This window comes from Roseomonas elaeocarpi (assembly GCF_042433915.1).
GTDB lineage: Bacteria > Pseudomonadota > Alphaproteobacteria > Acetobacterales > Acetobacteraceae > Roseomonas > Roseomonas elaeocarpi.
The window spans coordinates 53,969-166,919 of record NZ_JBHLUN010000006.1 but is presented as its reverse complement, the minus strand read 5'-3'; the positions used below and the strand labels follow the sequence as shown (position 1 = coordinate 166,919).

Here is a 112,951-nt window from a genome sequence, read left to right as displayed (position 1 = left end):
CACCACGGGACCGAAGCCGGCCAGGTACTTGGGGTTGCCGGTGGCCGCCAGGGTCGCCAGCGTGCGGCCGTGAAAGGCGCCCTCGAAGCAGATCATCCGGAACTTCTCCGGTTGGCCGGTCTCGGCGTAATGCTTGCGCACCGCCTTGATCATGCCCTCGTTCGCCTCGGCACCCGAGTTCGCGAAGAACACGCTGTCGGCAAAGGAGGTCTCGACCAGCCGCTGCGCCAGCCGTTCGGCCTGCGGCACGCGGTACAGGTTGGACACGTGCATCACCCGGGCCGCCTGCTCGGCCACGGCCTGCACGAGGTGCGGGTGGGCATGGCCGATGGAGGTGGTGGCGATGCCCGACCCGAAATCCAGGAATCGTCGCCCGTCCACCGTCCACAGCCAGGCGCCCTCGCCCCGCTCGAAAGCGAGGTCGGCACGGTTGTAGGTCGGCATCAAAGCGGAGATCACGGGGTCAAACGTCCCTTGAGAACTGCTCCCCGCGCCGCGACACCCGCGACGCATCGGGGAGGCCGGGGACCATGCCGCAAACGGGAAAGCGGGTCAAAACAAAGGCGCCCGCCGGCGGCGATGGCCGACCGGCGGGCGCTGCATGAGGCCGGCGGCAGGGCGTTGGATGCGCCCTGCCGCCGCGGGTCCTTAGCGGCAGTCGTTGGGGTTGGTGGTGCCCAGCGCACGGCTGACGGCGGTGCCCGGCGGGTTGCTGGCCGTGCAGTCGCGCTGGCGCGGATAGGCGCCCGAGGTGTCGGTGCCGGCCGCGCGGTCCAGCGCGCGCTCCGCCGCCGTGCCCGGGCGGTTGGTCTGGGCCGGGTAGGCGCCCGAGGTGTTGGAGTTGGTGGTGCGGTCATAAAGCCGCTCCGCCGCGGTACCCGGCGGGTTGGCGCGCGTGCCGTCGGACTGCGCCGGATAAGCGCCGGAAGTGTTGGTGCCGGCCGCACGGTCGATGGCGCGTTCCGCGGCCGTGCCGGACGGGTTGCCCGGACGGCTGCCGCCGTGGTCCGCGCAGGCCGCCAGGCCGAGAACGGCAACGGCGGCGGCAACACCACGAAGCGTCGAACGGTGGAACATGCCTGGTAAACTCCTCGATTGCCTGTCCCCGTGAGGGGTCTCTCGCCAACGCCCCCCTTCCATCAAGGTTCCCGACGTCGGTTAAAAATTGGACGCCCGGCGGAAGCAGGGCTGCGACCGCGACGGCAGCCATCTCCCCTCGCCCGCCGCGCCTGATCCTCAGCCCTGGTCGCTATAGGAGAAGGCAGGCAGCGCCGTGAGGCTGTCCTTGGTGACGCCGTTCAGCACCCAGCGCGACTGTTCCGCGTTCCAGCGCATCTGGTTGAAGGGCACGGCCACCAGCTTGGAACCGATCCCGAGGAAGCCGCCCACCGACACCACCGCCGTGGGGGAGCCGCCGTCGCTGAGCACGAGGTCGTCCACCGAGCCGATCGTCTCGTTGCGGTCGTTGTAAACGCTGGCGCCCACGATCCTGCTGGCACGACGCTCCTCGCCGCGCGCGGCGGGGCGGTTCAGGCCCATGCCGCCGGTGGTGCCGACGGTGCCCGTGGCCACGGCGCCGTTGTTGGCCTCGCCGGTCGCGGCCGGGCCGTTGCCGACCGATCCGGCGGCCCGCTCGGCGGCGCGTCCCGCCGCGGTGCCGGGCGGGTTGCCCGCCGTGCCGTCGCTGTTCTGCGGGTAGGCGCCGGACATGTTGGTGCCCAGCGCCCGGTCCGCGGCGCGGCCGAGCGCGGTTCCCGGCGGGTTATCGGGCGTGCCATCGGCCGGCGTGCCGTTGCCGGTCGCGCCGTCGGCGGCGCGCTGCGTGGCCGTGGACGGCGGGTTACCCGGCGCGCCGTCGCGCGGGGCCAGGGCGTTCTGCGCCAGCACCGGCAGGGCCGACAGCAGCGCGGCGACGGCAGTCATGGCGAACAGGTTGCTGCGTGGTGTCATCGGTCTTCTCCTCTTTTCCGGGCCGCGACGATGACGGGGTGTGGCGCTCAAACGCCGCCTCCCCGGGCCGGTTGCCCCCGCTGGATGACCCGTTCGGCAACCCCGTCAGGCGCCTCCACTGGGCGCCCCCCGGGCGCCCCCGCCGGGCGCCCCCGCCGGGCAACCCCGCCGGGCAACCCCGCCGGGCGCCCCCGCCGGGCGACCCCGCTGGGCGACCCCGCTGGGCGACCCCGCCGGGCGACCCCGCTGGGCGACCCCGCCGGGCGACCCCGCTGGGCGACCCCGCTGGGCCGTGGCAGGATCGGCAGCGTGAGAAAACCAGATCGTCCTCTCGCCGAAGCGCCGGATCCGGCGGGCCGTCCGGCCTCCGGTCGCGGCCGCCGCCCCCCCGTGCGGGAGCGGCGCGAGATCCCGGCCGGGCCGCCCCCGGATGCGGCGAGCCTGCGGGAGGCGGCGCTCAACCACCTCGCGCGCTTCAGCAGCACGGAGCGCAACCTCGTGCAGGTGCTCACCCGGCGCATCAGCCGCTGGGCCCAGCGCGCCGCCCGCGAAGCGCAGCCCAGCGAGCAGGTCGAGGCAGCCGTGGCGCGGGCGCGCGCGGCGGCGGCCGAAGTGGCCGCCGCGCTGGTGCAGGCCGGCGTCGTGGACGATGCCGCCTTCGCCGCCGCGCGGACGCGGCGCCTGGCCCGCGCCGGACGCTCCCGCCGTGCCACCGCAGCCCACCTGGCCACCAAGGGCATCGACGCCGACCTCGCCGCACAGACCCTGGAGGCAGCCGAGACCGACGAGCTGACCGCGGCGCTGACCCACCTGCGCCGCCGCCGGCAGGGCCCCTTCGCCCGGGTCGACGCCCCGGACGAGGCCGCGCGCTTGAAGGCGATGGGCTCGCTGGCCCGCGCCGGCTTCCCCCGCGAGGTGGCGGAACGGGCGCTGGACACCGACCCGGCCGAGGCGGAAGCGCACATCCTGGCCTCGCGCCGCGACTGACCGCCGTGACCGCACCGAACACCCAGCCACCAGTAGAATCCGGCTCCGGCTTCACGCGCGCCGGCGTCCTGCGAGGCCTGCGCACGGCGGTGCCGCTGCTGCTCGGCCTGATCCCCTTCGCCCTGGTGGTGGGCGTGGTTTCGGCCGGCCGCGGCCTGTCGCTGGCGGAAACCACGGTGATGAGCGCGGTGGTCTTCGCGGGCTCCGCGCAGTTGCTGGGGCTGGAACTCTGGAGCGACCCGGCGCCCTGGCTGGCCGCCGCGCTGGCCGCCTTCTTCGTGAACCTGCGCCTCCTGCCGATGGGCGCCGCGCTGACGCCCTGGTTCGCCCGGGCACGCGGCTGGCGCACCTGGCTGACGCTGGGCTTCCTCACGGATCACGGCTTCGCCCTCTCGATCCCGGAGGAGCGCGCCGGGCGGCGCGACGCCGGCTTCCTCTTGGGCACCGGCCTGCTGCTCTGGGTGGGCTGGACGCTGTTCTGCGCCGCCGGCCATGTCATGGGCGGGCTGGTGCGGCTGCCGCCCGGCCACCCCCTCTACTTCGCAGCGCCCGCGGCCTTTATCGCCCTCTTGGTGCCGATGTGGCGCAGCCGGGCGCAGGACCTGGCGCCCTGGTTCCTGGCCGGGTTCCTGGCGCTGGCGGCCTGGCGGCTGCACCTGCCAGTGCCCCTGCCGCTGCTGATCGGCGCCCTGGGCGGCGCGGCGCTGGGGGCCTTGCGGCAGCGGCGGCGGGAGCGCGCCGCGTGACGCCCCTCCGCGCCCCCCGTCGGTCCGTCCGCACGGTCCGGAGCCTCCGGCGGTGACCGCGGACGCCTGGCTGCTGCGCTGGGACGTGCTCGGGGCGGTGCTCGCGATGGCGGCCGCCACCTACCTGTGCCGCATCGCCGGCACCGTGCTGCGCCGTGCGGTCCAGCTGCCACGCTTCCTGGAGGCGATGCTGCGGGAACTGCCGGGACCGCTCTTCGTGGCCTACGTCACCCCGGCCCTCGCCGAGGCCGGGGTCACCGGCCTCCTGGCCGCGGCGGCGGTGATGCTGACGCAGTGGCGCACCGGCCAGCTCGCCCTGTCGATCCCCATGGGCGTGGTGGCGCTGGCCCTGCTGCGTCTGTGGCCGGCCTGACTGGCGGGCCCGGCCGCTCCCTTGTGAGAATCTCCTGAAACCCCGCTATACTCGTTTCCGCAGCCTTCCCGCCGTTTGGCCCCCGTTCCGGTTCCGCTTCCACCCTATGCGCCACTTCCCGGCTTTTCTTGACCTGAGATCGCGCGCGGTGCTGCTGCTGGGCGAGGGCGAGGCCATCGAGAGCAAGGCGGCCCTGCTGCGCGGCGCCGGCGCCACGCTGCGGCGAAGCGCACGCTTCGAGCCCGAGGCGCTGGACGGCTGCGCGGCCGCCTTCGGCGCCGGCGCGCCGGAGGCGGATCTGCGCGCCCTCTCCGAACTCGCGCAGGCCCGCGGCGTGCCGGTCAACATCGTGGACCGGCCGGAACTCTGCTCCTTTATCACCCCCGCCATCCTGGACCGTGACCCGGTGACGATCGGCATCTCCACCGGGGGAACGGCGCCGGTGCTGGCGCGGCTGCTGCGTCAGCGGATCGAGGCCGTGCTGCCGCCGGGCCTCTCACGGCTGGGCGCCCTGGCCGAACGCTTCAAGGAAACGGCCCGCCGCGCCCTGCCCGACACCGCTGCCCGCCGCCGCTTCTGGGAAGCGGTGCTGCGCGGCCCCGCCGCCAGCCTCGCGCTGGAAGGGCGCGAGGAGGAGGCCGCGCGCTCGGTGGAAGCCGCGCTGGCGGGGGCAGAGATGCGCTCCCCGGGCTTCGTTCACCTGGTGGGCGCCGGCCCGGGCGCCGCGGACCTGCTGACGCTGCGCGCGCTCCGCGTGCTGGGCGAGGCCGACGTCGTGGTTCATGACCGGCTGGTGCCGGAAGAGGTCCTCGACCTCGCCCGCCGCGACGCGCGGCGCATCTTCGTGGGCAAGGCCCGCGCCAGGCACTGCGTGCCGCAGGACCAGATCAACGAGCTGCTGGTGGAACTGGCCCGCGAGGGTCTTCAGGTGGTGCGGCTCAAGGGCGGCGACCCCTTCGTGTTCGGCCGCGGCGGCGAGGAAGCGGAGGCGCTGGCCGCCGCCGGCATCCCCTACGCCGTGGTGCCCGGCGTCACCGCGGCGCTGGCCTGCGCCGCCTCGGCGGGCATCGCGCTGACCCATCGCGACTGCGCGCAGGCCCTGGTGCTGGCCACCGGGCACACCCGCGACGGCGAGGTCGGGCTCGACTTCGCGGCGCTGGCCCGCCCCGGCCACACGCTGGCCATCTACATGGGCGTCTCCACGCTGGCGCGGGTGCGCGACGGGCTGCTGGCGGCGGGCCTGCCGCCCGCCACCCCGGCCGCCCTGGTGGAGAACGGCAGCCGCCCGGACCAGCGCGTGCTGCGCGGCACCCTGCCGGAGGTCGCGGCCGCGGCGCCGGGCTGGACCCAGGGCGGCCCGGCGTTGCTGCTGGTGGGCGAGGCGGTGGGCCGGGGCGGCCTAGAAGGAAGCGACCCAGCGGGAAGTGGCCAGGAGGGGGGTAGCCCGCAGCGGGGTGGGCCGGAGCGGAGCAACCTGGGATGAGGCCGGCGCAGCCTTCGCGGGCAGGGGCAGCGCCGGTGCGCCGGGCCGCGCCGCCGGGACATGGCTTGTTACGCAAGGAGACATGCCGCCTATCGCGTCCTGCCGCGTTGAGACCAAGAACTGGCAGGCAACGGGTGTCCTGACCGATGGCATCAGCACCGGTGCGGGCGTCCAACATGTCGCTCCATCAGCAACTCCGCTCCGAACTGCAGGACGCGATCCTCGCAGGCCGCTACCGGCCCGGGGACATGCTCCCGTCCGAGCGCGAACTCTGCCAGCAGCACAGCATGTCACGCATCACCGTGGTGCGCGCCCTCAACGACCTGGCGCGGCTGGGACTGGCGCGCCGCGTCCATGGCCGGGGCACCGAGGTCCTGCGCTCGCGCATTCCCTGGCACGCCACGGCCATGATGAACCTCGACGAGATGGCCAAGTCCCTGGGGCAGGCGACCCGCATCGAGATCCTCGGGCGCCGCGACGTCGAGGCGTCGGACCTGCCCTCCCCCCTTGATCGGGAGCTTCGTGGCCGCTTCCGCCGCATCCTGCGGCTGCGCTACGCGGGCAACCTGCCGATCATGTTCAGCAGCATCTGGTACCCGGCCAGCTTCGCCGAGCGCCATCCCCAGCACCTGCTGGACCTGGGCCTGCCGGGAGGCGCGCTGGAACAGGCGATGGACGAGGTGATCGACGGAAACGTCCAGCGCATCGGCGCGGTCACGGCCGATGCCGAGCTGGCGGCCGTGCTGCGCGTGCCGGAGGGCAGCGCCCACCTGCGGCTGATCGGGGTCGTGTCACTCGCCGGCGGGCAGCCGGTGCAGATCAACGACTCCGTCTTCAATGCCAACGTGGTGGAGGTGAAGACCGAGATGCGCTTCCAGCAGCCCCGCCCCGCGGCTCAGAAGCGCCACCCCGCCGTGGCGGAGGCCTGAGGTTGTGTCCGTCCCGGCTTCACCCGGGATGGCTCGCCCGGCGCCTCAGTCCCGCGGTGACTGGGGACGGCCCGCCGGCCGCAAGCCGAGGCCTCCACGCTCCTCCGCCGGCGGCGCGACGGGTTGGAGCGCGGGCCGCGTCACCGGCTCCTCGCCGGCGGCACGCAGCTTGAGCACCGGCAGGCTCACCGCCAGCAGGAAGGCCAGCGTCATCACCACGCCGCTGAGGGTGAAGCTGACGGCGATGGCGGAACGGTAGGCGGCCACCACGGCCGCGTGCTGCTCGGCGCTCAGGCCCACCAGCGCGCTGACGCCGTGCTCCAGCAGTGCCTGGACGTCCACCCTGGCCGACAGGCCGGACAGCAGGCTGTTCAGCCAGGCCGCCATCAACGCCCCGGACAGGGTCACGCCCAGCGCGCCGCCCAGTGACCGCAGGAAGCTCATGGAGGAGGTCGCGACCCCCATCTCGCGCGGGTCCACCGCGTTCTGCACGGCGGTGGTGAGGTTGGGCATGGCGACGCCCATACCCAGGCCCAGGATCAGCATCGCGACCTCGAACACCACCGGGATCGCGTCCAGCCGCGCGAACACCGCCAGCGACGCCAGCGCCACCGCCTCCGCCCCCACGCCGAACAGCAGGAAGGGCTTGTAGCGACCGCTGCGCGACACCAGCCGCCCACCCACCACGGAGGAGAAGATCATGCCCACCACCTGCGGCAGCATCATCAGCCCCGCCGCGGCCGGCGACATGCCGAGCACGAGCTGGAAGTAGAGCGGCAGGAACACCGAGGTCCCCATCATCGCGAAGACCATCATGCCCGAGCCGGTGACGCCCGACACGTAGATTCGGGAGCGGAACAGGTGCAGCCCGATGATCGGCTCCGCCGCCCGGCGCTCCTGGAACAGGAAGGCCACGAAGAGCACCACCGTGGCGGTGGCCAGCCAGATGATCGTGGACGAGGCCCAGGGGTAGACCGTGCCGGCCCAGCTCAGCAGCAGCAGCAGCGTCGCGGTGCCCACCGCCAGCAGCGCGGCACCCGGGTAGTCGATCGCCCGGTGCCGCCGCGCCGGCGGGTGCCGCAGCCCGATGGCCAGCATCACCAGCGCCGCCAGCCCCACCGGCAGGTTGACGTAGAACACCCAGCGCCAGCTCAGCGCCGAGGTCAGCACGCCGCCCACCAGCGGCCCGGCCACGGACGACACCGCGAAGGCGCCGGTGAACAGACCCTGGTAGCGGCCGCGGTCGCGGGGCGCCACGACGTCGCCGATCACCGTCTGCGCCAGCGTCATCAGCCCGCCGGCCCCCAGGCCCTGCAGGGCCCGGAAGGCGATCAGCTGCGTCATGCTCGCGGCCATGCCGCACAGCACCGAGCCAATCAGGAAGATGCCGATCGCCGCGTAGAACAGCCGCTTGCGGCCGTACATGTCGGAAAGCTTGCCATAGAGCGGCGTGGTCGCGGTGGAAGTCAGCAGGAAGGCCGTCACCACCCAGGACAGGTGCGCCCCGCCGCCGAGCTCGCCCACGATGCGCGGCAAGGCGGTGTTGACGATGTTCTGGTCCAGCGCCGCCAGGATCATCGTCAGCAGCGCGCCCGCCAGCGTGATGTTGAGGTTGCGGCCGCTCACCGCCACGGGGGCGTCACCCGCCGCGGCTGCCGCACCCTGCGCGCCCGGCCGGTTTCCTGGTCCACCGGCCGCGCGCGGGGAAGCATCTCCGGCCGGTCCGGGCTGAGGGGCGAAGGGCATCGGCGCTTTCCGGACTTGTTCTACTTGGCCACCCGCGCGGAATACCCCGCGCGGACAGGCGTGTTGTTTCTCTGCGCCTCCGGCCGCTGCAACGAAACGTTGCCGGCACGGCAACCGCGATCACGTTCGCGCGCCCGGTGGTGCCCCTCGGCCCCGCCCGCCGCCGGCTGGGCCGGTGCGGGCCCGAGGCTCAGGGACACGGCGCCGCGGCGCGGCCTCATTCCGCCGGCGCGACCGGCAGCACCAGGCGCGACGGGCGCCCGGCGTCGAGGAACAGCGTGTTGGTCGCCACCTGCATCCGCCGCCACGCGCCCTCCGGCTCCCCGGTCTGGGGGTTGATGTCGTAGTGCGGGAACTCGCTCGAGGCGATGTCGAGGCGGATGCGGTGACCGGCGCGGAACAGGTTGGCGGTGGGGAACAGCTCCACCGTGACCGGCACCGCGACGCCGGGCTCCAGCGGCTTCGGCGCGGCCGGATCGTCGCGGTAGCGGCAGCGCAGGATGCCCTCGCACAGGTTCATGGCGAAGCCCTGGGGGTAGTCGGCGCTGGCCGGATGCACGTCGATCAGCTTGGCCGCGATGTCGGTGTCCGGCGCGTCCGAGGCGATCCATAGATGCGCCACCACGGGCCCGATCACCTCCAGATCCTCGCGCAGCGGTTCGGTCTGGAACACCACCACGTCGGGGCGGGACGCCAGCGGCAGGAAAGGCGCGCGATGGGCGAACATCCCGTCCCGCTCGCGCTGGTCATAGGCGCCGCCCGCGATCAGCGGCTCCATCGAGGTGATGGCGCCGCCCACGGTGGGCACCGGGTTGGCGGGGTCGGAGGTCCATTCCACCGGCGCCGCGCCGGCGGCCGGCGGCGCCTCGCTCAAAGTCCCGCCCTCGTGCAGGTGGAAATCCGCGAAGCGCGTGCCGGGCAGTGGCCAGTCCGTGCCGGTGCGCCAGCGGCCGCCATGCTCCAGCCGGCCGGCGGCGTTTCGGCGCCCGCTGCCGCCGCCCATCACGAAGACCCGCACGGTGGGCTCCTCCGGCACCGCGGTGTCGCCCTTCAGCCAGCGGTCAAAGAAGCGCAGCCGGTACTGGCGCCAGTTGCCGGCCCAGCTGTCCACCGTGGCGCCAGGGCCGAACTCCACCTCGCCGAATGCGGTCTGGGAGCGGTTGCCATGCGTCCAGGGGCCCAGGATCAGGTGCGGCGTGCCGCGCCCAGCATCGCGCAGGCCCACGAAATTCTCGGTCGCGGTGCGGGGATAGGGATCGTACCAGGACGACATGTGCACGGTCGGCACCGCAGCGTAGCGATCGTGCCAGCCCTTGGCGTAGATGCCCAGGCGCTGCCAGTACTCGTCGAAGGGGCCACGGGTCCACTGCTCGAACAGGTAGTTCTCGTAGTCCGGGGCGTGGCGCACCGGCGAGTGCCCGGGCTTCCAGGGCCAGCGGGCGAACCAGGCATGGAGGTCCTCCGCCGCGAAGGCGGCCGCGCGCACCGGGTCGGCCAGGGTTTCCGGCGCCAGCCGGCCCTGGTTGAAGGCCCAGGTCGCCTGCTTGAGCTCGAAGGCGCCGCCGCGCCGGATGCCGCCGTTCCAGCTGTCGGAAAAGCCGCCGGAGTCGAGCACCTGCGCCTTGAGGCCCGGCGGATCGAGGCAGCCCAGGCTCGCCTGCGTATGGGCGGCGTAGCTCAGCCCCATCGTGCCGATCGCGCCGTTGCACCAGGGCTGGTCCACGATCCAGGCGCAGCAGTCGAAGCCGTCCTCGCCATCGGCCAGGTACTTCACGAACTCCCCTTCGGAGCCGTAGCGGCCGCGGCAGTCCTGGTACACCACGGCGTAGCCGGCGGCGGTGAAGGTGGCGGCCACCTCCTCGCGCGGGGCGGGCTTCGGGTCGGCCTCCGTGCGCTCGGAGCGCGACACCTCCCGCTTGCCGTAGGGCGTGCGCTCCAGGATCGTGGGCCAGGGGCCCTCGCCCTCGGGGAGGTAAACGTCGGTGGCGAGGCGGACGCCGTCGCGGCAGGCCACCATGTGTTCGGTGCGACGCATCAGCGCAGATCCATCTCCAGCAATTCCTCGTCCAGGTCGCGGCCCTCCACCCGCAGGGCGCGCCGCTCGATGCCGTAGGGCACGAAGCCCAGCCGCTGGTACAGCGCGCGCGCCACGGCGTTGCCGGTGGTCACGGTGCATTGCAGCGCCTCGACCTCGCCGCGCGCCCGCGCGATCACCGCTTCCACCAGCGCCCGGCCGGTGCCGGTGCCGCGCAGCACCGGGTCGACCCAGACGCCCCACAGGAAGCCCTTGTGCCGCTGCTTGAGCCCGGTGTTGCGGGAAAAGCCCGCCATGCCGCGCAGGGTGCCCTCGCCTTGCGGCCCCGCCTCGCCCGGCGGGGCCCCGCTGGCGGGCGCGTCCCGGTGAAAGGCGCCGAATACCGTGTTCGGCGGGGCGAGCCGCGCCCGGCATCCATCGAGGTCCGGCGCTTCCTCGGGGCTGGAGCCGAAGGCGTCCGGCGCCCCCTGCAAGGCCGCGAGGCGCAGCACCCGGAAGGCCTCCGCGTCGGCGGCTACCAGGCGCCGGATCGTGACGCTGCTCACCAACCCCGACGCGATCTCCGTCGCGATCTCCGTCACGCTCTCCTTCACTGGGCGGGGTGGAGGTGCTGCGCCAGCGTGCCCTCGTCCACGCCGCCCTCGTAGCGGAGGTTCGCGCGATGCGCCCAAACATTGTCGGGCACGTGCAGCGGCAGGATCGCCGCGTCCTGGTGGAAAGCGATCTCCTGCGCCTGCCGCAGCAGCGCGCCGCGTGCGTCCGCATCCGGCACGGTGCGCGCCTGATCGATCAGCGCGTCGAAGGCCGGGTTGCTGTAGCGCCCGCGGTTCAACCCGCCATAGCCCTTGCCGTCGAAGCTGTGCAGCACCTGCGACAGGCCGAGCCAGCTGTCGCCCGTGGTGTGGCCGAAGCCGATCAGGAAGGCGGAGAACTCGCGCTTGCCGGCGCGGGTGAAGAAGACGTTGGAGGGCATCACCTCGACCCGTGCGTCGATGCCCAGGCGCGTCCAGAACTGCGCCACCGCCTGCGAGGTCTTGTCGTCCTCGACGTAGCGGTTGTTGGGCGAATGGAGCGTGATGCGGAAGCCGTCGGGATATCCCGCCTCCGCGAGCAGCCGCTTGGCCTGCGCGAGGTCGAAGGCCGGTGCCGCCAGCGCCTCGTCGAAGCCGACCTGCCCCTTCACCGCCAGCTGCCCGGTCGGATGCCCGCTGCGCTGGAGCACGCGCTCCACGATCGCGTCGCGGTTGATGGCGAGGCTCAGCGCCTGCCGCACCCGCGCGTCGCGCAAGGGATTGACCGCGAGCGGCTTGCCGTCGCGCGCCGTGACGAAGGGCGTGACCTCGTTGCCCTGGTCGAGCGCGAGATAAATGATCCGCGACGACGGCGAGGCGGTGATCGCCACCTTGCCATCGGCGCGCAGCCGCGCGATGTCGCCCGGCGGCACGTTGTCGATCAGGTCCACGTCGCCCGACAGCAGCGCCGCCATGCGCGCCGCGTCGCTGGCGATGGGACGGATCGTGGCGCGGGCGAAGTCGGGCTTCGGGCCCCAGTAACGGTCGTTGCGCTCCAGCACGAGCTGCGCGCCCGGCTGCCAGCTCACGAAGCGCCAGGGGCCGGAGCCCACCGCGGCGCGGCCGCTGTTGAAGTCGGCGGTGGTGGCGTCCTTGGCCACGTGTTCCGGCACGACGTAGGCCGTCATGGCATTGAGCACCACGGCCGGGTCGGCGCCCCGCGAGTGGAGGCGGATGGTGCGGCTGTCCACCACCTCCATCGAGGTCACCGCCGCCTGCATGCGGATAAACGGCGCCGGGCTGTTGGGCACCTTGGGCATGCGCTCCAGCGAGAAGCGGATGTCCTCGGCGGTGACCGGCGTGCCGTCGCTGAACACCGCGCCGTCGCGGATGCGGAACTCCCACACGTCGGGCTGCGGGTTGGTCACGCTGGTCAGGCCCGGCACCGGGCGCAGGTCGGCGTCGGAGCCGATGATCGGGTCGAAGATATGCTGCGCGACGGCCTGGTTCGCCCCCACCAGGGCGAAGTGCGGGTCCAGCGAGGAGGTTTCCGTTTGCGTGGCGATCCGGGCGTCCTGGGCCATCGCCGGCGCGCCGGGCCCCGCCATCAGCGGCAGGGTGAGCAGGAGGGCGGTCGAGGCAGGCCAGCGCATGGGATCAGCGGCTCCGGAATTCTGAGTCGTTCGGGTTCGACGCAGACTGGCCCCCATCCCGCGCCCATCGCAAGAGCACCCGGCGATTCCGTCATGGCCCGCCCCCTGCCCCGGCATCGGCCTCCGGGGTGAAGATGGGCTAAGCAGCGACTCTGGCTCACGCGGAACACCTTGCCCATGACCGACACGGCCCCGCCCCCGCAACCCTCCGGCCCCGAACCCGCGGACCTGCCTGCAAAGAAGGGCATCTGCGCACTGACCGGACAGGTGCTGCCGCGGCGCGAGCTGATGCCGCTGGGCATGCTGCGGCCCGAACTGGCCGAGCGCCTCCTGCGCGAGAAGCCGGGGCTGAGCGAGGAGTCGCTGGTGTCGCGCGCCGAGGTCGCCAGGATCCGCGCGGCCCATGTCGAGGAACTCCTGGAAGCCGAGCGCGGCGAGCTGGGCGAGCTGGAGCACCGCGTGGCCGAAAGCCTGGCCGCTTCCTCCACCCTGGCCGAGGACACCGACAGCGACTACGACGAGCACCGCACCCCCGGCGAGTGGCTGGCCGACCGCGTCGCCAGCTTCGGCGGCTCCTGGAGCTTCCTGATCGCCTTCGCGCTGGTGCTGGCGGCGTGGATGGGCTTCAACCTCGTCCGCGGCGAAGGCTCCTTCGACCCTTATCCCTTTATCCTGCTGAACCTCGTGCTGTCCTGCCTCGCCGCGGTGCAGGCGCCCATCATCATGATGAGCCAGCGGCGCACCGAGGCGAAGGACCGCGCCCGCGCCATGAACGACTACGCCGTGAACCTGAAGGTCGAGCTGGAGGTGCGCCACCTCCACGAGAAGCTGGACCACATCCTGCGGCGGCAATGGGAGCGCCTGGCGGAGATCCAGCGCCTCCAGCTCGAGATCATGCAGGAGCGCCGGCCGCGCAAGTAGCCGCCCCCCGCCGCACTGGCGGGGTGGTCCGGGAACCGGCGTGGGCACGGGGAGGCCGCGTCGGGCTGCCCGCGGTCACGAATGCGTGCTTCCGGCACCCCCCGTGACGTTTCGCGCTAGGTAGGCGAGACTCCGCGGCACCCGCCGCCGGCCCCTCTTCGTGGATCCCCACGCGCCATGACCACGCCCCCCGAGGCACCCGCCACCGAGGCTCCCGCCGGACCCGTCCCGGCGGAGCCCGGCGCGCGCGACTTCCACGCCATGCTGGATGCCCTGCCGCAGCTGGCCTGGATGACGGACGAGCATGGCGGCATCGTCTGGTACAATCAGCGCTGGTACGACTACACCGGCCTGGACCTCGCGGCGATGCGGGGCTGGGGCTGGCGCAGGGTCCACCATCCCGACCACGTGGAGCGCGTGTCGGACACCTTTCGCCTCGCGATGGAGCGGGGCCAGGTGTGGGAAGACACCTTCCCGCTCCGCCGCCACGACGGCGAGTACCGCTGGTTCCTGTCGCGCGCCGAGCCGATGAAGGACGCGCAGGGGCGCATCCTGCGCTGGTTCGGCACCAACACCGACATCACCGAACGGCGCGACCACGACGCCGAGCTTTACCGCTCCGAACGCCGCTTCCGCTCGCTGGTCTCGGCGGTGGCCGCGATCGTGTGGACCACGCCCGGTTCGGGCGAGATGGAGCACGAGCAGCCAGCCTGGAGCGAGTATACCGGGCAGAGCTTCGAGCAGCTGCGCGGCTGGGGCTGGCTCGACGCCGTGCACCCCGACGACCGGGCGCGCACCGTGGAGGTCTGGACCCGCGCGGTGGAGGCGGTGGAGCCCTACGCGCTCGAGCACCGCGTGCGGCGCTACTGCGGCGCCTATCGCTGGATGCAGGTCCGCGCCGCGCCGGTGCTCAACGCCCGGGGCGAGCTGCGCGAGTGGGTCGGCATCCACGCCGACATCGAGGAGCGCAAGCGCCGCGACGCCGAGCTCGCCGACGCGCGCGACGCGGCGGAAGCCGCCAACCGCGCCAAGAGCCAGTTCATCGCCAACATGAGCCACGAGCTGCGCACGCCGCTCTCGGCCGTGATCGGCTACAGCGAAATGCTGGAAGAAGAGGTCGAGGACCTCGGCGAGCAGCACCTGCTGACCGACCTGCGCAAGATCAACGCCAATGCCCGCCACCTGCTGGCGCTGATCTCCGACGTGCTCGACCTGAGCAAGATCGAGGCGAACCGCATGACGGTCTACGCCGAAACCTTCGACGTGGCGGAGCTGGTGAGCGGCGTGGCCTCCACCGTCGACAGCCTGGTGCGCAAGCGCGACAACGAGCTGGTGGTGGAAGCCCGCAACCTGCTGGGCACCATGCATTCGGACAGCACCAAGCTGCGGCAGTGCCTGTTCAACCTGCTCGGCAACGCCGCCAAGTTCACCGAGAAGGGGCGCATCGGCCTCAGCGCCGAGCGCACCGTGGAAGCGGGCCGCGACTGGCTGGTGTTCCGGGTGAGCGACACCGGCATCGGCATGAACCCGGAACAGCTCGGCCGCCTGTTCCAGCGCTTCACCCAGGCCGACGAGAGCACCACGCGCAAGTTCGGCGGCACCGGCCTCGGCCTCGCGATCACGCGCGGCTTCGCGGAGCTGATGGGCGGCACGATCACGGCCGACAGCGAGGAAGGCAGTGGCACCACCTTCACGCTGCGCCTGCCCGCCCTTTACGAGGAGCCGGCGACCGCGCTGGCCGGCCCCGCGCCCAAGGGGCTGGAAGCGGGTGGCGACCTCGTTCTCGTGGTGGACGACGACCCGGCGGTGCGGGAGCTGATGTCGCGCTTCCTCCATCGCGAAGGCTTCCAGGTGCGCGTCACCGGCGACGGACGATCCGGCCTGGCGCTGGCGCGGCTGCTCAAGCCGCGGGTGATCCTGCTCGACGTGATGATGCCGCAGATGGACGGCTGGTCGGTGCTGAGCAGCATCCGCGGCGACGCGGAACTGGCCGGCACCCCGGTGGTGATGATCAGCTTCGTGAACGAGCCCAGCCTCGCCCAGGCGCTCGGTGCCTCGGACTACCTCACCAAGCCGGTGGAATGGGACCAGCTCCAGGCGGTGATGCGCCGCTACCGCACCTGCGGGCAGGAGTGCGGCGAGATCCTGGTGATCGACGACGACCCAGGCTCGCGCGAGCGGCTGGAAACCATCCTCCGCCGCCAGGGCCTGCCGGTGCGCACCGCCGAGAACGGCGCCGTCGGGCTGGAGGCCGTGGCGCAGTCGCGCCCCTCGCTGATCCTGCTGGACCTGATGATGCCGCAGATGGACGGCTTCACCTTCCTGGAACGCCTGCGGGCCGAGCCGGCCTGGGCCACCATCCCGGTGGTGGTGCTGACCGCCAAGCAGATCGATGCCGAGGACATGCGCCGCCTCGACGGCAAGGCCGACCGGCTGGTCAGCAAGGGCACCATGGACCTTCGCACGCTGGTCGGGCAGCTGCGCACCCTGATCCCCGCCGCCGAGGAGACCAGCGATGCCGGATGACGCCGCCGCGACGCCGCCTGCGCGCCACATCCTGCTGGTGGAGGACGAGGCGGTGGTGCGCGACGTCATCGCCGAGATCCTGAGCGACGATGGCATGGTGGTGAGCGCGTACCCTTCGGCGGAATCCCTGCTGCGATGGATGCCCACGGCCACGGAACGGCCGCACGCCATGATCCTCGACGTGCTGCTGGGCCCGGGCCTCGACGGCTTCGCGCTCGCCGCGCAGGTGCGCGAACGCTGGCCCGGCCTGCCGGTGATCTTCGTCAGCGGCGACCTGCGCCCGCTGGTGCGGCTGTCGGGCCGCAACGACCTGTGCCTGATGAAGCCCTTCACCGCGGACGTGCTGCTGCACCTCGTTCACGACCTGTGATCCGCGCAGGCGGCGGAGAAAGGCGGCCCGCCCCGGCCAGCCGCGCCGCCCGCTCGGAGCCCGCCGGCACGAAACCCATCCGCCCAAAGCCCGCCAGCCCCGGGCCCGCCGACATGCGGCCCATCGGCACGGGGCCCGCGCTCGTTCCCGAACCCGCGCTTTCCCCACCCCGCGCTCCCCAACCCTGGGCGCGGTCCGGCGTTGCTGACACAGGAGCGGGGGGACGAGCCCTCCTGCCGCATGAGGATCGAGGAACGACGATGGACGAAGATCGGATCACCGGCGCCGTGAAGCAGGGTGCCGGCAAGGTGCAGGGCGCCGTGGGCGAGCTCGTGGGCGACGACCGCATGCAGGCCCGCGGCCAGGCCAACGAGGTTGAGGGCCAGGTCGAGAACGCGCTGGGCGGCCTTGCCGACACCATCCGCGACCAGCCGCTGACGGCGGTGCTGATCGGCGTCGGCATCGGCTGGGTCCTGGGCCGCCTGCGGATCATCTGACCGGGCGACCTCCGCCGGGTGGGACGCCTCCCATCCGGTGGGTCCCTTTCCCGGCCCATTCGGCTGCGCCCCGCGACACGCATCCGCGCCCCGTCGCGGTCGCGAAGCGCGGCCGAAGGGGTCGGCTGAACCTGTGAGCGGCGCCGCCTCCGGCGCGTCGCCCGACGGCTGCGCAAGCGCGCGAGTTCCAAGCAAGGCAACCCTTCGCCCATGTCCGCGCCCTCCGCCGCAGCGACCCCGCCACCGGCCCCGTCTCCGACGCTGTCGCCCACCGCCTCGCCGGTGCCGTCACCGGCCCAGGTGCCGCCCCCCTTCAGCCCGGACCTGAAGCACCTGCTGACCCTCGTGGTGGCGGTGGTGGCGATCAGCGCGCTCTACCTGGCGCGCGAGGTGCTGGTGCCCATCACCCTCGCCATCCTGCTGTCCTTCGTGGTGGCGCCGCTGGTCGGGCTGCTGCGGCGGCTGCGCCTGCCGCGCACGCCCGCGGTGCTGCTGGGCGTGCTGATGGCGCTGGGCGTGATCCTGCTGCTGGGCAGCCTGATCGGCGTGCAGATCGCCGGGCTGGCCCGCGACGTGCCGCGCTACCAGACCACCATCCAGTCCAAGGTGGACATGGTGCAGGACCGCGTGCTCGGCCGCCTCAACGAGGTGATCGGGCGCATCGGCCGCGTCGGCACCGCGGCCGCGCCGGAAGCGCCGGGGCAGGCTCCCGCCGCCGCGCCGGGCGACGAGAACCTGGGCGACGCGCGCCGTCCGGTGCCGGTGCAGATCCAGAACGAGAACAACTCGCCCCTGGCGCTGGCGCAGCGCCTGCTCTCGCCCGTGCTGGGCCCGCTGGAGACGACCTTTATCGTCTTTATCGTGGCCGTTTTCATCCTGATGCAGCAGGCCGACCTGCGCGACCGGCTGATCCGCCTCTTCGGCTCCGACGACCTCCATCGCACCACCGTGGCGCTGGACGACGCGGCGGCGCGGCTTTCCAAGTATTTCCTGGCGCAGCTCGCCATCAACGGCTCCTTCGGCGTGGTGATCTGCCTGGGGCTTTTCGCGATCGGCGTTCCCAGCCCGATCCTGTGGGGCATCCTGGCGGCGCTGTTCCGCTTCATCCCCTATGTCGGCGCACTGCTGGCGGCGGTGCTGCCGATGGCGCTGGCCGCCGGCGTGGACCCGGGCTGGAGCATGCTGATCTGGACCGCGGCGCTGTTCTTCGTGACCGAGCCGATCATCGGCCAGGTGATCGAACCGCTGGTCTACGGCCACAGCACCGGGCTCTCGCCCGTCTCGGTGATCGTCGCCGCGATCTTCTGGACCTGGATCTGGGGCCCGATCGGGCTGATCCTGAGCACGCCGCTCACCCTGTGCCTCGTGGTGCTGGGCCGCCACGTCGAACGGCTGGAATTCCTCGACGTGATGCTGGGCGACCGCCCGGCGCTGACGCCTTCGGAGAACTTCTACCAGCGCATGCTGGCGGGCGATGCCGACGAGGCCCAGGCCCAGGCCGAAACACTGCTGGAGGAACGCTCCCTGTCCTCCTACTACGACGAGGTCGCGCTGAAGGGGCTGCAGCTCGCGGCCAACGACCGGCAGCGCGGCGTGGTGTCGGATGAGAAGCTCCGGCAGCTGACCGAAACCACCACCACGCTGATCGACTCCCTGGCCGAGCACGAGGACGAGGACCCACCGTCCTCCGCCAAAGCGGCCAAGGCCGCGCCGCAGGAAAAGAGCGTGGCCGAGAAGGCCATTCCCCGCCGCCCCGCCCCCAGCCTGGTCCTGCCGCCACCTGAGCAACGGTCCGAGACCTGGCGCGGCACGGCGCCGGTGCTCTGCCTCGCCGGGCGCGGGCCGCTGGACGACGCGGCCAGCGCGATGCTGGCGCAGCTGCTGGACAAGCACGGCCTGGGCGCCCGCACCGCGCCGCACGAGGCGGCCTCCCGCGCGAACCTCCCGTCGCTCGACCTCGGGGGCGTGGCGATGATCTGCGTGTCCTACCTGGAGCTGACCGGCAACCCGGCGCACCTGCGCTACCTCGTGCGCCGGCTGCGGCAACGGGCGCCGAAGACGCCGATCCTGGTCGGCCTCTGGCCCGCTGACGACGCGGTGTTCAGCGACGCGCAGCTGCGCGACATCCTGGGCGCCGACCACTACGTCAGCTCGCTGGCCGACGCAGTCACCGCCTGCCTCACCACGGCCGGCGGCACGGCACCCGGCAGCAGCACCGCGTCGGCCAACGCCGCGCCGCAGATGGCCGCTCAGCCCGCCTGACGCCGGCCGGGTCAGCTCGCACCTGGGACACCGTCATCACCGGCCCAGGCTGCACCTCAGCCGATCGGCCCCGTAAGCCTGCCGGCCCCCGCGGCGTGCCTCAGGAAGCGCGCGCCGCCCTCATGCCTCTCCCGGGTGCCCTTCCTAGGCGCCCTGGCCGGCGGGCTGCGCCGCCTCCAACCGCTCGGGCGGGGGTGGCAGGCGCCGCAGCAGGTAAAGCATCAGCCCCATCGCCGGCAGCGCCGCCACGGTGGTCAGCAGGAAGAACCCTTCCCATCCCAAGGAAGCCGCGAGCCAGCCGGAACTGGCGCCCAGCGTGCGCATCGGCACCGCGGCCAGCGAACTCAGCAGCGCGTACTGCGTGGCGGTGAAGGCGCGGGTGGTCAGCCCGCCCAGGTAGGTCAGGAAGGCCGCGTCGGCCATGCCGCTGGTCACGTCCTCGATCCCAACCTGGAGGTAGAGCATCGTCATGTCGTTGCCGGCATGGGCCAGCGCCACGTACATCAGGTTGCTCAGCATCTGGCCCAGACCCGTCAGCACCAGCGCCCAGGAAATGCCGATGCGCCGGATCAGCCAGCCACCCAGCAGCGCGCCCGCCAGCGTGGTCAGCGTCCCGAACACCGAGGACACCTGCCCCACCTGCAGCCGGTCGAAGCCGAGCTCGCGGTAGAAAGGCGCCACCATCGGTCCGGCCAGCGCCTCGCCCAGCTTGTAGAGCGCCACGAACAGCAGGATCGCCAGCCAGCGCGGCCGGTGCGTGAAGTCGCGGAACGGCTCCACCACGGCGGCGCGCATCCGCTGGCCCCAGGGCAGCTTCGCCGGCGTGACTTCCGGCACCCGCGGCGCCAGCGCCGTGGCGCCCAGGCCGACGATCAGGATCAGCGCGGCGCAGGCGCCGTAGCCGCCGCTCCAGCCGCCATAGCCCACCACGAAGAACACCCCCGCGGTCGCCGCCAGCATCGCCGCGCGATAGCCCCAGACATAGCAGGCGAGGCCGTAGCCCTGCTCTGCCTCCTCCAGCAGCTCGATGCGGTAGGCATCCACCACGATGTCCTGGCTGGCCGACAGGAAGGCCACCGCCACCGCCAGCGCCGCCGTCACGCCGGCCGCCCCCACCGGATCGGTGAAACCCACGAGGAGAATCGACAGCGCCAGGAGCGGCTGGATCACGCCGAGCCAGCCGCGCCGCCGCCCCCAGGATCGCAGCAGCGGCGGCCGGAGGCTGTCGAGCAGCGGCGACCACAGGAACTTGCAGGAATAGCTGATGCCGATCAGCGCCGTCAGGCCGATGGCCTTCAGGTCCACCCCGGACTCGGAGAACCACTGCCGCAGCGTAAAGGCGGTGAGCGGCAGCGGCAGGCCCGAGGAGAAGCCCAGGGCCAGCATAACAAGGAAGCGGCGGTCGATCTTCGGCACGGACCTAACCTGCCGGAAGCCACCGCCGACCGGAAGGGCCTTGGCACCGCCCGCCCCATCGCGCCACCGCGGCACGGTCCGGCTCACCACCGTCGGAGCTGCGGCGGCACGCCGAGGCTACGGTACGCGTCCGAGGCGCCCCGGCGGCCCGCGGATCAGGCCCTTAGAAGCCCCTTCGGGTGTACCGCCTCATCGACGAGGCGCGGTGGTCTGGGTTGTCACGGCTGCGGAACCGGGCACCCGGCCGCGTTCAGGCGGCCTGCGTGGCCTTGAGCTCGTCATAGGCGGTGCGAACCGCCTCGACGCCGTAGGTCGCCTCCAGGCGCCGCACCGTGAAATGCGCCCGGGCCACGCCGCGGAAGTGCTCCAGGAAGGCGAGGTTCACCGCGACGCCGGCCGCGGCGCCCAGCACCGGCACCGCCTGCGCCGAGAGCTTCAGCCCGATCGCGCCGGTGAAGCGCGCGGCGATCGCGCCCAGGAAGCCCGGCAGCACCGCCGAGCCCAGGTTCGCCGCGGCGTTGGGCAGCAGCCGCGCCAGCGCCAGCCTGGCCGCGAAGTAGCCGGTTTCCGCCGCTTCCTCGGCCGGCGCGTCGCCGCCCAGCGCGAAGACCTTGAGGCATTCGGCCCGCACCGCGGGATCCGTCGGGTCCTCGCCCTGGCGCTTCGCCTCGGAGGCGATCTGGCGCAGCAGGATGGTGGTGGAAACCGGCAGCTCCGTCAGCGTGCCGGCCAGCCCGAAGGCACCGCCCGCGGCGCCCGAGGCCGCCGCCAGCCCGCGATGGAACCAGTCCGGCGCCATCCCGTGCGGCGCGAGGCCAGGCTTGGAGCGCACCGCGGCGTTCCAGGCCGTCTCGATCGCCCGGCGCACCGCACCGTCCATCCCGCTCTGCAGGAATTCCGGCAGGCGGCGCTTCAACGCCTCGACCGGCGTGCCCGCCATGGCCGCGAGGCGCGCGGCGAGCGAGGGGTTTTCCAGCACGTGCACCGCCTCGGCGAGCTCGGTGCGGGCGGCAGTGGGCAGCGGCCCCTCCGCGGCGGCGGGAACGGGGGCTGGCAGGGTTTCGGAGGATGCGTTCATCTCGCTTCGGCAAATGGTGTGGCGGCCTCCGGGTTTCATCCGGCCGCGCCGGTGCCGACCAGCGGCGCGTCTTTTCCGGCCCGGAGTGATCGGGGCGCCGGCCGGTGCCGCCGGAGCCGTGCCGGGCGGCCAGGAAGCAACGCCACCGGAGGGCCGTCAGCTCCGGTGTTATCAGCCCTGCATCCATCGACCCGGCCGCCCCATCAGCCTGAGCGTCCGCCGGCTGGGGCATCCGCCGGCCGGGGCATCCACCGGCCTGGGCGCTCACCAACTTGCCATCCCGCCACCGGAAGGCCGCGCGCGTTGATCCCTCACGATCCGGCCGTTGCCGGGAACCGACCGTAGCAAGGCAGGCAAGGCCATATGGCGCACAGGGTGATGGAGCCGGACGCGCGTCTCGCGGCTTTTCTGCTGGAACAGGCCGGCGACGGCACGCTGCTGCACCTGGCGCGCAGCGAAACCCGCGCCGTTCGCCTCGCGGCCGCGGCACGCTGGCTGGCGCCTGCGGCCGAGGTCATCCACCTGCCCGCCTGGGACTGCCTGCCTTATGACCGCATCGCGCCCTCGGCCACGGCGATGGGCCTGCGCGTGGCGGCGCTGCGCCGCCTCGCCCGCCCGGCCGAAGGGACGCGGCTGGTGATCGCCAGCCTCGAGGCGGCAGGCCAGCGCCTGCCCGCGCCGGAGACCTTGCGCGACGAGGTCCTCTGCCCCGGCGACGCGGTGGAGCCCGAGGCGCTGGGCGCACGCCTCGCCCGCCTCGGCTACCGCGACGACGACCGGGTGGACGAGCCGGGCGAGGTCGCCCTGCACGGCGCCATGTTCGACATCTTTCCGCCCGGCGAGGGCGCCATGCCCTTCCGCCTCGCCCATGCGGAAGGCCGCGTCACCGCGATCCACCGCTACGATCCCCTCACCCAGCGCAGCACCGACGAGGCGGACTGCGCGGTGCTGCCGCCCGCCTCGGAATGGGTGCAGGCGCCCGACGACGAGGCCGCGCGTCCGCCCGGCGCCGAGCACAACCTCCCCGACCTCGTGACCGCGCTCACCACGATCTTCGCCCTGCTGCCCGATGCCGCCGTCACGGCCGAGCCCGGCCAAGGGGAGCGCCGCGCCGCCCGCTGGAGCGAGATCACCGAAGCCTACCGCATCCGCCTGAGCCTGCGGCCCGATACGGAGGAAGGCGAGGCCGCGGCCCCGAAGCCCACGCCGCCGGAACGCTTCTTCCTGGACGAGGCGGGCTGGCGCGAAGCCCTGGGCGGCCGCGAGGTGATCGAAGCCGCCGAGGACGAGGACGAGGTTCCCGCCCTGCCCGACTTCGCGGCGGAAAAGGACCCGCTCGCCACCTTCGGGTCACTCCTGCACGAGGCGCGCGAGGCCGGGCTGCGGGTCGCCCTGTGCGGCCCGGCCCGGCGGGCAAGGCGCGTGCTGGAAGCGCTGGCCCTGCCCGACGCACCGCAACCCGTGGCGGGCTGGCGGGAACTTCTCGACACCGCACCGGGCAGCTTCGCGCTGATCGACGCGGCGGACCCGGCCGACTGTGCCGCGGCCGAGGGCTTCCGCACCGCCACCGCCGCGGCGATCCCGCTCTGCGCCTTGCGCCCGCCGCGCGCCCACCCGGCCGGCGAGGCGCAGGCCATCGCCGCCGTGCTCGCGGCCGAGGCGCCGATGCAGCCGGGCGACGCGGTGATCCACCTCGACCACGGGCTCGGGACCTTGCGCGGGATCGAGGTGGTGGACCTCGACGGCGCCGCCACCGACTGCCTCGCGCTGGAATTCGCCGGCGGCGCCTCGCACCTGGTACCACCGGATGAGATGGACCGGCTGTGGCGCTACGGCGCCGAGGCCGAGGGCGTGACGCTCGACCGCATGGGCGGCTCCCAGTGGCGGGACCGCCGGGCGGAGGTCGAGGCGGAGCTCGCCGGCACCGCGGAAACCCTGCTCGCCGCGGCGCGCGAGCGGCAGGGGCGGAAAGCGCCCGTGCTGCGCCCGCCGGCCCGCGCCTACCGCGACTTCGCGGCCCGCTTCCCGCACCCGCTCACCCCCGATCAGGCCGGCGCGATCGAGGCGGTGGAGCGGGACCTGCGCAGCGGCCGGCCGATGGACCGGCTCGTCTGCGGCGACGTGGGCTACGGCAAGACCGAGGTCGCGCTGCGCGCCGCGGCCGTCGCGGCGCTGAGCGGCAAGCAGGTGGCGGTGCTGGCCCCCACCACCGTGCTGGCCCGCCAGCACCTCGAAAGCTTCCGTGAACGCTTCCGCGGCTTCGGCGTGCGAGTCGAAGGACTATCGCGCCTGACCCCGGCGGCCGAGGCGAAGGCGGTGAAGGCCGGCCTCGCCGACGGCAGCGTCCGGGTCGTGGTGGGCACCCAGGCCATCGCCGCCAAGGGCGTTCGCTTCCACGACCTGGCGCTGGTGATCGTGGACGAGGAGCAGCGCTTCGGCACCCGCCAGAAGGCGGCGTTGCAGGCGCTGAGCCGCGAGATCCACACCGTGGCGATGACCGCCACGCCGATCCCGCGCACCCTCCAGGCCGCGGTGATCGGGTTGCGCGACCTCAGCGTCATCGCCACCCCGCCCGCGCGGCGGCAGCCGATCCGCACCGTGCTGAGCCCGGCCGACGACCTGCTGCTGCGCCAGTCCCTCCAGCGCGAGCGCCGGCGCGGCGGGCAGAGCTTCGTGGTGTGTTCCCGCATCGAGGACATCGCGCCGATGCGCGAGCGGCTGCAACAGCTGGTGCCGGAGCTCTCGGTGATTGAGGCCCATGGCGACCTCGCGGCGGAGGCGATGGACGACGCCATGCTGCGCTTCGCGCGCGGCGAGGTGGACGTGCTGCTGAGCACCAACATCGTGGAAACCGGCCTCGACGTGCCGCGCGCCAACACGATGCTGGTGTGGCGCGCCGACCGCTTCGGCCTGTCGCAGCTGCACCAGCTGCGCGGCCGCGTCGGGCGCGGGCGGGTGCGGGGCAGCATCCTGCTGCTGACCGACCCCGCCGCCCCGCCGCCCGAGGCGACACTGCGCCGCCTGCGCACGCTGGAAGCCTTCGACCGCGTCGGCGCCGGCTTCAGCATCAGTGCCCGCGACCTCGACCTGCGCGGCGCCGGCGACCTGAGCGGCGACACCCAGACCGGCCACATGCGCCGCATCGGCTTGGCCCTGTACCGGCACATGCTGGACCGCGCGCTGGCGCAGCTGCGGGGTGAGGCGGTGGCGGAAGAATGGTCGCCGCGCCTCGCCCTACCAGTGCCGGCCGGTTTCCCCGAGGACTACGTCGAGGAAGAGTCGCTGCGCACCGCGCTGCACATGCGCGTCGCCGCCACGGTGCGCGACGGCGACGAGGCGGCGCTGCGGGCCCTGCGGGAAGAGATCGAGGACCGTTTCGGCCCGCCCCCCGAGGCCGCGTGCAACCTGCTGCTGCTGGCGGAGCTGCGGCTGCTGTGCCGCGCGCGCGGCGTGGCGGAGCTCAAGCTCGGCCCCAGCGCCGCCGCCGCGCGCTTCCACGGCGAGATCCCGGCGGTGGAGGCGCCGCTGGAACGGCGCGAGGACCGGGTGCTGCTGCGCCGGGAAAGCCCCGACGCCGCGGCGATGCTTCGCACCGCCCGCGCGCTGCTGGACGCGCTGGCGGAAAACGGCACGCCGCAACGCATGGCTGCCTGAACAACCCGGGTGGCGACCACCGCCACCCGGAACACGCTACAGGATGAAGCGGCTGAGGTCGGTGTTCGCCGCCAGCGGCGCCACCTTGTCGCGCACGTAGTTCGCATCCACTCGCACTTCCTCGCCCGCGCGGTCGGCGGCGGAAAAGCTCAGCTCCTCCAGCAGCCGCTCCAGCACCGTGGCGAGGCGCCGCGCGCCGATGTTCTCGACGCGCGCGTTGATGTCGGCCGCCAGGTCGGCCACCGCGTCGTAGGCGTCCTCGCCGAACTCCAGCCTGACGCCCTCGGTGCCCAGCAATGCCACGTACTGCTTGGCCAGCGAATGCTCCGGCTCGGTCAGGATGCGGCGGAAGTCGTCGCGGGTCAGCGCGTTCAGCTCCACCCGGATCGGCAGGCGGCCCTGCAACTCGGGCAGCAGGTCCGACGGCTTGGCCAGGTGGAAGGCACCGGAGGCGATGAACAGGATGTGGTCCGTCTTCACCGGCCCGTGCTTGGTGTTGACCGTGGTGCCCTCGATCAGCGGCAGCAGGTCGCGCTGCACGCCCTCGCGGCTCACGTCGCCGCCGCGGAAGCCTTCCGTGGTGCGGGCGCAGACCTTGTCGATCTCGTCGATGAAGACGATGCCGTGGTTCTCGGCGTGGGTCACCGCTTCCTTGGTCAGACGGTCGTTGTCGAGCAGCTTGTCGGCTTCCTCGCGCGCCAGGATCGGCCGCGCCTCGCTCACGTGCAGCTTGCGCGGGCGCTGGCGGCCGCCGAACATCTTGCCCAGCATCTCCTGCATGTTGCCCATCTGCGCGCCGGGCGGCATGCCGGGGATGTCCATCATGCCGATCGGCGTGCCGCCGGTGTCGGCCACCTGGATCTCGACCTCCTTGTCCTCCAGCGTGCCCTCGCGGAGCATGCGGCGGAACTTCATGCGGGTCTCGCCCGAGGCGCCCTCGCCCACCAGCGCGGTGACGAGGCGTTCCTCGGCATTGACCTCGGCCTTGGCCTGGACGTCGCGGCGCGCGGTGTCGCGCACCTGCACGATGGCCGCGTCCACCAGGTCGCGCACGATCTGCTCCACGTCGCGGCCGACATAGCCGACCTCGGTGAACTTCGTGGCCTCAACCTTCAGGAAGGGCGCGTTGGCGAGCTTGGCGAGACGCCGCGCGATCTCGGTCTTGCCCACGCCGGTGGGGCCGATCATCAGGATGTTCTTCGGCACCACCTCCTCGCGCAGCCCTTCGGGGAGCTGCTGGCGGCGCCAGCGGTTGCGCAGGGCGATGGCGACGGCGCGCTTGGCGTCGTTCTGGCCGATAATGAAGCGATCGAGCTCCGACACGATCTCGCGCGGGCTCAGGTTCACGGCCTCGGTGGCGTCGAGCGGCATGGTTTACAGGGTCTCCAGCACGAAGCGGCCGTTGGTGTAGACGCAGATGTCAGCGGCGATGCCCATGGCCCGCTTCGCGATCTCCTCGGCATCCAGCCCCTCGATCGGGGCCAGCGCGCGGGCGGCGGCCAGCGCGTAGTTGCCGCCCGAGCCGATGCCGATGATCTGGTCCTCGGGTTCCAGCACGTCGCCCTGGCCGGTGATCAGCAGCGAACGGTTCGCGTCCGCCACCGCCAGCAGCGCCTCGAGGCGGCGGAGGTAACGGTCGGTACGCCAGTCCTTGGCGAGTTCCACCGCCGCGCGCTCCAGCTGGTCGGGAAAGCGCTCGAGCTTGGCCTCGAGGCGCTCCAGCAGGGTAAAGGCGTCGGCCGTCGCGCCGGCGAAGCCGGTGATGACCTTGCCGCCCGCGATCCGGCGGACCTTGCGGGCGTTGTTCTTGACCACGGTCTGACCCATGGAAACCTGCCCGTCGCCGGCCATGGCCACCTTGCCGTCCTTGCGCACGCAAAGGATCGTGGTGCCGTGCCAACCGGCGGGGTCGTGATGTGAAGGCTCTTGCATGGTGCGGCGATGTGGCGATGCTCCGGCCCCGGTGCAATCCGGGGGGCCTTCCCGGGCTTGAACCCCCGGGGCGGCTGCGCCCCCGCCCACCGCAACGGCCGCTCCGCGCGCCGGCACGTGGGCGGTGGCATCGCCGGAACAGCCCTGACACGAGCGGGCCGGAAGGAGTAGTGGACGCCGCAGAGCCCTTTGCCCCAGCCGGCTCCCCTCATGGGGGCGCCGTTCGGGGTGGTCAGGACAGCTGAAGCGTCGCGATCCGCCATGACACCGCCCCTCCTTCCCTGCCGCTGAAAGCCGGAGCGCGCTTGCCACCTTCTCCGGTTCTGCGCCGACCGCCGCGCCTGCCCGAACGGCATGGGGACCGTGCCGCGCCCGCGTCGCGGCCGGCGATCCTCCACCCCGGCAGCCATGCCGCAACGCCGCGCCTGCCCCGCCCCGCCGGAACGCCGCCCCGCGGCCCGCGCCTGGCGCCGCCCGCGCAGGTTCCGGCACCCGTGCCGCCGCACCGCGCCCCCCACCCGCGGCGCCGCAGCCCGGCCTGGGCCTCGGTCGTGTCGGCGATGGTGCATGCGGGGCTGCTGGCGCTGCTGCTGCTTCGCTGGAGCCATCGGGAACTGCCGCCAGTGCCGGCGGAGGACGGCATCCCGATCGTGTTCGAGAGCAGCAACAGCAGCTCGGAAAGCAGCCAGGCGCAGAACAACCCCTCCCCCAGCAGCCCGGCCGAGAGCAGCGCCCCGCCCGGGGCCGCTTCCCCCACGCCCGACACCCCGCTGACCCCACCCGAGAGCGCCGCCCAGCCGGAACCGCCGCCGGCAGCCCCGCCGCCGGCGCCCGCTCCCCCCACGCCCACTCCCCCAACGCCCACTCCCCTGGCGCCCGCCCCGCCGGCGGAGGCACCGCCCCCGCCCCGACCGGCGGATCCCGTGCCGCCACCCCCCGCGCCAGAACCCCCGCCGCCCGAGCCCGTACCGCCGCAAGCTCCGCCGCAGCCGGCGCCGCAGGTGCCGCAGGTGCCGCCACCGCCGCCGTCACCCGTGGTGCCGCCCCAGCCCCTGCCGCCAACCCCACCGGCCCCGCCGGAGGCCGAGGCCCTGCCACCGCCGCCGCCCCCGGCGCCGGAACCCCCGCCCGTGCCGCAGGCCCCGCCGCCACCCCGGCCAGCGCCGCAGGCCCCACGCCGCCCCGCCAACCCCTTCGCCGGGGCGCTGAGCCTCAATCAGGCGCCGTCCTTCGGCGGCGGCGCGCGCAGTGCGTCGCCGGCCGCACCGCGCCGCCCCGGGCAGGGGCTGGACATGTCGATCAGCCCCAGCCTGACCCAGCGCAGCAGCCCGCCCAGCCGTGGTGGCGGCGGCGGCGGCCGGGACTTCGCGGCCGCGGGGCAGCAGCTGCGCGTTCGCGGCGCCCAGCTCGGCGCCGACTGGAGCGCCGCCTTCAGCCAATGGGTGGAGGAGCACAAGTTCTACCCCCAGGCCGCCGCCATGCGCGGCGAGGACGGGCCGGTGCATGTCCAGATGGTGATCGGCCGCGACGGCAAGGTGCAGTCGCTGCGCCTGGTCAGCTCCTCGGGCTCGGTGTCGCTCGACGCCGCGCTGCAGTCGATGTTCCGCGGCAAGACCGTGCCCGCTTTCCCGCCGGGCACGCCCGAGGACACCGCCACGGTCGACCTGACCATGAACTACATCATCGTTTATCGCTGAGCGGTGGTGGTCCGCTGATGGCGCGCAACCTCCTGGCCGTTGCCGCCGGGCGGCGCTAAAGGACCGGCATGAACGCCCGCAGCGCCCCGGTCCCCGCCACGGCTCCCGCCCCGGACCAGGCTCCGAACCTCCCCTCGAACCTGGTTGGGGCGCACCGCACCGCCGCGATCACCCGCGAAACGGCGGAAACGCGCATCACGCTGCGCCTCGACCTCGACGGCACCGGCCGAGCGGAGGTCGCGACCGGCATCGGCTTCCTCGACCACATGCTCACCGCGCTGGCCCGGCACGCGCTGTTCGACCTCGCCGTCGAGGCCGTGGGCGACCTCCACGTCGACTTCCACCACACCGCCGAGGACGTGGGCATCGTGCTCGGCAGCGCCCTCCGTCAGGCACTGGGCGACAAGCGCGGCATCCGCCGCTACGGCCACGCCGCGGTGCCGATGGACGAGGCGCTGGTGGAAGCGGCGATCGACCTGTCGGGCCGCGCCTTCCTGGTCTGGAAGGTGCCCTTCGAGCGCCCCAAGATCGGTGAGATGGACACCGAGCTGTTCGAGGAATTCTTTCGCGCCCTGTCGGCCAACGGCCTCTTCGCGCTGCACGTGATGCTGCGCCACGGCCACAACGCCCACCACATCGCCGAGGGCGCCTTCAAGGCCGTGGCCCGCGCCCTGCGCGAAGCGGTGGAGCCCGACCCGCGAACCGCCGGCGCCATCCCCTCCACCAAGGGAAGCCTCGAGGGATGATGCGCGTCTTCACGGTTCACGCACCGCCGGCGCCCGCCGCCTTCCCGGCAGGGGCGCGCGGTTCCGGTCCGGGCACCGCCGCGCCTTCACCCGCCGGCGTCGCCCCTTCGGCAATCATTCCCGCTGGTCCCGCAGCCACGCCCGCGACGTCGGCGGCTCTCCCGGCTGCCTCGGCGCGGACGGAGACGGCCCGGGCAAGCTCGCCCCAGACCGATCCGTCCCTGGACAACCCATCCCAGGCAGGCCCGGTGCTAACGGGTCCGTCCCAAACGGATCCGGCTCACACAGCTTCAGCCCAGACAGCTTCAGCCCAGGCAACTCCGGCCCCGACGGCGCCGGCCGCCGCGCTTGCCGCCACGGCGGAGCGCGCGCCGGACGGATCAACCACGCCCCCCGCGGCCGCGGCGTCGTCGCCCTGGGCAGCAATGCCTCGTGGCTCCGTGCCCGTGCTGAACCAGGCGCCGCTTCCCGCCCCCCCGCCCGAAACCCGGCACGGCACGGCCGACGCGCGGCCGGACGCCATGCGGGCCGGCATCCCGGACCGCCTCCGCCTCGTCCCCGAGGGCTTTAGCTGGGCCGCCTTCCTGTTCGGTCCTTTCTGGTTCCTGTTCCGCGGCCTCTGGCTGGCGCTGCTGATCTGGCTGGCGGTCGCCGTGCTGCTGGCGGCGCTGCGCTCCGCCGTGCCGGCGCTCGGTCCCTACGCGCCCTGGATGACCCTGGCGCTGATGCTGTTCACCGGCTTCCACGCCCGCGATGCCGAGCGCTGGACGCTGCGGCGGCGCGGGTTGCCGATGCAGGGCGTGGTGCTGGGCCTGGATGAGGAGGATGCCATGCTCCGCCTGGCCAGCCGTTCATGATGGACCGCCGCGCATGAAGCTCGCCGTCATCGACACTGGCGCCGGCAACCTCGCCTCCGTCACGCGCGCCTTCCGCCGCGCCGCGGCCGAGGCCGGGGTCGCGGCCGAGATCGCCGTCACCACCGCGCCCGAGGCCGTGCTGGCCGCCGACCGGATCGTGCTGCCGGGCCAGGGCGCCTTCGCCGCCTCCCGCCGCGGCCTGGACGCCCTGCCCGGCATGGAGGACGCGCTGCGCGAGGCGGTGGAGCGTCGCGCCCGCCCCTTCCTTGGCATCTGCGTCGGCATGCAGCTGATGGCCGAGCGGGGGCTGGAACACGGCTCCTACCCGGGCCTCGGCTGGATCGCGGGCGAGATCGCGCCGATGGACCCGCGCGGCGAGGACGACGCCCCGCTGCCCCTGCCGCAGATGGGCTGGAACGGCCTCGACCTCACCGCCCCGCACCCGATCGTGGCGGGGCTGGAACACGGCGAGCACGTCTACTTCGTCCATTCCTACGCGCTGCGCGGCGGCCAACCAGCGGAGCTGATCGCCAGCGCCCGCTACGGCGGCGCGGTGGCGGCGGTGGTGGGGCGCGACAACCTCGCCGGCACGCAGTTCCACGTGGAGAAGAGCGGCCCCGTGGGCCTGCGGATGCTCCGTAACTTCCTGGGCTGGAAGCCATGAACAGCCTCCTTGCCGAGCCGGCGCATGAATTGTCGGTGGAGCGCGCGGAACAGCTGGACGATGCCGACCTCGCCGAACTCTGCGAGGCCACCGACGCCGCGATCGCCGAGGGCGGCGGCTTCGGCTGGGTGGAGCCGCAGGGGCGCGAGATCCTCGCCCGCCACTTCCGCGGCGTGCTGCTGGTGCCCGAGCGTGAGCTGTTCATCGCCCGCATGGACGGCCACCCGGTGGGCAGCGCCCAGCTGCAGCGCCCGCCGCGCAACAACGAGGCGCAGGCCTGGGCGGCGCAGCTTTCCCACGCCTACATCGCCCCCTATGCCCGCGGCTTCGGCCTGGCGCGGCTGCTGATCCGCCGGGTCGAGGAACGCGCGGCCGCGCTCGGCCACCGCGTGCTGAACCTCGACGTGCGGGAAACACAGGAAACCGCGATCACGCTGTTCGAGGCGCAGGGCTTCACCCACTGGGGCACCCATCCCGCCTATGCCCGCGTGGACGGGAACACCGTCGCGGGCCGCTACTACTACAAGCTGCTGGAGCCCGCCCGGGGCCGGCGCGGAAAGGACCTGCCGTGACGCTGACCGTGTATCCCGCCATCGACCTCAAGGGCGGACGCGTCGTGCGCCTGCGCCGGGGCGAGATGGACCAGGCCACCGTCTACAACGACGATCCCGGCGCCCAGGCCGCGCTCTTCGCGCAGGCTGGCTTCCGCTGGCTGCACGTCGTCGACCTCGACGGCGCCTTCGCCGGCCGCCCGGCCAATGCGGAAGCCGTGCGCGACATCCTGGCCGCGACCTCGCTGCCCGTGCAGCTGGGCGGCGGCGTGCGCGACATGGCGACGCTGGAAGCCTGGCTCGATGCCGGCGTGGCGCGCGTGATCCTGGGCTCGGCGGCGGCGAAGAACCCCGACTTCGCGCGCGAGGCCTGCCGCAAGCACCCGGGCTGCGTGGCCATCGGCATCGACGCCCGCGACGGCCGCGTGGCCACCGAGGGCTGGGCCGAGACCGGCGAGATGACCGCGCTCGACCTGGCGCTGCGCTTCGAGGATGCCGGGGCGGCGGCGGTGATCCACACCGACATCGACCGCGACGGCATGCTGGGCGGCGTGAACGTCGAGGCGACGGCGGCGCTGGCCGCGCGCCTGACCACGCCGGTGATCGCCAGCGGCGGCGTGGCCTCGGCGGCCGACCTCGCCGCGGTGCGGGCGGCGGGCAACATCGAGGGCGTGATCGTGGGCCGCGCGCTCTACGACGGCCGCCTCACCCCGGCCGAGGCGCTGCGGGCGTAAGGCTGTTCCCGCGCGCCCGGCGGTCTCAGGCCCCCGGGCGCGCCGCCTCGGCAATCCGCGCCCCGCGCGGGAAGCGGCCACGGCGCGGGAAGCCGGAACTTCCGCCCGCGCCGTCACGTTCCGGCGCGGCCCCGGCACCATGGCGAACCGGAAACCACGCACGGCTTGACCCTGCGGCGCTTCCGGCGCATCGCAACATGCCCGTTTCATTCCATCGGCTGGAGACTCCGCCCTGCTCGCACTGCGCGTCATCCCCTGCCTCGACGTCAAGGACGGTCGGGTGGTCAAGGGCGTGAACTTCGTGTCGCTGCGCGATGCCGGCGACCCGGTGGAACAGGCCAGCCTTTACGACCGCGAAGGCGCCGACGAGATCACCTTCCTCGACATCGGCGCCACCCACGAGAACCGCGGCACCATGCTCGACGTGGTGTCGCGCACCGCCGAGCGCGTGTTCATCCCGCTCACCGTCGGCGGCGGCGTCCGCTCCGTCGAGGACGTCCGCGCCCTGCTACTGGCCGGCGCCGACAAGATCTCGATCAACTCCGCCGCCGTGAGCGACCCCGCGCTCGTGCGCCGCGCGGCGGAAGCCTTCGGCTCGCAGGCCATCGTGGTGGCGGTGGACGCGCGCAGCACCGGCCCGGGCCGGTGGGAGGTCTTCACCCATGGCGGCCGCCGCGGCACCGGCATCGACGCGGTGGACTGGTGCCGCCAAGTGGAGTCGCTGGGCGCGGGCGAGCTGCTGCTGACCTCGATGGATCGCGACGGCACCAAGTCGGGCTTCGACCTCGACCTGCTGCGCGCGGTGCGCGCCGCGGTCCGCCTGCCGCTGGTAGCCTCGGGCGGCGTGGGCGAGGTGTCGCACTTCACCGACGGCGCGCGGGCCGGGGCCACCGGCCTGCTCGCCGCCAGCGTGTTCCACTACGGCGAGATGCGCATCGGCGACGCCAAGGCCGCCCTGGCCACGGCCGGCCTGCCGGTGCGTCCTTGCCCCGAAGCGAGGGCGGCCTGATGGCCAAGGACAGCAAGGTGGCCGGCAAGACCGGCACCAAACCCAAGAAGAAGCAGGCCGCGCAGCCCAAGGGCGCCGCCAAGAAGACCGTGAAGAAGGCCGCCGCGGCGCTGCCGCTGCCCGCGAGCCTGCCGGCGGTGCCGCTGAAAACGCCCAAGCGCGTCCGCAAGGCCGAGAGCCACCACCTGGCGCCGCTCAGCTTTCCCGGCACGGGCGAGGCCACGATCCTCGACCGCCTCTGGAACACCGTGGAAGGCCGCCGCGTGGCCGGCGACGTCAACGCCTCGCACTCGGCGCGCCTGCTGTCGCGCGGGACGCCCAAGGTCGCGCAGAAGCTGGGCGAGGAAGCGGTGGAATGCGTCATCGAGGCGACGCTGGGCAACCGCCGCGAAACCGTGATGGAAAGCGCCGACCTGCTGTACCACCTCGTGGTGGTCTGGGTGGATGCCGGCATCCGGCCCGAGGAGGTCTGGGGCGAGCTCACCAAGCGCGAGGGCATCAGCGGCATCGTCGAGAAGGCGTCGCGCCCGAAGGGCCTCGTCCGCGCCGCCCGGACCACCAAGCTGCCCTGATCCCGCTCCCGCCACCGTGCGGGCCAGCGGCGCGCCCGGTAGGCCCTTGTCGCACGCGTCGCGGCGGACGCCGGTCCGCCGGGGTCCGCCCCGCCACGGGTCGCGTCCCGCGGCACCCCGCGCGTCGCCTCCCTGCCCAGGTCGCGGGCAACCCGCCGTAGCGTGAGGCACGCGGCCGGAACGATCCGCAAACTCCGGCCATTATCCCCCTTCCCGGCCCTTCCTGGGCGGCGGCCGCTTGCGCAGTTTGCCGCGCCGAACTCACCCCCCAACGGAGAAAGCCCGCCGCATGTCGTCCCACAGTGCCGTCATCGACCCGCCACCCCAGAGCACCCGCCAGGCGGTGGCCGCCGCCGTGGTGGGCAATGTCCTGGAATGGTACGACTTCGGCGTTTACGCCTTCGTGGCCACGATCCTGTCGCAGAAGTTCTTTCCCGCCGGCGACCCGGCCGTGGCGCTGCTGTCGGTGTTTCTGGCCTACGGGCTGGGCTTCCTGGCCCGGCCGCTGGGCGGCATCGTGATCGGCAGGCTGGGCGACCTGCGCGGCCGCAAGCTCGCGCTGCTGGTGACCATGCTGCTGATGGCGGTGGGCACGGTGCTGATCGGCGTCCTGCCGACCTATGCCGCGATCGGTTACGCCGCGCCGCTGCTGCTGGTGCTGGCGCGGCTGCTGCAGGGCTTCTCGGCCGGCGGCGAGTGGGGGTCGTCCACCAGCTACATCGTGGAATGGGCGCCCGCCGGGCGCCGCGGCTACTTCGGCTCCTTCCAGCAGGTCAGCACCGTGGCCGGGCTGCTGCTGGGCTCCGCCGTGGGCGCCGGGCTCAACAGCATCCTGACGCCCGAACAGATGAGCGACTGGGGCTGGCGCCTGCCCTTCCTGTTCGGCGCCATCCTGGGCCCGGTGGGCTTCTGGATGCGTCGGACCATGGCCGAGACCCCGGCCTACGAGCGCCACGCCGCGGCCCCCGTGGTCACGGCGCCCGCCACGGAACGTGGCCCCTTCGCACTGGCGGTGCTGGCCTTTGCCTTCACCATCGTCTGGACCGTCTGCTTCTACGTGCTGCTCAGCTACATGCCGACCTACACGCAGCAGGTCCTGCACCTCAGCCCGAGCGCGGCGCTGTGGTCCAACACCGTGGGCCTCGTGGTGCTGGTGGTCTGCATCCCGCTGATGGGCGCGCTGTCGGACCGGCTCGGCCGCAAGCCGCTGCTGCTCGTCTGCTGCGCCGCCTTTATCCTGCTGCCCTACCCGGTGTTCAGCTACCTGGTGGCCAACCCGAGCTTCGGCACGCTGGTGGCGGTGCAGATCCTGTTCGCGGTGCTGATCTCGATGTTCTCCGGCCCCGGCCCCGCCGCGATCGCCGAGATCTTCCCGACCCGCTCGCGCTCCACCTGGATGACCACCGGCTACGCGCTGGCGGTGGCGGTGTTCGGCGGCTTCGCGCCGGTGATCTCGCTCTCGCTGATCCAGGCCTTCGCCTCGCCGCTGGCGCATACCTTCTACCTGATCGCCGCGGCGGTGGCCTCGGGCCTGGCGATCCTGGCGCTGCGCGAAACTGCGCACGCGGCGCTGGACTGACGCGCTGCGGGAGGCGCGCCGATCTTGCCGCGCCGCGCCTCCTGCCCCTTGCGCCGCGGCACGTCCGGTCCCACCAAGAACGGTATGTGCCCCGGAGGAGAGTGAGGATGCCCGTCAGCGGACTTCCCCCCTATGACGAGAACAACATCTTCGCCCGCATCCTGCGCGGGGAGATCCCCTCGAAGCGCGTCCACGAGGACGAGTGGGCCGTGGCCTTCCACGACATCGCCCCGCAGGCGCCGACCCACGTCCTGGTGATCCCGCGCGGTGCCTACGTCTCGCTGGCCGACTTCGCCACCCGGGGGAGCGAGGCGGAAGTCGCGGGCTTCTGGCGCGCGGTCGCAACGGTGGCGAAGTCGCTGGGCCTGGAGGACGCGGGCTACCGCACGCTCAGCAACATGGGCCGGGCGGCCGGGCAGGAGGTGCCGCACTTCCACGTCCACCTGTTCGGCGGCCGTCCGCTGGGCCCCATGCTCGTGGCCGCCGCATGAGCGGCCGGCCCGAGGACAACAGCGCCCAGGACCCGCAATCCGTCGCGGCCCGGGCGCGCGCCGAGGCCCGCGCGGCGCTCGACGCTGCCGGCAGCCTGCCCGACCCGGAACTCGACATCGCCTCGATCGCGCTGCAGTTCGCCCGCATCAACGCGCCCGAGGCCGACTGGCGCGCGGCGGCGGAACAGCTCTCGGCCCTGGCGCGCGACACGGTGGCCGCGGCCGTGGCGGACCGGGAAGCCGATGGTGGCGATCCGCTGGCCCGCCACGCGCTGCTGCGGCGCGTGCTGCATGCCGAGGGCGGTTTCGAGGGCAACGAGGAGGATTACGATGCCCTCGACAACGCCAACCTGATCCGGGTCCTCGAGCGCCGCCGTGGCCTGCCGGTGGCGCTGGGCATCCTGTGGTTGCACGTGGCGGAGGCCACGGGCTGGGGCGCGCACGGGCTCGACTTCCCCGGCCACTTCCTGCTGGCCCTCGAAGGCGCGCGCGGGCAGGTCGTGGTGGACCCCTTCAACGGCGGCAACGCCCTTTCGGCGCCGGAACTGCGCCAGCTCCTCAAGCGCCTGGAAGGCGAGCGCGCCGAGCTGCGCCCCGGCCTGCTGGCCCCGGTGGGCAAGCGGGCCGTGCTGCTGCGGCTGCAGAACAACATCAAGCTCCGCCTCCTGCGGACCGGCGACATGGAGGGCGCGCTGGCCTGCACCGAGGACATGCTGCGCCTGGCCCCCGACGCCGCCGGGCTGTGGCGCGAGGCCGGGCTGATGCAGCAGCGACTCGACCGCATCGGCGCCGCGATCACCAGCCTGGAACGCTTCCTGGAACTGGCGGGCGCGGGCGAGGCGAGCGAGCGCATGCGCCTGCTGATCGAGGAACTGCGCCAAAGGCTGAACTGAGCGCGCCTTCCTCGAAGTCTCCGGCGGAGCAGGCCCGCGGCAGGGAAAACCGGAACAGGCGCGAGGGCAGGCAACCGGTGCGGGAGAGCGCCGCCGGCATAGCCACCCGGCCGCCCAGGGCGCGAGCGCGCCGGAAGACCGGGCGGCAGGCGGAACATCTCCGTCACCCGCAAGAAAACCCTTCTGATCCGCCCCGGGGCGTTCTTACATACGGGCGATGAATCAAGTCGTCAGCCTGCGTGCCTCCGCGACCGGTTCCGCGGAGGACACCCTCTGGGCCGTGATGGCCACCTTCGGCAAGACACACCGCGTCGCCGAAATCTTCAGCAACCGCGCCGCCGCGCTGTCGGACCGCTCCTGGCGGGAACAGCAGGTCAGCGCCTATGCCAGCTTCCTGCGCGGCAGCCAGCAGCCGGTGCCGCACTACAGCGTGGCGCCGATCCGCCGGGCCGACCTGCCGCGCAAGTGGACGCCGCTGCCGGCGCTGGGTTTTCTGCGCGGGCAGTTCATCTGAGCCGGGGTTATCCGACGCCGGACTGTCTGAAACCGAGCGCCGTCGGCCGACCGCAGCGCTGAGGCGCGCGGCCTCAGGCGGCGCCCGCCCCGCGCCGGTCACCCGCAGCTTCACCCCGCCCCGCGACCTCCGCCGCGGCGCGCGCGAGGATCCGGCGGAACACCTCGCGCTCGCGCAGCGCATCCTCCAGCGCCCGGTGCGCCGGCGGGCCCAGCGGCACCTCGCGCTCGGCCGCCAGGACCGCCGGCAGGCGTTCCGCCACCTCCCCGGGCGTGAAACCGCCGTCGCGCAACAGCGCCGCGGCCGCTTCCGCCTGCGCCTCCTCGGTGTCGCGCAGCCGCAGCGCGTGCCGTGGCAGTCCGGCCGCGCGCAGCAACAGGCTAAGCCAGTGCCCGTCCCAGGACGGCGCGCTGGCCAGGATGTCGTGGCCGCGCAGCGCCTCCAGCAGCCGGTTCGCCACGGCGCCGTGCGGCTCGCCCTCGCTTAAAAGACGCGCCCGGGGGATGCCGTGCACGGCCTCCGCCTCGGCCGACCAATCGTCCCAGCCGGGCGCCGGGTGGATCAGGTGGTTCTCGTCGGGGCCTTCCCCGTTCTCGAAGCTCCAGCCGACCTCGATCGGCACGCCGTGCCGCTCCAGCGAGGACGCCTCAAAATCTAGGAAAACCCGCGCCATGCCGCCGCTCCCGCAAGCCTTTGCGGTTCAACGGCGCAGCGCCCCGCCTGATGCAGCACGGATTTCCGCCGGAACGCTGCCACGTGGCCGAAGCCGCCGCGTCAGGTCCCGGGCCGCCCCGCGCCGGCCGCGGCCACCTCGCGCAGGCAGTTGTCCTCGGTCACGCGGCCGGTGCCGGCGGCGCGCGCCGCGGCCCAGCCGACCCGCAGATCGTTCGGCGTGGTTCCGGGATAGAAGACGATGTCGATCTGACAGTCGCGCGCCGTGTAGAGCCAGATCTGCGCCGATCCCTCGGCGCGGCGCAGCACGGGCTGGCCCAGCAGCTGCGACACGGTGTTCGCCGCCTGCCCGTTGAGCGCGGCGACACCGCCCGGCAGGCTGCTCAGCCCAGCAGGCACGCGCGAAGCCACGGGCCGCAGGGGCGCTGCGGCCTGCCGGGCGGCATCGGAGGGTGCGGCCTCGCCGGGTGGGGCATCGGGCGATCCCACCGCCTGGAGCGAGGCGCGGTAGCTGTTCATCACCTCGGCCAGCAGCGCCGCCTTGTCGGGCAGCGCGCCGCTGTTGTCGCTGCACCCGGCCAGCGCCAGGCCCGACAGCACCGCGCCCGCGGCGAGGCCCGCGCGCGGCATGTGCGGCCAACGAAGAAGGCCCGACCGGCTCACGGTGCATCGGCTCCCATGGTTCCGGTCCCGACCACCCGGCCCCGTTTCCGCTCCTGGGCCGGCCCCGCTCGGCGCGGGGCCGGTGCGGTTCAGGCTTCGGCGGTGCTCTCGTCGCGCGGCTGGGGGGCGAAGGAGCGCGGCTGGGCGTTGTCCGACAGCATCTCCATGCGGCCCGACAGCTGACCGCCTTCCTCGACCTGCAGGCGGCGGCAGCGCGCCACGCCCAGCACCCGGCCCGTGGCGCGGATGATCAGGTTGCCGCGCGCGGTGATGGTGCCGTCGAACACGCCGGCGATCTCGGCGTCCTCGACCTCGACCTCACCCTTGAACACGCCGGAGTGGCTGATCTGCAGCTCCTGCGCCTGGATCATCTGGCTCTCGACCGTGCCCTCGACCACCAGGCGCTCGGCATCCGCCACCGTGCCTTGCAGGCTGATGCCCTTGCCCACCACCAGGGTGCGGCGCTCGGCCGGCTGCGGGCGGCCATTCGGCTGCCCGGCGGCGGGGCGGGCCGGCATGGCGCCGCCCTGGGCCGGGCTGGGGCCGAAGCCACCCGGCACGGCGTTCATCCCGGGGCTCGCCCCGGGGTTCATCCCCGGATTCATTCCTTGGGGCGCACCCGGCATGGCATTGGGCTTGGGAGGCAGGCTCATCGCTTGATCCTTCGCGGCCCCCGACGCCGGCGGGGCCGGGCGGAAGGGCGGCACTGTCAGTTCTGGGTCGCGGGCCACCGGCACGGCGGCCGAGGGCGCCTCGTTCGCGGGCGGAACGGCATCCTCTCGCTTGCGACGAAACACGGACATAGAGCGGCTCCCCCATTCAACTGTTGCGGCGGGCGACCGGTGTCCCCCCCGGCGGCCTGCGTCACCGGGGATGACGGCCCCCGCCGCCTTCCTTGCCCGGACCGAACCCGGCTAGCACGTGTTCGTGAAGTGGTTCAATTGTGGCGAATCGATCCGTCCACTGTTGCACAAAGGCCAGCCTCAACCAGATTCAACTCTAAGTAGCAGCGCGGGGAACCTGGCGGCCACGTTCGGGCCTTGCCACCTGCCCCCCTGACGGCGCGGCTTCGGCCTGCTAGGGCGGTGCGGCAACACGCCCGGAAACACCACAGCGCATGACCGCCCCGCACCTCGACATCCTCGGCATCGGCAACGCCATCGTGGACGTCATCTCGCGCGCCGAGCCCGCGCTGCTCAGCGCCCGCGGCCTCACGCCGGGCGAGATGCGCCTGATCGACACCGCCGAGGCCGGCAGCCTTTACGACGCCATGGGCCCCGGCATCGAGAGCAGCGGCGGCTCGGCCGCCAATACCTGCGCCGTGGCGGCGGCGATCGGCGCCCGCGTGGGCTATCTCGGCAAGGTGGCCGACGACGCGCTGGGCACCGTCTTCGCCCATGACCTGCGCGCCGGCGGCATCCACTTCCCCACCGCCCCCGCCACCGGTGGCCTGCCCACGGCGCGCTGCCTGATCCTGGTCACGCCCGACGGCCAGCGGACCATGAACACCTATCTCGGCGCCTGCACCACCTTCGGCCCGGCCGACATCGACGAGGCCTCGGTGCGCGGCGCCGCCGTGACCTACATGGAAGGCTACCTGTTCGACCCGCCGGCCGCGCAGGACGCTTTCCGCACCGCCGCCTCCATCGCGCGTGAGGCCGGGCGCGAGGTCGCGATCTCCTTGTCGGACGCCTTCTGCGTCGGCCGCCACCGCGCCGCCTTCCGCGACTTCGTGAGCCGCCACGCCGACATCCTCTTCGCCAACGAGGACGAGGTGATGAGCCTCTACGAGGTCGGCAGCTTCGAGGCCGCGCTCGACGCCGTGCGGCGCGACGGGATCAAGATCGCGGCGCTGACCCGCAGCGCTGCCGGCAGCGTGGTGGTGGTGGACGGGGAGGCTCACGCCGTGGCCGCGGCCCCCGCCACCGTGGTGGACACCACCGGCGCGGGCGACGCCTACGCCGCCGGCTTCCTCGCGGCCCATGTGCGCGGCCTGCAGCCGGCCGAGCGCGGTCGCTGGGGCGGCATCGCCGCGGCCGAGGTGATTGGCCATCTCGGCGCCCGCCCGCAGGCCGACCTCAAGCCTCTGCTCGGCCTCGGCTGAACCCATCCAAGGCACCCGCGCGCCAACCGCGCGGGTGCTGCCGGGCACGGGGCCACGGGCCCGGGTTGCGCCCGGCAACCGTGCCCGTGTCGCGGGTGTTCCTCAGCCACGCCCGCTTTCGCGTCGCCGGCCACCCTGTTCACAGGAGTTTCACGATGAACCGTTCCGTCCGCTTCCTCGCCGCCACCGTGTTGCTGGGCAGCCTCGCCGCCTGCGGCGCGCCGTCGCAGGGCCTGCGCTCCTCGACGCCGGTGCAGGGCGCGCAGCCTTCCGCGGCGCTGGGCCCGACCGAGCTGGTGCCAGGCCGTGACATGGAAAACCCGATCGGCGGCGGCCGTCCGGCGCCGGGCGGCATGGAGCCGACGATCGACGCCCGCTCCCCGGCCCGCATCAGCAACTGAGCATCCCGGCGGGTGCTCCGATGGCCCCCCCCCTCGCGATGCCCCAATGGCGCCCCGCTTCCGCGCGGGGCGCCGCCCTGAACGAGGCAGGCAGCGCCAGGACGCGCCCGCCACCTGCCCGTCAGCCCGCGCCGCCCGTTGTCCACTCCCCGGGCCGGGCCGCCCCGGCGTCAGCTCCCGTGACACCGCCCTCCCCGGCCGACCGCCGGAGGCCCGCCAGGTAGTTCCGCACGGCGCCCCGGCCGCGCAGCACCGTCACCGGCCCGCGAAAGCCTTCCAGCATCGCGAGGTTGCGGGCGCGCTGGCGGTGGTTCCAGCGCCAGGTGAACAACAGGAAGCCCGGGTCCAGCCGCTCCGCACAGCCCGGCGCGACGTCGGCCCGCACGGTGCCGTAGCCCTGGAGGCAGCGGCGCAGCACCCGCAGCAGCGACAGCGAGGACGGCACGTCCAGGAACACCACCGCGTCGGCGCGGCGCAGGCGCATCTCCAGCGTGCCGGTGTAGTTGCCGTCGATCACCCAGCCCGGCAGCGCCGCGAGGCGCTCCACCTCCGCCCGGAATTCCACCGTGGGGGCCTCGACCCAACCCGGCCGCCAGTAGAAGCGGTCGAGGTGAAAGACCGGCAGCCCGAGACGCTCCCCCAGCTGCCGCGCGAGGCGGGATTTGCCGCTGCCCGGCGGCCCCATGACCACGATGCGTCGCATCCGCCCGCAACCCTCTGCCACCGCCGCCAGGGACTGGTCTTCCGCCAGGAAGCCGCCGCCGGCTGTTTCCCGGCCCTTCAGGGCGCTTCCGCCACGTCGGCCACCGCCCCGACTGTGCGCGCGCCGTGCGCGACGTCCAGTCCTTCCGTGACCTCGGCATGAACCTCCATGCCGGTCGGCACGGCATCGCCGTTGATCTCGGCGAAGGCGGCCTCGGCCGCGTCGCGCCCTTCGCCGATCCGCACCAGCGCGTCCAGCGGCGCCTGCCGGGTGGCGTCGAACAGCCACCACCGACCCCCGAGGAAGGCCGCGAAGACGGCGTGGAAGTCGGGCGGCACCAGCCCCGGCGCATGCGCCGACACGAAGCGCGCGGGGATGCCCAGGGCCCGGCAAAAGGCCACCGAGAGGTGCGCGAAGTCCCGGCACACCCCGGCGCCGGCCAGCAGCGTTTCGGTGGCGGTGGTGGTGGGGTTGGAGGCACCGCGCAGGTAGGCGATCCGGTCGTTCACCCAGTTGCAGATGGCGGTCACCCGCCCGTGGCCGGGCGCGATGGCGCCGAACTCGCGCCAGGCCAGCCGCTGCAGCTTGTCGGATTCGCAGAAGCGCGAGGGCCACAGGTGCGGCAGGACCTCGGGCGGCAGCTCGGCATAGGGCACCTCGTTGATCCCGGCCGGGTCCGCGACCTGCGGCTCCAGCAGAACCTCGGCCTCGTGGTGGACCAGCAGCGCCGTGCCCGCCGCCGCCCGGACGCGGAGGTAGCGGTTGCCGGTCACGGCTGCGGTCCAGCTCTCGTACGGCACCGCCTGCCCCTCGCCGCCCCCGGAACCGTCGCCATCCGTCGCGGTGATCCGCAGCACCTCGTGCAGCACGCGCTGGCGCGGGGTTTCGGCGGGCTGGATGTTGAGCACCAGCGTGGTGGAACCGTTGATGCGGTAGCCCAGCTGGCAGCCGAGGCGGATCTTCATGCTGGCTCCGGAACGAGGTGGGGTATGGCACCCGCACAACGACCCAGGCCGGGTTTCGCTGCGCCGCACCAGCAGCTTTTCCGCCGCGGCGTCCCGTAAGGCCGCACGCACGCGGCTTCCCCTGCCGCCCCGGTGATCAGCCGGCCGAAAACCTGCCTTCCGCGCAGGCCACTGCCCCCGGCCAGGCGGAAAGGAGCGGCCCGCGGCACCTGGGCCGCCGCGGCCGGCGGTGGCACCCTGCCCGCCGCACCGCATCACAGCGTGAGAACCGCCCGCCCATGTCCCCGCCCGTTGATCCCGTCCGCAGCGACGCCGCCCTGCCGGAGGCGGTGGACGTCGCCATCATCGGTGGCGGCATCGCGGGGGTGACCGCCGCCTACTTCCTGGCCAAGGCCGGCAGCCGTGTCGCGGTGCTGGAAAAGGGCGTGATCGCCGGGGAACAGTCCAGCCGCAACTGGGGCTGGTGCCGCGTGCAGAACCGCGACGAGCGCGAGATCCCGCTGATGCTGCGCTCCATGGAGCTGTGGGACACGCTGCCGCGCGAGGCCGGGATCAACCTCGGCTTCCGCCGCTGCGGCCTGGTCTACGCCACCCGGTCCGAGGCGGAGCTCGACACCTGGCGCCGCTGGATCGAGATGGCGCGGAACTACCAGTTCCACAGCCGTCTCCTGAGTGCCGAGGAGGCCCGCGCCATGACGCCCGGCAATGACGGCGCCTGGATCGGCGGCATCCATTCGCCCAACGACGGCATGGCCGAGCCGCGGATGGCCGCCCCCGCCATCGCCACCGCCGCGCAGCGCCTGGGCGCCACGATCCACCAGCGATGCGCGGTGCGCGGCCTCGACGTGGCGGGCGGCCGCGTCACCGGCGTGGTCACGGAACACGGGCGGCTGCGCGCGGGCGCGGTGCTGCTGGCGGGCGGCGCCTGGTCCTCGATGATGCTGCGACGGCACGGCATCGACCTGCCGCAATCGAGCATCCGCTCCACCGTCTTCCTCACCGAGCCCGCGGCCGAGGTCACGCCCGGCGGCCTCTACACCCCCGACATCACGATCGGCCGGCGCGGCAACGGCGGCTACATCATCGCCGCCAACAACCGCGGCGAGATCGAGATCACCCCGCAGGGCCTGCGCTACGCCCGCAAGTTCTGGCCCACGCTGATGGCGCGCCGGAAGATGGTGAAGTTCGCGATCGGCTCCTCCTTCTTCCGCGGCCCGCAGGCGCTGGGCCGAAGCTGGCCGCTGGATCGCCCGACGATCTTCGAGCAGGAGGACATGCGCACCCTCGACCCTGCACCCAAGACCGCCGTGGTGGAGCCCGCGTTGGCACAGCTCGGCCGCTCCTTCCCGGCGCTGGCGGGCACGAAGATGGACCGGGTCTGGGGCGCCTGGATCGATTCGACACCCGACGCGGTGCCGGTGATCGGGGCGGTGGAACGGCTGCCGGGACTGTTCCTGAGCACCGGCTACAGCGGCCACGGCTTCGGCATCGGCCCTGGCGCCGGGCACCTGGCCGCCGACCTCGTGCTGGGCCGCGCGCCCATCGTGGACCCCAGGCCCTTCCGCTACGAGCGGCTGGTGGACGGCTCGCCGATTCAGAAGCCTGGGATGATGTGAGGGCGCACGCCGGCCGCCCTGCGGCCGGCAGGCAGCCGTCCTAGCCGTGCGGCGGCAGCGCCGGCCCGGCCGGCGGGGATGCGCGGGAACGCCGCGCGCCCTCGAAGCCCGATCGCCTGCCGCACCGCCCCCCTCCCCATCCCCCGGGAAGGCCGCCTGACAGGGCCCTTTCCCGGCCCTGCGAGGCCGGGACGGACCACCCCGTTACGCCGGCACCGGCACCGGCCGCGTGTCGAGCAGCATCACCGCGCCGCCGGTGTGGGACAGCGGCGCGTGGTAGGTTTCCGCGACGAGCTTGACGTCCCGGGTCACCGCGCCCCGCATCACCAGCCAGGTCATGAACTCGAGCCCCTGGCTGCCGGCGAGATCGATCCATTCCTGGTTGCTGTAGCGGGTCAGCGGCAGGGGATCGTTCACGATCTTGTCCATGCACATGGCGTCGAAATCGCGGTTGATGAAGCCGCCCTGGCTGATCTGATGCGACAGCCCGCCGCTGGCCACCACCACCACCTTCATGTCCTCAGGATAGGAGCTGATGGCGCGGCCCAGCGCCTCGCCCAGCGCGAAGCAGCGGCTGGGCTTGGGCAGCGGGTGCTGGATGATGTTGATCTCGAGCGGGATCACCGGGATCGGCCAGGTCTCCTGCCCCGGATAGAGCAGGTCACCGGCGGTGACGCAGGCATGGTCGAGAACCATTTCCTGGCAGGTCGAGATGTCGAACTCGTCCTCCACCAGGGACTCCGCCACGTGCCAGGCGAACTTCGCGTCGCTCGCGAAGCGGCGGGGCGGCGGCGGGCCGAAGCCCTCATCGCCGTTGCGGTAGTCGATCGCCGTGCCGAGCGCGAAGGTCGGCTTGTTGTCGAGAAAGAAGTTCAGCCCGTGATCGTTGTAGATCACGATCATCAGGTCCGGCTTCGCGTCCTCCAGCCAGGCATGGAGCGGCGCGAAGGCGTCGAAGAACGGCTTCCAGTACGGGTCGTCCTGAAGGTTCTCGTGCACGGCCCGGCTGATCATGGGAACGTGCGACGTGGTGATGCATCCGATGAGCTGTGCCATGGTGTTCCTCGTCAGGACGCCTTGCCGCGCGGCACGGGAGCCAGCGGACCGCCGGCATAGGCGCGGGAAAGCTTGGTCATGAAGTAAAGGCTGACGCCCGCGGCGAGCAGGTCGTTCTTCTTGCCACTCTTCACGGCGGCGCGCTGTTCGCTGCTGAGCCCGTACTTCGTGCAGTAGGCGTCGATATCCGCCATGAACTCGTTGCGGTTCCGCTCGTCGTTCAGCGAGTGGCACAGCTTGTTCAGCGCGTAGCCGCGTTGCGCATCCTCGCCGTTGAAGATGCCCATGCGCATCCGTTCCGTGGCTTCCATCTCTCGCCTTCCCATCCAGGGTGAGGGTTTCAAATCCGGCCCGCGCCGGAGGGGCGCGGGAAAGCCGATGCCGCCCTCGCCGGGCGGCGGAAAGCGGTTCTAGGTCGTGACCTCCGTCACCTTCGGCGACCATTGCGGGCGCACCAGCACGATGCAGGCGGCGGCACCGAGAACCAGGAACACCACGATCACCTTCATGGGCAGGTCGTAGCTGCCGCTGATATGCAGCAGCCAGCCCGACAGCCCGGCCGCGAGACCGCCCGACAATCCCGCCGCCAGGTGCTGCACGCCGGTGACCATGCCGATGGCGCGCTGGGGGATCAGGGTGACCGCGCAAAGGGCGAGGCTGTTGGCACTCGCCAGCCCCAGGCACGAGAGCGAGAACACGTTCCAGAACAGCGCCGCGTTCAGGTCCGTCGTGTAGGCGCCGAACAGCACCGTGCCGGCGCCGATGAAGCCCAGCACCACGAAAACCTTGCGGGTGGTGACCGGGCTTGCGCCGCGCTCGATGATCTTGTCGGCCATCCAGCCGGCCAGCACCGCGACGATGGCGATGCCGCCGAAGCTGAAGAAGGTGTAGAGCGCGGAATGGGTCAGCGAGAGCCCGTGCTGCTCCACGAGGTAGGCCGGCATCCAGGTCATGCAGTAGAAGATGAAGTAGCTGTAGCAGAAGTTGATGATCATGCCGCCCCACACCACGGGGGAGGTGATGATGCTGCGGAAGGACACCGAGGCCGCCATCTGCCGCGCGGCCACCATCCCTTCCTTCCGCGGAAGATCGTTCTTCACGAAGGCCGTCCAGGGCAGCAGCCAGATCAGGCCCAGCAGGCCCGTGACGATGAACATCAGCCGCCAGTCGTAGCTCACGATCAGCCAGGCCCCGAGTGAGGCGCCGCCGGCGGTGCCGATCTTGTTGCCCATGGAAAAGATGCCGATGGCGGCACCGGTATGGCGCTCGGGCACGTTGTGGCGGATCCAGCGGTAGCTCGCCGGCATCACCACGCCTTCCATGGCGCCGACCATCACCCGCATGAAGATCAGCCCGGCAAAGGTCGTCATCAGGCCCGTGGCGGCGGTGGCCAGGCACCAAAGCGCGAAGCAGATCGCGTAGGGCCTCTTGGCGCCGTAGCGATCGACGATCCAGCCCATCGGGATCTGGGCCACGGCGTAGGACCAGAAGAAGGCGGACCCGATCCAGCCGCGATTGCCGTCGGACAGGTTGAAGAACTGCAGGAAGGGCTTGTTCGCGATGGCGGCGGAAATGCTGGAGCGATCGGCATAGGCGATCAGCACCCCCAGGCTCACCAGGATCATCACGCCCCAGTGCGAGGCGCCCGATCGCGCGACCTCCGTCTTCGCCTCCCCGAGAGGATGGATCTTGTCTGCTGTCGCGCTCACACGCCGCCTCCCTTGTACCGTTTCCGTCAGCGTCTTCAGCGCCATTACTGCCCGGCACAGTATGGAAGGCCCTGGCCATCAGCCCTTCGAAGTTGCGCGCGCGGCGATAAGATCCCTGCCGTCGCCGGGCCCTTCCGGGGCATCGAGCCTGACGCGGCGCGGATGAACCGGCGGCCGGCCGCGGCAGCCGCCCCTTTGCCCGCTGCGCCGGGCCGCGGGGATGGAGGTGGGAACCGGGCGGCCCGACGGCGGTCGGGCCCGGGCGCGCCTCCCGTACGGGCCGGCTTGCGGCATGGCGGGCCGCCCTTTCCCCCGGCGCACCCGGCCACGGTGAAACGGAGCACCTCCCCAGGGCAGGCCGCCGCGCCACGCGGCCCGATCCGCCCGGCCGTGAGCGTCCGGCGGCCGGGAAGGCCCGGCACCAGGCCAGTCCCGCCGCGCGGCGCCCGGGACCATCGTGCGATCCCGGCGGAAGTTCCTCCCCGATCTCGCCCCGGTGCGGGTCGATCCGCCCCCATCCCGCGCCACCTTGCCCTTCGGAAGGACCCGTGGCCCGCGGGGACACGCCCGGCGATCCGGGGCGCAGCAGGGGCCCGGGGCAAGGGCGAAACACCGCCCTCCGCCACACGCACCCCTGCGTCCGGCGCAGCCCTCACATCCAGCGCTCGCTTTTTCGTGCCCGAACGCCTATGTGTGCGCCGCAACAGGGCGCCGTCCGGAACATGGAGCGGTGCGCGCACCCATTCCCGGAACGGTTCTGACCCCTATGGAAATCCGTAACGTCGCGATCATCGCGCACGTCGACCACGGCAAGACGACGCTCGTGGACAACCTTCTCAAGCAGGCCGGCGCCTTCCGCGCCAACCAGGCCGTGGCCGAGCGCGCCATGGACCGCAACGACCTCGAGCGCGAGCGTGGCATCACCATCCTCGCCAAGTCCACCGCGGTCGAGTGGAAGGGCGTCAAGATCAACATCGTCGACACCCCGGGCCACGCCGACTTCGGCGGCGAGGTGGAGCGTATCCTGAGCATGGTGGATGGCGCCATCGTGCTGTGCGACGCGGCCGAGGGCCCGCTGCCGCAGACCAAGTTCGTGCTGACCAAGGCGCTGGCCCGCGGCCTGAAGCCGATCGTGGTCATCAACAAGGTGGACCGCCAGGACGCCCGCGCCGACGAGGTGCACAACGAGGTGTTCGACCTCTTCGCCGCCCTGGGCGCGACCGATGAGCAGCTCGACTTCCACACCATGTTCGCCTCGGGCCGCCAGGGCTGGGCCGACCTGACCATCGACGGTCCCCGCAAGGACCTGGCGCCGATGTTCGACCTGATCCTGAGCCACGTTCCGGCGCCGGTGGTCGACCTCGACAAGCCCTTCGCGATGAACGCCACGATCCTGGAGGCCGACAACTTCCTCGGCCGCATCCTGACGGGCCGCATCGAGCAGGGCGTCGCCCGCACCAACATGCCGGTGCGCGTGCTGCGCCAGGACGGCACGGTGGTGGAAACCGGCCGCCTGACCAAGCTGATGACCTTCTCGGGCCTGGAGCGCATCCCGGTCGACGAGGTCCAGGCGGGCGACATCTGCGCCATCGCCGGCCTGAGCGAGGCGACCATCCCCGACACCATCGCCTCCCCTGAGGTGACCGAGCCGCTGCCGGCGATCCCCATCGACCCGCCGACGCTGACCATGACCTTCCGCATCAACGACGGCCCGCTGGGCGGTCGCGAGGGCAAGAAGGTCACCTCGCGCCAGATCCGCGACCGTCTCTTCAAGGAGACCGAGGGCAACGTCGCCATCAAGGTGAAGGTGTCCGAGGAAGTGGACGCCTTCGAGGTGGCCGGCCGCGGTGAGCTGCAGCTCGGCGTGCTGATCGAGACGATGCGCCGCGAGGGCTTCGAGCTGACGATCGGCCGTCCGCGCGTGCTGACGCAGATCAACCCCGAGACCGGCGAGCGCGAGGAGCCGTTCGAGGAAGCCGTCATCGACGTCGATGAGGAATTCTCGGGCGTGGTCGTCGAGAAGATGTCGCTGCGCAAGGGCATGATGCAGGACATGCGCCCTTCGGGTGGTGGCAAGGTGCGCCTGACCTTCAACATCCCGTCGCGCGGCCTGATCGGCTACCACGGCGAGTTCATGACCGACACGCGCGGCACCGGCATGATGAACCGCCTGTTCCTGGGCTATCAGCCCTGGGCCGGGCCGATCGCCGGCCGCGTGAAGGGCTCGCTGATCTCCAACTCCGACGGCGAGGCGGTGCAGTACGCGCTGTTCGCCCTGCAGGAGCGCGGCGCGCTGTTCGTGGACCCGGGCAACAAGGTCTACACCGGCCTGATCCTGGGTGAGCATTCGCGCGAGAACGACCTCGACGTGAACCCGATCAAGGAAAAGAAGCTCACCAACGTCCGCGCCGCCGGCAAGGACGAGGCGCTTCTGCTGGTTCCGCCCCGCCGCATGTCGCTGGAGCAGGCCATCGCCTATATCGAGGACGACGAGCTGGTGGAGGTGACGCCGACGGCCGTTCGCCTGCGCAAGCGCTACCTCGACCCGCACGAGCGCAAGAAGCACGCCCGCCGCGCCGACAGCGAAGCGGCGTAAGAACCGGATCGGGGGGCTTCGGCCCCCCGAACTGTTTCCGGGGCCCTGTTTCCGGGCCCCGGGCTGCTTCCAACCGGCGGCCTACCGCCCCGCGGGCTTCAGCGCCTGCGCCAGCCGCACCAGCGACACGAACTCCGCCCGCCGGCCGTCCTCGTCGGCGCCGCGCGCCCCCGCGGCCACCGCCTCCACCTGCGGCAGGCCCCAGTCGCCCAGGTAGCGCGACCGCCGCAGCACCTGCGCGAAGCCCGCCACCGCCGTGGCGAAGCGGGCATCCTCCGAAGCCTCCTCGAACCGCGCCACCACGTCCGCCGGCACCACCGCGCGCTCGATCAGCCGGCTGCGCGCCTCGCCCGGCAGCTTGTAGCGAATGCGCAGGAAGGCGAACTCGCCGCTCGACGCCACCGGCCTGGCACGCGGCCGGGCATAGCGCAGCGGCTCGATCGGCGCCGTGGCGGCCCCGTCGGCCGGCACGAACTCGTAGAGCGCCGTGACCTCCCGCCCCGAGCCGACCTCGCCCGCATCCACGCGGTCGTTGTTGAAATCCTCCCGCCGCAGCGCCCGCGTCTCGTAGCCGATCAGCCGGTACTGCGAGACCTCGGCCGGGTTGAACTCCACCTGCAGCTTCACGTCGTCGGCCACCGGCACGATGTTGGCGGAAAAGTCCTCCACCAGCGCGCGGCGCGCATCCTCCAGGTTGCCGGCGTAGATCGAGGTGCCGTTGCCCGCCTTGGCCAGGGTGTTCAGCGTGCGGTCGTTCAGGTTGTCCAGCCCGACACCCATCGTCGTCAGGTAGACGCCGCCGGCGCGGCGGGCGGTGATCAGCTCCTCCAGCGCCTGCGGGCTGGACGGGCCGAGGTTGAAGTCGCCGTCGGTGGCCAGCACCACCCGGTTCACCGCACTTGCGTCGAAGTTCCGGGCGGCCAGGTCATAGGCCGTTTGCAGCCCCTGCGCGCCGCCGGTGCCGCCACCGGCCACCAGCCCGTCCAGCGCCGCGCGGATCTCGCCCTGCCGGTCGCCGGCGACCGAATCCAGCACCACGCGCGATCCGTTGGCGTAGGTCACCAGCGACACGCGGTCCTCGGGCCGCAGCTGCGGCACCAGCAGCCCCAGCGCCTTGCGCACCAGCTCAAGCCGGTCGGGCGGCGACATCGAGCCCGACACGTCCACCAGGAACACGAGGTTGAGCTTCGGCCGCGCGGCCCGCGGCGGGGCGTAGCTGCGCAACCCCACCTGCATCAGCCGCTTCGTCGCATCCCAGGGCGCCGGAAACACCGACACCGTGGGCTCGAAGGGACGTTGGGCGGAGCGCGGCGCGGCGTAGCGGTAGTGGAAGGCGTTGATGAACTCTTCCGGCCGCACCGCCTGGGCCGGGGGCAGGTAGCCCTCGTTGATCGCGCGCTTCGCCACCGCGTAGGACAGGGTGTCGGCGCTCATCGAGAAGGTGGACACCGGCTCCTGCGCCACGAGGCGGTAGGCGCCTTCCTCGGCGTTGTTGAAGCGGCTGGCATCGGGCATCGGCGAGACGCTTGCCGGAACGTAGGCGTTCCGGGCCGGCCCCGGCGCCATCGCCTGCGCCGGCATCGGGGCCGGTGCCACCATGGGGGCAGGCGCGATCATGCCCCTCGGTCCCGCCGCCTCGCAGGCCGTCAGGCTCAACAGGGCGGCCAGTGCCACCCGATCCCATGCTTTCACGCGAAAACCACCCTGTGTCACCGGGCTGCGCCGCGGCCGCGCCACTTGCGGCCTTTCCGATTCGCAACGCCGTCGGAGGGCAGCCTCGTTGGCCAGGCGGTCTGAAATCATGGCGGCCACGTCATTCTTCGGCCATCAATCCTGCGCGGAGGATTGCCGGCCCGACCTGGGGCAAGCCGCATGGGCCGGGACCTGCCCTCCCCACCGGAATTCGCTCGTTTGTCACGCCGGAAGCAAGGCTTTCCCCGATCCTGCCGCGTTCCCCGACGGTGACGGTCCGACGCCGCGATGCCGGGCCGCAACCCCGGAACACGCGGAACGTTTAGCGAACAACAACCCAGGAGACCACGACGGTGGCAAAGCAGGACCAGCACAGCGCGCCCGAGAACCCCAAGACCGATCCGGAGCCCGGCTCCAACACGGTCAAGGACCCCGACAACTGGACCACGGGCGACGAGGCGATGACCGGCGCCCAGGCCAGCTACCTCAAGACGCTGAGCGAGGAAGCGGGCGAGGAGTTCGACCCCAGCCTCAGCAAGGCCGAGGCGTCCAAGCGCATAGACGCGCTGCAGAACAAGACCGGCCGCGGCAAGGACCACTGAGAAGAGGCCACCGAGCCTGGCCTGAACCCCTCCCCGCGGGCGGTCCCGTTCTCGGAACCACCCGCGCCCCGGCCCGGTGAAGCGCAGCCCTCCGGCGCCGGCGGCCGGGACCGGCCCCCGCACCCATGTGTCGGGGGCCGGGGGTCCCGGCATACCCGCCTCCGGTTCGCAGCGGTCGTAAAACCCCCGCTCCAGGCCGGCGCTCCCGGTGGTCGTGCGGCCATCGGGCCTCACACACCGCCGCCGGGGGTCAGGCCCGTGCGCCGCCGGCCGGGCGTTCAGCCGCCCCGCAGGCCCAGCTTGCGCGACGCCGCCGCCACGCAGCGCTCGAACACCTCCAGCGCGTCGAAGGGCAGCACCGCGCCGCCCTCTGGCACCAGCAGCGGCAGCCCGCCGCCGTCCAGCACCGCGCCCGGCACCATCAGGTTATCCGGCACGCCGAAATCCTCCACCGTGATGCCGGGGATGGGGTCCGCCGCGCACAGCAGGTGGTCGCGGCTGCGCTCCCCGAAGCCGCGGCCGTCGTTGGAATAGCCGAAGACCGGGCGCCCGCGCCCCACGAACCAGCCGATCTCCACCAGCGTGCCCGCATCCGCCGAGGGGCCGCGAAAGGGCGTGAGGTTGGCGATCACGATGTCGCATTCCTCCATCATCGCCACGTCCTTGCGATAGATCGCCAGCCACGGCTCATCCGCCTGGATCGCGGCCAGTCCTTCCGCATCCTCGTTCAGGGGCGGGCGGCCGGTGATGCCGTAGCGCGCGCAGATCTCGACCTTGCGGCGCGCCTGGGCGCGCGCTTCGGGCAGGAACACGTCCGGACCCGCCAGGTAAGCCTTCATCGCCGCATCCTCGCGCTTCTGCACCGCCGCCCCCGGCCGGTTCCACGAAACCCTGTCTCCCCCAGCCTGCGGCGGAGGTCCAGACGCCCGGCCCCTTTCCGCGCCGGTGCGGCAAGGCCCGGCAGCCTTGGTCGCGCTCCCGCCCCGCGCCTATAACCCGAGACCATGCCCCTGCCCCGATCCTCCGCCCCCGCGCTTCCGCTCGCCACGGCCCTGCTGCTGCTCGGCGCCTGCTCCCTGCCGAGCCAGAGCGAGCCGCAGGGGCGTGCCGCGGCCGTGTCCGCCGCCGGCGGCATCGCCACGCTGGCGCCGGCGGAGCCCATCGCGGTGAACGAGAGCGAAACGCCCGGTGGCAACTACACGGTCTTCAACGTCACCCCGCGCATCGAGCAGCGGCCGGCCGACGCGCCCTATCCGCTGCTGCTGACGGGGCTGGTCGCGGCCCGGAGCCACGCCGACCCGACGCAGCGCATCTTCCGCGCCATTTTCGCGATCACCTATCGCGCCGGCGAGGGGGATCAGAACGGGGGTCAGGATGGTGCCCGGGGCACGGCCAAGCCCGGCACGGCCCAGTCCGGCACGGCCCAAGGCGCGACCCAGGCCAGTTCCCAGGTCGCTCCCCAGGCCGCCACGCCGGGCCGGCAGCGCTTCACCAGCATCCTGATCGGCCGGCATGTTCCGGGTCCCTTGCGCGAGGTCGACCACGACCTGCGCTGCGACGCGCCGCGGAACTGCCTTTACACCGAAACGCTGGCGACCTTCCTGCCGGAGGCCGACCTGCGCGCCGCCGCCACCGCCGACCGCGCCCTGGCCTTCCGGCTGGACGGCACGCTGCCGGTGGAGGGCGCGATCCCGCCCGACCAGATCCGCGCCCTGATCACCCGCATCGACAGCCCCGCCCGCTGAGGAGCCCGGGCGCGCATCCCGCGCCGCGTGCCCGCAACCGTGAAAGAACCACCGATGTCATTCTATCGAGGCATGCAGTGCCGGAACGTCGTCCTGCAGGGTGACGACGGCAGCCCGGTCACCGCCTACGTGGCGAAGCCGGAAGGCGACGGTCCCTTCCCCTCCGTGGTGCTGATCCATCACCTGCCGGGCTGGGGCGAGTTCTACATCGAGACGACGCGCCGCTTCGCGCATCACGGCTTTCTCGCGATCTGCCCCAACCTTTATTCCCGCGCGGGCGAGGGTGATCCGGACGACGTCGCGGCACGGGTCCGCGCCGAAGGCGGCGTCGCGGATGCACAGGTCGTGGGCGACACGGCGGCCGCGGTGGCTTGGCTGCGCGCGCAGCCCGAAAGCAACGGCAAGGTCGCGCTGTTCGGCTCCTGCTCCGGCGGCCGGCACGCCTTCCTGTATGCCTGCCAGCGCGATGACGTGGATGCCTGCGCCGAGCTCTGGGGCGGGCGCGTGATCATGCAGCCGGAGGAGATCAACCCCAAGACGCCGGTCGCCCCGATCACGCTGACGGCGTCGCTGTGCTGCCCCCTCATCGGCATCTTCGGCAATGACGACCGCAAGCCGAGCCCCGAGCAGGTGAACCAGCACGAGGCCGAGCTGCGCCGGCACAACAAGAGCTACGAGTTCCACCGCTACGACGGTGCGGGCCACGGCTTCTTCTACTGGAACCGGCCCATCTATCGCCCCGAGCAGACCATGGATGCCTGGGACAAGGTCTTCCGCTTCTTCCGCCAGAACCTGGACCGGTAAGGGACACCCGCGATGTGCACCTCGATCGTCGAGATCGTCGCCGCGGACGGCATGGCCAAGCGCGGCGCCACCTGGTTCCCGCTGAGCCGCACCGTGGTCGCCTACGACCACGCGCGCCACGCGCCGCTGGGCGACGTGATCACGCTGGACTTCCTCAACACCGCGCTCGAACCCGGCGCCCGCGCCGCGGTGGAGATGACGCTGGACAGCGCCCGGGCGCTGCGCGACGCGCTCACCCGCGCGATCCTGGCAGCCGAGGCGGAGGAAGCGGAAGTCCGGGGCCAGGCCGCGACACCGGCGCTCGTCCGCGTGGCCTGAGGAGGGAGCGCCGCCCGGCACCGTTGACGGGGAGGGGGAGAAGGAGTTCTCCCCCTCCCCGAACCCCTCGCCCCTCATCTTTTTCCGGGATGCTGCCGCAGGAACGTGGCCAGGGCCGTGCGCTCCGGCTCCTGGAGCCGGAGCGAGGGACGTGTCAGCAAGCGCTGACAGGACGCTTTAACCGTTTCAGCAGTACCAGCGGCCGCCGTACCGCGACGGGCCTGCACCGTTCCCGCGGCAGCGTCCCGGAAAAAGATGAGTGGGGGTCCGGGGGAGAGAATTCCTTCTCTCCCCCGGGACGCACCACCAGCGCGACATCTGGCAACGGCCATGCTCCCCCGGATTGGCACCCGAACAGCCCTACCGCGCCGCGGCGGCCCAGGGCGTCGTCGCGGTCGGACCGATGCCAACTTCCTGCAAGGTCACGTCGCCGTCGCGCGCGATGCCGTAGTGCGGCGTGCCGGCCGGGATCACCACGACGCTGCCCGGCGGCAGGGCCTGCAGTTTCGCCTCATCGAAGGTGCCGCCGAAGCCCTGGTAGAAGGTGCCCGACAGCACGGTGACGATGCGCGCGTCCGGATGGGTATGGGGCAGGTTGCGCACACCCTTCGGATAGGTGACGTGGCTGGCGTAGAGCGAGCCTGCCGCGTTGCGATCGCCCGCGACCTGCGCCACGACGAGGTCGTTGATCCTGTTCCAGTGGCGCGCGTCGGCCGGCACGACGGTGGGTGGCGTCCAGTCCTGCGCCAGGGCCGTGCCCGCCCCAATGAACAGCAGCGACGCCGCCAGCATCCGCATCCTCATTCCCGATCCCCTCCCTCCTCGTGCCGCCCGGCGCATCGCCCTTTGTTCCGGCGCGGCTGCTTTCCGACATCCCGTGCCTCAGTGCGCGCACCACCGCGTGTCGGCGAAGCGTGGCACGTCGGCTTCCGTGATCGCGCGCAGCTGTCCGGTGCCGCGCAGGACGCAGGGCCACCCCAGCTGCGCCGCGCGCGTCCGGCAGCTCACCCCGCCGCCGCACCCAGCCGGCGGCCGCCCGCGCGCCGGTGTCGCGCCATGGGCTGGATCGCGCCGGAAGCGGACCGGCACGCAAGACCACACCCGCAGCCGGGGCGCCGCCGTTCCGCAGCCATCCCCGTCGCGCCCGCAACGCTTGCGTCCCGGGCAACGGAAGGCAGCATCGTCAACGTTGCGTGTCGGCACCAATCAGAAACGGAGCCGCCGCAATAAGAACGGCTTTCCGCGTCATCCGCGGCGCGCGCCCGCGCCCCCGGGGAATGGGCGCCCCTTACAGATGCTCCCCCAGCAGTTGCAGCGCGGCGGCGGTGAAGGCCCGCATATTGGCCTCCCGCTCCGCCGCGCCGGTCTCGATCGTCCGCACCATCTCGACCGGCCCGGCGATGGCCACGCAGCTGTGCCCGGCCGCGTCGCCGTAGCGGTTGCCCGCGGGCCCTGCCGCGCCGGTTTCCGCCAGCCCCCAGCTCGCCCCCAGCCGATCGCGCGCCCGGCGTGCCAGCAGCAGCGCGTAGGGTTCGCTGGCGGAACGCATCCCGGCCATATCCTCGGGCGTGATGCCCAGCAGCGCTTCGCGGGCCGCGGCGGTGTAGACCACGGCCCCGCCCAGCATGAAGGCCGAGGCCCCCGGCTGCGCCAGCAGCACCGCCGACAGCAGCCCGCCCGCCGAGCTTTCGGCCACCGCCAGGGTGTCGCCGCGCGCCCTGAGCCGGGCCGCCACCTCCGCCGCCTGCGCCAGCAACTCCTGCATCCGTCGCCTCCCCTGCTCCCCTCCCGCGCGCCGCCGGGCAGCCGTGGGAGATGGGGCGGCAGCATGGCCCCGCCCCGCCCCGGCCGCCAGCACCGCACCCGCCGCTGATCGCGCAGCTGTGCGCCGCCCAGGCGTCGCTCACGGCTTGGCCCGGACATCCGACGGCGGCAAAGGAGCCTCGCGCATCACCGGCAGAAGGCCCGAAGCCCATGGCGAACCCCTCCTCTCCCGAAAGCCCGCTTCCGCCATCCCCGACCGCTTCCGCCGCCCTCACCCGGCGCGCCACGCTGCTGGCGCTCCTGGGCGCGCCGCTGCTGGCGCGGGCGCAGCCGGCGCTGGCGGCGGGCGTGGAGCTCAGCGTGCTGATCTCGGGCGGCTTCCAGTCCAGCTACCAGGCGCTCGTGCCGGCCTACGAGAAAGCCTCGGGCAACCACGTCACCACCCGCCCCGGCCCCTCCATGGGCACCACCGTGAACGCCATCCCGCAGCGCCTCGCCCGGGGCGAGCCGGCGGACGTGCTGATCATGGTGGGCAGCGCGCTGGACGCGCTGATCCGCGACGGCCGCGCCGTGGCCGGCTCCAAGGTGGACCTCGCCCGCTCGCCGATCGGGGCCGCGGTGAAGGCCGGCGCGCCGGTGCCCGACATCTCCACCGTGGACAAGCTCCGCGCCGCGCTGCTGGCGGCGAAGTCCGTCGCCTATTCCGACAGCGCCAGCGGTGTCTACATCCAGGACCAGCTGTTCAAGCGCCTGGGCATCGAGGATCAGATGCGAGGCAAGGCCCGCATGATCCCGGCCACCCCGGTGGGCGAGATCGTGGCGCGCGGCGAGGCCGAGCTCGGCTTTCAGCAGGTGGCGGAACTCCTGCCGGTGTCCGGCATCAGCTTCGCCGGCCCGATCCCCGACGAGGTGCAGGAGGTCACGGTCTTCTCGGCCGGCATCGCCACCGCGTCGCAGCACCCCGAAGAAGCGCGGGCGCTGATCCAGGCCCTCGCTGCACCCGCCGCCGCGCCGGTGCTGCGCGAGAAAGGCCTGCTGCCGATGGCGGGCTGAGGGGCAGCACCAGCCGAACGCCGCCCCGCTCTCAAGGGCGCGGTACCGGACGCCGCCGTGGAACAGCCCGGCGGCGCTTCGGGCCGGGGCGCCGCCCGCCGGGGGTCGCACACCGGGGGTCGCACGCCATCTGCTCCATGATGCCGTGCGCCGGCAACGGGCCGACAACGGGAGTGTCACCGCCACGCTGCTTGTGACCAATCCTGCCCGTCGGTAGCGTCCGGCCCGCAACATCGGAGAAACCGCATGAGCCAGACCACCCCCGTCGTCGCCGTCTTCGTCACCAAGCCCGGCGCCGAGGAAAAGGTCGAGGCGATGTTCCGCGCGGTGGTGCCCACCACGCTCGCGGAAGAAGGCTGCATCACCTACCAGCTGCACCGCGACAGCGAGAACCCGCGCCGCTTCGTGTTCACCGAGGAATGGGCCAGCCGAGAGCTGCTCGACCGTCACCTCGCCGCCCCCCACATCGCCACACTCTTCGCCGCGCTGCCCGAGCACCTCGAGAGCTCCGAGGTTTCGGTGCTGACCCGCCTCGCCTGAGGCGGCACCCCAACTCAGGCCCGTCACCCCGCGCATCTGCCATCGTGCAAGGGTGGCGCGCCGGTCGCCGTCCGGTCCTGCGGGCACGCACGCTCCTCCGGTCCGGAGCGCGACGCCGCGTCCCGCCCGGCGGCGGCATCCGCGGCGCTGCGCGCCAGCCCCGCAGCCGCCGCCCTGGCCAAGCTTTCCCGTGGCCAGCAGGAAACCCCGCCCGCCCGCGGACCCTTTCATTGCCGTCCAGCCCGCGCACGCCCGCCGGTGCCCCTGCCGGCGGCCGACCGTGCCCCGCGCCGCGATCTCCAGGAACCCAACGGAGGCCCTGCCCCATGTCCGACCGCGCCCCGGCGTCCGAGACGCCCCAGATGCGTGACATCCCGATCGGTATCGACGCCACCGGGCACCGCACGGAAACGGATTCCATGGGCGAGATCGCCGTCGCCCGCGACCGCTACTGGGGGGCGCAGACGCAGCGCAGCCTCAAGCACTTCTCGATCGGCCACGACCGCATGCCGATCGAGGTGTCGCGCGCCTTCGGCCTGGTGAAGAAGGCCACCACGCTGGTGCACGAGCGCGAGGGCCGCATCCCGCGCTGGAAGACGGCCGCGATGCTGCGCGCCGCCGACGAGGTGATCGAGGGCAAGCTCGACGAGCACTTCCCGCTCTACGTCTGGCAGACCGGCTCCGGCACGCAGAGCAACATGAACATCAACGAGGTGATCTCGAACCGCGCCATTCAGCTGCTGGGCGGCGAGATCGGCTCCAAGAAGCCGGTGCATCCCAACGACGACGTCAACATGGGGATGTCGAGCAACGACAGCTTCCCCACCGCCATGCACGTCGCCACGGTGAAGATGCTCGACGAGCGCCTGTTTCCCGAACTCGACGCGCTGGCCTCCACCATCGAGCGCAAGGCCGCCGAATGGAGCGACGTGGTGAAGATCGGCCGCACCCATCTCGAGGACGCGGTGCCGCTGACGGTGGGGCAGGAATGGTCCGGCTACGCCCACCAGATCCGCGATGCCGTGCGCTCCCTGCAGCAGGCGCGCGAAGGGCTGCTGGAGCTCGCGATCGGCGGCACGGCGGTGGGCACCGGCATCACCGCGCCGCCGGGCTTTTCCGTGGCGGTGGCGGACGAGATCGCGCGCCTCACCGGTCAGCCCTATCGCACCGCGCCCAACAAGTTCGCGGCGCAGGGCTCGCTGGATGCGATGGTGCGGGTGAGCGCGGCGCTGCGCAACGTGGCCGTGGCGGTGATGAAGATCGCCAACGACATGCGCTGGCTGGCCTCGGGCCCGCGCTGCGGCATCGGTGAGCTGACCCTGCCGGAAAACGAGCCCGGTTCCTCGATCATGCCGGGCAAGGTCAACCCGACGCAGTGCGAGGCGATCATCATGATCGCCATCCAGATCATCGGCGAGGACAACGCCGTGGCCTTCGCGGGCAGCCAGGGCAACTTCGAGCTCAACGCCATGCGGCCGATCATCATCAACAACGTGCTGCACGGCATCCGCATCCTGGCCGACGGCTGCGAGAAGTTCCGCACCTTCTCGGTGGAAGGCACGGAGCTGAACCGCCGGCGCATCGCCGAGCAGGTGGAACAGTCGGTGATGCTGGTCACGGCGCTCAGCCCCGTGGTCGGCTACGACAAGGCCGCCGCCATCGCGCACGACGCCATGGAGCACGACCTGACGCTGCGCGAGGCGGCGCTCAAGACCGGCGCCATCACGGAGGAGGAGTTCGACCGCGTGGTGGACGCGCGCAAGATGGTGGGCGAGGGCCTCGCCGGCGCCTGACCCCGATCCCCGCGCGGCGGCTCACCCCGCCGCGCGGACGTGCGCGCCTTCCGGCGCTCCTACCAGCCGAGCAGCAGGAACAGCACCGCGCCGCCGCCGATCAGCAGCAGCGGGTTGACCTTGGTGAACAGCAGCAGCGCCGTGCAGCCCGCCGCCACGCCCCAGGCCAGCGCCCCGCCCTCGGCCGCGTCCAGCAGCGTCGAGGATGCCGCCAGGATCATGCCGGCCGCGACGGGGGCCAGCCCGTCCTCCACCGCGCGCTGCCAGGCCGCGCCGCGATACCGCGCCCACAGCCGCGCCAGCCCGTACACCAAGATCGAGGAGGGCGCGAAGATCGCCACCGAGGCCACGATCGCCCCCAGGAAGCCGGCGACGTGGTAGCCCACCAGCGACACCAGCAGCGATCCCGGTCCCGGCGTCATGCGCGACAGCCCGTACAGGTCCAGGAACTGCGCGTCCGTCATCCAGCCGTAGACCGACACGGACTGCCGGTGGATGTCCGACACCACGCTCTGCCCGCCGCCGACCGTCAGGAAGGACAGCGGCACGAAGACGATCAGCAGCCGCAGCAACAGGCCCGCTTCCATGATGCCCCTCAGCCCTTCCGGCGCTGTTGCCACGCCGCCCAGCCGATGCTGAGCGGCGCCATGCCGCCCACCACCGCCAGCAGCGGCAGGCGCAGGAAAAAGATCGCCACGAACACCGCCGCCATGATCGCCACCGGCACCGTGCCCTGCCGCACCACGCGCCAGCCCGCCCGCAGCCCCATCTGCAGCGACAGCCCGATCGCCGCCGCGGCGATGCCCGCCAGCACGACATGCGCGGCGTGATAGGCCGACAGCCGCGCGAACACCGCCGCCACCGCGATCGCCACGAACATGGCCGGCGCCACGATGCCGAGCACGCCCGCCAGTGCCCCGGCACCGCCGCGCAGGCGATAGCCGATCCAGATCGACAGGTTCACCACGTTCACGCCGGGAAAGGCCTGCGCCAGTGCCAGGCCGCTGAGGAACTCCCCTTCGCTGATCCAGCGGCGCGTCTGCACGAACTCGCGCAGCATCCAGCCGCTCAGCCCCCCGCCGAAGCTGGTGAGCCCGATGCGCGAGAAGGCCGCGAAGATCGCCCAAAGGCCGGGCGCGAGTTCGAGGGAGGGGTTGGCCCCGCCCGCCACCCCGGCACCCCCTGCCGGCAGTGCCGCAGCGCCGGACGAGCCGCTTCGCACGGTCGGTTCCGTCACGCCCCCCTCCTTTTTTCCTCCTGCACAACCTCCCGCCGCCGGGAGACGAGCGCAAGCCGCGGCGGAGCGCGTGAGACATGCGCGGGCCGGTGCCATATGGCCCCCCCATCCGGCGCACCGCCCTGGGCGGGGCGGTCGCGAGCCCGGTCTCGGGACCGCCTCCGGCGGCATGACCTCGCCCAAGGGGTGCCCGCCCCGGGGAAGCAGCCTCCACGCGAGGTCTTGGCTGCGTCCCGGTCCCCGGATGGTTGCCGGTCTTGCGATCCTTCGATGGTTATCGAATTTAGGCTCGAACCTTTGCTGGAGCCTTCATGGCCGGTCTTTTCACGCCCTACACTCTCAAGGGCACCACGCTTCGCAACCGCATCGCCGTGTCGCCGATGTGCCAGTACATGGCGCAGGACGGGCTGATCAACGAATGGCACCGCGCGCACTACGCCGGCCTCGCGCGGGGCGGCGCTGGCCTGGTGGTGGTCGAGGCCACCGCCGTGTCGCCGGAAGGGCGCATCACCTGGGCCGATCTCGGCCTGTGGAACGACGCCCAGGCCGAGGCGCTGCGCCCGGTGGTGGCCGACATCCGCGCCGCCGGTGCCGTGCCCGGCATCCAGATCGGCCATGCCGGCCGCAAGGCCTCGGCCAACCGCCCCTGGGAAGGCGACGACCACATCCCCGAGGGCCAGCCCAACAGTTGGCGCACCATCGCCCCCTCGCCGCTGGCCTTCGGCCCGGGGCTCGAGCGCGTGCCGCAGGAGATGACGACCGACGACATCGCCCGCGTCCAGGGCGACACCGTGGCCGCCGTGATCCGCGCGCGCGACCTGGGCTTCGAGTGGCTCGAGCTGCACATGGCGCACGGCTACCTGGCGCAGAACTTCTTCTCGCCCATCTCCAACCACCGCACCGACGCCTACGGCGGCAGCGCCGAGAACCGCGCCCGCTACCTGTTCGAGACCCTGAAGGCGGTGCGGGCCGTGTGGCCCGAGGACCGGCCGCTCACGGTGCGCCTGAGCGTGGTGGAATTCGACGGCAACGACGCCATGCTGGGCGAGGCAATCACGCTGCTCCGCCGCATGAAAGCCGAAGGGCTCGACTTCGTGGACGTGTCGATCGGCTTCAACACGCCCGAAGCGAAGATCCCCTGGGGTCCGAACTTCCTGGCCGACACCGCCGCGCAGGTGCGCCGCGAAACGGGCCTGCCCGGCGCCACCAGCTGGTACATCTCCGACGCGCGTGAGGCCGATGCGCTGGTGCGCGACGGCAAGATCGACCTGGTGATGCTGGGCCGGCCGCTGCTGTCGGATCCGCACTGGCCATACCACGCAGCCAAGACGCTGGAAGTCGAGAACCCCGCCTGGGCGACGCTGCCGCCGCCCTATGCGCACTGGCTCGCCCGCTACCGCTGAGGGCGCCGCTTCGACGCTGGCTGCCGTTGCTGCGGGGAAGGGGAGAAGGAATTCTCCCCCTCCCCGGACCCCTCCCCCTCATCTTTTTCCGGGACGCTGCCGCGGGAGCGTGGTGAACGTCGTGCGCTCCGGCTCATCGAGCCGGAGCGAGCGACACGTCAGCGAGCACTGACAGGAAGCTTTGGTTCTTTTGGGAAGCGCTGGCGGCAGCCGTTCCGTGACCAACCTTCAACGTCCCCGCGGTAGCGTCCCAAAGAAAGATGAGTGGGGGTCCGGGGGAGAGAATTCCTTGTCTCCCCCGGGACAGCGCCACGCCGGACCAGCCGCACGATCACCCCACGGCGTTGCCCATCTCGAAGTTCCCCGGCCCGAAGCTGTCGGGCAGCAGGTCGCCCAGCGTACGCTCCAGCAGCACGGCGCCACCCGCATCCACCATCCGCACCCGCGTCGCGGCCGCACCGAACTCGCGCAGCTTCTGCCGGCAGCCGCCGCAGGGCGTGCAAGGTGCCACGGCATCAGCGGCCACCACCACCTCGGCAATGTGCCGCCCGCCCGCCATCACCATGGCGGCAATCGCCCCGGCCTCGGCGCAGGTGCCTTCGGGAAAGGCGGCGTTCTCGACGTTGCAGCCGGCGAAGACCGCGCCCTCCTCGGTGCGCAGCGCGGCGCCGACTAGGAAGCGGGAGTACGGCGCGTAGGCCCTGACGCGAGCCGCCAGCGCCGCCTCGACCACCGTGTCCAGCCCGTCCGCCGCCACGTCCTGTTCCGCCGCGCCCTGTCCTGCCACGCCCTGCTCTGCCACGCCCGGGCCCGCCGCGGCCGGCGCGTCGGCACCGGTCTCCGCACCGCCCACAACCGGGCCGGTCGCCGCCTGATCCAGCTTGGCCATCCTCAGCGTTCCTTCACGTAGGGGGTGCCGCTCGCCTTGGGCGGGATCGATCGTCCCACGAAGCCCGCCAGCAGCACCACCGTCAGCAGATAGGGCAGCGCCTGCACCAGCTGCACCGGGAACTCGCCGATGCCGGGCAGCACCACGCCCTGCATCCGGATCGCGACCGCGTCGAGCACGCCGAACAGCAGGCAGGTGAACAGCGTAGGCCAAGGTCGCCACTTACCCAGGATCATCGCCGCCAGCGCGATGAAGCCGCGCCCCGCCACCATGTCGCGCACGAAGCCCGCCCCCTGCGCGGTAGAGATCGCGGCCCCCGCCACCCCGCACAGCACCGCCGCGATCGCCACGCCGGCGTAGCGCAGCCGCACCACCGAGATGCCGGCGGTGTCCACCGCGGCCGGGTTTTCGCCCGCCGCGCGCAGCCGCAGCCCGAAGCGCGTGCGGTACAGCACCCAGGCCGACACCGGCACGGCGAGAAAGGCGATGTAGACCGGCAGCGTCTGCCCGCCGATCACCGTGCCCCAGAGCCTGCCGATCACCGGCCCCAGGAATGGCACCTCGTGCAGCGCCTCCGCCCCGGGAAAGGGGATCGCCAGGAAGCGCCCGGCGGGCGGGAGCGGCGGCGTTTGCCCGCCCTGCTGAAACCAGGACAGCGCCAGCACCGCCGTCAGCCCCGAGGCCAGGATGTTGACCGCCATGCCCGACACCACCTGGTTGCCGCGCAGCGTGATGGCGCTGAAGCCGTGGATCAGGCCGAACACGAGGCTCGACAGCACCGCCGCCAGCAGGCCCGCGTAAACATTGCCGGTCACCGCCGCCGTCGCCGCCGCCGCGAAGGCGCCCAGCAGGATCTTGCCTTCCAGCCCCACGTCCACTATGCCCGAGCGTTCCGAGAACAGCCCGGCCAGCGCCGCCAGGATCAGCGGTGCCGAGGTCCGCAGCGTCGCCGCGACCACCGAGAAGACCACGTCCTCCATCAGCCGGCCTTCGGGAGCGCTGCGGCCCGCGTCGCCAGCAGCCGCCCCACCGCCGGGCGCAGCAGGTTGCCCAGCGCCCCGGTGAACAGGATCACCAGGCCCTGGATCAGGATCACCAGCTCCGTCGGCACCGCCGGCATGTCGAAGGCGAGCTCCGCCCCGCCCTGCGCCAGCGCGCCGAACAGCAGCGCCGCCAGGATCACGCCCGCCGGATGGTTGCGCCCCATCAGCGCCACCGCGATGCCGGTGAAGCCGTAGCCGCCGGTAAACCCGATCAGCAGCTTGTGCTGCACGCCCAGCAACTCGTTCACCGCGACGCCCGAGGCCAGCGCGCCGGACAGTGCCATCACCAGCACCGTGCGCCGGCGCGCGTCGATCCCGGCATAACTCGCCACGTCGGCGGAAAGCCCCACCACCCGCAAGCCGTAGCCCCAGGGCGTGCGCCAGATCAGCAGCCACACCGCCACCGCAGCCAGCAGTGCCACCGGCAGCGCCAGGTTCACCGGGGTGGAGCCGGGAAAGCCCAGCCACCCCAGCGACGGCAGCACCGCGTTGGCGCCGAAGTCGCGCGTCTCGGGCGCCATGGAGCCCGGCGCGATCAGGACGTTGACGATCAGGTAGACCATCAGCGCCGCGGCCAGGAAGTTGAACATGATGGTGGTGATCACGATGTGGCTGCCGCGATAAGCCTGCAGCCAGCCCGGCACCGCACCCCAGACGCCGCCGAACCCCGCGCCCACCAAGATCGCCAGCGGCACCAGCACGCCCGCAGGTAGCCCGCCCAGCGTGAGGCAGACCAGCGCCACGCCCAGCCCCGACACGTAGGCCTGCCCCTCGGCGCCGATGTTGAACAACCCACACTGAAAGGCCACCGCCACCGACAGTCCGGCGAACAGCATGTCGGTCGCGTAGTAGAGCGTGTAGCCCACCGCGTCCGCCGAGCCGAGGCTGCCCACCGCCAGCGCCCGCAGCGCCGCCACGGGGGACTCGCCAACGCCCAGGATCACGATCGAGGTCACCAGCAGCGCCAGCAGGAGGTTGAGCAGCGGCAGGAGAATCAGGTCGGCCCAGCGCGGCAGTTCCACGCCGCTCACGCGCCAAGCATCCCGGGCACCGCGAGAGCAGGGCTGGCGCCCGCACCCGCGACGCCGCGCAGCCCGCCGGCCACGCCGCAGCGCCGGTTCCTCGCCGCACCCATGACCGAACCGTTCAACCCCGAACCTTTCGGCGCCGCTCCAGACACCCTCGCCTCACGCAACGCCACGCCCGCCGTCATCCTGCCCCCGCCATCGCGTTCCCCGCCACCGCACCCGGGGGCACGCCCGCTTCCGCGCCCGCCATCAGCAGCCCCAGCCGGCGCTCGTCCGCTTCCGCCACCGGCAGCTCCCCCGTCACGGTGCCGTCGAACATCACCAGGATGCGGTCGCTCAGCCGGGTGATCTCGTCCAGCTCCACCGAGACCACCAGCACCGCCACGCCCGCGGCGCGCGCCGCCAGCAGCCGCGCGTGGATCGTGTCGATGCCGCCGATATCCACGCCGCGCGTCGGCTGCCCGACGATCAGCACCTCCGGCGCCCGCTCGACCTCGCGCCCCACGATCAGCTTCTGCTGGTTGCCGCCCGAGAAGAGCGAGGATCGCAGCGTCGGGATCGGCGGCCGCACGTCGTGCTCGCGCATCAGCCGCGCCGCCTCCGCCTCGATCCGGCGGCCGTCGAGCAACCCGCCCCGGCGATAGCGCGGGTCGTCCTGGTAGCCCAGGATCGCGCTGTCCATCGCCGGGAAACCGCGCACGAGGCCGGAGCGCAGCCGGTCCTCCGGCACGTGCGCCAGGCGCTGCGCCCGCAGCGAGGCCGGGTCGTGCCGCCCGCCGGGAAACACCGTCTCGCCACGCAAGCTGATCCGCCCGCCACTCGGCGCGCGCATCCCGGCGAGCGCTTCCAGCAACTCGCTCTGCCCGTTGCCGGCCACCCCCGCGACCCCCAGGATCTCGCCGCCGCGCAGGGCGAAGCTGACGCCCTTGACCCGCTCCACGCCGGTATTGTCGCGCACGCGCAGGTCCTCGACCTCCAGCAGCACGGGTCCCAGCGCCACGGCGGGCTTGGTGTTCTCGCGGCGCAGACGCCGCCCGATCATCAGCTCGCCCAGCTCCTCGGGCGAGGTCTCGCGCGTGACCCGGTGCGCCACCATCTCGCCCGCCCGCATCACCGAAACCCGGTCGGTGATCGCCATGATCTCGCGCAGCTTGTGGGTGATCAGCAGCACGGTCCGCCCCTGCGCCCGCAGCGCCCGCAGCACGCGGAACAGATCGTCCGCTTCCTGCGGCGTCAGCACGCCGGTCGGCTCATCCAGGATCAGCACCTCGGCGCCGCGATACAGCGCCTTGAGGATCTCGACCCGCTGCTGCGCGCCCACCGGCAGCTCGCCCACCACGGCATCCGGGTCGACCGCCATGCCGTATTCCGCCGCCAGCCGCCGCAGCTCCGCCCGGGCCTTGGCCGCGCCACGCCGCAGCAGCGCGCCGCCCTCGGCGCCCAGCATCACGTTTTCCAGCACCGTGAAGCGGTCCACCAGCATGAAGTGCTGGTGCACCATCTCGATGCCCTGCCGGATCGCGTCCGCCGAGGAGGCGATGCGCACCACCTTTCCGTCGCGCAGGATCTCGCCGCTGTCGGCCGTGTAGAAGCCGTTGAGGATCGACATCAGCGTGGACTTGCCGGCGCCGTTCTCGCCCACGATGCCGTGGATCTCGCCGCGGCGGACAACGAGGTCCACCGCGTGGTTGGCCTGCACCGTGCCGAAGCGCTTGCTGATCGCCCGCAGCTCGATCGCGGGCGGGGCAGCACTCAGTTCGGGCACGAATTGTCCGTCATGTAGTCGTGGATGGTGACCTTGCCCGCGATGATGTCGGCGCGCGCCTGGTCGATGCGCTGGCGCATCTCGGCCGTCACGATCTTCTCGTTGTTCGCGTCGAAGGCCAGCGCCACGCCGTCATCCTCCAGCCCCAGGACATGCGTGCCCGCGGTCCACTTGCCGTCGCGCGCCGCCTCGAAGGCGGTGCGGGTCGCCACGTCCACGCGCTTGACCATGCTGGTCAGGACGTGGCCCGGGTGCAGCGCGTTCTGGTTGCTGTCCACGCCGATGCCGTACTTGCCCGCATCCGCCGCCGCCTGCAGCACGCCGATCCCCGTGGCACCCGCGGCCTGGAACACCACGTCCGCCCCGCGCTCGATCTGCGAGCGCGTGAGCTCCGCCCCCCGCACCGGATCGTTCCAGGCGGTGGGCGTGGAGCCGGTCATGTTCTGCAGCACCTCGATCCGCGGGTTGGCCGCGCGCGCGCCCTGCACGTAGCCGCAGGCGAACTTGCGGATCAGCGGCACGTCCATGCCGCCCACGAAGCCGACCTTGCCCGTGGCCGAGCGCAGCGCCGCCAGCATCCCCGCCAGGTAGGAACCCTGTTCCTCGCGGAACAGCACCGACTGCACGTTGGGCGCGTCCACCACCGCGTCGATGATCACGAAGTGGATCTGCGGGAACTCCGCCGCCACCGCCTTGACCGCGCTGGTCTGGTTGAAGCCCACCGCCACGATCGGGTTCTGGCCGCGCCGGGCGAAGTTGCGCAGCGCCTGCTCGCGCTGGGTGTCGTTCTGCGGCTCGAACTCCCGTACCTCGGTGCCGCTCGCCTTCTGGAAGGCCATGGCGCCGTCGTGGACGCCCTCGTTGAAGGACTTGTCGAACTTGCCGCCCATGTCGAAGACGATGGCGGGCTTGATCTCCTCCGCCGCGAGCGGGGCCGCGACACCGGCCAGGAGCGCGACCGCGGTGGCGCCCAGCAGCATCGTGCGTCGGGACAGCTGGAGCAGGTTCTTCATCGAGGAGTTTCCCGGGATTGTTGTGAGGAACCGGTCAGCCGACCGAGAGCCGGTAGCGCGCGAAGCCGCCCGGCGCGTCGCCCAGCGGGTCCGCCTTCAGCCCCGCCGGCAGCGCGACCTTGGCCGCGGCCGGCGAGGACACGTAGGACACGACCGTGCTGGCCGGCCAGGGCACCAGCGACCAGTTGCCATCCGCCTTGGGGTCCACCGTCTTTTCCTCGACGATGTAGCGCACGATCACGTCGCGGTTCAGGTCGGGCGCGTCGAGCACGATGGTCTTGCCGTCGGCGCCGGGGAAGTTGCCGCCGCCGCCCGCGCGGTAGTTGTTGGTGGCCACCAGGAACTGCGCGGCCTCGTCGATCGGCTTGCCGTCGTAGGTGAGGTCCACGATGCGGTGGCTGTCGGGCGCGACGAGCTTGCCGTCGCCGTCGTAGCGGGACGGCTTCGTCACGTCGATGCGGTAGCGCACGCCGTCGATGATATCGAAGTTGTAGGACGGGAACTTCCCGTCGATCAGATCCTGCTCGGCGGTGGAGCTCGGGTCGATGCGGTTGAAGATGCCGGCCGAACGCTCCAGCCATTCGCGCACCTGCGCGCCGGTGACCTTCACCACGCGAACGGTGTTCGGGTACAGGTAGATATCCGCCATGTCCTTGATGGCGAGCGGCCCGGGCTTCACGTCGGTGTAGTAGTCCGGCCCTGAACGGCCGCCGCACTTGAACGGCGCCGCGGCCGAAAGCAGCGGCAGCCCGCCCAGGCCGGACGCCTCGGCGATGCTCTTGATGTACCAGCTCTGCGCGTTGCTCACGATCTGCACCGAGGGATCGTCGGCCACCAGCGCCCAGTAGCTGTTGATCGGCGCCGAGGTCTCGCCCACCGGCTGCCGCACGTAAGCGAGCGTTGCCTCGTGCTCGGGCTTCGCGGCGTCGAGCACCACCGGCGCCGCGGCCACCTTGGGGATGATCTTGCGGTCGGCGGTGCGCTCGTAGATCGGCCGCGCCTCCACCTTGAAGTCCGCGACCTTCCAGGCGCCGTCACGCCCTTCGAGGCGCAGGTCGATCACGCCCAGGTGGCTGCCCCAGAAGCCCGCCATCACCGCCGGCACGCCGTGCAGCGTGCCGCGCTCGGCATCGGCGCCGGCAATATTGCTGAAGTCCTTGCCCGGAAAGACCAGGTGCTGATGGCCGGTGAAGATCGCGTCGATGCCAGGCACCTCGGCCAGGTAGAGCGCCGCGTTCTCCGCCCCCGCCACCGCCGGGCCACCCGCGATGCCGGAATGGCACAGCGCGATCAGCACGTCGCAGTTCCGGCGCAGCTCGGGGATGTGGCGCTTCGCCGCCTCCACGATGTCGATCGTCGAGGCCTTGCCTTCGAGGTTGGCCTTGTCCCACTGCATGATCTGCGGCGGCACGAAGCCGATCACGCCGATCCGCAGCTCGTGCCGCACGCCGGCCTCGTCCACCAGCTCCCGCTGGAACACCCGCGTCGGCGCCACCAGCGGCTCGCCATCGGCCTTGAACAGGTTGGCGCAAACGGAAGGGAAGTTCTGCCCGCCCAGCGAGGTGCCGAGATAGTCGAGGCCGTAGTTGAATTCGTGGTTGCCCAGCGTGCCGCAGACGTAATCGAGCTTGTTCATCGCGGCGATGATCGGGTGGACGTCGCCCTGCTTCAGCCCGTGCTTGTAGGCCATGTAGTCGCCCATCGGGCTGCCCTGGATCACGTCGCCGTTGTCGAACAACAGGCTGTTGGGCACCTCGGCGCGCGCCGCCTCGATCAGCGTCGCGGTCTTGGCCAGGCCCACCGTGTCGTCGTCCCGGTCGCGGTAATAGTCGTAGGGGTACACGTTGACGTGCAGATCGGTGGTTTCCAGCAGCCGCAGCCGGATCGTGGCCGCTCCTGGGGCGGGCCTCGCCGCCGAACCCCCGCGCGTCTGCGCCAGTGCCGCCCCGCCCAGCGCTGGCAACGACAGCACCGAGGCCGTCCCGGCGAGCAGCAGCGAACGGCGGGAAAGGGGGGAGCGTGTCATGGGCACCTGCGGGTGAAAACGGCCTTAACCGCATTCTCCCCTCGTGCCGCCGGGCGATCAATCCCCGTTAGGGCCGCCGCCGGTGCGCCGGGGCGCGGGGCGGGCACAGCCATCGGCCGTCACCGCCCAGACCCAGCCCGCCGCTTCACCCGCCCACAGGCCGCAACCCGCGTCACCACCCGGCCGCGTGGCGCGGCGGCCAGGGCAGCCGGCGGCAACCGCGCCTCACCGCCGGCGCCCGCATCTGGGGCCGGCCGAAGACCTCAGAAGAAGCGGACCAGCCCCTGCGCCAGCCGTTCCTCGGCGTGGTCGAGGTCGGCCGGCCGCGACAGGTGGAACCAGGCCCCGTCATGCACCAGCCCCCACAGCCGCCCCGCCTCGATGGCCCGGTCATAGAGCCGGTTCAGCGAGAAGGCCCCGTTCGCATCGCCTTCCGGCGGGTCGCGGAACAGGCGCGGGTGCAGGATCTGCACGCCGGCAAAGGTATAGGGCACCACCTCGAACTCCTTCGGGCGGCGCAGCCGGCCCAGCGGGTCCATGGCGAAGTCGCCGATCCCGACCTCGGCCTCGGCCGTGGCGGAGCGTGCCAGCAGCAGCAGCCCGTCCATCTCGCCCGCCTCGAAGCGCTCTGCCAGGCGGCGCAGCGCCGGGCGCGGCCCGTTCAGCCAGTAGCTGTCGCCGTTCACCACCGCGAAGGGCCAGGGCCCCTCGGTGAAGAGCGCCCCTTCCGCCGGGACGCCCTCCGCCGCCAGCGCCCGGGCCTGGCTCTCCGCTGCCAGCGCCTGCAGCCGCGGCAGGGCGCCGAGCACGCCGCCGCCAGTGCCGCGCAGCACCGGCTCCACGATCACCTCGCAGCGCGGCGTCTCGCGCGCCACGCAGGCCGCCTCGACCTGCTCCGCCAGGTGATGCGCGTTCACCACCACGCGCTCCACTCCGGCCTCCTCCAGCCGGTCCAGGATATGCGTGAGCAACGGCTGCCCCGCCAGCCGCAGGAGCGGCTTGGGCACCGATTCGCTTAAGGGCCGCATCCGGGTTCCCTGCCCCGCGGCCAGCACCATCGCGGTGCGCAGGTCGATCACGCGGCGAAGCCCTCCAACGGCGGAAACATGCCGGCCGCCAATGGCACAGCCGCGGGCCGGAAGGAAGCGAGGCAGCGCCCTCCCCGCCCCCGAAAACAGCGCCCCGGCCGCTTCATTCCGGTCCGTAGCACCCCGGCGGCGGCATGGCCCGGCAACCGGGCGTCCGGCGGGGGCCCGCGGCCCTCACCCCACCACGCCGTCGAGCCGCCCGGCCCAGCCTTCCAGCAGCGCCACGCGAGCCTCCTCGTCGCCCGGCGACTCTGCCGGGGATAGCCGCAGCCGCAGCGCCGCCGCCGGCGCCATCGGGCCCAGGCGCTCGGGCCATTCCACGATCACCACGCCCTCGCGCGCCTCGTCCCAGCCCAGCTCCTCCACCTCGTCGGGCGAGCCCAGGCGGTACAGGTCGAAATGATGCGCCGCCGGAAAGGGCGCACCCGCCGGCATCTCGTAGCCCTGCACCAGCGTGAAGGTCGGCGACGGCACCTCGAGCGCCGGGTCCGCGGCGGCGGCGCGCAGGAAAGCGCGGGCGAAGGCCGACTTGCCGGCACCCAGCGGCCCGCTCAGCAGGATCGCGTCGCCCGCGCGCGCCAGGGCGGCCAGCCGCGCCGCCAGCCGCTCCGTCGCCGCGAGGTCCGGCAGCGCGATCCGCAGGGGGGAAGTCATGGGGCGCGAGGATGCCCCGCCCGCCCCGCCCCCCGCAAGCAGCCCCTGCCCCCTGGCCTGCCCGCCCCCGCCTCGCCCTCCGGCCCGCCTCAGGCCGCCAGGTCGGAATCCGCGCTCAGGCTGCGCGTGATGCCCGCCACGTCCATCGAGGCCGCCTGCATGTTGGACGAGATCTCGGTGGTGGCCGAACCCTGCTCCTCGATCGCGCCCGCCGCCTCGGTGACGAAGCGCAGCAGCGATTCCACGGAGGTGCCGATGGCGCCGAGCGACCCGGCCACGTCGGCCGACACGGTCTGCATGGACTGGATCTCGCGCGCCACCTGCTGCGTCGCCGCCGTGGTCTGGCTGGCCAGCTGCTTGACCTCGTTCGCCACCACCGCGAAGCCCTTGCCCGCCTCGCCGGCGCGCGCGGATTCGATCGTCGCGTTCAGCGACAGGAGGTTGATCTGCGAGGCGATCTCGCCGATCAGCGTCACCACCCGGTTCATGGCGCCCGCGGCCTCCACCAGGCGCCGCGTGGCATTGTCGGCCTCGCCCGCCTGCCGGGTGATGTCCTCCACCACCAGGCGCGACTGGCGCATGGTCTCGGTGATCTGCGAGGCCGAGGCGCTCATCTGCTCCACGGCCGCCGCCACGGACTGCACGTTGTTCAGCGTCTGGTCGGCGAAGCTGATGGCCTGGGCGCGGGCTTCCATGCGGGCGGTGATGTCGCTCGCGTACTTCACGACCTTCCAGGGCCTGCCGTTGAGGTCGAGGATCGGGTTGTAGGTGGCGGTGATCCACACCGCGCGGCCGCTCTTGGCTATGCGCTTGTACACCGCCGAATGGAACTCGCCCCGGCGGAGCTTGGCCCAGAACTCCCCGTACTCCTCCGAGGCGGCGTAGCCCGGCTCCACGAACATGCTGTGCTTCTTGCCCCGCACCTCGTCGGGCGCGTAGCCCAGCGTGCGGAGGAAGTTGGCGTTGGCCTCCAGGATGGTGCCGTCCATGGTGAAGTGGATCACCGCCTGGGACTTGTTGATGGCCTCGATCTGGCCGGAGAAATCGGCATTGCGCAGCTTGGCTTCCGTGACGTCGGTGGCGAACTTCACGACCTCCACGGGCTTGCCGTCCAGCCCCATCACCGGCGTGAAGGTGGCCGAGATCCAGACGTCGCGCCCGTCCTTGCCGACCCGCTTGTATTCCGCCGCCTGGTACTCGCCCCGGTGCAGCCTGGCCCAGAAATCGGCGTAGTCCCGGCTGGCGGCGTATTCGGGCGTGACGCAGATCTTGTGGTTCTGGCCGATGATCTCGTCGCGCTCGTAGCCCATCATCTGCAGGAACAGCTCGTTGACGTCGGTGATGGTGCCGTCCATGCGGAAATGCATCACCGCCTGGGACCGGCGGATGGAGGCGACCTGCGCCTTGTCCGCGATGGCGCGCAGCTTGGCCCCGGTTACGTCGGTGGCGAACTCGGTGACGCCCACGGGCTTGCCGCCGATCCCGAACACCGGGTTGTAGGAGGCCTGGATCCAGACCTCCCGCCCGCCCTTGGCCAGGCGCCGGAACTCGGAAACTTTGCAGGCGCCCTGGCGCAACTCGTCCCAGAAGGCGCGGTAGGAGGTGCTCGCGGCCTCGTCGCGGTCGAGGAACATGCTGTGCTGCTTTCCACGCACTTCCTCGATCGCGTAGCCCATGGTTTGCAGGAAGTTCTCGTTGGCGTCCTTGATGGTGCCGTCGAGCGCGAATTCGACGATGCATTGCGACCGGCCTGCCGTGGCTATGCGTGCCCGGTTCCAGCCGCCGGTGAGATTCCTGAAGGGCATCCGTGTGTCCGTTCCCGGAAAAAGCAGGTTCACGGCATCCTCGCACCCGAACCCCAAGGAAAGATGAATCGTTGAAATGCCAAATCCTTTCGGAGGCGCGATCGCCCCCGCATCGGAGGCGCCCGCGGCACGGCGGCCGCAGTGATGCGGCGCGCAGGCCGGGAGGCGGCGCTACCAGCCGCCCGCCCGTCCGGGCGGGCAAACCTCCTGGACCCAAAGGATCCGGACCAGACCGGGACCGGCATATTCGGGGCCACGGATCGGGGTTCGCCGATCCAGGGCCGGGCCTCCCGGGCGCGACGTTGCCGCCCGGACGCGCCGGCCGCATCATGGCCCGCACCGTCGCCCGATCACGACGTTCCGGGAACCAAGCCTTGCCGCAGTACAACAACGTCCTGATCACCGGCGCCTCGCGCGGGATCGGGGAAGCCCTGGCCCTGCTCTGCGCGGCGCCGGGCGTCACCCTGCACCTGTCCGGCCGCGACAGTTCGCGCCTCGAATCCGTGGCGGCGCAGGCGCGGGCCCGCGGCGCCGCGGTGGACACCCGCATCCTCGACGTGCGCGACCGCGACGGCATGGCACGCTGGATCCACGGCGCGGGCCCGCTGGACCTGGTGGTCGCCAATGCCGGCATCGCGGCGGGCACCGGCGGCGGGATCGAGCCCGCCGCGCAGGCGCAGGAGATCTTCAGCACCAACCTCGACGGCGCGCTGAACACCGCGCAGCCCGCGATCGAGGCGATGCTGACCCAGGCGCCGGGCCCCGACGGCGTACGGGGGCGGATCGCCGTGCTGGCCTCGATGGCGGTGTACATGGCCATGCCGGGCGGCCCGGCCTACGCGGCCTCCAAGACGGCGCTGGACACCTGGGTCCAGGCCACGGGCATCAACACCCGGCGGCAGGGCGTGATCATCACGAGCTTCTGCCCGGGCTACGTCCGCACCGCGATGACGGCCGACAACACCTACCACATGCCGGGGCTGATGAGCGCGGAGCACGCCGCCGCCACCATCCTGCGCCACCTGCCGCGCGGGCGGCCGCGGGTGACCTTTCCGCGCTGGATGGCACTCGGCGCCCAGGTGGTGAACATCCTGCCGGCGGACCGGGTTGACCGCCTCCTGCGCGCCTTGCCCGGACGCACCGCCCAGGCCTACGTCCTGGGGCCGGGGCGGTAGCGACCCGGCGGTCCCGGCAGCCGGCGTTCCTGGCGTTCCGCCGCCGGGGAGCGCCCCTGCCAGGATCGTGAAACCGGGCGCGGGACCGGCCCGCGCCCCGTGATCGGCGGCCTTCAGGCCACCGTCAGCTGCACGTCCACGTTGTTGCGCGTCGCGTTGGAATAGGGGCAGATCTGGTGCGCCTCGTTCACCAGCGCCTCGGCCTTGTCGTGCTCCACGCCCGGCAGCGTGACCCGCAGCGCCGCGGTGATGCCGAAGCCCCCCTCGGAACGCGGGCCGATGCCCACCGTCGCCTGGACCGTGGCGTCGGCCGGGACGCGCACGCCCACCTTGCCGCTGATTGCCTTCATGGCGCCCAGGAAGCAGGCGGCGTAGCCGGCCGCGAAGAGCTGCTCGGGGTTGTTGCCCTCGCCGCCCGCGCCGCCCAGCTCCTTGGGGGTGGCCAGCTTCACGTCGAGCGAGCCGTCGGCGGTGGTGGAGCGGCCGTCGCGGCCCCCGGTGGCGGTGGCGGAGGTGGTGTACTTCACGTCAACAGGCATCGTCGTTCGTCCCGATCATGGCCGCCGGGTGGGGACCCCCCGCCGGCGGCGCGTTGCACGCACTCACTCAGTCCGCCCGCACGAGGTTCTCGCGCAGGCGCAGCAGCCCATCCCGCAGCGCCACCAGTTCGGGCTGCGGCAGGTCCATGGCGCAGGCCACCCGCGGCGGGATGGCCCTGGCCTTTTCACGCAGCGCCAGGCCCTGCGCCGTCAGCGCGACGCGCACCTGGCGCTCATCCGCCGGATCGCGGGTCCGGCTCAGCAGCCCCGCCGCCTCCATGCGCTTGAGCAGCGGCGTCAGCGTGCCGGTGTCGAGAAGCAGCCTCTGGCCGATCTCCTTCACCAGCAGCCCGTCGCGCTCCCACAGCACCAGCATCACCAGGTACTGCGGGTAGGTGAGGTCCAGCGGTTCCAGCAACGGCGCGTAGGCGCGGTTGAGCGCGTGCGACGCCGAGTACAGGGCGAAGCAGGTCTGCTCATCCAGCCGCAACAGGTCCCGTTCGGTATCCGCCATGACCCTTCCCTCCTGCGCCTTATGTATTGCCCAATATGATTGTGCGCAACATATTTTTCGCGAGGTGTGGTCGATTTATTTCCACCATCACGCGAACGCGCGTTGTTCCGCGGGCTGCCATACCCCATCTAGGTTTCCATCAAGTCCCTTGGTTCGGCCTGCTCTCCGAGCTCGTGATCGAGCGCCGAGCCCGGTGTTGAAGTCCGCCCAAAGGTTTGATCCCTCCAGGCACGTTCGCCTGTCGGGTCATCTGCCAAGGATCGGAATCACACCATGGCAATCGGCACTGTTAAGTGGTTCAACGCCACCAAGGGTTACGGCTTCATCGAGCCCGAGGACGGCAGCAAGGACGTGTTCGTGCACGTCTCCGATGTCCAGCGCTCCGGCATCGGCGATCTGCGTGAAGGCGACAAGATCGAGTTCGAGCCGCAGCGCGGTCAGCAGGGCAAGATTTCTGCCGGCAACCTGAAGCGCGCCTGAGCGCTCCTACCGCACCCCAGGGGTCACATTGGCAGCATCGAGCCTGCCGTGCCGGCACCTCGGGTGACGTACCGGACGCATGAGACGAGGTTTCGGGCGCGCGTGACATTGTCGCCGTGCCCGCCCTTTTCCCGGTCGGGGCTGTTCCGGACATCGCGCCGGACGCCGCTCATGCATTGTTCATCATCATCACCCTAGATTTCGACGCCGGACGGCTCCAGGAACTGGAGGCCGCGGTATCAGGAAAAAAGCAAGAAATGTTCGTTACTTCGACCAAGGCGGCGCCGGTTCGCGCCCCGCATCACAACACCCGTCCAGACCGTCTTCCGTCCCAGGCAAAGGGCCAGCGCTTCGCCGCCACGCCCCGCCACCAGCCGGAAGCCTCCACCCTGACGCCCGCGGAAATCCGCCGGATCGTTCAGGACATCCTGGGCTAACCAGCCTACTCCGCACCGCCGCGCTTCCCGCCCCAGGGGCCGCGGCTCTTCCGGACATCGCCGACCGGCGCCGCCCCAGGCTCCGCCCCCTCCTCGGGCGCGCGCCATTCCGCGCGATGGGTGTGCTGGCCGCTGGCGCGCCGACACCGCGTTTCACGGGGAACCACCCGTGGCCCGGCACCGGGTGGTATGCACCGGTTGTGATGCCCTGAGTGTTATGCCCCGGGTGTTAGGCACGGGGCGGCGCCCCGGGCAGCCTGCCACCCTATCAGCAGCCTCCGCTTCGCTGTATCAACCGCCGCCCGGCCGGTCTTCCCTTCGGGAAGCAACCGAACCGGAGCGATGGGAGATCCCGCATGACCGCACGCATCGACACCGACGTGGCCGTGATCGGCGCCGGGCCGGCCGGCCTCTTCGCCGTGTTCGAGTGCGGCATGCTGAAGATGCGCTGCACGGTGATCGACACGCTGGAAGCCATCGGCGGCCAGTGCACCGCGCTGTATCCCGAAAAGCCGATCTTCGACATTCCGGCCCACCCGCGCATCCCGGCCGGCGAGCTGATCGCCCAACTCCAGGAGCAGGCGCGCCCCTTCACGCCGACCTACCTGCTCGGCCGCCGGGTCGAGACGCTGACACAGTCGCCCGACGGCAGCTTCACGCTGGGCACCAGCACGGGTGACACCGTGACCGCCAAGGCCGTGATCCTGGCCGCCGGCGCCGGCGCCTTCGGCCCGAACCGCCCGCCGCTGGAAAACCTCGAGGCCTTCGAGCGCACCGGCGGCGTCCGCTACCTGGTCTCCAGGCGCGAGGACTTCCGCGGCAAGCACGTGGTGATCGCCGGCGGCGGCGACAGCGCGGTGGACTGGGCGCTCTCGCTCAAGCAGGTCGCGGCCAAGGTCACCGTGGTGCACCGCCGCCCGAAGTTCCGCGCGGCGCCCGAGACCGTGGCGCAGATGGAGGCCGCCGCGGCGCGCGGCGAGATCGAGCTCGCGATCCCCTACCAGCTGCACGGCCTCAAGGGCGAGGACGGCCATCTGACCCATGTCTCGCTGGCCACCCTCAAGGGCGAGGTGCGCGAGGTGCAGGCCGACCACCTGCTGGCCTTCTTCGGCCTTTCCATGGAGCTCGGCCCCATCGCGGAATGGGGCCTGGGCCTCGACCGGTCGCACGTCACGGTGAACCCCGCCACGGGCGAAACCTCGATCCCCGGCATCCACGCGATCGGCGACGTCGCGACCTATCCCGGCAAGCTCAAGCTGATCCTCCAGGGCTTCAGCGAGGCCGCCGTGGCGGCGCACAGCATCCACCCGCGCGTCTTCCCGGGCGAGGCGCTGCACTTCGAGTATTCCACCAGCAAGGGCATCGCCGCGGAATAACGGCCGCGCCATTCCCGGCCGCCGGGGAAAGCCTGTAGGCTCCGCCGCGCAACGGAGGACCAGCGGATGCCCGAGAACACGCCCTGGACCGGTGGCGCCTGTCACTGCGGCACGGTCCGCTTCCGGGCGCGGCTGACCGATGGGCTGCGCACGGCGCGGCGCTGCACCTGCTCCTACTGCCGGATGCGCGGGGCCGTGGTGGTTTCAGCCGCGATGGAGGACCTGGAGGTGCTGGCCGGCGAGGACCGGCTGACGCTGTACCGCTTCAACACCGGCACGGCGCGGCACTGGTTCTGCTCGGTCTGCGGCATCTACACGCACCACCAGCGGCGTTCGAACCCCCGCCAGTTCGGCATCAACGCGGCCTGCCTCGAGGGCGTCAGCCCCTTCGACTTCGCGGACGTCGTGGTGAATGACGGCATCAACCACCCGGCCGACACGCCGGGCGGCTCGGGCATCGCCGGGCACCTGCGCTTCATCCCGGCGGACTGACCTGCGGGGGCGCCGGGGGAGGGCCGCGGGGTTCGGCCGGCGGCGAAGTAAGATAGTAAGATAGTAAGATAGTAAGGAGAACGCCGCATGGCCGAGCCGTCCGACAGCACCGGCGCCCCCGTCACCGAGGGCCGCCTGGTGATCGGCACCAAGCGCTATTCCTCCTGGAGCCTGCGCGGCTGGCTGGCCGTCCACCTCGCCGGCCTGAAGGTCGAGGAAGTGCTGATCCCGCTGGCGGCCAGCACGGGCGGCGGCACTGAGGCGATCAAAGCCGCCACCCCGGCCGGCCTCGTGCCCTATCTCGAGCATCGCGGCGTCCGCGCCTGGGAAAGCCTGTCGATCCTGGAATACTGCGCCGAGATCACGCCCGCCCTCTGGCCATCCGACCGGGCGGCACGCGCCCATGCCCGCTCCGTCGCGGCGGAGATGCACGCGGGCTTCCGAGCGCTGCGCATCGCCATGCCGATGAACCTCGGCCGCGACGATTTCGCCGGGCGCGGCCGCACGCCCGAGAGCCTCGCCGACATCGCCCGGATCGAGGCAATCTGGGACGAGTGCCTGCGCGCCCATGGCGGCCCCTTCCTGTTCGGCGAAGGCTTCGGCGCGGCGGATGCGATGTTCGCCCCCGTGGTCGCCCGCTTCCTGACCTACAAGCCGGACCTGTCGGAGCGCAGCACCGCCTATGCCCTGGCGGTGCGGATGCACCCGCTGATGGAGCGATGGTATGCCGAGGCCGGGGCCGAGCCCCGGGAATGGCTGCTGGACCGCTACGAGACCCTGGCCTGATCCCCTCGCGCGCCGTGAGCCTTCGCCTGCCACTCGGTCCGCCGCATCGCCGGCGGCACAGGACGGTGTCGGGCCCCGTCCGTTGCGCCGCCGCTCCTGTCACAGGCCGGGACGCAGCTCGATGCGCGGTCCGGTGCGCTATCCGGGGCAGAGCCCAGGGCATGGCCCAGGACACGGCGGCGTCGCGCGGATGAGCCGCGCCGCCGCCGCGATCGGGCAGTCGTTGCGCACCTACTACGCCCCGGGGCGGGCCGCGCTGCTGGACCGCCACCTCGCCCGCTTCGTGGGGCCGGGGTCGCTCGCCTTCGACCTGGGCGCCCATGTGGGCGATCGCTGCGCGAGCTTCCGGCGGCTGGGCGCCCGCGCCGTGGCGGTGGAGCCGCAGCCGCGCCTGGCCCGCCTGCTCCGCCTGCTGTTCCGCCACGACCCGGACGTGGCGGTGGTGGAAGCGCTGGTGGGTGCCACCGAGGGCGAGGCCGTGCTGCGCCTCAACACCGCCAACCCCACCGTGGCCACGGCGTCGGAGCGTTTCGTGGCCGCCGCCACCGGCGCGCCGGGCTGGGAGGGGCAGCACTGGGACGCCACCCTGCCCCGCCCCGTCACCACGCTCGACGCGCTGATCGCCGCGCACGGGGTGCCAAGTTTCATCAAGCTCGATGTGGAAGGCTTCGAGGCCGAGGCGCTGCGCGGCCTCCATCACCCCGTGGCGGCGCTGAGCGTCGAGTTCACCACGATCCAGCGCGACGTCGCCGCCGAATGCCTCGCCCGACTCGCGGGGCTGGGACCCTACCGCTTCAACGCCTGCCTGGGCGAAAACACCGCCTTCCGCTTCGCCGAGGCGCAGGACGCCGCCGCCATGGCCCGCTGGATCGCCGCCCTGCCGCACGAGGCCAACAGCGGCGACCTTTACGCCAGCCTGGAGCCGGGGCAGGTCCGCCCCTGATGCAGCTTTCCGCCTTTCTCCAGCACCTCGGCTTCGCCGGGCTGCTCGCCCTCTTCTCGGCCGCCCTGGTGCGGCTGATGATCGCCCGCCCCATCCTGGACCGGCCCAATGCCCGCTCCGCCCACTCGGTGCCCACGCCGCGCGGCGGGGGCGTGGGCGTGGTGGCGGCGTTTATCCTGGGCATGCTGGTGCTCTACGGCAGCGCCCAGTACGCCCGCATCGCCGAGATGCAGTTCGTCGGCGTGATCCTGGCCGCGGTCGCCATCGCCGCGGTGTCGCTGGTGGACGACGTGGTGAACCTGCGCTTCTCGGTGAAGCTCCTGGCGCAAGGCGTGGCGGCGCTGGTGGCGGTGGCGAGCGGGCTGGTGGTGCAGCGCCTGGCCCTGCCCTGGACCGGCGTGGTGCAGTTCGGGCTGCTGGGGCCGGTGCTGACCGTGTTCTGGATCCTGGCCTGCACCAACGCGGTCAACTTCATGGACGGGCTGGACGGGCTGGTGGGCGGCGCGGTGCTGGTGGCCTGCCTGGCGCTGTGCCTCGTGGCGGCGCTGTCGGGGGGCTGGTTCGTGTATGCCGCGGCGCTGTTCCTGGCGGCGGGCCTCCTGGGCTTCCTGCCCTTCAACGTGTCGCCCGCGCGCATCTTCCTGGGCGACGTGGGGTCGCAGTTCCTGGGCTTCATCCTGGCCGTGCTGGCGGTGGCCTCGGCGCGGTTCGACAGCACGCAGGGCTCGTTCCTGATCGTGCCGCTGCTGCTCTTCGCGCTGCTGTTCGACAGCGGCTTCACCCTGCTGCGCCGCGCCGCCCTGCGCGAGCAGCTGAGCAAGGCGCACCGCACGCACCTGTATCAGATGGCCCAGCGCAGCGGCATGCCGACCCGGGTGGTGGCGGCCACCCACTGGGGCTTCGCCATCTTTCACGGCGTGCTGGCGATCCTGTTCCTGCAGATGTCGCCCTGGTTCAAGCCGCTGATCGTGCTGCCGGCGCTCGCGGTACAGCTCCTCTGGCTGGCGGTCGTGGCGTGGCGGGTGCGGCGCGCGGGGCTCAGCTGGCGGGCGGGGTGATCACCTCGATCACCGCCGGCGCGTCGCCGCCCACCCATTGCTGTGACCGCCAGATCGAGCCGGTCTCGGGCTCGGCCCAGTAAAGGTTGGTGAAGGAGGCGCCGCCGCCGCAGCGCTCCTCGATCAGGAGCGCGTCGGGCTGGCGGACGCCGCGCAGCCGGCATTCCACCGGCACGCCGAAGCGCATGTGGTCCGGGGATCGGTCGCTGCGCATCAGGTCCACCGAGCGGTGCATCACCGCCGGCTGATCCGCCAGCGCGGTGGGGTCGTCCAGCGGATCGGGCCCGTCGATGCGCGTCGCCGCCAGCCAGGTGCGCGTCCCGGCGGTGGCCACCACCCGCGCCCCGTCGGTCTGCACCACCAGCCCGTTTGGCGAGCGCCACATCCGCTGCTCGCCGTTGCTCTGGATCAGCGTGGCGATCGTTCGCCGCCCGTTGATGGTGACCGACAGGGCGGGTTCCGGCGGCAGCGCCTCGGCGCCCTCGGGCGGCAGCCGGCTCGGCGGCGGGGCGAGGCCGGCGCGCAGGAGGTCGCCGGTCGGCGTGTTGCCGCAGGCGGCGAGCAGGAGCAGCAGGGGCAGGACACGCATCGCGTGCAGCATAGGGGCCTCATCCCCCGCGCGGGAGGGGCCATTTGATTTGACAAGCCCGCCCGCCCGGCGGAGGGAACGTCCCGCCATGATCCCACGCCTCGCCGAGATCCCTGCCCCGGATGCCCTGACCCTGCGCTTCCTGGAAGCGCTCGGGGACTCGGGCTTCACCGGCGATCTGTCGGACGACGACGGCGCCCGCACCGTCTTCGCCACTGACAACTCGGTGTACCAGCTCACCCCCCAGGCGGTGATCTTTCCGCGCGACGTGGCCGACATCGCGCGGGTGATGCGCCTGCTGGCCGAGGAGCGCTTCCGCGCCGTGAAGCTGGCGCCCCGCGGCGGCGGCACCGGCACCAACGGGCAGTCGCTGACCGACGGCATCGTGTTCGACCTGTCGCGGCACATGAACCGCATCCTCGAGATCAACATCGCCGAGGGCTGGGCCCGGGTCGAGGCCGGGGTGGTCAAGGACCAGCTCAACGCCGCGCTGCTGCCGCACGGGATGTTCTTCGCGCCCGAGCTCTCGACCTCCAACCGCGCGACGGTCGGCGGGATGATCTCCACCGACGCTTCCGGCCAGGGCTCCTGCCTGTACGGCAAGACGCGCAACCACGTGCTGGGCCTGCGGGTGGTGCTGGTGGACGGCACGGTCTGGGACACCGCGCCCCTGGAAAGCGAGGCGCTGCGCGAGGCGGCGCGCGACGGCGGCCGGGTCGGCACGATCCTGCGGCTGCTCGACACCATCGGGCGGGAGCACGCGGCCGAGATCGAGGCGCAGTTTCCCAAGCTCAACCGCTGCCTGACCGGCTACGACCTGGCGCACCTGCGCGACAAGAACGGGCGGCTCGATCCCAACGCGGTGCTCTGCGGCTCCGAGGGCACGCTGGGCGTGCTGGCGGAAGCGCGGCTGAACATCCTGCCGATCCCCAAGCACGTGGCGCTGGTGAACCTGCGCTACAGCAGCTTCGACGCCGCGCTGCGCGACGCCAACGCGCTGATCGGCTTCGGCGCCGCCTCGATCGAGACGGTGGACAGCAAGGTGCTGGGCCTGGCGCAGCGCGACATCGTGTGGGACGGCGTGCGCGAGTACCTGCCCGACGACAACGGCGCGCCGGCGCGCGGCATCAACCTGATCGAGTTCGTGGGCGACAGCGCCGAGGCGGTGGAGGCCGCGGTCGCGCGCCTCACCGGCACGCTGGACGCGGCGGGCTTCGCCGGCCACCGCACCGGCTACACCGTGGCCTGGGGCGAGGCGCCGGTGACGCGCATCTGGAACATGCGCAAGCGCGCGGTGGGCCTGCTCGGCAACATGCCGGGCGACAAGCGGCCGATCCCCTTCGTGGAGGACACCGCCGTGCCGCCCGAGAACCTGGCGGACTACATCGCCGAGTTCCGCGCGCTGCTGGACGAGCGCGGCCTCGACTACGGCATGTTCGGCCACGTCGACGCGGGCGTGCTGCATGTCCGCCCCTCGATCGACATGAAGGACCCGAAGCAGGAGCTGCTGATCCGCGAGGTCACCGACGCGGTGGCGGCGCTGACGCACAAGTACGGCGGCTTGCTCTGGGGCGAACACGGCAAGGGCATCCGCTCGGAATTCTCGCCGCGCTTCTTCGGGTCGCTGTATCCGCTGCTGCAGGCGGTGAAGGCCGGCTTCGACCCGCACAACCAGCTCAACCCCGGCAAGATCGCGGCGCCCGACGGCGCGGCGCTGCTGCGGGTGGACGGCGTGCCGACGCGAGGCCAGCGCGACCGTACCGTGCCGGAACCGGTGCGCGCTGCCTATGACGAGGCGATGCACTGCAACGGCAACGGCGCCTGCTTCAACTGGGACCCGGACGACGCGATGTGCCCGTCCTGGAAGGCGACGCGGGAACGGCGGCACTCGCCCAAGGGCCGCGCCATGCTGGTCAAGGAATGGCTGCGCCGCCTGGCCGTGGCCGGCACCGACACGCTGGCCGAACGCGGCCGCCCGCGCCTGCGCGACCTGCCGGCGCGCATCGGCAACACCTTGCGGCTCCGTCGTGGCGAGGGCGACTTCAACCACGCGGTGAAGGAGGCGATGGACGGCTGCCTCGCCTGCAAATCCTGCGTCGGCGGCTGCCCGATCAAGGTCAACGTGCCGAGCTTCCGCTCGAAGTTCCTGGAACTGTACCACACCCGCTACCTGCGGCCCGCCAAGGATCACCTCGTGGCGCAGGTGGAGCGGATGGCGCCGGCGCTGGCGCGGATGCCGGGGCTCTACAACGCCCTGGTCGGCAGCGGGCTCGGCACGGCAGCGATGCGCTGGGTCGGGCTGGTGGACTCGCCCAAGCTGTCGGGCATCGACCTCGGCGCCGAGCTGCGTCGCCGCGGGCTGCACTTCGCCTCGCCCGCGGCGCTGCGGGCGCTGAGTGATGAGGAACGCGCGCGCAGCGTGGTGATCGTGCAGGACGCCTTTACCGGCTTCTACGAGACCGGGCTGGTGCTCGACGTGCTGGACCTTCTCCTCGCGCTGGGCTTCCGCCCCGCCGTGGCGCCCTTCCGCGCCAACGGCAAGGCGCAGCACGTCCACGGCTTCCTTGCCGACTTTGCCGAGACCGCGCGCAGCAATGCCACGATGCTGCGGGAACTGGGTGCCACCGGCGTGCCGCTGGTGGGCATCGACCCCTCGATGACGCTGACCTACCGCGCCGAGTACGTCGAGGCGCTGGGGCGCGAGGCGGTGCCGGAGGTCCTGCTGCTGCAGGAATGGCTGGCGAAGCAGGCTCCGGCCGCCACGGCGCAGGCCGCCGGCACCTACCGCCTGCTGCCGCACTGCACGGAGCGCACCAACGCCCTGGCCTCGCTGCGCGACTGGCAGTCAATCTACGCGCGCCACGGGTTGAAGCTGGAGATCCTGGCCGCCGGGTGCTGCGGCATGGCCGGTACCTACGGGCACGAGGCCGAGCACCGCGACACCTCGGCCGCCATCTACGCGCTGAGCTGGGAACGGCACGTCGCCTCGCCGGATGGGCTGGTGGCCACGGGGTATTCCTGCCGCTCGCAGGTCAAGCGCTTCGGCGCGGTGTCGCTGCCGCACCCGGCCACCGCGCTGCTGCAGGCGCTGCGGGTGGGCGTTCCGGCGGTTGCTCCGGAGCAGCGCGAGGCGGCGTGATGCTTGGTGGGGCTCTGTCCCGGGGGGAGAAGGTGTTCTCCCCCTCCCCGGCCCCCTCGCCCCTCTTCTTTTTTGGGACGCTGCCGCGGGAACGTGGCGGACGCCGTGCGCTCCGGCTCGATGAGCCGGAGCGAGGGACGCGTCAGCCAGTGCTGAACAGCAATCTGGTTCGTTTCAGCAGCGCCAATGGCCACCGTTCCGCGACCGACCTCCACCCGCCGCGCGGCAGCGCTCTCAGAAGAAGATGAGAGGGGGTCCGGGGGAGAGAATTCCTTCTCTCCCCCGGAGCTTCGCCAGAGCCGGCGCCCCCCTTCCACCCATGGTCTCCCATCCCGGAACAGCGGCCCGAACAGCACGATCCAGGCCTTGGAACCGGAGAAGAAAAGCGCGGGTCGCGCGGGATGACTCGGAAACCCCGATTGACGGCATCTCTAGATGGGTTTTAGCGTCACCGCATGCCCGCCACGAAGAAGGGGCGCGAGGACGCCGCCAGCCTGCCCCACACCACCCGCCTCGTCGCCGGCGCCGTGCTGCCGCGCGGTCTGATCCAGGCCACCGTGAATGCCATGGGCCTGGCGATCGTGTCCGGCCGCTGGGCGCCTGGCGCGTCCCTGCCCTTCGAGGAGGCGCTCGCCAGCGAGTTCGGCGTCGGCCGCAACGCCCTGCGCGAGGCAGTGAAGGTGCTGGCCGGCAAGGGGCTGGTGCGGACCGCGCGGCGCTACGGCTCGCGCGTGTGCGAACGGTCGGAATGGAACCTGTTCGACCCGGACATCCTGACCTGGCACCTGTCGGACCCGGCCAGCTACGCCCGCTTCCTGCGGGAGTTGTCGGCGCTGCGCGCGATGATCGAGCCCGGCGCGGCGGCGCTGGCGGCGGTCAACGCCACGGCGGAGGAACGCGCGGCGCTGGTGGCGCAGGCCCGGGCTCTGCTGGATGCGACGCCGGAGGCTTCGGTGGCGATCGACGTGGGGTTCCACCTCATGGTTCTGGAGGCCACGCACAACAGCCTCGTGGCCGGGTTCCGCCACCCGCTGAAGATCCTGCTGGAAGCGCTGTTCCGCATCAGCCTCGACTCCGTGGGCGGCGAGCACCGCTACGACCCCAATCCCGCGATCCACATCGCGCTGGCCGCCGCCATCGCCGGCGGCCGGGCCGAGGAGGCGCGGCACATCGCCATCGCGATCACCGCGCGCGGCGAGCACGGTGCTACGGCGGTGGAGCGCGACAGCTCCTTCTGGGTCGCCCCCGCCGGGCCGCCGGCAGGGTCCTGAATCCGCGCGGTACGCCGCAACAAGAACGAACCGGAGGAAGAACGCCCGTGAAGATCACCAACATCAAGACCTTCATTCCCTGGGTCGGCAGCCGCAACCAGATGCTGGTGAAGGTCGAGACCGACGAGGGCGTCTATGGCTGGGGCGAGTCCGGCCTGTCGGGACGCGAGCAGGCCGTGGCGGGCGCCATGGCGCATTACCGCGAGTTCCTGCTCGGCCGCGACCCGATGCGCGCGGGCGCGCTGTGGCAGGAGATGTACCGCTCGCAGTATTTCGAGGGCGGTCGCGTGCTGACCGCGGCGATCGGCGCCATCGACATCGCGCTGCACGACATCAAGGGCAAGGCGCTGGGCGTGCCGGTGTATCAGCTGCTGGGCGGCAAGCACCGCGACCGCGTGCCGGCCTTCGCCACCACGGCCGCCGAGCCGGGGCCCGAGATGATCGAGCAGGCGCAGACGCTGATGGCAGCAGGCTGGAACAGCATCCGTTTCGTGCCGGCGGGCCAGCACAGCCGCGACCGTTTCGAGCCGCGCGCCTCGATCGCCGCCACCGTGCCCTGGATGATCAAGGCGCGCGAGGCGCTGGGCGGCGAGGCGGTGCTGGGCATCGACTACCACCACCGCCTCAGCGTGGCGGAAGCGGCGTCCTTCTGCCAGCGGATGCCCTCGGGCACGCTCGACTACATCGAGGAGCCGATCCGCGACGAGACGCCGGAAGCCTACGAGGCGCTGCGCCGCCTCACCGACGTGCCCTTCGCGATCGGCGAGGAGTTTTCCTCGAAGTGGCAGTTCCTGCCCTTCATCGAGCGCGACATCCACCAGTTCAACCGCCTCGACATCTGCAACGTCGGCGGCTTCACCGAGGCGATGAAGGTCGCAGGCTGGAGCGAGGCGCACTACGTCGACCTGATGCCGCACAACCCGCTGGGCCCCGTCTGCACCGCCGCCAGCGTCCACCTGGCGGCGGCGGTGACCAATTTTTCCTGGCTCGAGTGCCGGCATTCCCCGGTGGAGCGGCTGGGCTTCGACAACAGCGAGATTTTCCCCGTGCAGGTCGTGCTCGACGGCGCGACCTACGTCGTGCCCGACGTGCCGGGCCTGGGCGTCGAGGTCGACGAGGAACGGCTGATGCGCGAGCCCTTCCGCTTCTCGGAGCCGCCGCACCTGCGCCGCGAGGACGGGTCTTTTACCAACTGGTGACATGCAACCGGCCCCGGCGCGGGGCCTAACGGGGGAAAGGCCGCGACGACACCGCAGGGTGCGGATCGCGGCCGGAGGGGAAACGATGTCAGCTTCGGATATTCCGGCCGGTTCAGGCCGGCTGGACAGCAGCACGGCGACGCGGTCGCGCTACCTGATCGTGGCGCTGCTGTTCATCACCGGCGTGGTGAACTACCTCGACCGCACCAATCTTTCGATCACGGCACCCTCGCTGTCGCAGGAGCTGGGCGTCGACACCGCCACCATGGGCTGGTTGTTCTCGGCCTTCGGCTGGACCTACGTCGCGCTGCAGATCCCCGGCGGATGGCTGGCCGACAAGGTGCACCCGAAGCTGCTCTACCCGCTGGTGATCCTGTTCTGGTCGCTGGCGACGCTGTGCCTGGGCTTCGTGGGCGGCCTCGCCAGCCTGGTGGTGCTGCGCCTGGCGGTCGGCGCCTTCGAAGCGCCCTCCTACATCATGAACAACCGCATCGTGACGACCTGGTTCCCGGAGCGGGAGCGGGCGAGCACGGTGGGCATCTACACCTCGGCGCAGTACGTGGGCCTGGGCTTCCTGACGCCGGCGCTGATCTGGTGCGAGGTCACCTATGGCTGGCGCTCGGTGTTCCTGGTGACCGGCGTGCTGGGCCTGATCCTGGCGGTGATCTGGGTGGCGATGTACCGCGATCCGGCGCGCTTCCGCGGCACCAACGCGGCGGAGGTCGAGCTGATCCGCGCCGGCGGCGGCATCCCGGACCTCAGCACGCGCATCGAGGCGCGCGCGGCGACCAAAGCGAAGTTCTCGTGGCGCGACCTCGGCATCGTGCTGTCGCGACGCAAGCTGTGGGGCATGTATATCGGCCAGTTCTGCATGCTGGCCTCGGCCAACTTCTTCCTGACGTGGTTCCCGACCTACCTCGTGCAGTTCCGGCACATGGACTTCATCAAGGTCGGCTTCTACGCCTCGCTGCCCTTCCTGGCGGCCTTCTTCGGCGTGCTGTTCTCAGGCTTCCTGTCGGACTTCCTGCTGCGCCGGGGCGCCACGCTGGCGGTGGCGCGCAAGGTGCCGGTGATCGCGGGCGTGGCGCTGTCCACCATCATCATCGGCGCGCAGTACGTGGACACGCCCGGCATGGTGATCCTGTTCCTGACGGTGGCCTTCTTCGGCACCGGCATGGCCTCGATCACCTGGTCGCTGGTGTCCACCCTGGCGCCGGAGCGGCTGATCGGCCTGACGGGCGGCGTGTTCAACCTGTTCGGCGGGTTGTCGGGCATCGTGATCCCGATCGTGATCGGCTACCTCGTGCAGGGCGGCTCCTTCACGCCGGCCTTCCTGATGTGCTCCGGCCTCGCGGTGGTGGCGGTGTTCTGCTACGTCGTGCTGGTGGGCCGCGTCGAGCGCGTGCCGGACTGACACTGCCGGCGGGCGGAGGTCGCGGCCTCCATCCGCGCTGCGCGAGCCGGCCCGTGCCGCGGCATGCGCCGGCCCGCAAGGATCGGGCGGGGCGACGAACGGAGCGCCCCTGAGCAACAAGGGGAAACGCCGTGAAGATCACCAAGCTCACCACCTTTATCGTGCCGCCGCGCTGGTGCTTCGTGAAGATCGAGACCGACGAGGGCATCACCGGCTGGGGTGAGCCGGTGGTGGAAGGCCGCGCGCACACGGTGGCGGCGGCAGTGGATGAGTTGTCGGATTACCTCATCGGCAAGGACCCGGGCCTGATCGAGGACCACTGGACCATCATGTACCGCGCCGGCTTCTATCGCGGCGGCGCCATCCACATGAGTGCCATCGCCGGCATCGACCAGGCGCTGTGGGACATCAAGGGTAAGGCGCTGGGCGTGCCGGTGCACGCGCTGCTGGGCGGGCAGCTGCGCGACAAGATCCGCGTGTATTCCTGGATCGGCGGCGACCGGCCGGGCGACACCGCGCGCATGGCGCGCGAATGCGCCGACCGCGGCTTCACGGCGGTGAAGATGAACGGCACCGAGGAGATGCAGTTCATCGACACCCACGACAAGGTGGACGACGTGATCGCCCGCGTGCAGGCGATCCGCACCGAGATGGGGCCGAACTTCGGCATCGGCGTCGACTTCCACGGCCGCGTGCATCGCCCCATGGCCAAGGTCCTGGCCAAGGAGTTGGAGCCGTTCAAGCTGATGTTCATCGAGGAGCCGGTGCTGAGCGAGCACGTCGAGGCGCTGAAGGAGATCGCCAACCACTGCGCCACGCCGATCGCGCTGGGCGAGCGGCTGTTCTCGCGCTGGGACTTCAAGAACGTCTTGCACGCGGGCTACGTGGACATCATCCAGCCCGACCCGTCGCATTCCGGCGGCATCACCGAAACGCGCAAGATCGCCGCGATGGCCGAGGCCTACGACGTGGCGCTGGCGCTGCATTGCCCGCTGGGGCCGATCGCGCTGGCGGCGAACCTGCAGCTCGACGCCGTGTGCTACAACGCCTTTATCCAGGAACAGTCGCTGGGCATCCACTACAACCAGGGTAGCGACCTGCTCGATTACCTCGTCGATCCCAAAGTGTTCGACTACAAGGACGGCCACGTCGCGATCCCGCAGGCGCCGGGCCTGGGCATCGAGATCAACGAGGAATTCGTGCGCAAGATGGCCGAGACGGGGCATCGCTGGCGCAACCCCGTCTGGCGCCACAAGGACGGCTCCTTCGCCGAGTGGTGAGGCGCAGCGGCGCGTGGGCGGTCGCGCTTCGATCCTGCGTGTGGGAACCGGAGGGGGCGCTGCCCGCTCCGGACCTCACCCGCCAGGAGGACGATCCCCCCTGGACCCTCGCGGGACCGCCGTGGAAAGCACGGTTATTTCCGATCCCGTCGTGACCTTCCCGCGCGATCCGTCACCTCGGGTCCAGGACCCGAGGCGCGAACCGGACCAGCCGGAGCCAATTCCCAGAAGAAGATGATGGTGGGAGGTCCGGAGGGAGGAAGAATTCCTTCTTCCTTCCTCCGGCCACGGAGCGGCAGCAGAGGCGCCGCGGTGCGTCGCGCGTGCTTCAGGCCGCCAGGTTCTGCGCCGGCGCCACCAGCCGCTGACCCGTGCTCTGATCGAACAGGTGGGCGAGCGAGAGGTCCCAGCTGACCGGCAGGACCTGTCCCGGGGCGGCGCCGATACGCTCACGGAACACGCCCACCACGCGCTGGTCGCCCAGGTGGCCGAAGACCTGGGTTTCGGAACCGGTGGGCTCCACCACCTCCACCACCAGGGGCAGCCCGCCCTCGCGCAGCATCAGGTGCTCCGGCCGGATGCCGTAGGTCACCGCGGTGCCGGGCACCGCCGCGGCGAGGGAGGGCTGCGGCAGGAGAACGCCGTCGGCGGTGCGGATGCCCTCGGCCGTGGCGGTGCCCTGGAGGAAGTTCATCGAGGGCGAGCCGATGAAGCCCGCCACGAACAGGTTGGCCGGGCGGTCATAGAGTTCCAGCGGCGCACCCACCTGCTCCACCCGGCCGTCATGCATCACCACGATGCGGTCGGCCATGGTCATGGCCTCGATCTGATCGTGCGTGACGTAGATCGTGGTGGTGCCCAGGCGCTGGTGCAGCGCCTTGATCTCGGTGCGCATCTGCACGCGCAGCTTGGCGTCGAGGTTGGAAAGCGGCTCGTCGAACAGGAACACCGCGGGGTCGCGCACGATGGCGCGGCCCATCGCCACGCGCTGCCGCTGCCCGCCCGACAGGTGCCGCGGCAGGCGGTCGAGCAGCTTGGTCAGACCCAGGATCTCGGCGGCCGGGGTGACCTTGCGCCGGATCTCGTCCTGCGGCGCCTTCCGCAGCTTCAGTGCGAAGGCCATGTTCTCGGCCACCGTCATGTGCGGGTAGAGCGCGTAGTTCTGGAACACCATGGCGATGTCGCGCTCCTTGGGCGGAACGTCGTTCACCACGCGCGGCCCGATGCGGATCTCGCCGCCGGAGATGTCTTCCAGCCCCGCGATCATGCGCAGCAGCGTGGACTTGCCACAGCCCGAGGGGCCGACCAGGATCACGAAGGCGCCGTCGGGAATATCGACCGAGATGCCGTGCAGCACCGACACCGGTCCGTAGGACTTGCGCACGTCGCTGATGGTGACGGAAGCCATGGCGTTTCCCCTGTTTCGTCGGTGGTGTTTCGTCGGTGGCTCGTGCGCGGCCACGCGTTTGCTCAACCCTGTGCCGCCCCGTGCCGGGCGGCGCGAAGCATCATTCAGTCGCCGGCGATGACGCCCTTGCGCAGCAGGAAGCAGCCGTAGGGCCGGGCGTCGCCCACCTGCACCACGGCGAAGCTGCGGCGGGCGGCCTCGTAGAAGCGGAAGCGCTCCAGCCCCGCCATCGCGATGCCGGAGATGGCATGATCGAGCGCCGCCTGGACCTCACGCTGGACCTCGGGGATCTGGGCCGGGTTGCCCACGACCTCCATGCGCCGCACCGGGTCAGGCTCGAAATCGTCGATCGGCAGGACCGAGAGGATGGCCGCCGCGGCACGGCCCATGCGCAGGCCCGGCAGGCGGACGAGGCGGCCGCTCACGGTGCTGCGGGCGATGGTCTCGGCCGGGTGGTTCGCGTCCACCAGCGCCAGGTCGTCGCCGTGCCCCATGGCGGCCAGTACCCAGAGCAGGTCGGGCGACAGGACGGGGTCGAGGTTCTTCAGCATCGAGGGCGTCCTCCTTCGGGGGCGCGGCCGCGCCGGGTGAGGTAGGTGCGACTGGCGGTGCCGCCCAGCAGCGCCGCGCGCTCGGCTTCGCCCCAATCCTCGGTGAGTTGGAGCGTCACCTCGCACCAGCGGTCGTAGCTGGCGGCATTGGTCACCACCGGCCAGTCGCTGCCCCAGAGCAGCCGGTCCGCCCCGAAGTGCTCGCGCAGGTGCTCGACGTAGCGGCGCAGGTCGTCGGGCCGCCAGTCGGCCGCGGCTTCCGTCACCAGCCCGGAGATCTTGCAGCGGGTGTTGGGGTAGCGCGCGAGGCGGGCGATGTCGTCGGCCCAGGGCTGCCAGGCGCGGTCGCGGATCTCCGGCTTCGCCCCGTGGTCGATCACCACGCTCAGCGCGGGGTGCGCCGCCACGACCTGCTCCAGCCGCCGCAGGTGCCGCGGCAACACCAGCGCGTCGAAGACCAGCCCGAGTTCCGTCACCGCGCGGAAGGCGGCGTCGAGTTCCGGCCGCAGGAGCCAGTCATCCTCGGCGATGTCCTGCACCATGGGGCGCAGGCCGACCAGCAGCGTGTCCCCTGCCAGGGCGGCGATGCGGTCCGCGGCCCGGGGGTCGGTGAACTCGGTCCAGCCCACGACACCCAGCACGCGGGGCTCCTCCGCCGCGATACCCAGCAGGAACGCCGTTTCCGCCTCGGTGGGCGCGGCCTGCACCAGGATCGTGCCGCCGATGCCGTTGCGGTCGAGCAGCGGCCGGAGGTCTTCGGGTCCGAAGTCGCGGAACAGCGCCGGTTTGTCAGCGGTCAGCCAGCCGTAGTCGCCGCGCCCGATCCGCCAGAAGTGCTGGTGCGCGTCGATGCGGGGCGTCATGCGCGCGCTCATGCCGGAACAGGCGCGTCGGGCCGCAGCAGCCCGGCCTCGCGCAGGTCGGACCACAGCGCGGCGGGCGCCGGCCGGTCCAGGGCTTCGAGGTTGCGCCGCACCTCGTCGGGCGTGGTGGCGCCGAGCACCACGGAGGACACGGCCGGATGCGCCAGCGCGAACTGCAGCGCCGCGTGGGGCAGCGGCACGCCATGGGCACGGCAGACCGCCTCGATCCGGCCCACCTGGGCCAGCACCGGCGGCGGCGCGTCGCGGTAGTTGTACTTGGCGCCGGGCACCGGGCCGGTGGCCAGGATACCGGAGTTGAACACGCCGCCCAGCAGCACGCCGATCTGCTTTTCCTGCGCCAGCGGCAGGAACTCGTCGAGGGCCGGCTGTTCCAGCAGCGAGTAGCGGCCGGCCAGCAGCATGGCGTCGAAGTCGCCCGTGCGGGCGAAGCGCGTGCAGATCCCGGCATCGTTGACGCCGATGCCGATGGCGCGGATCACGCCTTGCTCGCGCATCCGGTGCAGCACCGGGTAGGCGCCCTCCATCGCCTCCTGGAAGCGCTGTTCCACCGCAGCACCATGGGTCCAGTGGTCAACGTCGTGGATCAGCAGCAGGTCGATGCGGTCGGTGCCCAGGCGCAGCAGCGACTGTTCCACGCTGCGGCGCGTGCCCTCGGCGGAATAGTCCACCACCGCCGCGTGCGGCTGCCCGCCGTGGTAGCCCGAGCCGTCACCGCGCCCGGCACCCACGTCGATCCAGCGGCCGACCTTGGTGGACAGCACCACCGCGTCGCGCCCGACGCGGCGCAGCGCGGTGCCGCAGCGATGCTCCGACAGCCCGTGCCCGTAGAGCGGCGAGGTGTCCACGAGGTTGACGCCGAGCGTCACGGCCTCCGTCAGTGCGGCGATGGCCAGGACATCGTCGAGCGTGCCGTAAAGGTCGCCCAGCGGCGCGGCGCCGAAGCCGATCAGCGAGACGGGGATGCCGGTGCGGCCCAACGGCCGCCGCGGCAGCGCGGTGAGGATGTCAGCCACCCTTCACCGCGCCCGCGGTCAGCCCCGCCACGATCTGCCGCTGCGCCACCACAGTCAGGATCAGCACCGGCAGCGTCACCACCAGCGCCGCGGCGGCGAGAGGACCCCAGCTCACCTGCTCGAAGCTCAGCATGTTGTAGACCGCGACCGGCAGGGTGCGGGTTTCGCGCCCCGCCAGCACGATGCCGAAGACGAAGTTGTTCCAGGAAAAGATCACGGCCAGGATGAAGGCCACCACGATGCCGGGCCTGGCGATCGGCAGCGCCACCTGGCGGAAGATCTCCCACCGGTTGGCGCCGTCGATCATGGCGGCCTCCTCCAGCTCCATCGGCGTGGTCTCGAAGTAGCCGATCATGATCCAGATCACGATCGGCACCGTCACCACGAGGTGGATGACGATCTGCGGCACCAGCGAGCCCAGCAGGCCCAGCCACTGAAACAGGAGGAACATCGGGATCAGGAAGGACAGGCCCGGCGTCATGCGGGCGATCATGATCACGATGGCGGCCTTGTGCGCCCCCATGCGCGCGATGCCGTAGCCGGCGGGCACGCCCACCACCAGCGCCAGCACCGTGGCGGTGCCGGTGACGACGATGCTGTTCCAGAAGTAGAGCAGGAAGTTGTTGCTCTCGAAGACACCGACGTAGTTGCGCCAGGCGAAGCGGTCGGGGATCAGGATCGGCGGGTAGGCGCCGTTGTCGATCTCGAACTTCACCGAGAGCGACAGCATCCAGATGAAGAACAGCAGCGCCGGCGAGACCACCAGCAGCCCGCACAGGAACAGGCCGAACTTCCGGAGCATGTGGCGCGCGCTCATACCGCCCCTCCCGTCACGCGGGCGGCCCGCTTCCGCAGGTGCAGCAGCAGCAGCGACAGCAGGATGATGAACACGAAGAACACCACAGCGATCGCCGAGCCGTAGCCCACCTGGTAGTAGCTGAAGGCCACCTGGTAGAGGTACAGGTTGATGGTTTCCGACGCCGTTCCCGGGCCGCCCTGGGTGATGGCGTAGATGATGTCGAAGCTTTTGAAGGCATCGATGGTGCGGATGATCACCGCCACCATCAGGAAGGGACCGAGCAGCGGCAGCGTCAGGTAGCGGAAGCGCTGCCAGGCATTGGCGCCGTCGATCTGCGCGCTCTCGTAGGGTTCCTGCGGCAGCGAGGCCAGCCCGCCCAGCACGATCAGCATCACCAGCGGCGTCCACTGCCAGGTTTCCACCAGCACCAGCGACGGGATCACGGTGGCCGGGTGGAAGACCCATTCCTGCGGCGGGATGCCCACCAGATCGAGCAGGTAGTTCAGCACGCCCAGCTGCGGGTGGAACATCATGGTCCAGACCAGCGCCACCGCCACCGGCGTCGCCATCATCGGCATCACGAAGATGCCGCGCAGCAGGCCCCGCAGGGGAACCTCGCGATGGAAGAACAGCGCGGCGGCGGTGCCCAGCACGATCGGCGCCACCACCGACAGCACCGTGTAGGTCAGCGTATGCCACAGCGAATCAAGGAAGCGGCCGTCGTGCAGCAGGCGCGCGAAGTTCGCCAGCCCCACGAACTCATGGGCCTCGCCCACGCGCCACTCGTTGGTGCTCATCCACAGGGTGAAGGCCCAGGGGAACAGGATCACGGCGCAGACGGTGATCAGCGCCGGCAGCACGAAGACCCAGTAGCTCCGCCGCGCCGGGCCCGTGCGGCTGGGACCGGTGCGACGGGTTTCCGCCGCGGCCGACGCGCGCGCCGTGCCGGCGGCGGCAGCGGCCTCGACGCCGGACGGGGCGGCGACGCTCATGCGCGCTCGCTCCGCTCCAGCACCGGGGCGAACTCCTCGGTGGCGCGCTTCAGCTCGGCGGCCGGGTCGGCACCCGAGATCATGTTGGTGAGCGCCACGCCGAAGGTGTCGCGGAACTCGGTCACCGGGATGATCACCGGCAGGGCCAGGCGGCTGATCGGTGCCGACTGCGCCACAGCGTCCACCCATTCGCCCGGCATCTTCACGCCCTGGCGCACCGCGGGGTCACGCAGCACGGAGTTGCGGAACGGCACGCCCGAGCCCGACTGCAGCAGCCGCGCGCCCATTTCCCGCGACGTGGCCCACTGGAGGTAAAGGTAGGCCGCTTCCTTCTTGGCACTGGCGGCGGCGATGCCCAGCCCGTCGCCGGTGGTGGCGGCGGCACGGGTTTTGGGACCCTTGGGCATCACGCCGTAGCCGACCTTGCCCACCACGCGCGACTTTTCCGGGTCCTCCAGCGGCGGCGCGAAGCCCACGCCGTCGAACCACATGCCCACGCGCCCCTGCAGGAAGGCGGACTGGCATTCCGCCCAGTTGAAGCCCGACACGCCGGGCGGCGCGGACTTGGTCATCAGCCGTTGGTAGAGCTTGGCGGCCTCGATCGCCTCGGGCGTGTCGGTGTTGAGCTTGCCGTTGGACACAGAATCCACGTCGTAGCCCAGGAGGAGGCTGGTCCAGACGGGGGTGTTGGCGTTGCGCAGGCCCCGCGCCACGAAGCCGCTGGTGCGGCTGCGCGCATCCGTCAGCGCCTCGGCCGCGGCGACCATCTCCTCGAAGCTCTGGGGGTAGTTCAGCTTGCGCTGCGCGAAGAGCTCCTTGTTCCAGTAGATGATCCAGTAATCCACCGAGAAGGGCAGCGTGCCGACCGTGGCGTCGCTGCGCGCGAAGGTCAGCCCGGCTTCCGCGAAGTCCGACAGGGTGTCGGGCGGCGTCAGCGCGGTGTCGGCCAGGAAGCCCGACAGGTCCGCCAGCCAGCGCCCCTTCTCGAACTGGCGCTTCTGAACGTGGTAGCTGATGTGGACGACGTCGAAGCTGGGCTTGCCGGAAGACAGCTCGATCGTGGTCTTCTGGCGCTGCTGCTGCTCGGGCGTCTGCTCGGAATTCACCTTGATACCGGTGAGGTCCTCGAATTCCTTCTGGTAGCGCTGCAGCGTTTCACCGCGCGGGCTGCGGATCAGGTTGACCTCGAGCGTGGTGCCGGCCTGCTTGCGCCAGTTCACGTTGGCCATGCCAGCGGGAGGGGTCACAGCGCCCTGTGCCAGGGCGCTGCCGGATCGTGCCGAAAGTCCCGTCAGCGCGGCGCCCGCCGCGATGCCGGCACCCAGGATATGCCGGCGCGTCGGCACATGGAGCTTCGCCATACCGTTTCCCTCCCCTTCCCGTCCTGGCCCTTCGCGGGCCGGACCGTCGCGGCGGTTGTTCCGCCTGCACTCTTTCTGAAACCTGGCCGCAGCCCCCGGCACTCTGTCCGGACAGGCAGCGGCGCGGCCTCGTTCGATTCACATACCGTCCATTTGCCACGGTTGGCAACACGGTTCCAGCTGGGTAACATGTTACCCACAACAGAGCGCCACGCATGCTGCGTAAGGTGCGGGATCGGGAGATGTGCGCCGTGACCGAGAACGACGGGAAGTTCGGCCTGAGCTGTGCCCTGGCAACGCCCTTCGCGGAGGATGGCTCGCCCGACCTCGCGCGGCTGGTGGCGCAGGCGCGCTGGTGCCTGGACCAGGGCTGCCGCAGCGTCACCGCCTTCGGCACCACGGGCGAAGGTCCCTCGATCGGGCTGTCGGCGCGGCGCGCGGTGGTGTCGGCGCTGCGGGAGGCCGGGATCGGCGGGCCGCAGCTGGTGATGGGCGTGGTGGCCTCGGCCGTCGAGGACGCGCTCGACCAGGCGCGCCAAGCCTACGAGGCGGAGTGCCGCGCGATCCTGCTGGCGCCGCCCTTCTACTTCAAGGACCCCAGCGAGGAAGGACTGTTCCGCTGGTTCAGCGGCTTCTTCGACGCGCTGGGCCCGTTGGCGCGCGACGTGATCCTGTACCACATCCCTTCCGTCACGGCGGTGCCGCTGCCGGTGTCGCTGATCACCCGCCTGCGCGCTGCCTATCCGGGGGTGATCCTGGGGGTGAAGGACTCCTCGGGCGACTGGAACTACGCGCAGGCCCTGCTGGCGGAGCACCGCGACCTCGTGATCCTGATCGGCGACGAGCGGCAGTTGGCGCAGGCGGTGGGCATCGGCGCGCAGGGCGCAATCTCGGGCATGGCCAACATCTATCCCGACCGGCTGCTGCGCATGATCGAGCAGGCGCGGCCCGACCCCGCCCTGTCGCGCGCGGTGGATGAGCTGCTGCGCTATCCCGTGACGCCCGGGGTGAAGGCGCTGGTGGCCGAGCGCACGGGCGACCCTGAATGGGCCCGCACCCGCGCGCCGCTGCTGCCGCTGTCGGCGGAGCAGGCCGCGGCGCTGACCGGCGCCTTCCGGGAGCTGCTGTCCCGAAAGGAGGAATAATGGTCGCGATCGTCGAGCAGGCTTTGTCGGATCGCGAACCGAACAACCTGCGCTCGCGCGCCTATGACAGCTTCACCCGCCACCTTCTGGCGCGCGACCTGCGCGCCGGGCAGTTCATCTCGCAGCGCGAACTGGTGGAGCTGACGCAGCTGCCGCTGGGCGCGATCCGCGAGCTGATCCCGCGCCTGGAGGCGGAAGGGCTGGTGCGGACCGTACCCAACCGCGGCATGCAGATCCCCCACGTCGATGTCGGGCTGATCCGCGAAGCCTTCCAGCTCCGCCTGTTCCTGGAGCGCGAGGCGGTGGCGAGCTTCACCCTCCACGCCTCCGACGAGGCGATCGCGACGCTGCAGCGCGAGCACGACGCCATCATCGCGCGCTGCGAAGCGGCCGCGGCTTCCGCCGCCGGCATCACCGAGGAAGAGGTGGCGCTGGCGCAGGATGTGGACTGGAGCCTGCACAGCACGATCATCGAGGCGCTGGACAACTCCATCATCACCGACATCTACCGCGTGAACGCCATCAAGATCCGCCTCATCAAGCAGGAGCAGACCCGGCTGAACACGCGCGTGCTCTTGCCCACCATGCGTGAGCACCTGGCGGTGATCGCCGCCATCCGCTCCCGCGACCCCGCCCGCGCGGCGGAGGCCATGGGGGCGCATGTCAGCAGCGCCCGCGACCGCGCGCTGGAGATGCGCTGAGCGCTGGCGGGCGCGTCGGGGGGGAAGGCGTTCCGGCGCGGCGGGCCGCCGGCGTGCCCGGCCGCCCTACATGTCCACCCTACATGTCCACGGGGCGGATCACCGTGCGGATGGTGAAGCTGGACTGGATTCGTGACACGCCGGGCAGGCGCGACAGCACGTCGCGGTGCAGCCGCTCGTAGCCGGCCGCGTCCTCCACCACGATCCGCAGCAGGTAGTCGCTGTCGCCCGTCATCAGGTAGCACTCGCGGATCTCGGCGCAGCGCCGGGCGGCCTGCTCGAAGCGGCTGAGGCACTCGTCGGTCTGCCGTTCCAGCGTGATCCGCACGATCACCACCACCTGATGGTTGCCGCCGCGTTCTTCCAGCACGGCGGTGTAGCCGCGGATCGTACCGCCGGCCTCCAGCGCCCGCACCCGCCGCAGGCAGGCGGACGGCGACAGGCCGATCGCGGCGGCGAGGTCGGCATTGCTGATGCGCCCGTTCTCGCGCAGCAGGCGCAGGATCCGTTCGTCGGTGCCGTCGAGGCGGTTCAAGGCAGGAAATTCCGCAGGATGCACGTTTCTGCCGCATCCCACGCGTGGTTTCGCAGGATCTGCCGCAAATCGGCCGCACATTCCGTCGGATCGGCGGCAAACTCAACACCCTGACCCCGCCACGAGTCCGAGCTTGCCCGACGCCCCCGCCCGCCTCCTCCGACCTGCCGGCAGCGACGCGGCGGAAGCGCCAGCCGAGGACGCCGCCGCAGCGATGCTTTCGGCCGGGGCGCTGTTGACGCTGGACCTCGACGCCGTGCGCGCGAACTACCGCCTGCTGCGGCAGCGCGCCGGGGCCGCCACCTGCGGCGCGGTGCTCAAGGCCGATGCCTACGGGCTGGGGGCCGCCGCGGTGGCGCCGGCGCTGAGGCGCGAAGGGTGCGACACCTTCTTCGTGGCGCACCTGGCGGAGGGCACCGCGCTGCGCGGCATCCTGGGCCCCGGGGTCACGATCATCGTGATGCACGGGCTGTTTCCCGGCACCGAGGCGGAAGCGCTGCGGCACGACCTCGTGCCGGTGGTCAACAGCACGGAGCAGCTGCGCGACTGGGCGGCGTTCGCGCGGGCGCAGGGGCGGCCGCTGCCGGCCTGGCTGCAGATCGACACCGGCATGGCGCGCTTCGGCTTCTCCGAGGGGGAGCTGGAGGCCGCGATCGCTGAGGCGCGCGACCTCGGCAGCCTCGCGCTGCGCTGCGTGATGAGCCACCTGGCTTGTGCCGACACGCCCGCGCACCCGGCCAATGCCCGGCAGCTGGCGGAATTCCACCGGCTGCGGCGAAAGCTGCCGCCGCTGCCCACCAGCCTCGCGGCCTCGTCGGGGATCTTTCTCGGGCCCGACTGGCACGGCGACACGGTGCGGCCCGGTGTGGCGCTCTACGGCGTGGCGCCGACTGAGGGGCAGCCTAACCCGCTGCGCCCGGTGCTGCGCCTCGACGCCAAGGTGGTGCAGCTGCGTGAGGTCGCGGCCGGAACGCCGGTGGGCTACGGCCACACCGCCGTGACCGCGCGCCCCTCCAGGCTGGCGACCGTGGCGGTGGGCTACGCCGACGGCTTCCTGCGCTCCGCGTCGGGTCGCGGCGTGGTCCGCTTCCGCGGGCTCGACCTACCGATCCTGGGGCGGGTCTCCATGGACAGCCTGGTGGTGGACGCCACCGTCCTGCCCCCGGGCGCGATGCGGGCAGGCGACACGGTGGCGCTGATCGGGGAGGGCAACGACCTCGACCGCGTGGGGCGCGCCGCCGGCACCATCGGCTACGAAATCCTGACCAGCCTGGGTCACCGTTACCACCGCCGCACCCTGGGCGGCTGAAAAGCGAGATACGATGAAGGTCCTGATCCTGGGCAGCGGCGTGGTGGGCACCACCTCGGCCTATTACCTCGCCAAGGCCGGCCACGAGGTGACCGTGGTGGACCGGCAGCCGGCGGCGGCGATGGAAACCTCCTTCGCCAATGCCGGGCAGCTTTCCTACGGCTATTCCTCGCCCTGGGCCGGGCCGGGCATCCCGCTCAAGGCCTTGAAGTGGCTGATGATGCGCTACCGTCCCTTCGTGATCTGGCCGCGGCCCGACGCGCGGCTCGGCTGGTGGCTGGCGCAGATGCTGGCCAACTGCAACGAGGACGCCTACCGCCTGAACAAGGGTCGCATGGTGCGCATCGCGGAATACGCGCGCGAACAGCTGATCGCGCTGCGCGCCGAGACCGGCATCGCCTATGACGACCGGCAGCGCGGCACGGTGCAGCTGTTCCGCACCCAGGCGCAACTCGACCACGTGGGCGACGACACCGCCGTGCTGGGGCAGTACGAGGTGCCGTTCGAGGTGCTGGACGTGGCCGGCTGCGTGGCGCGCGAGCCGGCGCTGGCGGCCGTGTCAGGCAAGTTCGTGGGCGGGCTCTACCTGCCCGAGGACGAGACCGGCGACGTGCACCAGTTCACGCAGCGCCTGGCCAAGCTGTGCGAGGGCCTGGGCGTCACCTTCCGCTACGGCACCACGATCCGGCGCCTGACGGTGGAGGGCGGGCAGGTTTCGGGCGTCGAGACCGATGCCGGGCTTCTCACCGCCGACCGCTACGTGGTGGCGCTGGGCAGTTATTCCCCGGCGCTGCTGCGGCCCCTGGGGATGAACCTGCCGGTGTATCCGGTGAAGGGCTATTCCATCACCGTGCCGGTCACCGACGAGGCGGCGGCGCCGGTCTCCACCGTGATGGACGAGACCTACAAGGTCGCCATCACGCGGCTGGGCGACCGCATCCGCGTCGGCGGCACGGCCGAGCTCGCGGGCTTCAGCAGCACGCTGCGCGCGCCGCGGCAGCGGACGCTGGAATTCTCGGTAGGCGACCTGTTTCCGCGCGGCGGCGACCTCACCAAGGCCAAGTTCTGGACGGGGCTGCGGCCGATGACGCCCGACGGCACACCGATCGTGGGGGCGACGCCGCTGCCCAACCTGTTCACCAACACCGGCCACGGCACGCTGGGCTGGACCATGGCCTGCGGCTCCGGCCGGGTGCTGGCGGACCTGGTGAGCGGCCGGGCACCCGAGATCCCCAGCGGCGACTTCGCGCTGTCGCGCTACAGCCGGGACGGCGTCGTGGGGCGGCAGGCACAGGCGGCCTGACGTTCCCCCACGGCCCCGGCCACCCGCACCGTGGCGGGCCGGGGCCGGCCGTCTCGCCCCGATGGCGGCAGGCCCGTCGGCGCTGTCCGGCCCCCTGTCGCCGCCCCTGGGCTGCCTTCGCGAGCAGCGCCGCTTCGCCCTTCCGATCCGTCAATAAATCTGTGATAGGCCCCGACGCGCGACCCGGCCGCCGGATGATTCGGGAAGCGGTGACGGGCGTTCGGGTCGATGCACGGGCTGGAAGGATGCCATGAAGCTTTCCCTGCGATGGCAAGCCGCCCTGATGGTCCTGCTCACCCTGGGCTTCTGCGGTCTGTCGGGCCTGATGCTGTGGGAGATGCGGCGCGAGGCCTGGAACAACAACATCCGCAGTTCGCACAACCTGCTTGCCGCCATCAGCCAGGACGTCAACCGTAACCTCGAGATCTACAGCCTGTCGCTGCAGGCGGTGGCGGACGGGCTGGACCGCGCCGACGTCCGGGCCGCGAGCCCCGAGATCCAGGACCTCATCCTGTACGACCGCGCCGCCACGGCCCAGTACCTCGACAGTATCCTGGTGCTGGACGAGAGCGGCAAGGTCATCCTCGACTCCAAGTCCCGTCCGCCCCGGTCGGTGCAGGCCGCGGACCGCGACTACTTCACGGTTCACCGCGACCGCGCCGATGCGGGCCTCTACGTCAGCCTCCCGTTCCGCTCCAGCCTCAGTGGCAACGAGATCATCGGCGTTTCGCTTCGCCGCGACCACCCGGACGGGTCCTTCGCCGGAATCGTGCTGGGCACCATCCGGCTGGCCTACTTCCAAGAACTGTTCAGCCGCCTCAAGCTCGGCCCCGGCGACGCGGTCAACATGTTCCGCACCGACGGAACGCTGCTGGTGCGCGTGCCGTCGGGTCCGGATCAGGTCGGACGCAACATCGCCGGCGCCGAAACCTTTCGCCGCTTCACCGCGGCGACGTCGGGCGAGTTCGTGGCGAAGTCCGCCATCGACGGCGTCGAGCGCGCCTACGTCTTCGAGCATGTCGGCCAGCTGCCGCTGATCGTGGACGTGGCGCTCTCGGTGCGCGGCATCTATGCCGGCTGGCAGAACAAGGCGGTCGTGCTGGCCGCGGTGCTGCTGCTGCTTTGCGCCGCCGCGGTCGGGCTGAGCATGCTGCTGACGCAGGAGCTGCGCCGGCGCCAGGCGGCCGAACTCGCGGCGCGGCGCAGCGGCGAGCAGTATCGCCTGCTGGCCGACAACGCCACCGACCTGATCATGCGCTTCGATGCCGGGCGTGTGCCGCGCTACGTCTCGCCCGGCAGCCGCACCCTGGGCCTCAGCCCGGAGGAGCTGCGGGAGGTCTGGAGCAGCGACCTCGTGCATCCCGAGGACCGCGAGAGCGCCGAGGCGCCCTGGCACGCGGCGCAGGAGGAGGGGCGCAGCGAGGCGACCTATCGCCTGCGCCACCGCGACGGCCACTACGTCTGGATGGAAGCGCGCTACAGCCGGCTTCCGGGCGACAGCGGCTTCACCGTGGTGGCGCGCGACGTGGGCAAGCGGAAGGCGGTGGAGATCGCGCTGCAGGAGGCCAACGAGGAGCTCGCGCGGCTGGCCTCCACCGACGCGCTGACCGGGCTGTTCAACCGCCGTGCCTTCGACGACATGCTGCGCCGGGAATGGCGCCGCGCCATCCGCGAGGGCGGTTCCGTCGCGCTGCTGATGATCGATGCGGACCACTTCAAGGCCTATAACGACCATTACGGCCACCAGGGCGGCGACGCGGTGCTCTCGGCGATCGCGAACAGCATCGCGCAGTCGGTGCGTCGGCCCGGCGACACCGCCGCGCGCTACGGCGGCGAGGAATTCGCGGTGATCCTGTCCAACACCGACACCGCGGGCGCGCGGGACGTGGCGGAGCGCATCCGCCAGGTGGTGGAAGGCCTCGCCCTGCCGCACGCCATGCACCCGGCCAGGGTGGTGACCGTCAGCATCGGCGTGTCCTCGGCCAGGCCGCAGCGCGGGCAGGAGCCCGCTCCCCTGCTCGCGGCGGCGGATGCGGCCCTCTACGATGCCAAGGCGGCCGGGCGCGACACGGTGCGGCAGCGCGGCGTCGAGGCGGCGCTCGACCTGGACCGGCACCGGGAAGGCTGAGGCCCGGGAAGGCGGAGGCTGGAAGCCCGGATCAGGGCGGGCGGAGGCCAGGGAGGCGCAAGCCGGAAGGCCGAGCCCGGCCGCCGGCGCGGCGGCTGCAATGCCCCAGGCCCCCTTGCCCAGCCCCCCGGCGAGCGCGCTTCATGTGCCCGCGATGTGCGCGGGGCGCTGGCCATGGACGCTCCGGCACCCCATGTGCCGCGCCGCACCACCACGGAGGCCTTCATGTATCCCGACGTTCAGCTCTTCATCGACGGCCAGTGGCGGCCCGGGACCGGTGGCAAGACCATCGAGGTCATCAACCCCGCCACCGAGGAGCGCATCGGCACCGTGGCGCACGCCACCACCGCCGACCTGGATGAGGCGCTGGCCGCCGCCGATCGCGGCTTCAAGGTCTGGCGCGCCACCTCGGCCTTCGAGCGCTACAAGCTGATCCGCAAAGCGGCCGACATCCTGCGGAGCCGCGCCGATAGCATCGCCGAGATGATGACCCAGGAACAGGGCAAGCCCCTGGCCGAGGCCAAGATGGAGGTGATGGGCGCCGCCGACACCGCCGACTGGCTGGCCGAGGAAGGCCGCCGCACCTACGGCCGCGTCGTTCCCGCCCGCGCCGAGGGCGTGTACCAGCTGGTGATCAAGGAGCCGGTGGGCCCCGTCGCCGCCTTCACGCCCTGGAACTTCCCGATCAACCAGATCGTGCGCAAGCTTTGCTCGGCGCTGGCCACCGGCTGCTCCATCATCGTCAAGGCGCCCGAGGAAACCCCGGCCTCGCCGGCCGAGCTGATCCGCGCCTTCAACGATGCAGGCATCCCCAAGGGCGTGATCGGGCTGGTCTACGGCGTTCCGGCCGAGATCTCGGAATACCTCATCCCGCACCCGGTGATCCGCAAGGTGACCTTCACCGGCTCGACGCCCGTGGGCAAGATGCTGGCGGCGCTGGCGGGTCAGCACATGAAGCGCGCCACCATGGAGCTGGGCGGCCATGCCCCGGCCTTCGTGTTCGACGACGCCGACGTGGCGCTGGCGAGCAAGACCCTGGCGGCCTCGAAGTTCCGCAATGCCGGCCAGGTCTGCGTGTCGCCCACGCGCTTCCTGGTGCAGGAAAAGGTCTTCGACAGCTTCGTCGACCAGTTCACCGAGCACGCGAAGGCGGTGAAGGTCGGCAACGGGTTGGAGTCCGGCGTCACCATGGGCCCGCTGGCCAATGACCGCCGCATCCCCGCCATGGAAGCGCTGATCAACGACGCCCGCGGCAAGGGCGCCGAGGTCCGCACCGGCGGCAACCGCATCGGCAACAAGGGCTACTTCTTCGAGCCCACGGTGCTGACCGGCGCCACCCGCGAGATGCGGATCATGAACGAGGAGCCCTTCGGCCCCGTGGCGGTGATGGTGCCCTTCCGCGACTTCGACGAAGCCATCGAGGAAGCGAACCGCCTGCCCTTCGGCCTCGCTTCCTACGCCTTTACCCGTTCCGCCAAGACGGCGCAGGCGCTGGGCGACAAGACCGAGGCGGGCATGATGACCATCAACCACCTGGGTCTGGCGCTGCCGGAAGTGCCCTTCGGCGGCATCAAGGACAGCGGCTACGGCTCCGAGGGCGGCATCGAGGCGCTCGAGAGCTACCTCAACACCAAGTTCGTGTCGCAGGCCGGCCTGTGACACGCCCGGCGCCGGGCCCGGTGCCCGGCGCCAACCCGGAGCATCCGCCGGAGGGCGGGTCCTCCGCCGACCGGGGCGGGCATAGCCCGCTTGCGGCGAATCGCTCCGGTGCGACGTTCCCGATCTTTTCCCAAGGCACGGCGGCATCGGGCAGCGTTGCGCCGTCGCGGCGCCCGGCCCTGTCCGCGCTGCGCCTGCTGCCGCCCTTCCTCCGTCCCTATCGCTGGCAGGCCATCGGCGCCCTCGTGGCCATGCTGGTGGCGGCGCTGAGCGTGCTGGGGCTGGGCCAAGGCGTCCGCTACCTGATCGACCACGGCTTCGCCGGCGGCGCGGGGCGGCTGGACACGGCGGCGCTGGCCATGTTCGCGGTGGTGACGGTGCTGGCGCTCGCCACCTTTGCCCGCTTCACGCTGGTCTCCACCCTGGGGGAGCGCGTGGCGGCCGACCTGCGCCGTGCCGTCTTCAGCCACGTCCTGACGCTGAGCCCGGCCTGGTTCGAGGCGATGCGCACCGGCGACATCCTGACGCGCCTGACCGCCGACACCGCCGTGCTGCAATCGCTCGCCGGCTCGGCCATCTCGACGTGGCTGCGCAACGCCTTCCTGCTGCTCGGCGCCTTCGCCATGCTGGTCGCCACCAGCCCCAGGCTGGCCGCGCTGGTGGTGGCGGTGGTGCCGGTGGTGGTGGTGCCGGTCGTGATGTTCTCCAGGCGGGAGCGCCGGCTGTCGCGGCTGGCGCAGGACCGTGTGGCCGATCTCGGCGCCTATGCCGAGGAAACCATCAACGCGCTCCGCACCGTGCAGGCCTTCACGCATGAGCCGATCGACCGCGCCGGCTTCGCCGCGGCCGCCGGGCGTTCGGTGGCGGCCGCCACGGCCCGCATCCGCACGCGCGGCGCGCAGCTGCTGGTGGTGATCCTCCTGGGCTTCGGCGCCATCACGCTGAGCCTCTGGGTGGGCGGCCGCGACGTGCTGGCCGGCCGCATGACGGGGGGCGAGCTTTCGGCCTTCGTGTTCTACGCGGTGGTGGTGGCCAATGCCGGCGCAAGCCTGAGCGAGCTCTGGGGCGAGGTGCAGCGCGCGGCAGGCGCCGCCGACCGGATCGGCGAGCTGCTGCGCGAGCGGCCGGCCATCACCGCGCCGCCGCAGCCCGACACCCTGCCGGAGCCGCCGCTCGGCCGGGTGGAGTTCCGCGACGTGGTGTTCCGCTACCCCGCCCGGCCGGACCATCCGGCCCTGCGCGGCGTGTCGCTGCGGGTGGAGCCCGGGGAAACCGTGGCGGTGGTCGGCCCTTCGGGCGCCGGCAAGTCCACGCTCTTCTCGCTGCTGCTGCGCTTCTACGAGCCGCAGTCCGGCCGCATCCTGGTGGACGGCGTCGCGGTGGACCGGCTCGATCCGGCCGCGCTGCGGCGCCGGGTCGGACTGGTGTCGCAGGACCCGGTGGTGTTCGGCGCCGATGCCTGGACCAACCTGCGCTACGGCCGGCCCGAGGCGAGCGACTCCGAGGTGCTGCGCGCCGTGGAGGCTGCCTCGGCCGGCTTCCTTCACGAGTTGCCGCAGGGCCTGGGCACCTTCCTGGGCGAGAAGGGCGTGCGCCTTTCGGGCGGGCAGCGGCAGCGCCTGGCGATCGCGCGCGCCATGCTGCGCGACGCACCGATCCTGCTGCTCGACGAGGCCACCAGCGCACTCGACGCCGAGAGCGAGCGCGCGGTGCAGGACGCGCTGGAGCGCTTGTCGCAGGGCCGCACGACACTGGTGGTGGCGCACCGGCTGGCCACGGTGCGCCGTGCCGACCGTATCCTGGTGCTGGAGGACGGCGTCATCGTCGCCTCCGGCAGGCATGACGAACTGGCATCCCAGCCCGGCCTCTATGCGCGTCTGGCAGAGCTGCAATTCGGCCGCTCTCGTTAAGGGCGGTTTGATGTGAAAACAGGAAGATGAGGCGATCAGTCTGACGGCTTCGTGAATTGTTCGGGAAATCCGAACAGACTGTTTGGCTGGAAGTGGATTTTTGCACTGCGGCACGGGGTTATCTGCCGCCTCAACAGACGGACCGCAATGATCCGCCGGTCACACGGAAGAAAAACAATGTCTCGCCTTCGTACAATTGCCCTCTCCACCCTTCTCGCCACTGGCCTGATGGCCGCCTCCCCCCTCGGCGCCTTCGCGGCCGACCTGCAGGGCAGCGTGAGCCGCTTCACCCCGGGCTCCACGCCCACCGACAACAGCAACGCGACGGGCAGCATCGCCCGCGGGGGCCCGGTCTACAGCCTCGGCACCAGCCACTCCGCCGCCGGCTCCACGCCGCGCGACAACAGCAACGCGACGGGCAGCATCGCGCGCGGTGGTCCGGTCTATGCCATGCAGACCAGCCGCTTCACGGTGGGTTCCACCCCTCTGGACCCCACCGACGCCGGCAGCAGCGCAGGCATGTAAGCCGCGCCGCGCCGCGGCAAGGGGCCGCACCGCTCCTTGCCGGGGAAACCCGGTTTCGGGCCCCCTTCGCGACGCGGAGGGGGCCCGAAGTGTTTTCGGGGGCCGGAGCGCCTGCCCGCCTCTCCTCAGAGTGAACGGGAACCTGCGGCGGCAGCCGCGTTTGCATGGGCATCGGCGCGACACCGACGCCACCACCCCGCATCGCCCCAGCCCGGGGAAGCGCGGCAGGAGAAAACATGCCTGATCCCTTGCGCTTCCTTGTTGCGGAAAGCGAGTTGCCGGAGGACCGCGAAAAGCGCCGCCGCAGCGCCGGCCAGAGTTCCGGCGAAAGCTACGTCGAAACCCTGTGCTCCCTGGTGCCCGATGCCACCTGCGACCAGGTGAAGCCGGCCGAAGAAGACAGCCCGCGCCAGGACGCCGCCGGCATCGCGCGCTACGACGCCGTGTTCCTGTGCGGCTCGCCGTTGCACGTCTACGAACGCACGCCGGAGGTCGAGCGGCAGCTGGACTTCATGCGGGAAGTGTTTCGCTCCGGCACCCCGGCCTTCGGCTCCTGCGCCGGGCTGCAGGTGGCCACCGTGGCGGCGGGCGGCACGGTGCGCAGCAACGCGCACGGCCATGAGGCGGGCTTCGCGCGGCGCATCGCCCCCACCGAGGCCGGCCGCACCCACCCCCTCCTCGCGGGCCGCCCCGCGGCCTACGACGCGCCGGCGATCCATGGCGACGAGGTGGAACAACTGCCCGAAGGCGCCACCCTGCTCGCCGGCAACGCGGTGACCGCGATCCAGGCGGCGGAGATCCGCTTCGATGGCGGCGTGTTCTGGGGCGTGCAGTACCATCCGGAACTGTCGCTGCGCGAGATCGCGCAGGCCCTGCGGCGGCAGGCCGAGACACTGATGGAGGACGGTCTGGCCCGCACCCCCGACGACGTGGAGGCCCAGGCCCGGCTGATCGAGGCCCTGCACCGGGAGCCGGAGCGCCGCGACCTGGCCTGGAGGCTCGGCCTGGACCGACAGGTGACCGAGGCGCGGACGCGCCAAACGGAGCTGCGCAACTTCATCGACCGGCTGGTCCGCCCCACACGGCGGGAGCGTCGCGGCAGCGGCGCCTGAGGCGGCCTCACCGAAGGGTGAACGTCCCACAACCGTCATCGCGGCGTCATCGCGCCTTCAAACAAAGCCCGTAACTGCCGCCCCGCAAAACGGCTGGACGGCTCCGATGCTGAAGCTTGAAGGCGTGACGATGAACTACGGGCGCAGGGCGGCCGTGGACGACGTTTCGCTTGACCTGCGACCGGGTTCCTTCGTCGGCGTGATCGGCCGTTCCGGCGCCGGGAAGTCGACGCTGCTGCGCATGATCAACGGCCTGGCCCAGCCGACCGGCGGCCGCATCCTGTGGCAGGGGCAGCAGGTGTCGGGCCTGCGCGGCGCCGCGCGCCGGCGCTGGCACGCGCGCTGCGCCATGGTGTTCCAGCAGTTCAACCTGGCCGGTCGCCTCGACGTGCTGACCAACACGCTCACCGGGCGGCTGAACCACGTGCCGCTGCACCGTTCGCTGCTCGGCCTCTGGTCGCGCGAGGACCGGGCCATGGCCTTCGCGGCGCTGGAGCGTTTCGACATCGCCGATCTCGCGGCCCAGCGCGCGGGCCAGCTTTCGGGCGGACAGCAGCAGCGCGTGGCCATCGCCCGCGCCCTGATGCAGGAGCCCGAGATCATCCTGGCCGACGAGCCGATCGCCTCGCTCGATCCGCGCAACACCGCGGTCGTCATGGACACGCTGGCCCGCATCAACCGCGACGACGGCATCACCGTGGTCTGCAACCTTCACTCGCTCGAGATCGCGCGCCGCTACTGCGACCGCCTCGTGGGTCTTTCGGCCGGACGCGTCGTGTTCGACGGTCCTGCGCGCGACCTCGGTGAGGACGCGGCACGCGCGCTCTACGGCATCGAGGCCGAGGCGGCAGCCGCGACGCCGCCGCAGGAGCAGCCGCAAGAGGCCCGGGCGAAGTCGCCCAGCTACGCGCAGGTCTAGCGCTTCCGCACCTGCTCGACACCAGCACATCCCAGCACAAGGCATTCCCATGCTGAACCGTCGCTTCCTGCTCCAGACCAGCGCCCTGCTGGCCGTGCCGGCCATCGCCCGCGCGCAGACGGGCACCCAGACCAACAGCTGGGCCGCCCAGTATCCCGAGCTGGTCTTCGCCATCATCCCGTCCGAGAACGCTTCGGGCGTGATGGATCGCTGGGCGCCCTTCACCTCCTACATGTCGCGCAAGCTTGGCACCAAGGTCACGCTGCGGGTCGCCAACGACTACGCCGCGGTGATCGAGGGCCAGCGCTCCGGCAACATCCACATCGCCTCCTACGGCCCCTCCTCCTTCGCGCGCGCGTTGATGACGGGTGCCAAGATCGAGGCCTTCGCCATCGAGACCAATCTCGACGGCACCAAGGGCTACTACTCCGTCTTCTACGTGAAGAAGGACTCGCCCTATCAGAAGGTCGAGGACCTGAAGGGCAAGAACCTCGGCCTGGTGGATCCGAACTCCACCTCGGGCAACAACGTGCCGCGCTTCGCCCTGAACAAGATGAACATCAAGCCGGAAGAGTTCTTCAACCGCGTCGTCTACACCGGCAGCCACGAGAACGCGATCATCGCGCTCAACCAGGGCACCGTGGACATGGCCGCGAACTGGTGGAACGACGAGCAGGAGTCGAACCTCCTGCGCATGGCGCGCAAGAACATGGTCAAGGCTGACGACTTCCGCATCATCTTCAAGTCCGACCAGATCGTGAACTCGCCGATGGCCTACCTGACGGACCTGCCGGCCGACCTGCGCAGCGCGATCCGCACCGCCGTGCTGGCGATGCCGACCGAGGACAAGCAGGGCTTCGACCACCTCTACGACGGCAAGTCCGGCCCCTGGCAGCCGGTGGACAACGCCGCCTACAAGCCGATCATCGAACTGAACAGCTTCGTCGACAGCCTGCGTCGCCGCGGCTGACACGCTTCGCGCCGCCGCGAGCAACAGCGGCGGCGCGTCGCCGGCCACGCCCTTCGCGGCGGGCCGGACACAGAACAAGGCCGACACCATGACCAGCACCACCCTGGACCGCCGCGGCGGGCCGGCCGACGCGCTGCTGCACGACTACCGCTCCGTGCTGCGCCGGCGTAACCGCACGCTCCTGCTCGGGCTGCTCGTGGTCGTCGCGCTGACGCTGCTGTCGGGCTGGGTGGCGCAGGTCGCGCCGACACGGCTCGCGCAGCATATCGGCACCTTCTTCGGCTACTTCGACCGCATCACGCAGCTGGAGAACGCGGCCCCCGGCACCCGCGTCTGGACCGATCCGGCGAACTGGTTCTGGGGCCTGCGGAAATGGAGCCTGCTGCTCGCCGACACGCTGCTGATGGCCTATGTCGGCACGCTGCTCGGCGCCGCGGGGGCCTTCGTGTTGAGCTTCGTGGCGGCGCGCAACCTCGTGTCACAGGGCTGGCTGCGTGGGGCGGCGAAGCGCCTGCTCGAATTCTGCCGCACCGTGCCCGACATCGTGTTCGCGCTGATCTTCGTGATCGCCTTCGGCCTGGGCCCGCTTCCGGGCGTTCTGGCGCTGGCGATCCACTCGCTGGGCTCGCTGGGCAAGCTGTTCACCGAGGTGGCGGAAAACATCGACATGCGCCCGGTGGAAGGCGCCCGCGCGGCGGGCGCGCCCTGGGCGGCTGCGGTGCGCTTCGGCGCAGTGCCGCAGGTTCTGCCGAACTTCGCCAGCTACACGCTGCTGCGCTTCGAGATCAATCTCCGCCAGGCCTCGGTGCTGGGCTTCGTGGGCGCCGGCGGCATCGGCCAGGACCTGCTCGAGGCCATCCGCAAGTTCTACTACAACGACGTGTCGGCGATCCTGCTGATGATCATCGTCGC

The 112,951-nt window shown here is 71.8% G+C and carries 105 protein-coding genes (2 of these 105 cut by a window edge); 60 read left to right on the top strand and 45 right to left on the bottom strand.

Features of this window, described 5'->3' with window-relative positions; all coding sequences use genetic code 11:
• The 3 genes from ACFFGY_RS09290 to ACFFGY_RS09280 all read right to left on the bottom strand — a co-directional run.
• Positions 1-459, bottom strand: partial view of an aspartate aminotransferase family protein gene (locus tag ACFFGY_RS09290; RefSeq protein WP_377044195.1) — the 5' portion only. The gene continues 744 nt to the left of window position 1, outside the view; 459 of the gene's 1,203 nt are visible here — the first part of the coding sequence; it begins with the start codon at positions 457-459; the stop codon falls past the left edge of the window.
• 189 nt (positions 460-648) lie between these two features.
• Entirely contained in the window at positions 649-1,077 is a 429-nt protein-coding gene (locus ACFFGY_RS09285; protein ID WP_377044194.1) for a hypothetical protein, read from the bottom strand.
• Between the two features lie 159 nt (positions 1,078-1,236).
• Entirely contained in the window at positions 1,237-1,950 is a 714-nt protein-coding gene (locus ACFFGY_RS09280) for a PRC-barrel domain-containing protein (protein WP_377044193.1), read from the bottom strand.
• A 309-nt stretch (positions 1,951-2,259) separates the two neighbouring features.
• Between ACFFGY_RS09280 and ACFFGY_RS09275 the strand changes: the two genes are divergently transcribed.
• The 5 genes from ACFFGY_RS09275 (at position 2,260) to ACFFGY_RS09255 (ending at position 6,468) form a co-directional block, all read left to right on the top strand.
• On the top strand, positions 2,260-2,937 hold the full coding sequence (locus tag ACFFGY_RS09275; RefSeq protein ID WP_377044192.1) for a RecX family transcriptional regulator: 678 nt from the start codon (positions 2,260-2,262) through the stop codon (positions 2,935-2,937).
• Between the two features lie 5 nt (positions 2,938-2,942).
• Positions 2,943-3,683: an AzlC family ABC transporter permease gene (locus ACFFGY_RS09270; RefSeq protein WP_377044191.1), complete on the top strand. Its 741-nt coding sequence runs from the start codon at positions 2,943-2,945 to the stop codon at positions 3,681-3,683.
• 52 nt (positions 3,684-3,735) lie between these two features.
• Complete coding sequence (locus tag ACFFGY_RS09265; protein ID WP_377044190.1) at positions 3,736-4,056, top strand: AzlD family protein; 321 nt, start codon at positions 3,736-3,738, stop codon at positions 4,054-4,056.
• Positions 4,057-4,162: 106 nt separating this feature from the next.
• Entirely contained in the window at positions 4,163-5,539 is a 1,377-nt protein-coding gene (gene cysG, locus ACFFGY_RS09260; protein WP_377044189.1) for a siroheme synthase CysG, read from the top strand.
• A 146-nt stretch (positions 5,540-5,685) separates the two neighbouring features.
• Complete coding sequence (locus ACFFGY_RS09255; RefSeq protein WP_377044188.1) at positions 5,686-6,468, top strand: GntR family transcriptional regulator; 783 nt, start codon at positions 5,686-5,688, stop codon at positions 6,466-6,468.
• Positions 6,469-6,513: 45 nt separating this feature from the next.
• Here ACFFGY_RS09255 and ACFFGY_RS09250 read toward each other — a convergent pair whose 3' ends face one another.
• The 4 genes from ACFFGY_RS09250 to ACFFGY_RS09235 form a co-directional block, all read right to left on the bottom strand.
• Positions 6,514-8,100: an MDR family MFS transporter gene (locus ACFFGY_RS09250; RefSeq protein ID WP_377044187.1), complete on the bottom strand. Its 1,587-nt coding sequence runs from the start codon at positions 8,098-8,100 to the stop codon at positions 6,514-6,516.
• Positions 8,101-8,431: 331 nt separating this feature from the next.
• Positions 8,432-10,249 (bottom strand): CocE/NonD family hydrolase, encoded by a 1,818-nt coding sequence (locus ACFFGY_RS09245; RefSeq protein WP_377044186.1) that lies wholly within the window; start codon positions 10,247-10,249, stop codon positions 8,432-8,434.
• Positions 10,249-10,830, bottom strand: a complete 582-nt coding sequence (locus ACFFGY_RS09240) for a GNAT family N-acetyltransferase (RefSeq protein ID WP_377044185.1) — start codon at positions 10,828-10,830, stop codon at positions 10,249-10,251. Before ACFFGY_RS09240 ends, ACFFGY_RS09245 begins: the two co-directional genes overlap by 1 nt.
• Before the next feature lie 8 nt (positions 10,831-10,838).
• A complete protein-coding gene (locus ACFFGY_RS09235) occupies positions 10,839-12,413 on the bottom strand; it encodes an ABC transporter substrate-binding protein (protein WP_377044184.1) in 1,575 nt (524 codons plus the stop codon).
• Between the two features lie 177 nt (positions 12,414-12,590).
• Here ACFFGY_RS09235 and ACFFGY_RS09230 point away from each other — a divergent pair, with 177 nt between their 5' ends.
• From ACFFGY_RS09230 to ACFFGY_RS09210, 5 genes are all read left to right on the top strand, one after another.
• Positions 12,591-13,334: a DUF1003 domain-containing protein gene (locus ACFFGY_RS09230; protein ID WP_377044183.1), complete on the top strand. Its 744-nt coding sequence runs from the start codon at positions 12,591-12,593 to the stop codon at positions 13,332-13,334.
• A 177-nt stretch (positions 13,335-13,511) separates the two neighbouring features.
• Positions 13,512-15,860: a hybrid sensor histidine kinase/response regulator gene (locus tag ACFFGY_RS09225; protein WP_377044182.1), complete on the top strand. Its 2,349-nt coding sequence runs from the start codon at positions 13,512-13,514 to the stop codon at positions 15,858-15,860.
• Positions 15,850-16,230 (top strand): response regulator, encoded by a 381-nt coding sequence (locus ACFFGY_RS09220; RefSeq protein ID WP_377044181.1) that lies wholly within the window; start codon positions 15,850-15,852, stop codon positions 16,228-16,230. The genes ACFFGY_RS09225 and ACFFGY_RS09220 overlap by 11 nt, the downstream gene beginning before the upstream one ends.
• Before the next feature lie 260 nt (positions 16,231-16,490).
• Positions 16,491-16,727, top strand: a complete 237-nt coding sequence (locus ACFFGY_RS09215; RefSeq protein WP_377044180.1) for a CsbD family protein — start codon at positions 16,491-16,493, stop codon at positions 16,725-16,727.
• Positions 16,728-16,937: 210 nt separating this feature from the next.
• The gene (locus tag ACFFGY_RS09210) at positions 16,938-18,989 is read left to right on the top strand and encodes an AI-2E family transporter (RefSeq protein WP_377044179.1); all 2,052 of its coding nucleotides are present in this window, start codon (positions 16,938-16,940) and stop codon (positions 18,987-18,989) included.
• A gap of 144 nt (positions 18,990-19,133) precedes the next feature.
• Here ACFFGY_RS09210 and ACFFGY_RS09205 read toward each other — a convergent pair whose 3' ends face one another.
• Together ACFFGY_RS09205 and ACFFGY_RS09200 are read right to left on the bottom strand one after the other, a co-directional pair.
• The gene (locus tag ACFFGY_RS09205) at positions 19,134-20,405 is read right to left on the bottom strand and encodes an AmpG family muropeptide MFS transporter (protein WP_377044178.1); all 1,272 of its coding nucleotides are present in this window, start codon (positions 20,403-20,405) and stop codon (positions 19,134-19,136) included.
• Positions 20,406-20,655: 250 nt separating this feature from the next.
• Entirely contained in the window at positions 20,656-21,483 is an 828-nt protein-coding gene (locus ACFFGY_RS09200; RefSeq protein ID WP_377044177.1) for an EcsC family protein, read from the bottom strand.
• Between the two features lie 363 nt (positions 21,484-21,846).
• On the opposite strand from ACFFGY_RS09200, the gene ACFFGY_RS09195 reads away from it, so the two are divergent.
• Positions 21,847-25,137 carry a DEAD/DEAH box helicase gene (locus ACFFGY_RS09195; RefSeq protein WP_377044176.1) on the top strand — a complete coding sequence of 1,097 codons (3,291 nt, stop codon included), beginning with the start codon at positions 21,847-21,849 and terminating at the stop codon, positions 25,135-25,137.
• Between the two features lie 36 nt (positions 25,138-25,173).
• On the opposite strand, the gene hslU is transcribed toward ACFFGY_RS09195, so the two are convergent.
• Both hslU and hslV read right to left on the bottom strand, forming a co-directional pair.
• Entirely contained in the window at positions 25,174-26,508 is a 1,335-nt protein-coding gene (gene hslU, locus ACFFGY_RS09190; protein ID WP_377044175.1) for an ATP-dependent protease ATPase subunit HslU, read from the bottom strand.
• A gap of 3 nt (positions 26,509-26,511) precedes the next feature.
• Positions 26,512-27,069, bottom strand: coding sequence for an ATP-dependent protease subunit HslV (hslV, locus tag ACFFGY_RS09185; RefSeq protein ID WP_377044174.1), 558 nt, complete (start codon positions 27,067-27,069; stop codon positions 26,512-26,514).
• 494 nt (positions 27,070-27,563) lie between these two features.
• Between hslV and ACFFGY_RS09180 the strand changes: the two genes are divergently transcribed.
• From ACFFGY_RS09180 to ACFFGY_RS09125, 12 genes are all read left to right on the top strand, one after another.
• Entirely contained in the window at positions 27,564-28,766 is a 1,203-nt protein-coding gene (locus tag ACFFGY_RS09180) for a TonB family protein (protein ID WP_377044173.1), read from the top strand.
• Between the two features lie 68 nt (positions 28,767-28,834).
• Entirely contained in the window at positions 28,835-29,512 is a 678-nt protein-coding gene (hisB, locus tag ACFFGY_RS09175) for an imidazoleglycerol-phosphate dehydratase HisB (protein WP_377044172.1), read from the top strand.
• A gap of 440 nt (positions 29,513-29,952) precedes the next feature.
• On the top strand, positions 29,953-30,369 hold the full coding sequence (locus tag ACFFGY_RS09170; protein WP_377044171.1) for a DUF2628 domain-containing protein: 417 nt from the start codon (positions 29,953-29,955) through the stop codon (positions 30,367-30,369).
• A gap of 13 nt (positions 30,370-30,382) precedes the next feature.
• A complete protein-coding gene (hisH, locus tag ACFFGY_RS09165) occupies positions 30,383-31,033 on the top strand; it encodes an imidazole glycerol phosphate synthase subunit HisH (RefSeq protein ID WP_377044170.1) in 651 nt (216 codons plus the stop codon).
• Complete coding sequence (locus ACFFGY_RS09160) at positions 31,030-31,605, top strand: GNAT family N-acetyltransferase (RefSeq protein WP_377044169.1); 576 nt, start codon at positions 31,030-31,032, stop codon at positions 31,603-31,605. The genes hisH and ACFFGY_RS09160 overlap by 4 nt, the downstream gene beginning before the upstream one ends.
• Positions 31,602-32,318 (top strand): 1-(5-phosphoribosyl)-5-[(5-phosphoribosylamino)methylideneamino]imidazole-4-carboxamide isomerase, encoded by a 717-nt coding sequence (gene hisA / locus ACFFGY_RS09155; protein WP_456316155.1) that lies wholly within the window; start codon positions 31,602-31,604, stop codon positions 32,316-32,318. The genes ACFFGY_RS09160 and hisA overlap by 4 nt, the downstream gene beginning before the upstream one ends.
• A 232-nt stretch (positions 32,319-32,550) precedes the next feature.
• Complete coding sequence (gene hisF / locus ACFFGY_RS09150; RefSeq protein ID WP_377044366.1) at positions 32,551-33,327, top strand: imidazole glycerol phosphate synthase subunit HisF; 777 nt, start codon at positions 32,551-32,553, stop codon at positions 33,325-33,327.
• Positions 33,327-33,899 (top strand): phosphoribosyl-ATP diphosphatase, encoded by a 573-nt coding sequence (locus ACFFGY_RS09145; RefSeq protein ID WP_377044168.1) that lies wholly within the window; start codon positions 33,327-33,329, stop codon positions 33,897-33,899. The genes hisF and ACFFGY_RS09145 overlap by 1 nt, the downstream gene beginning before the upstream one ends.
• A gap of 289 nt (positions 33,900-34,188) precedes the next feature.
• On the top strand, positions 34,189-35,478 hold the full coding sequence (locus ACFFGY_RS09140; RefSeq protein WP_377044167.1) for an MFS transporter: 1,290 nt from the start codon (positions 34,189-34,191) through the stop codon (positions 35,476-35,478).
• Between the two features lie 107 nt (positions 35,479-35,585).
• Positions 35,586-35,969 (top strand): histidine triad nucleotide-binding protein, encoded by a 384-nt coding sequence (locus tag ACFFGY_RS09135; RefSeq protein WP_377044166.1) that lies wholly within the window; start codon positions 35,586-35,588, stop codon positions 35,967-35,969.
• Positions 35,966-36,862, top strand: coding sequence for a SirB1 family protein (locus tag ACFFGY_RS09130; protein WP_377044165.1), 897 nt, complete (start codon positions 35,966-35,968; stop codon positions 36,860-36,862). Before ACFFGY_RS09135 ends, ACFFGY_RS09130 begins: the two co-directional genes overlap by 4 nt.
• Before the next feature lie 217 nt (positions 36,863-37,079).
• Positions 37,080-37,376 (top strand): hypothetical protein, encoded by a 297-nt coding sequence (locus ACFFGY_RS09125; protein WP_377044164.1) that lies wholly within the window; start codon positions 37,080-37,082, stop codon positions 37,374-37,376.
• Between the two features lie 73 nt (positions 37,377-37,449).
• Here the strand turns inward: ACFFGY_RS09125 and ACFFGY_RS09120 are convergent, their stop codons facing one another.
• From ACFFGY_RS09120 to ACFFGY_RS09110, 3 genes are all read right to left on the bottom strand, one after another.
• Entirely contained in the window at positions 37,450-38,049 is a 600-nt protein-coding gene (locus tag ACFFGY_RS09120; protein WP_377044163.1) for a 3'-5' exonuclease, read from the bottom strand.
• Positions 38,050-38,150: 101 nt separating this feature from the next.
• Entirely contained in the window at positions 38,151-38,711 is a 561-nt protein-coding gene (locus tag ACFFGY_RS09115) for a hypothetical protein (protein WP_377044162.1), read from the bottom strand.
• 89 nt (positions 38,712-38,800) lie between these two features.
• Positions 38,801-39,364, bottom strand: a complete 564-nt coding sequence (locus tag ACFFGY_RS09110) for a bactofilin family protein (RefSeq protein ID WP_377044161.1) — start codon at positions 39,362-39,364, stop codon at positions 38,801-38,803.
• Between the two features lie 464 nt (positions 39,365-39,828).
• Between ACFFGY_RS09110 and ACFFGY_RS09105 the strand changes: the two genes are divergently transcribed.
• Positions 39,829-40,815, top strand: a complete 987-nt coding sequence (locus tag ACFFGY_RS09105; RefSeq protein ID WP_377044160.1) for an adenosine kinase — start codon at positions 39,829-39,831, stop codon at positions 40,813-40,815.
• A gap of 155 nt (positions 40,816-40,970) precedes the next feature.
• The gene (locus ACFFGY_RS09100) at positions 40,971-41,216 is read left to right on the top strand and encodes a hypothetical protein (protein ID WP_377044159.1); all 246 of its coding nucleotides are present in this window, start codon (positions 40,971-40,973) and stop codon (positions 41,214-41,216) included.
• A 121-nt stretch (positions 41,217-41,337) separates the two neighbouring features.
• Here the strand turns inward: ACFFGY_RS09100 and ACFFGY_RS09095 are convergent, their stop codons facing one another.
• Together ACFFGY_RS09095 and ACFFGY_RS09090 are read right to left on the bottom strand one after the other, a co-directional pair.
• Entirely contained in the window at positions 41,338-41,919 is a 582-nt protein-coding gene (locus ACFFGY_RS09095; RefSeq protein ID WP_377044158.1) for a P-loop NTPase family protein, read from the bottom strand.
• A 77-nt stretch (positions 41,920-41,996) separates the two neighbouring features.
• Positions 41,997-42,884, bottom strand: coding sequence for a transglutaminase-like domain-containing protein (locus tag ACFFGY_RS09090; RefSeq protein ID WP_377044157.1), 888 nt, complete (start codon positions 42,882-42,884; stop codon positions 41,997-41,999).
• Positions 42,885-43,162: 278 nt separating this feature from the next.
• On the opposite strand from ACFFGY_RS09090, the gene ACFFGY_RS09085 reads away from it, so the two are divergent.
• The gene (locus ACFFGY_RS09085; protein ID WP_377044156.1) at positions 43,163-44,500 is read left to right on the top strand and encodes an NAD(P)/FAD-dependent oxidoreductase; all 1,338 of its coding nucleotides are present in this window, start codon (positions 43,163-43,165) and stop codon (positions 44,498-44,500) included.
• 204 nt (positions 44,501-44,704) lie between these two features.
• On the opposite strand, the gene ACFFGY_RS09080 is transcribed toward ACFFGY_RS09085, so the two are convergent.
• From ACFFGY_RS09080 to ACFFGY_RS09070, 3 genes are all read right to left on the bottom strand, one after another.
• Positions 44,705-45,556, bottom strand: coding sequence for a class III extradiol dioxygenase family protein (locus ACFFGY_RS09080; RefSeq protein ID WP_377044155.1), 852 nt, complete (start codon positions 45,554-45,556; stop codon positions 44,705-44,707).
• An 11-nt stretch (positions 45,557-45,567) separates the two neighbouring features.
• Complete coding sequence (locus ACFFGY_RS09075; protein WP_377044154.1) at positions 45,568-45,867, bottom strand: hypothetical protein; 300 nt, start codon at positions 45,865-45,867, stop codon at positions 45,568-45,570.
• A gap of 99 nt (positions 45,868-45,966) precedes the next feature.
• Positions 45,967-47,265, bottom strand: a complete 1,299-nt coding sequence (locus ACFFGY_RS09070) for an MFS transporter (protein ID WP_377044153.1) — start codon at positions 47,263-47,265, stop codon at positions 45,967-45,969.
• A 766-nt stretch (positions 47,266-48,031) separates the two neighbouring features.
• On the opposite strand from ACFFGY_RS09070, the gene typA reads away from it, so the two are divergent.
• Entirely contained in the window at positions 48,032-49,861 is a 1,830-nt protein-coding gene (gene typA / locus ACFFGY_RS09065) for a translational GTPase TypA (protein ID WP_377044152.1), read from the top strand.
• Positions 49,862-49,942: 81 nt separating this feature from the next.
• Here the strand turns inward: typA and ACFFGY_RS09060 are convergent, their stop codons facing one another.
• Positions 49,943-51,478, bottom strand: coding sequence for a vWA domain-containing protein (locus tag ACFFGY_RS09060; protein ID WP_377044151.1), 1,536 nt, complete (start codon positions 51,476-51,478; stop codon positions 49,943-49,945).
• 428 nt (positions 51,479-51,906) lie between these two features.
• Here ACFFGY_RS09060 and ACFFGY_RS09055 point away from each other — a divergent pair, with 428 nt between their 5' ends.
• Positions 51,907-52,155, top strand: coding sequence for a DUF3072 domain-containing protein (locus ACFFGY_RS09055; RefSeq protein WP_377044150.1), 249 nt, complete (start codon positions 51,907-51,909; stop codon positions 52,153-52,155).
• Between the two features lie 278 nt (positions 52,156-52,433).
• Here the strand turns inward: ACFFGY_RS09055 and ACFFGY_RS09050 are convergent, their stop codons facing one another.
• Complete coding sequence (locus tag ACFFGY_RS09050) at positions 52,434-52,994, bottom strand: nucleoside 2-deoxyribosyltransferase (RefSeq protein ID WP_377044149.1); 561 nt, start codon at positions 52,992-52,994, stop codon at positions 52,434-52,436.
• 165 nt (positions 52,995-53,159) lie between these two features.
• Here ACFFGY_RS09050 and ACFFGY_RS09045 point away from each other — a divergent pair, with 165 nt between their 5' ends.
• From ACFFGY_RS09045 to ACFFGY_RS09035, 3 genes are read left to right on the top strand one after another with little or no spacing between them, the layout of a single operon-like run.
• Positions 53,160-53,900, top strand: a complete 741-nt coding sequence (locus ACFFGY_RS09045; protein ID WP_377044148.1) for a hypothetical protein — start codon at positions 53,160-53,162, stop codon at positions 53,898-53,900.
• Between the two features lie 54 nt (positions 53,901-53,954).
• Positions 53,955-54,704 carry a dienelactone hydrolase family protein gene (locus ACFFGY_RS09040; RefSeq protein WP_377044147.1) on the top strand — a complete coding sequence of 250 codons (750 nt, stop codon included), beginning with the start codon at positions 53,955-53,957 and terminating at the stop codon, positions 54,702-54,704.
• 12 nt (positions 54,705-54,716) lie between these two features.
• Positions 54,717-55,022, top strand: a complete 306-nt coding sequence (locus ACFFGY_RS09035) for a DUF6295 family protein (RefSeq protein WP_377044146.1) — start codon at positions 54,717-54,719, stop codon at positions 55,020-55,022.
• A 360-nt stretch (positions 55,023-55,382) separates the two neighbouring features.
• Here ACFFGY_RS09035 and ACFFGY_RS09030 read toward each other — a convergent pair whose 3' ends face one another.
• Positions 55,383-55,826, bottom strand: coding sequence for a cupin domain-containing protein (locus ACFFGY_RS09030; protein WP_377044145.1), 444 nt, complete (start codon positions 55,824-55,826; stop codon positions 55,383-55,385).
• 484 nt (positions 55,827-56,310) lie between these two features.
• Positions 56,311-56,787, bottom strand: a complete 477-nt coding sequence (locus ACFFGY_RS09025; protein ID WP_377044144.1) for a CinA family protein — start codon at positions 56,785-56,787, stop codon at positions 56,311-56,313.
• A 209-nt stretch (positions 56,788-56,996) separates the two neighbouring features.
• Between ACFFGY_RS09025 and ACFFGY_RS09020 the strand changes: the two genes are divergently transcribed.
• The 3 genes from ACFFGY_RS09020 (at position 56,997) to fumC (ending at position 60,172) form a co-directional block, all read left to right on the top strand.
• Positions 56,997-57,839 carry a substrate-binding domain-containing protein gene (locus ACFFGY_RS09020; RefSeq protein ID WP_377044143.1) on the top strand — a complete coding sequence of 281 codons (843 nt, stop codon included), beginning with the start codon at positions 56,997-56,999 and terminating at the stop codon, positions 57,837-57,839.
• Between the two features lie 246 nt (positions 57,840-58,085).
• Entirely contained in the window at positions 58,086-58,379 is a 294-nt protein-coding gene (locus tag ACFFGY_RS09015; RefSeq protein WP_377044142.1) for a putative quinol monooxygenase, read from the top strand.
• 326 nt (positions 58,380-58,705) lie between these two features.
• On the top strand, positions 58,706-60,172 hold the full coding sequence (gene fumC / locus ACFFGY_RS09010; protein WP_377044141.1) for a class II fumarate hydratase: 1,467 nt from the start codon (positions 58,706-58,708) through the stop codon (positions 60,170-60,172).
• A gap of 59 nt (positions 60,173-60,231) precedes the next feature.
• Here the strand turns inward: fumC and ACFFGY_RS09005 are convergent, their stop codons facing one another.
• Positions 60,232-60,759, bottom strand: a complete 528-nt coding sequence (locus tag ACFFGY_RS09005; RefSeq protein ID WP_377044140.1) for a chromate transporter — start codon at positions 60,757-60,759, stop codon at positions 60,232-60,234.
• Between the two features lie 8 nt (positions 60,760-60,767).
• Positions 60,768-61,409 carry a chromate transporter gene (locus tag ACFFGY_RS09000; protein WP_377044139.1) on the bottom strand — a complete coding sequence of 214 codons (642 nt, stop codon included), beginning with the start codon at positions 61,407-61,409 and terminating at the stop codon, positions 60,768-60,770.
• A 311-nt stretch (positions 61,410-61,720) separates the two neighbouring features.
• Here ACFFGY_RS09000 and ACFFGY_RS08995 point away from each other — a divergent pair, with 311 nt between their 5' ends.
• Positions 61,721-62,812, top strand: coding sequence for an NADH:flavin oxidoreductase/NADH oxidase (locus tag ACFFGY_RS08995; protein WP_377044138.1), 1,092 nt, complete (start codon positions 61,721-61,723; stop codon positions 62,810-62,812).
• 331 nt (positions 62,813-63,143) lie between these two features.
• On the opposite strand, the gene cdd is transcribed toward ACFFGY_RS08995, so the two are convergent.
• The 9 genes from cdd to ACFFGY_RS08950 all read right to left on the bottom strand — a co-directional run bounded on the left by cdd (position 63,144) and on the right by ACFFGY_RS08950 (position 74,123).
• Positions 63,144-63,569: a cytidine deaminase gene (gene cdd / locus ACFFGY_RS08990; RefSeq protein ID WP_377044365.1), complete on the bottom strand. Its 426-nt coding sequence runs from the start codon at positions 63,567-63,569 to the stop codon at positions 63,144-63,146.
• Positions 63,570-63,703: 134 nt separating this feature from the next.
• Positions 63,704-64,681, bottom strand: coding sequence for an ABC transporter permease (locus ACFFGY_RS08985; protein ID WP_377044137.1), 978 nt, complete (start codon positions 64,679-64,681; stop codon positions 63,704-63,706).
• Positions 64,681-65,775 carry an ABC transporter permease gene (locus tag ACFFGY_RS08980; RefSeq protein ID WP_377044136.1) on the bottom strand — a complete coding sequence of 365 codons (1,095 nt, stop codon included), beginning with the start codon at positions 65,773-65,775 and terminating at the stop codon, positions 64,681-64,683. The genes ACFFGY_RS08985 and ACFFGY_RS08980 overlap by 1 nt, the downstream gene beginning before the upstream one ends.
• 178 nt (positions 65,776-65,953) lie before the next feature.
• A complete protein-coding gene (locus ACFFGY_RS08975) occupies positions 65,954-67,537 on the bottom strand; it encodes an ABC transporter ATP-binding protein (protein ID WP_377044135.1) in 1,584 nt (527 codons plus the stop codon).
• Positions 67,525-68,550, bottom strand: coding sequence for a BMP family lipoprotein (locus ACFFGY_RS08970; protein WP_377044134.1), 1,026 nt, complete (start codon positions 68,548-68,550; stop codon positions 67,525-67,527). The genes ACFFGY_RS08975 and ACFFGY_RS08970 overlap by 13 nt, the downstream gene beginning before the upstream one ends.
• A gap of 34 nt (positions 68,551-68,584) precedes the next feature.
• The gene (locus ACFFGY_RS08965) at positions 68,585-70,576 is read right to left on the bottom strand and encodes a bifunctional 2',3'-cyclic-nucleotide 2'-phosphodiesterase/3'-nucleotidase (RefSeq protein ID WP_377044133.1); all 1,992 of its coding nucleotides are present in this window, start codon (positions 70,574-70,576) and stop codon (positions 68,585-68,587) included.
• Positions 70,577-70,839: 263 nt separating this feature from the next.
• Positions 70,840-71,655, bottom strand: coding sequence for a nucleotidyltransferase family protein (locus ACFFGY_RS08960; protein ID WP_377044132.1), 816 nt, complete (start codon positions 71,653-71,655; stop codon positions 70,840-70,842).
• 183 nt (positions 71,656-71,838) lie between these two features.
• Complete coding sequence (tsaE, locus tag ACFFGY_RS08955) at positions 71,839-72,318, bottom strand: tRNA (adenosine(37)-N6)-threonylcarbamoyltransferase complex ATPase subunit type 1 TsaE (protein WP_377044131.1); 480 nt, start codon at positions 72,316-72,318, stop codon at positions 71,839-71,841.
• An 89-nt stretch (positions 72,319-72,407) separates the two neighbouring features.
• Entirely contained in the window at positions 72,408-74,123 is a 1,716-nt protein-coding gene (locus ACFFGY_RS08950; protein WP_377044130.1) for a methyl-accepting chemotaxis protein, read from the bottom strand.
• Positions 74,124-74,497: 374 nt separating this feature from the next.
• Here ACFFGY_RS08950 and ACFFGY_RS08945 point away from each other — a divergent pair, with 374 nt between their 5' ends.
• Entirely contained in the window at positions 74,498-75,298 is an 801-nt protein-coding gene (locus tag ACFFGY_RS08945; RefSeq protein WP_377044129.1) for an SDR family NAD(P)-dependent oxidoreductase, read from the top strand.
• A 113-nt stretch (positions 75,299-75,411) separates the two neighbouring features.
• Here ACFFGY_RS08945 and ACFFGY_RS08940 read toward each other — a convergent pair whose 3' ends face one another.
• Together ACFFGY_RS08940 and ACFFGY_RS08935 are read right to left on the bottom strand one after the other, a co-directional pair.
• A complete protein-coding gene (locus tag ACFFGY_RS08940) occupies positions 75,412-75,837 on the bottom strand; it encodes an organic hydroperoxide resistance protein (protein WP_377044128.1) in 426 nt (141 codons plus the stop codon).
• 67 nt (positions 75,838-75,904) lie between these two features.
• On the bottom strand, positions 75,905-76,351 hold the full coding sequence (locus ACFFGY_RS08935; protein WP_377044127.1) for a MarR family winged helix-turn-helix transcriptional regulator: 447 nt from the start codon (positions 76,349-76,351) through the stop codon (positions 75,905-75,907).
• Between the two features lie 273 nt (positions 76,352-76,624).
• Between ACFFGY_RS08935 and ACFFGY_RS08930 the strand changes: the two genes are divergently transcribed.
• From ACFFGY_RS08930 to ACFFGY_RS08900, 7 genes are all read left to right on the top strand, one after another.
• Positions 76,625-76,831 (top strand): cold-shock protein, encoded by a 207-nt coding sequence (locus ACFFGY_RS08930; RefSeq protein WP_377044126.1) that lies wholly within the window; start codon positions 76,625-76,627, stop codon positions 76,829-76,831.
• Positions 76,832-76,947: 116 nt separating this feature from the next.
• On the top strand, positions 76,948-77,268 hold the full coding sequence (locus ACFFGY_RS08925) for a hypothetical protein (RefSeq protein WP_377044125.1): 321 nt from the start codon (positions 76,948-76,950) through the stop codon (positions 77,266-77,268).
• 356 nt (positions 77,269-77,624) lie between these two features.
• Positions 77,625-78,644 (top strand): NAD(P)/FAD-dependent oxidoreductase, encoded by a 1,020-nt coding sequence (locus ACFFGY_RS08920; protein WP_377044124.1) that lies wholly within the window; start codon positions 77,625-77,627, stop codon positions 78,642-78,644.
• A 66-nt stretch (positions 78,645-78,710) separates the two neighbouring features.
• Positions 78,711-79,136 carry a GFA family protein gene (locus tag ACFFGY_RS08915; protein ID WP_377044123.1) on the top strand — a complete coding sequence of 142 codons (426 nt, stop codon included), beginning with the start codon at positions 78,711-78,713 and terminating at the stop codon, positions 79,134-79,136.
• Positions 79,137-79,223: 87 nt separating this feature from the next.
• The gene (locus tag ACFFGY_RS08910; protein ID WP_377044122.1) at positions 79,224-79,922 is read left to right on the top strand and encodes a glutathione S-transferase; all 699 of its coding nucleotides are present in this window, start codon (positions 79,224-79,226) and stop codon (positions 79,920-79,922) included.
• A gap of 190 nt (positions 79,923-80,112) precedes the next feature.
• Positions 80,113-80,865: an FkbM family methyltransferase gene (locus ACFFGY_RS08905; protein ID WP_377044121.1), complete on the top strand. Its 753-nt coding sequence runs from the start codon at positions 80,113-80,115 to the stop codon at positions 80,863-80,865.
• Positions 80,865-81,923, top strand: a complete 1,059-nt coding sequence (locus ACFFGY_RS08900) for a glycosyltransferase family 4 protein (RefSeq protein WP_377044120.1) — start codon at positions 80,865-80,867, stop codon at positions 81,921-81,923. The genes ACFFGY_RS08905 and ACFFGY_RS08900 overlap by 1 nt, the downstream gene beginning before the upstream one ends.
• Here the strand turns inward: ACFFGY_RS08900 and ACFFGY_RS08895 are convergent.
• Positions 81,904-82,524 (bottom strand): YjbF family lipoprotein, encoded by a 621-nt coding sequence (locus ACFFGY_RS08895; protein ID WP_377044119.1) that lies wholly within the window; start codon positions 82,522-82,524, stop codon positions 81,904-81,906. The genes ACFFGY_RS08900 and ACFFGY_RS08895 overlap by 20 nt on opposite strands.
• A 76-nt stretch (positions 82,525-82,600) precedes the next feature.
• Here ACFFGY_RS08895 and ydiJ point away from each other — a divergent pair, with 76 nt between their 5' ends.
• The 5 genes from ydiJ (at position 82,601) to dgoD (ending at position 90,815) form a co-directional block, all read left to right on the top strand.
• Positions 82,601-85,651 (top strand): D-2-hydroxyglutarate dehydrogenase YdiJ, encoded by a 3,051-nt coding sequence (gene ydiJ, locus ACFFGY_RS08890; protein ID WP_377044118.1) that lies wholly within the window; start codon positions 82,601-82,603, stop codon positions 85,649-85,651.
• Positions 85,652-86,106: 455 nt separating this feature from the next.
• Complete coding sequence (locus tag ACFFGY_RS08885) at positions 86,107-86,922, top strand: FadR/GntR family transcriptional regulator (protein ID WP_377044117.1); 816 nt, start codon at positions 86,107-86,109, stop codon at positions 86,920-86,922.
• A 47-nt stretch (positions 86,923-86,969) separates the two neighbouring features.
• Positions 86,970-88,121, top strand: a complete 1,152-nt coding sequence (locus ACFFGY_RS08880; RefSeq protein WP_377044116.1) for a mandelate racemase/muconate lactonizing enzyme family protein — start codon at positions 86,970-86,972, stop codon at positions 88,119-88,121.
• Between the two features lie 85 nt (positions 88,122-88,206).
• A complete protein-coding gene (locus ACFFGY_RS08875; protein ID WP_377044115.1) occupies positions 88,207-89,535 on the top strand; it encodes an MFS transporter in 1,329 nt (442 codons plus the stop codon).
• A 131-nt stretch (positions 89,536-89,666) separates the two neighbouring features.
• Positions 89,667-90,815, top strand: coding sequence for a galactonate dehydratase (dgoD, locus tag ACFFGY_RS08870; RefSeq protein ID WP_377044114.1), 1,149 nt, complete (start codon positions 89,667-89,669; stop codon positions 90,813-90,815).
• Between the two features lie 328 nt (positions 90,816-91,143).
• On the opposite strand, the gene ACFFGY_RS08865 is transcribed toward dgoD, so the two are convergent.
• The 7 genes from ACFFGY_RS08865 to ACFFGY_RS08835 form a co-directional block, all read right to left on the bottom strand.
• Positions 91,144-92,223: an ABC transporter ATP-binding protein gene (locus ACFFGY_RS08865; RefSeq protein WP_377044113.1), complete on the bottom strand. Its 1,080-nt coding sequence runs from the start codon at positions 92,221-92,223 to the stop codon at positions 91,144-91,146.
• Between the two features lie 104 nt (positions 92,224-92,327).
• Positions 92,328-92,774 (bottom strand): RbsD/FucU family protein, encoded by a 447-nt coding sequence (locus ACFFGY_RS08860; protein WP_377044112.1) that lies wholly within the window; start codon positions 92,772-92,774, stop codon positions 92,328-92,330.
• Complete coding sequence (locus ACFFGY_RS08855) at positions 92,768-93,637, bottom strand: amidohydrolase family protein (RefSeq protein ID WP_377044111.1); 870 nt, start codon at positions 93,635-93,637, stop codon at positions 92,768-92,770. The genes ACFFGY_RS08860 and ACFFGY_RS08855 overlap by 7 nt, the downstream gene beginning before the upstream one ends.
• Positions 93,638-93,645: 8 nt before the next feature.
• Complete coding sequence (locus tag ACFFGY_RS08850) at positions 93,646-94,671, bottom strand: aldo/keto reductase (RefSeq protein ID WP_377044110.1); 1,026 nt, start codon at positions 94,669-94,671, stop codon at positions 93,646-93,648.
• Positions 94,664-95,488 (bottom strand): carbohydrate ABC transporter permease, encoded by an 825-nt coding sequence (locus ACFFGY_RS08845; protein ID WP_377044109.1) that lies wholly within the window; start codon positions 95,486-95,488, stop codon positions 94,664-94,666. Before ACFFGY_RS08845 ends, ACFFGY_RS08850 begins: the two co-directional genes overlap by 8 nt.
• Entirely contained in the window at positions 95,485-96,462 is a 978-nt protein-coding gene (locus tag ACFFGY_RS08840) for a carbohydrate ABC transporter permease (protein WP_377044108.1), read from the bottom strand. The genes ACFFGY_RS08845 and ACFFGY_RS08840 overlap by 4 nt, the downstream gene beginning before the upstream one ends.
• Entirely contained in the window at positions 96,459-97,823 is a 1,365-nt protein-coding gene (locus ACFFGY_RS08835; protein ID WP_377044107.1) for an ABC transporter substrate-binding protein, read from the bottom strand. Before ACFFGY_RS08835 ends, ACFFGY_RS08840 begins: the two co-directional genes overlap by 4 nt.
• Before the next feature lie 215 nt (positions 97,824-98,038).
• Here ACFFGY_RS08835 and ACFFGY_RS08830 point away from each other — a divergent pair, with 215 nt between their 5' ends.
• Positions 98,039-98,968 carry a dihydrodipicolinate synthase family protein gene (locus tag ACFFGY_RS08830; RefSeq protein WP_377044106.1) on the top strand — a complete coding sequence of 310 codons (930 nt, stop codon included), beginning with the start codon at positions 98,039-98,041 and terminating at the stop codon, positions 98,966-98,968.
• Positions 98,968-99,669 (top strand): GntR family transcriptional regulator, encoded by a 702-nt coding sequence (locus ACFFGY_RS08825; RefSeq protein WP_377044105.1) that lies wholly within the window; start codon positions 98,968-98,970, stop codon positions 99,667-99,669. The genes ACFFGY_RS08830 and ACFFGY_RS08825 overlap by 1 nt, the downstream gene beginning before the upstream one ends.
• 79 nt (positions 99,670-99,748) lie before the next feature.
• On the opposite strand, the gene ACFFGY_RS08820 is transcribed toward ACFFGY_RS08825, so the two are convergent.
• Positions 99,749-100,204, bottom strand: coding sequence for an Lrp/AsnC family transcriptional regulator (locus ACFFGY_RS08820; protein WP_377044104.1), 456 nt, complete (start codon positions 100,202-100,204; stop codon positions 99,749-99,751).
• Positions 100,205-100,418: 214 nt separating this feature from the next.
• Between ACFFGY_RS08820 and alr the strand changes: the two genes are divergently transcribed.
• From alr to phnE, 10 genes are all read left to right on the top strand, one after another.
• Positions 100,419-101,513: an alanine racemase gene (gene alr, locus ACFFGY_RS08815; RefSeq protein WP_377044364.1), complete on the top strand. Its 1,095-nt coding sequence runs from the start codon at positions 100,419-100,421 to the stop codon at positions 101,511-101,513.
• A 13-nt stretch (positions 101,514-101,526) separates the two neighbouring features.
• Positions 101,527-102,816: a D-amino acid dehydrogenase gene (locus tag ACFFGY_RS08810; protein ID WP_377044103.1), complete on the top strand. Its 1,290-nt coding sequence runs from the start codon at positions 101,527-101,529 to the stop codon at positions 102,814-102,816.
• A 250-nt stretch (positions 102,817-103,066) separates the two neighbouring features.
• Entirely contained in the window at positions 103,067-104,944 is a 1,878-nt protein-coding gene (locus ACFFGY_RS08805; RefSeq protein ID WP_377044102.1) for a diguanylate cyclase, read from the top strand.
• A 225-nt stretch (positions 104,945-105,169) separates the two neighbouring features.
• Complete coding sequence (locus ACFFGY_RS08800) at positions 105,170-106,603, top strand: NAD-dependent succinate-semialdehyde dehydrogenase (RefSeq protein WP_377044363.1); 1,434 nt, start codon at positions 105,170-105,172, stop codon at positions 106,601-106,603.
• A 20-nt stretch (positions 106,604-106,623) separates the two neighbouring features.
• Positions 106,624-108,513, top strand: coding sequence for an ABC transporter transmembrane domain-containing protein (locus tag ACFFGY_RS08795; protein ID WP_377044101.1), 1,890 nt, complete (start codon positions 106,624-106,626; stop codon positions 108,511-108,513).
• A 177-nt stretch (positions 108,514-108,690) separates the two neighbouring features.
• Positions 108,691-109,038, top strand: coding sequence for a hypothetical protein (locus ACFFGY_RS08790; RefSeq protein WP_377044100.1), 348 nt, complete (start codon positions 108,691-108,693; stop codon positions 109,036-109,038).
• A 236-nt stretch (positions 109,039-109,274) separates the two neighbouring features.
• A complete protein-coding gene (locus ACFFGY_RS08785) occupies positions 109,275-110,150 on the top strand; it encodes a type 1 glutamine amidotransferase (RefSeq protein WP_377044099.1) in 876 nt (291 codons plus the stop codon).
• A gap of 106 nt (positions 110,151-110,256) precedes the next feature.
• Positions 110,257-111,069: a phosphonate ABC transporter ATP-binding protein gene (phnC, locus tag ACFFGY_RS08780; RefSeq protein ID WP_377044098.1), complete on the top strand. Its 813-nt coding sequence runs from the start codon at positions 110,257-110,259 to the stop codon at positions 111,067-111,069.
• 49 nt (positions 111,070-111,118) lie between these two features.
• Positions 111,119-112,039 carry a phosphonate ABC transporter substrate-binding protein gene (gene phnD, locus ACFFGY_RS08775; protein ID WP_377044097.1) on the top strand — a complete coding sequence of 307 codons (921 nt, stop codon included), beginning with the start codon at positions 111,119-111,121 and terminating at the stop codon, positions 112,037-112,039.
• Between the two features lie 88 nt (positions 112,040-112,127).
• Positions 112,128-112,951: the 5' portion of a phosphonate ABC transporter, permease protein PhnE gene (phnE, locus tag ACFFGY_RS08770; protein WP_377044096.1), read on the top strand. Its footprint extends 70 nt past the window's final position; the window shows 824 of its 894 coding nt (coding positions 1-824); it begins with the start codon at positions 112,128-112,130; its stop codon lies off the right edge, out of view.

Bases quoted from the DNA above. Each gene is read 5' to 3' on its own strand.
- alr (WP_377044364.1), top strand. From the start codon at position 100,419: ATGCTTTCGGCCGGGGCGCTGTTGACGCTGGACCTCGACGCCGTGCGC.
- ACFFGY_RS08910 (WP_377044122.1), top strand. From the start codon at position 79,224: ATGGCCGAGCCGTCCGACAGCACCGGCGCCCCCGTCACCGAGGGCCGC.
- hisH (WP_377044170.1), top strand. From the start codon at position 30,383: ATGAAGCTCGCCGTCATCGACACTGGCGCCGGCAACCTCGCCTCCGTC.
- ACFFGY_RS08810 (WP_377044103.1), top strand. From the start codon at position 101,527: ATGAAGGTCCTGATCCTGGGCAGCGGCGTGGTGGGCACCACCTCGGCC.
- ACFFGY_RS08805 (WP_377044102.1), top strand. From the start codon at position 103,067: ATGAAGCTTTCCCTGCGATGGCAAGCCGCCCTGATGGTCCTGCTCACC.
- ACFFGY_RS08800 (WP_377044363.1), top strand. From the start codon at position 105,170: ATGTATCCCGACGTTCAGCTCTTCATCGACGGCCAGTGGCGGCCCGGG.
- ACFFGY_RS09035 (WP_377044146.1), top strand. From the start codon at position 54,717: ATGTGCACCTCGATCGTCGAGATCGTCGCCGCGGACGGCATGGCCAAG.
- ACFFGY_RS09130 (WP_377044165.1), top strand. From the start codon at position 35,966: ATGAGCGGCCGGCCCGAGGACAACAGCGCCCAGGACCCGCAATCCGTC.
- ACFFGY_RS09160 (WP_377044169.1), top strand. From the start codon at position 31,030: ATGAACAGCCTCCTTGCCGAGCCGGCGCATGAATTGTCGGTGGAGCGC.
- ACFFGY_RS09025 (WP_377044144.1), bottom strand. From the start codon at position 56,787: ATGCAGGAGTTGCTGGCGCAGGCGGCGGAGGTGGCGGCCCGGCTCAGG.
- ACFFGY_RS09075 (WP_377044154.1), bottom strand. From the start codon at position 45,867: ATGGAAGCCACGGAACGGATGCGCATGGGCATCTTCAACGGCGAGGAT.
- ACFFGY_RS09225 (WP_377044182.1), top strand. From the start codon at position 13,512: ATGACCACGCCCCCCGAGGCACCCGCCACCGAGGCTCCCGCCGGACCC.
- hisB (WP_377044172.1), top strand. From the start codon at position 28,835: ATGAACGCCCGCAGCGCCCCGGTCCCCGCCACGGCTCCCGCCCCGGAC.
- ACFFGY_RS09220 (WP_377044181.1), top strand. From the start codon at position 15,850: ATGCCGGATGACGCCGCCGCGACGCCGCCTGCGCGCCACATCCTGCTG.
- ACFFGY_RS09245 (WP_377044186.1), bottom strand. From the start codon at position 10,249: ATGCGTCGCACCGAACACATGGTGGCCTGCCGCGACGGCGTCCGCCTC.
- ACFFGY_RS08895 (WP_377044119.1), bottom strand. From the start codon at position 82,524: ATGCTGCACGCGATGCGTGTCCTGCCCCTGCTGCTCCTGCTCGCCGCC.
- ACFFGY_RS09285 (WP_377044194.1), bottom strand. From the start codon at position 1,077: ATGTTCCACCGTTCGACGCTTCGTGGTGTTGCCGCCGCCGTTGCCGTT.
- ACFFGY_RS09125 (WP_377044164.1), top strand. From the start codon at position 37,080: ATGAATCAAGTCGTCAGCCTGCGTGCCTCCGCGACCGGTTCCGCGGAG.
- ACFFGY_RS09030 (WP_377044145.1), bottom strand. From the start codon at position 55,826: ATGAGGATGCGGATGCTGGCGGCGTCGCTGCTGTTCATTGGGGCGGGC.
- ACFFGY_RS09050 (WP_377044149.1), bottom strand. From the start codon at position 52,994: ATGAAGGCTTACCTGGCGGGTCCGGACGTGTTCCTGCCCGAAGCGCGC.
- ACFFGY_RS09095 (WP_377044158.1), bottom strand. From the start codon at position 41,919: ATGCGACGCATCGTGGTCATGGGGCCGCCGGGCAGCGGCAAATCCCGC.
- ACFFGY_RS09135 (WP_377044166.1), top strand. From the start codon at position 35,586: ATGCCCGTCAGCGGACTTCCCCCCTATGACGAGAACAACATCTTCGCC.
- ACFFGY_RS09015 (WP_377044142.1), top strand. From the start codon at position 58,086: ATGAGCCAGACCACCCCCGTCGTCGCCGTCTTCGTCACCAAGCCCGGC.
- ACFFGY_RS09060 (WP_377044151.1), bottom strand. From the start codon at position 51,478: ATGATCGCGCCTGCCCCCATGGTGGCACCGGCCCCGATGCCGGCGCAG.
- ACFFGY_RS08900 (WP_377044120.1), top strand. From the start codon at position 80,865: ATGCAGCTTTCCGCCTTTCTCCAGCACCTCGGCTTCGCCGGGCTGCTC.
- ACFFGY_RS09005 (WP_377044140.1), bottom strand. From the start codon at position 60,759: ATGGAAGCGGGCCTGTTGCTGCGGCTGCTGATCGTCTTCGTGCCGCTG.
- ACFFGY_RS09280 (WP_377044193.1), bottom strand. From the start codon at position 1,950: ATGACACCACGCAGCAACCTGTTCGCCATGACTGCCGTCGCCGCGCTG.
- hslU (WP_377044175.1), bottom strand. From the start codon at position 26,508: ATGCCGCTCGACGCCACCGAGGCCGTGAACCTGAGCCCGCGCGAGATC.
- ACFFGY_RS08860 (WP_377044112.1), bottom strand. From the start codon at position 92,774: ATGCTGAAGAACCTCGACCCCGTCCTGTCGCCCGACCTGCTCTGGGTA.
- ACFFGY_RS08875 (WP_377044115.1), top strand. From the start codon at position 88,207: ATGTCAGCTTCGGATATTCCGGCCGGTTCAGGCCGGCTGGACAGCAGC.
- ACFFGY_RS09045 (WP_377044148.1), top strand. From the start codon at position 53,160: ATGCCCCTGCCCCGATCCTCCGCCCCCGCGCTTCCGCTCGCCACGGCC.
- tsaE (WP_377044131.1), bottom strand. From the start codon at position 72,318: ATGACTTCCCCCCTGCGGATCGCGCTGCCGGACCTCGCGGCGACGGAG.
- ACFFGY_RS09215 (WP_377044180.1), top strand. From the start codon at position 16,491: ATGGACGAAGATCGGATCACCGGCGCCGTGAAGCAGGGTGCCGGCAAG.
- ACFFGY_RS08915 (WP_377044123.1), top strand. From the start codon at position 78,711: ATGCCCGAGAACACGCCCTGGACCGGTGGCGCCTGTCACTGCGGCACG.
- ACFFGY_RS08865 (WP_377044113.1), bottom strand. From the start codon at position 92,223: ATGGCTTCCGTCACCATCAGCGACGTGCGCAAGTCCTACGGACCGGTG.
- ACFFGY_RS08825 (WP_377044105.1), top strand. From the start codon at position 98,968: ATGGTCGCGATCGTCGAGCAGGCTTTGTCGGATCGCGAACCGAACAAC.
- ACFFGY_RS08830 (WP_377044106.1), top strand. From the start codon at position 98,039: ATGCTGCGTAAGGTGCGGGATCGGGAGATGTGCGCCGTGACCGAGAAC.
- ACFFGY_RS08950 (WP_377044130.1), bottom strand. From the start codon at position 74,123: ATGCCCTTCAGGAATCTCACCGGCGGCTGGAACCGGGCACGCATAGCC.
- ACFFGY_RS08885 (WP_377044117.1), top strand. From the start codon at position 86,107: ATGCCCGCCACGAAGAAGGGGCGCGAGGACGCCGCCAGCCTGCCCCAC.
- phnD (WP_377044097.1), top strand. From the start codon at position 111,119: ATGCTGAACCGTCGCTTCCTGCTCCAGACCAGCGCCCTGCTGGCCGTG.
- ACFFGY_RS08840 (WP_377044108.1), bottom strand. From the start codon at position 96,462: ATGAGCGTCGCCGCCCCGTCCGGCGTCGAGGCCGCTGCCGCCGCCGGC.
- ACFFGY_RS08995 (WP_377044138.1), top strand. From the start codon at position 61,721: ATGGCCGGTCTTTTCACGCCCTACACTCTCAAGGGCACCACGCTTCGC.
- ACFFGY_RS09110 (WP_377044161.1), bottom strand. From the start codon at position 39,364: ATGAGCCTGCCTCCCAAGCCCAATGCCATGCCGGGTGCGCCCCAAGGA.
- ACFFGY_RS09100 (WP_377044159.1), top strand. From the start codon at position 40,971: ATGAACCGTTCCGTCCGCTTCCTCGCCGCCACCGTGTTGCTGGGCAGC.
- ACFFGY_RS08785 (WP_377044099.1), top strand. From the start codon at position 109,275: ATGCCTGATCCCTTGCGCTTCCTTGTTGCGGAAAGCGAGTTGCCGGAG.
- ACFFGY_RS08935 (WP_377044127.1), bottom strand. From the start codon at position 76,351: ATGGCGGATACCGAACGGGACCTGTTGCGGCTGGATGAGCAGACCTGC.
- ACFFGY_RS09090 (WP_377044157.1), bottom strand. From the start codon at position 42,884: ATGAAGATCCGCCTCGGCTGCCAGCTGGGCTACCGCATCAACGGTTCC.
- cysG (WP_377044189.1), top strand. From the start codon at position 4,163: ATGCGCCACTTCCCGGCTTTTCTTGACCTGAGATCGCGCGCGGTGCTG.
- ACFFGY_RS09235 (WP_377044184.1), bottom strand. From the start codon at position 12,413: ATGCGCTGGCCTGCCTCGACCGCCCTCCTGCTCACCCTGCCGCTGATG.
- ACFFGY_RS08855 (WP_377044111.1), bottom strand. From the start codon at position 93,637: ATGACGCCCCGCATCGACGCGCACCAGCACTTCTGGCGGATCGGGCGC.
- ydiJ (WP_377044118.1), top strand. From the start codon at position 82,601: ATGATCCCACGCCTCGCCGAGATCCCTGCCCCGGATGCCCTGACCCTG.
- ACFFGY_RS09255 (WP_377044188.1), top strand. From the start codon at position 5,686: ATGGCATCAGCACCGGTGCGGGCGTCCAACATGTCGCTCCATCAGCAA.
- ACFFGY_RS08970 (WP_377044134.1), bottom strand. From the start codon at position 68,550: ATGAAGAACCTGCTCCAGCTGTCCCGACGCACGATGCTGCTGGGCGCC.
- ACFFGY_RS09140 (WP_377044167.1), top strand. From the start codon at position 34,189: ATGTCGTCCCACAGTGCCGTCATCGACCCGCCACCCCAGAGCACCCGC.
- ACFFGY_RS09085 (WP_377044156.1), top strand. From the start codon at position 43,163: ATGTCCCCGCCCGTTGATCCCGTCCGCAGCGACGCCGCCCTGCCGGAG.
- ACFFGY_RS09210 (WP_377044179.1), top strand. From the start codon at position 16,938: ATGTCCGCGCCCTCCGCCGCAGCGACCCCGCCACCGGCCCCGTCTCCG.
- ACFFGY_RS09080 (WP_377044155.1), bottom strand. From the start codon at position 45,556: ATGGCACAGCTCATCGGATGCATCACCACGTCGCACGTTCCCATGATC.
- ACFFGY_RS08965 (WP_377044133.1), bottom strand. From the start codon at position 70,576: ATGACACGCTCCCCCCTTTCCCGCCGTTCGCTGCTGCTCGCCGGGACG.
- ACFFGY_RS09230 (WP_377044183.1), top strand. From the start codon at position 12,591: ATGACCGACACGGCCCCGCCCCCGCAACCCTCCGGCCCCGAACCCGCG.
- ACFFGY_RS08930 (WP_377044126.1), top strand. From the start codon at position 76,625: ATGGCAATCGGCACTGTTAAGTGGTTCAACGCCACCAAGGGTTACGGC.
- ACFFGY_RS08845 (WP_377044109.1), bottom strand. From the start codon at position 95,488: ATGAGCGCGCGCCACATGCTCCGGAAGTTCGGCCTGTTCCTGTGCGGG.
- ACFFGY_RS09200 (WP_377044177.1), bottom strand. From the start codon at position 21,483: ATGAACGCATCCTCCGAAACCCTGCCAGCCCCCGTTCCCGCCGCCGCG.
- ACFFGY_RS09145 (WP_377044168.1), top strand. From the start codon at position 33,327: ATGGCCAAGGACAGCAAGGTGGCCGGCAAGACCGGCACCAAACCCAAG.
- typA (WP_377044152.1), top strand. From the start codon at position 48,032: ATGGAAATCCGTAACGTCGCGATCATCGCGCACGTCGACCACGGCAAG.
- fumC (WP_377044141.1), top strand. From the start codon at position 58,706: ATGTCCGACCGCGCCCCGGCGTCCGAGACGCCCCAGATGCGTGACATC.
- hslV (WP_377044174.1), bottom strand. From the start codon at position 27,069: ATGCAAGAGCCTTCACATCACGACCCCGCCGGTTGGCACGGCACCACG.
- ACFFGY_RS08835 (WP_377044107.1), bottom strand. From the start codon at position 97,823: ATGGCGAAGCTCCATGTGCCGACGCGCCGGCATATCCTGGGTGCCGGC.
- ACFFGY_RS09195 (WP_377044176.1), top strand. From the start codon at position 21,847: ATGGCGCACAGGGTGATGGAGCCGGACGCGCGTCTCGCGGCTTTTCTG.
- ACFFGY_RS08790 (WP_377044100.1), top strand. From the start codon at position 108,691: ATGTCTCGCCTTCGTACAATTGCCCTCTCCACCCTTCTCGCCACTGGC.
- ACFFGY_RS08905 (WP_377044121.1), top strand. From the start codon at position 80,113: ATGAGCCGCGCCGCCGCCGCGATCGGGCAGTCGTTGCGCACCTACTAC.
- ACFFGY_RS08920 (WP_377044124.1), top strand. From the start codon at position 77,625: ATGACCGCACGCATCGACACCGACGTGGCCGTGATCGGCGCCGGGCCG.
- ACFFGY_RS09020 (WP_377044143.1), top strand. From the start codon at position 56,997: ATGGCGAACCCCTCCTCTCCCGAAAGCCCGCTTCCGCCATCCCCGACC.
- ACFFGY_RS09105 (WP_377044160.1), top strand. From the start codon at position 39,829: ATGACCGCCCCGCACCTCGACATCCTCGGCATCGGCAACGCCATCGTG.
- ACFFGY_RS08940 (WP_377044128.1), bottom strand. From the start codon at position 75,837: ATGCCTGTTGACGTGAAGTACACCACCTCCGCCACCGCCACCGGGGGC.
- ACFFGY_RS09040 (WP_377044147.1), top strand. From the start codon at position 53,955: ATGTCATTCTATCGAGGCATGCAGTGCCGGAACGTCGTCCTGCAGGGT.
- ACFFGY_RS09120 (WP_377044163.1), bottom strand. From the start codon at position 38,049: ATGGCGCGGGTTTTCCTAGATTTTGAGGCGTCCTCGCTGGAGCGGCAC.
- phnC (WP_377044098.1), top strand. From the start codon at position 110,257: ATGCTGAAGCTTGAAGGCGTGACGATGAACTACGGGCGCAGGGCGGCC.
- ACFFGY_RS08985 (WP_377044137.1), bottom strand. From the start codon at position 64,681: ATGGAGGACGTGGTCTTCTCGGTGGTCGCGGCGACGCTGCGGACCTCG.